This is a genomic window from Streptococcus infantis (assembly GCF_047465185.1).
Lineage (GTDB): Bacteria > Bacillota > Bacilli > Lactobacillales > Streptococcaceae > Streptococcus > Streptococcus infantis_O.
Map to the genome: position 1 here is coordinate 399808 of NZ_JASHAJ010000001.1, position 115343 is coordinate 515150.

The window sequence follows — 115343 nt, forward strand, 5'->3', positions numbered from 1 at the left end:
TGCACCAGAAACCAGCATGTCTACGAATCCAAATGATCCAGGACAAGTTATCCGCGATTTGAAGACGATGATTCAAGCCTATCATGATGCTGGTATTGGTGTCATCATGGACGTTGTATACAACCATACGTTTTCAACTGTTGATGCCCCATTCCAAACAACAGTCCCAGACTATTATTACCGAATGAATCGCGATGGAAGTTATCAAAATGGTACTGGTGTAGGAAACGAGACTGCGAGTGAACATGAAATGTTTCGTAAGTACATGATTGATTCACTTCTTTATTGGGTGAACGAATTTAATGTCGATGGTTTCCGCTTTGACTTGATGGGAATCCATGATATTAAAACCATGCAGATGATTCGTTGGGCTATGGATGAAGTCGATCCTAAAATCATCCTTTATGGAGAAGGCTGGGATATGGGAACTGGTCTTGCTCCTTATGATAAGGCTAAGAAAGACAATGCCTATCAATTACCTAATATTGGCTTCTTCAATGATGATCAACGTAATGCGGTAAAAGGTGCTGAAGTTTATGGTGATATCAAAACAGGCTTCGTAAGTGGTGCTGCCACTGAACCGATTGTTGCCAAAGCTATCCTTGGTAGTCGTGAACTGGGCTCTTATCTAAGCCCTAACCAGGTTGTCAACTATGTAGAAGCCCATGATAACTATAACTTGCATGATTTATTAGCGACACTTCATCCAACAGAAGACCAAGCAAGTATCATGAAAAAGGTAGAAACAGCAACTGCAATGAATCTACTCATGCAAGGCATCTCCTTTATGGAACTTGGTCAAGAGTTTGGACGTACCAAACTGGTTCCTACAGGTGAAAACGGTGAGTTGACTCATGATGATCGCGAACGTGCTATGAACAGTTACAATGCTCCAGACGCTGTTAACCAGGTAGACTGGGACTTAATCAATGAGCGTCAAGAAAGCATAGAATTTATTCGTCAGATTATAGGTCTTAAAACAAAGAGTAGTGCCTTTTCATACCCTACATACGAGGAAGTATACCGTCACGTCTTTGTTCACACAGCTATTGAAAATAGTGGATGGATTGTCTATGAAATTCAGGAAGATGACGAGCATTACTTAGTGGTCTTTAATGCTAAAGGAGAATCCCACTATTATGAAAATGCGGGAAACCTTGAAATGCGAATCACTAATAGTCGTTCAAACCAAGAAAACACTCTTGAGAATGTGAGTGTTGCAGTTATGAATGTTTTATCTTAAGTCTTAGATCGAAGACGGAGTCAATGAAATGTAGGGCAAAGCTATTTTGTAGAGTCCAATGAATGAACAAAAATGTTTCAAAGGCTCATTTCTACTAAAAATACGAGGTCGGGATTTTTGATCCCGGCCTATACTTCTAGAAAGTCTTCTTTGAAGTCGAAAATAAAACTAAAATTTTCAGAAAAAGTAGTTCATTTTCAAGTACTGGACAGATAGAAAAAAGCAGAAGTTTCATTATTAATTGAATTAAAATTAGAAAAGTTCATTACTTTTAGTGGGAGATACTTATGGATATCAATACAATTACTCTGGAAAAATTCATCACCTTAAATGAAGAGGAGAAACTTCAGTGTCTCAAAGACATTAAGCATACCTACCAATTCGAAAAGATAAAGGAAATCATCTCAGAGCTTGGTTTAGAAAATTTAAGTGGTCAAGTACTTAGTGAACTAGCCAAAGTTTGTAATAATTGGAGTCAATTTGAAGAGGCAAAAACAGTTTTAGAGATAGTCTCTGAAGAAGATAGGGATGCTATTTGGTATTATAGAAATGGTTTTACCCATTGGCGTTTATCTAGTGACCCGAAGAATGACTTTGAAACTGAAGCTAATCAGGCTCTAGCATTATTAGAAAATGCTATCAAAAATGCTGATTCCTCAACAAATCCAGTCATTGAATGGTGTATTGAGTTGGTTAAAGTAGGTTCTCTAAGGGAAGTTCTTGAAGCTAAGCCAGCAGATTATCCCTTGCTAGAAAAATACTATTTTGAAGATGTTAATGAAACTAATCAAGAAATGAAAATTGCGCAGAATAAGAAATTATACAAGAATATTACGGTAGAAGACGTTCAAAAGGCAAGAGACTCATGGGATATTATTAAACCAGTATACGAAACTGTTAACATCTATAACACCTATGAAGACTATCTCGATTCTGCAAAAATCTTTACTCTAGAACAAAGATACCTTCTGGCGATTATCTGGTATTTTATCGAAGTAAACAATGGAGGCCACTATCAATTTTTCGATAATTCGACAGGGATTGTCTGGGAAGATACTTCAAAGGGATTGGAACTATTTGGAATGACGGAGCATGCTGTTAATTTCAAAAATCTTCTTGCATACTTTGGTGGAGCTATCTCCTTTGTTAGAGAAGAGAGATCGGAGATGCTAGCACAGATGGAAGAAGAGTATGGTGATGCTTTTTATCAGAAGTTGGATGAAGCAGATGATTTTGTTTATGATTATGATGGAAATGAGAATGAACTAAGTTTTATCAAAAAATATCCAGAGAAATTCATTTTTCAGGGAAATGCAGATAAATCGTAAAGAATAGTAAATAAAGACAGAGCAGATTGGAAGATCTGCTCTATTTTTTAGGGGAAAATCCTTGCTTTCTGAATAATTTCAATCTAAGTTGAATATCATAAACTCTATATTATTTACGGATTTTGAATATATTTTTTAAAAATATTAGGCTAAAAATTGCTTAAACTCGAATATTTTGTTACTGTTATATAAAAATGTAAGAAAATGAAAAGGAACTAAGATAAATCAGAAAATTATTTTCAGATTTTCAAAATAATTTTTTAAAATATAGTAATTTACTTGAAACTTCTCTTAAAAGATAGTATAATAGAAATATAGAAAACGCTTACAATATAAAGGGGGATTTATGGATACATTAGAAGCTTTAAGAACTTTTACAACAGGCGAAAATTTCCATCTTCAGCACTATTTGGGCGCACATCGTGAGGAGAAAGACGGGGAATGGGGTTACACATTCCGAGTTTGGGCTCCGAATGCGCAGGCTGTTCATCTAGTCGGTGATTTCACGAATTGGGTTGAAAATCAAATCCCTATGGTTCGAAACGAATCTGGAATTTGGGAAGTTTTTACAACTTTTGCCCAAGAAGGTCAGATTTATAAATATCATATCACACGGGCTAACGGTCATCAGCTTATGAAGATTGATCCTTTAGCTGTTCGGTATGAAGCACGTCCAGGCACAGGAGCTGTGTTAACAGAAATTCCAGAAAAAAAATGGAAGGATGGACTTTGGTTAGCTCGTAGAAAACGTTTGGGATTCTTCGAAAGGCCAGTTAATATTTACGAAGCACACGCTGGTTCGTGGAAACGAAATCCAGATGGAACTCCATATAGTTTTGCTCAATTAAAAGAAGAGTTGATTCCTTACTTAGTTGAGATGAACTACACTCATATTGAGTTTATGCCTTTGATGGCGCATCCGCTAGGTTTGAGTTGGGGCTATCAACTGATGGGATATTTCGGTTTAGAACATTCTTACGGAAGACCAGAAGAGTTTCAAGACTTTGTTGAGGAGTGTCACTTAAACAATATCGGTGTGATCGTGGACTGGGTTCCAGGTCACTTTACAATCAATGATGATGCCTTAGCCTACTATGATGGAACTCCGACTTTTGAATATCAAGACCATAACAAAGCTCATAACTATGGTTGGGGGGCATTAAACTTCGACTTAGGGAAAAACGAAGTACAATCTTTCCTAATTTCTAGCATTAAGTTCTGGATTGATTTTTATCATTTAGATGGTATCCGTGTAGATGCCGTAAGCAATATCCTTTATCTTGATTATGATAATGCACCTTGGACACCAAATAAAGACGGTGGGAATCTTAACTACGAAGGCTATTATTTCCTTCAGCGTTTAAATACTGTTATTAAGCTAGCTCACCCTGATGTCATGATGATTGCAGAAGAGAGCTCTTCAGCTACTAAAATTACAGGTCCGAAAGAGATTGGTGGCCTTGGATTTGACTACAAGTGGAACATGGGTTGGATGAATGATATCTTACGTTTCTACGAAGAAGATCCAATTTACCGCAAGTATGATTTTAACCTTGTAACCTTCAGTTTTATGTATGTCTTTAATGAAAATTATCTCCTACCATTCTCACATGATGAGGTTGTACATGGTAAGAAGAGTATGATGCATAAGATGTGGGGGGATCGTTATAATCAATTTGCAGGCCTTAGAAATCTTTATACTTATCAAATTTGTCACCCTGGTAAGAAATTGCTCTTCATGGGTAGTGAGTTTGGGCAATTCTTAGAATGGAAATCTGAAGAGCAATTGGAATGGTCTAATTTAGAAGATCCAATGAATGCTAAGATGAAATACTTTACTTCTCAACTGAATCAATTCTACAAAGACCATCGCTGTCTATGGGAAGTCGATTTGAGCTATGATGGAATTGAAATCATTGATGCAGATAATAGAGATCAGAGTGTTCTTTCCTTTATTCGTAAAGGAAAGAAAGGCGAGATGCTAGTCTGTGTCTTTAATATGGCACCAGTCGAACGTCCTGATTTCACAATTGGACTGCCAGTTGCAGGTGTGTATGAAGAAATTTGGAATACAGAGCTAGAACAATGGGGTGGTGTTTGGAAAGAACACAATCAAACCGTTCAAACTCAAGAAGGATTATGGAAGGATTATAAGCAGACTTTGACCTTTACCTTGCCAGCTTTGGGGGCAAGTATCTGGAAAATCAAACGTCGCTTGAAACCCACTAAAAAAGAATCAAATAAATCTCAAAAAGGAGTAGAAAATGAAGAATGAAATGCTAGCTTTAATCCTTGCCGGTGGGCAAGGAACTCGTCTCGGTAAACTCACTCAAAGCATTGCAAAACCTGCTGTGCAATTTGGTGGGCGCTATCGTATCATTGACTTTGCTCTTTCTAACTGTGCCAACTCTGGTATCCACAATGTTGGGGTTATCACACAGTATCAACCTCTTGCTCTTAACAATCACATCGGAAACGGTTCTAGTTGGGGTCTTGATGTAATTGATTCAGGTGTTTCTATCCTTCAACCTTACTCTGCAAGTGAAGGAAATCGTTGGTTCGAAGGTACAAGTCATGCGATTTACCAAAATATTGACTATATCGATAGCATTAATCCTGAGTATGTTTTGATTCTTTCAGGAGACCATATCTACAAGATGGACTATGATGATATGCTCCAATCACACAAGGATAACAATGCCAGCTTGACAGTTGCTGTTTTGGATGTACCACTAAAAGAAGCTAGTCGTTTCGGTATCATGAATACAGATGCTAATAATCGCATTGTTGAATTCGAAGAAAAACCTGCCCAACCAAAATCAACCAAGGCATCAATGGGTATTTATATTTTCGATTGGAAACGTCTACGCAATATGCTAGTTGCAGCTGAAAAGAATAATATTGACATGTCAGACTTTGGTAAGAATGTTATTCCTAACTACCTAGAGTCTGGAGAAAGTGTCTATGCTTATGAATTTAATGGATACTGGAAGGATGTTGGTACAATCGAATCTCTTTGGGAAGCAAATATGGAATACATCTCTCCAGAAAATGCTCTAGATAGCCGAAATCGTCAATGGAAAATTTATTCTCGTAACCTTATCGCTCCACCAAACTTCCTTGGAGAATTTGCTCAAGTAGAAGACTCTCTAGTAGTAGATGGATGTTACGTGAATGGTACTGTAAAACATTCCATTCTTTCTACAGCTGCTCAAGTTCGTAAGGGAGCAGAAGTTGTTGATTCTGTCATCATGAGTGGAGCAGTTATTGGTAGAGGTGCTAAAATTACACGTGCAATCATCGGTGAAGGTGCAATTATTGCCGATGGTGTTGAAATTGATGGTACAGAAGAAGTACAAGTAGTCGGATATAACGAAGTAGTGGGGGTAGCAACAGATGAAGATTGATAAATATTCAGCGATTTTAGGAAACACTGTTGGTTTTCATGATATGTCAACCTTGACAAGTAACCGTCCAGTGGCAAGTTTGCCATTTGGAGGAAAGTATCGTTTGATTGACTTCCCACTCTCAAGTTTAGCAAATGCTGGTGTTCGAAGTGTCTTTGGAATCTTCCAACAAGATAACATCAGCTCTGTATTTGACCACATTCGTTCAGGACGTGAATGGGGCTTGAATACACTACTTAGTCACTACTATCTAGGTATTTACAATACACGTGTAGAAAGCAGTACAGTCGGTAAAGAGTATTATCAACAACTCTTGACTTATTTAAAACGTTCTGGATCTAACCAAACGGTTTCTTTGAACTGTGACGTTTTGGTAAATATTGATCTTACTCAGGTTTTCCATTTGCATAATACTACAAAATCTCCTATTACGGTTGTTTATAAGAAACTACCTAAAAAGGATATTTCAGAAGTAAATGCTATCCTAGATATTGATGAAACTGACCACGTGCTCTCTCACAAACTCTTTGATAAAAAAGCTGAACAAGAATACTACAACATGTCAACGGATATCTTTGTTGTAGATACTCAATGGTTGATTGAACGTCTTGAAGAAGAAGCTCAGAAAGAACATCCAGAAAAACTTCGCTATGTTCTTCGTGATTTGGCAGCTAAAGAAGGTGCTTTTGCCTACGAGTATACTGGCTATTTGGCAAATATTCATTCTGTAGAAACTTACTACCAAGCGAATATTGATATGCTTGATCAGCATAAATTCTACTCTTTGTTCTCTCCAAATCAAAAGATTCATACAAAGGTGAAAAACGAAGAACCAACTTATTATGCACCTGGTTGTGAAGTAAATACTTCGCAGTTTGCTTCTGGTAGTATTGTCGAAGGTAAAGTTGTTCGTTCAGTTATTTCTCGTAATGTTCAAATTCATAAAGATAGCTTAGTTAAAGAATCTATTGTTTTCCCTCGTGTTATCATTGGTGAAGGCGCTCAAGTTGAGTATGCAATTATTGATAAGGGTGCTGAAGTAGCTGATGGAGTTGTTATTCGTGGTACAGCAGAAAATCCTGTTGTCATCAAAAAAGGTGAAAAAGTAACAGAGGACATTCTTTCATGAAAATTTTATTTGTAGCAGCCGAAGGAGCCCCTTTCTCTAAAACAGGTGGCTTGGGAGATGTTATCGGGGCTCTTCCAAAATCATTAGTTAAAGCTGGTCATGAAGTTGCTGTTATCTTGCCATACTATGACATGGTGGAAGCCAAGTTTGGTGATCAAATTGAAGATGTTCTTCAATTTGAAGTATACGTTGGTTGGCGTAGACAATTTTGTGGCATTAAGAAGACAGTTTTAAATGGTGTTACATTCTACTTTATTGACAACCAGTATTATTTCTTCCGTGGTCATGTGTATGGGGATTTTGATGATGGTGAACGTTTTGCCTTCTTCCAACTTGCGGCTCTGGAGGCTCTGGAGCGTATTGGATTTATTCCTGATGTTCTTCATGCTCATGATTATCATACAGCTATGATTCCTTTCTTGTTGAAGGAAAAATACAGATGGATTCAAGCCTATCAAAACATTAAGACTGTCTTAACGATCCACAACCTGGAATTCCAAGGTCAATTCTCTGAAGGTATGCTTTGGGATTTGTTCCGAGTTGGTTTTGAACGCTATGCAGATGGTACAGTTCGCTGGAATGACTGCCTGAACTGGATGAAGGCTGGTATCCTCTATGCAGATCGTGTATCTACTGTTTCGCCAAGCTATGCTTATGAAATCATGACAACAGAGTTTGGATGTGGCTTGGATCAGATTTTACGAATGGAGTCTGGTAAGGTTTCTGGTATTGTAAATGGAATCGATACGGATCTTTATAATCCAGAAACGGATCCTTTGTTGGATTATCATTTTAATAAATCAGACCTATCAGGAAAAGGTCAGAATAAAGCTAAACTTCAAGAGAAAGTTGGTCTTCCAGTTCGTCCCGATGTTCCAATGATTGGTATTGTGTCGCGTTTAACAAGACAGAAAGGTTTTGATGTCGTTGTTGAAGGTTTGCATCGCATGCTTCAAGAGGATGTTCAAATCGTTCTCTTGGGTACAGGTGATCCTGGTTTTGAACAAGCCTTCTCATGGTTTGGTCAAGTATTCCCAGATAAACTATCTGCCAATATTACCTTTGATGTCAAGCTAGCACAAGAAATTTATGCAGCCTGTGATATTTTCCTCATGCCAAGTCGTTTTGAACCTTGTGGACTTTCTCAAATGATGGCTATGCGTTATGGAACATTACCACTTGTTCATGAGGTGGGCGGGTTGAGAGATACTGTCCAACCATTCAATCCAATTGAAGGAACGGGTACAGGATTTAGTTTTAATAACTTAACCTCTTACTGGCTAAATTGGGCATTACAAACAGCCTTGGATGTCTACTATAATCATCCAGATGTGTGGAAAAAACTTCAAGTACAAGCTATGGAATGTGACTTCTCTTGGGATACAGCATGTCAGTCTTATCTCGATTTGTATCACAGCTTAGCAAATTAAATAAATAAAATCGTATGATGGTTTCATACGATTTTTTGAGATGATGAAAGTATGGTGAATAAATGAATAAAGCTAGAGGACTCTGTGTCCTAGATGTTGATGGAACTCTGATAGAAGAAGAGGTTATTGATTTATTAGGGAAAGAGGCAGAGTGCAAAGAAGAAGTAGCCCTGCTAACAGCTCAAGCTATGAGAGGAGTATTAGACTTCGAAGCAAGTTTAAAAAGACGTGTTTCTCTTCTTAAAGGTCTCTCTATCAATGTTTTCGATAAGATTTATCATGAACTTCACCTTAGTAAAAACGCTGCTAAGTTTATTAAAGTTCTTCAAGAAAACCAGATAGAAGTCGGTTTAGTATCAGGCGGATTTACCACTATTGTAGAAAGATTAGCAAAAGATTTGGGGATTTCATTATATACTGCAAATCAGCTGGAAACCAGAGATGGTTATTTAACCGGAAATCTTATTGGCCATATTATAAGCAGAGAAGTTAAAGAAAAAACATTGCTCAGTTGGGCTCAAGAGTTAGAGGTACCTTTCGAGAGGACAATAGCTATCGGTGATGGAGCAAATGACTTAAAAATGCTTAAAAGTGCAGGACTTGGTATAGCCTTTTGTGCCAAGGATATTGTGAAAAAAGAAATAAATCTTCAGGTAGATGAGAGAGATTTTGGGAAAGTTTTGGAAATGATAGACTTCCTTTAGATAGAAAGAGGAATCAAAATGAAAATTGTTATCGCACCGGACTCTTTCAAAGAGAGTCTCCCTGCTAACCAAGTGGCTGAAGCTATAAAACGGGGCTTTAAAAAGGCTCTGCCTAATTCAGAATGTGTACTTTTGCCCGTAGGCGATGGAGGAGAAGGAACCGTTGATGCTATAAAAAATGCTTTAGGTCTTGAAGAACATACAAGTCAGGTAACAGGACCTTTTGGTGATGAGGTTCAAATGCCCTACTTTCAAAAAGAGAAACTAGCTCTTTTTGAAGTTGCAGATTTAATAGGTCTTGCTAAAATTCCAAATAAAAAACGAAATCCTCTAGAGATTCAAACAAAGGGAATTGGTCAACTTATTCTCCATTTGATAGAACAAGGAATCAAAGATATCTATGTTGGTGTCGGTGGTACGGCTAGTAACGATGGTGGAATTGGCATTGCTTCAGGACTTGGTTACCAGTTTTATGACAAAAACGGAATTGTACTTCAAGCAAATGGTCAATCTCTATTTGATATCAGGAAAATTTTGAAGGAGGGAGTATTTCGAATTCCTTCTGATGTCCATATCAAAATATTAGCAGATGTGACTAATCCACTTTGTGGACCTTATGGTGCTACCTTTACATTTGGGAAACAAAAGGGATTGGATCCATCTAAATTTCAAGAAGTTGATGCTACTATTAAAGACTTCTATAGTAAAGTTGGACCTGAAATATTAAAATTAGATGGTGCAGGAGCAGGTGGTGGTATTGCAGCTGGCTTGTGTGCCTTCGCTGGAGCAGAGATTGTATCTGGTATTCAAACTTGTTTGGATTTGATAAACTTCGATCAAAAAGTTACTGATGCAGACCTAGTTATCGTTGGTGAAGGTAGGTTGGATACTCAAAGTTTGGCAGGTAAGGCACCAATCGGTGTAGCAAAAAGAACACCAAATGGTGTTCCAGTTATTGCTATTTGTGGTAGTTTGTCAGAGGATTTACCACCCTTACCATTTGAGAATATAGTCGCAGCTTTTTCCATACTTGAAAAAAGCGAACCGTTAGCAGACAGTCTAAAAAAAGCAGCTGTCTATTTAGAAAATACAGCTGCAAGTATCGCACGAATCATGTCTTTGAGATAGAGTTAACCAAACCATTTTTTCCAGAGAGAAGTAGGGACTTTCGTCTCTTTCTCTTGCCACAAGTCTGAAAAGGCCTTTCTGAGGTCTTTTTCACTTGTTTGAACCGGAACATCGCTATGGATAACCAGTCCAAAAGGAGAAGAGTTATGATCTTCAGAAACGATAGTTGCTTGGCAGTCAGCATCTTTGGCTTGTTTTAAATAATAGACCTGTTTGTCAAATACTACTTGAGGAGAAATTTTGACAAATAGAGGTTCGGTTTCTTTTTTAAAAGTCTCTAAAATTGTTAAAAATGCCTTTTGAAATTTGACATCATTCGCAGTAGCGAGTTCAGCGTAGCCAAGAACACGTTCTTCAAAGGTACCAAGAAAACGTCTTTGTTCGTCTGGATTTAACTTAAGTCCACCATTGGCTTTTTCTAATATTTGTTTAGATATATCAGTCATAAATATAGTATATCATAAAAGTCTATAGATAAGGCGGAAAAGAAAGCGATTACTTAACAAAGTTAAGGAAAATTTGCACAAAGATAACGTTTTTTCTTGAAAAAGGTATCTTTTTGATGTATCATAGAGGTGTAAAATAATTTAACTCAAAGGAGAGTAAAAAATGTCAATTATTACTGATGTTTACGCTCGCGAAGTCCTAGACTCACGCGGTAACCCAACACTTGAAGTAGAAGTTTACACTGAATCAGGTGCTTTCGGACGTGGTATGGTTCCATCAGGAGCTTCTACTGGTGAACACGAAGCAGTTGAACTTCGCGACGGTGACAAATCTCGTTACGGTGGTCTTGGTACACAAAAAGCTGTTGACAACGTTAACAACATCATTGCTGAAGCAATTATCGGCTACGATGTACGTGACCAACAAGCTATCGACCGTGCTATGATCGCTCTTGACGGTACTCCTAACAAAGGTAAATTGGGTGCAAACGCAATCCTTGGTGTGTCTATCGCTGTAGCCCGCGCTGCTGCTGACTACCTTGAAATCCCACTTTACAGCTATCTTGGTGGATTCAACACTAAAGTTCTTCCAACTCCAATGATGAACATCATCAATGGTGGATCTCACTCAGATGCTCCAATCGCTTTCCAAGAATTCATGATCGTACCTGCTGGTGCACCTACATTCAAAGAAGCTCTTCGTTGGGGTGCTGAAATCTTCCACGCACTTAAGAAAATCCTTAAATCACGTGGTTTGGAAACTGCCGTAGGTGACGAAGGTGGATTTGCTCCTCGTTTCGACGGAACTGAAGATGGTGTAGAAACAATCCTTGCTGCTATCGAAGCTGCTGGTTATGTTCCAGGTAAAGATGTATTTATCGGATTTGACTGTGCATCATCAGAATTCTACGATAAAGAACGCAAAGTTTACGATTACACTAAATTCGAAGGTGAAGGAGCTGCTGTCCGTACTGCTGCTGAACAAATCGACTACCTTGAAGAATTGGTAAACAAATACCCAATCATCACTATCGAAGATGGTATGGACGAAAACGACTGGGACGGTTGGAAAGCTCTTACTGAACGTCTTGGTGGTAAAGTTCAATTGATTGGTGACGACTTCTTCGTAACAAACACTGACTACCTTTCACGTGGTATCGAAGAAGGTGCTGCTAACTCAATCCTTATCAAAGTTAACCAAATCGGTACTCTTACTGAAACATTCGACGCTATCGAAATGGCGAAAGAAGCTGGTTACACTGCCGTTGTATCACACCGTTCAGGTGAAACTGAAGATTCAACAATCGCTGACATCGCAGTTGCAACAAACGCAGGACAAATCAAGACTGGTTCACTTTCACGTACAGACCGTATCGCTAAATACAACCAATTGCTTCGCATCGAAGATCAACTTGGTGAAGTAGCTGAATACCGTGGATTGAAATCATTCTACAACTTGAAAAAATAATCTAGTTCAGTGAACTAATGAAAGCCCTTGGATTTTTCCAAGGGCTTTTGTATATTATAAGACAAGCTCAAAGAAATCCAGTCTTGTTTTCGTATTCTAGAGGTGAAATGAGAGATTTTTAAACGGTTTTTTGGTATAATAATACCCAGGAAAAACTAGAGAAAGAAGGAGGTTGAGATGGAAAAGTATTTATCGGTAACAACTTTGACTAAGTATCTGAAAATGAAATTCGATAAAGACCCATACTTGGAGAGGGTCTATTTAACTGGTCAGGTTTCTAACTTCCGGAAGCGTCCAACTCATCAATATTTTTCTCTAAAAGATGATCGAGCTGTAATCCAAGCGACTATTTGGTCAGGTATTTATCAGAAACTAGGTTTTGATTTGGAAGAAGGGATGAAGATCAATGTTATCGGTCGTGTCCAAGTCTATGAACCAAGTGGGAGCTACTCTATCATCATTGAAAAGGCAGAGCCTGATGGCGTAGGGGCTCTTGCGATTCAGTTCGAACAATTAAAAAAGAAATTATCAGAAGAAGGCCTTTTTCAAGAACGCTTTAAACAAGCAATCCCTCAGTTTGCAAAACGTATCGGGGTTGTAACTAGTCGTAGTGGTGCTGTTATACAGGATATTATTACTACCGTTAGCAGACGTTTCCCAGGGGTTGAGATTGTTTTATATCCTACCAAGGTACAAGGCGAAGGGGCAGCAGAGGAGATTGCCCGTAACATTGCTAGAGCTAATGAACGAGAAGACTTGGATGTTCTTATCATTGGTCGTGGTGGTGGATCAATTGAGGATCTTTGGGCTTTTAACGAAGAGATTGTAGTGCGTTCTATCTTTGAATCTCGTTTACCGATTATTTCAAGTGTGGGCCACGAAACAGATGTAACCTTGGCTGATTTTGTTGCCGACAAGAGAGCAGCAACACCAACTGCTGCAGCAGAGTTAGCTACACCTGTGACTAAGTTAGATCTACTGACCTACCTTAAAAATCAAGAGAAACGAATGGCTACTGCTGTACAAAATACTTTATCAAAGAAAAAAGAAGCCTTGAGAGGGCTTAGTCAATCAGTCATCTTCAGGCAACCAGAGCGTTTATATGATGGATATCTGCAACGCTTGGATCAGTTAGTACTTCGACTGAAGCAGGGATTGAATGGTGAATTAGTTAGAAATCAACAGAAGGTTCAAGCTCAAATTCACCGTTTGGAGCAATTATCGCCAAATGTCAAGATTCAGCGCTACCAAGATCGTATTCAACAGTTACAGAAATTAATGCGTAGCCAGATGGCTGTGATCTATGATGCCAAGGTCGCTGAAGTGAAACGTTTGTCAGAAGCGCTACTCATGTTAGATACTAGTCGTATCGTAGCAAGGGGTTATGCGATTGTTAAAAAAGAGGATACCGTGGTATCTTCAGCAAATGATTTGAAAAAAAATGACCAGGTGATGTTGATGATGCGAGATGGTCAGGTAGAATTAGAGGTTAAAGATGTCAAAACAGAAGAAATTTGAGGAAAATTTAGCAGAACTTGAGACTATTGTTCAGAGTTTAGAAAATGGTGAAATTGCTTTAGAAGATGCTATTACTGCATTTCAAAAAGGAATGGTTCTTTCAAAAGAATTGCAAGCAACACTTGATAAAGCAGAAAAGACCTTGGTTAAAGTCATGCAAGAAGATGGAACAGAAAGCGAACTTCTATGAACAAGCAAAAAAAATTAGCTAAGGTTGAGTCAGCTCTTGAGGAGTTTTATGGAGATCAGCAATTAGCAGCTAATCTCAGAGAAGCTGTTCTCTATTCTATTCATGCAGGTGGTAAAAGAATCCGTCCTTATCTGCTTTTAGAAGTTTTGGAGTCTTTGCAGGTGTCTATTACACCAGCTCATGCACAGGTTGCAGCGGCGCTTGAGATGATTCACACAGGAAGTTTAATTCATGATGATCTTCCTGCTATGGATGATGATGATTTTCGTCGTGGGCGTTTAACCAACCATAAGAAGTTTGGTGAAGCACTAGCAATTTTAGCAGGAGATGCCCTCTTTTTAGATCCTTATGCTTTGATAGCGCAAGGAGACTTGCCAAACGAAATTAAGGTAGATTTAATAGCTTCTTTGTCCCTTTCTTCTGGAAGTATGGGGATGGTCGCTGGCCAAGTTTTGGATATGGAAGGTGAAGGTAAACATTTAAACCTAGAAGAACTTCAGACCATCCATGCTAATAAAACGGGTAAACTCTTAGCCTTCCCTTTTCAAGCGGCAGGAATTATTGCAGGATTGGATGAAAATCTTCAAAAACAGTTGAAAACAGTTGGAGAGCTGATTGGGCTTGCTTTTCAAGTGAGAGATGATATCCTTGATGTTACTGCTAGTTTTGAGGAAATTGGTAAAACACCACAAAAAGATTTGCAAGCTGAGAAATCAACCTATCCTGCTTTGTTAGGATTGGATGAGGCAAAAGTTTTTTGTAACCGAACTTTGGATCAGGCTAATGAAAAGTTAGACGTGATTAGCCAATTAGTTGACTTTGATAAAGAACCAATTGTAAAAATAGTAGAAAGTTTGAGAATCAATGCCTAAGGAAAGAGTAGATGTACTTGCCTACAAACAAGGTTTATTTGAAACAAGAGAACAGGCTAAGCGGGGCGTAATGGCTGGATTAGTGATTGCAGTCCTTAATGGTGAGCGTTTTGATAAACCAGGAGAAAAAATTCCTGATGATACTGAATTAAAACTCAAGGGTGAGAAACTCAAGTATGTGAGCCGAGGCGGCTTGAAACTTGAGAAAGCTTTAGAAAAATTTGACATATCAGTTGAAGGCAAAACGACCATTGACATCGGAGCATCTACGGGTGGCTTTACCGATGTCATGTTGCAAAATGGTGCTAAGCTTGTCTATGCTGTGGATGTTGGGACCAATCAGCTAGCCTGGAAATTACGCCAAGATTCACGTGTTATCAGCATGGAGCAATTTAACTTTCGTTATGCTGAAAAGGCTGATTTTGAACAAGAGCCATCTTTTGCAAGTATCGATGTGAGTTTTATTTCTTTGAGTCTCATTTTACCGGCTCTACATAGAATACTGGTCGACCAAGGGGAAGTTGTTGCACTCATAAAACCACAGTTTGAAGCAGGCCGAGAACAGATTGGTAAAAATGGAATTATCAGAGATGCCAAAGTTCACCAAAATGTTTTAGAATCAGTTACTAAAATGGCAGTTGATGAAGGATTCTCAGTCTCAGGATTGGATTTCTCTCCTATTCAAGGTGGACATGGGAATATTGAGTTTCTTGCTTATTTACGTAAAGAAGAACATGCAAGCAACCAAGTAGTTTCTGAAATAGAAAAAGTAGTAGAAAAAGCACATAGAGAGTTTAAAGATGAATAAAAAAGAAAGACTTGAAAAGATTAGAAGATTTGTGACTGATTATCAAATCGGCACACAAGAAGAAATCGTTGAACATTTGAGAGAAGCAGGGATTTCTGCCACTCAAGCAACTGTTTCACGTGATATCAAAGAATTAGGGATTGTAAAAATTCCTTTGAAAGATAATACATATGTCTATGAATTACCAAAGTCAGTAGTTAAAAGTTTACAGTTAGCTGAGAACAATATCGAAAGTTTCGAAAGAATGGGGAATCTCATTAATTTAGATGTTATTCCTGGGAATACAATTTTTGTAAAAAGTCAATTGACTCAAACATTTTCGGATATGATTTTTAGCTGTTTAGCAGATGACAACTCAATTTTAATTGTGGCGCGAACTGAAGAAGCAGCTATAGAGATTGTTGAACAAGTTAAAAAATGGTAGGACCTTATGTTACTTGAAATTTCAATTAAAAACTTTGCCATCATTGAGGCTATTTCACTTAATTTTGAGAAGGGAATGACAGTTCTGACGGGTGAAACCGGTGCTGGGAAATCTATCATCATCGATGCCATGAATATGATGCTGGGAGCAAGAGCTACAATGGACGTCATTCGTCATGGTGCTCCTAAGGCTGAAATCGAAGGTCTTTTCTCAATTGAAAATAGTCGAGCTTTACAAGAGATTTTTGATGAGCAAGGTCTGGAGTTAGGCGATGAAATCATCATCCGTCGTGAAATTTTACAAAACGGGCGTAGTGTTAGTCGTGTCAATGGACAGATGGTTAATCTATCTGTTCTTCGCTCAATTGGACAGTATCTTGTGGATATCCATGGCCAACATGATCAAGAAGAGTTAATGCGTCCCCAATTGCACATTCAGATGCTAGATGGGTTTGGTGATGCAGATTTTCTGGAACTGAAGCAAGCCTATCAGACAAACTTTGATGCTTATCGTAAAATGCGTAAGCAACTTCTTGAGATTAAGAAAAATCAAGAAGAGCACAGGGCTCGTATTGAAATGTTGGAATTTCAGATGGCTGAAATTGAATCTGCGTCCTTACAGCCAGGTGAAGACCTCAAACTAAACCAAGAACGAGATAAACTTCTAAATCATAAAAATATTGCTGATACGTTGACTAATGCTTATACAATGTTAGATAATGAAGAATTTTCAAGTCTAGCTAACGTGCGTTCAGCTATGAATGATATGGAAAGTATAGAAGAGTATGATGTAGAATATCGTGAAATTTCTACTTCCATATCTGAATCTTATTATGTTCTAGAAGATGTTACTAAACGTTTAGAGGATATTATTGAAAGTCTTGATTTCGACGGTAATCGTCTCATGCAGATTGAAAGCCGTTTAGATCTCATTCACGCCATTACACGTAAGTATGGTGGGAATGTTGACGATGTCTTGATGTACTTTGCTAAAATCACAGAAGAATACAGCCTTTTGACTGGCAATCATTTATCTTCAGATGATATGGAAGCAGAACTCAAAAAGTTGGAAGTAAGTCTAGTTGACCTAGCAAGTAAGCTTGCATCTGCTCGACATAACTTAGCTCAACAATTAGAAATTGAGATTCAGCAAGAACTCAAAGACCTCTATATGGAGAAAGCTCAGTTTCAGGTTCAATTTACTAAAGGTAAGTTTACTCGTGAAGGAAATGAAAGTGTTGAATTTTACATCTCCACCAACCCTGGAGAAGACTTTAAACCATTGGTTAAAGTAGCTTCTGGAGGAGAGTTGTCTCGCCTCATGTTGGCCATTAAGTCTGCTTTTTCTCGTAAGGAAGGTAAGACCAGTATTGTATTCGATGAAGTGGACACAGGAGTTTCAGGTCGTGTAGCTCAAGCAATCGCTCAAAAGATTCATAAAATTGGTCAGAATGGTCAAGTATTAGCTATATCTCATCTTCCTCAAGTCATTGCGATCGCAGATTATCAGTTCTTTATTGAAAAGATAAGTAATGACCATTCAACTGTTTCAACAGTTCGCTTGTTGACAGTTGAAGAAAGGGTGGAAGAAGTTGCCAAAATGTTGGCTGGTGAAAATGTGACTGAAGCAGCACTTAGTCAAGCGAGAGAATTGTTACAAAGTAAGGAGAAATAAATGACAGACTATTATGTTATTGGAGATGTCCATGGGAAAGCAGGAATGCTTGAAGACCTTCTAAAAACATGGGATGGTAAGACACAATTACTCTTTCTTGGAGATTTGATTGATAGAGGAGAAGATAGTCGACGTGTTCTTGAAATGGTCAAGGACTTGGTAGAAAATCAAGGAGCGATTTGCATTTCAGGAAATCACGAGTACATGTTTTTAACTTGGTTGGATAATCCTGAAGAAAGCTATGACCACTATCGTCGTAATGGTGGGGATACAACTATTAATTCTATTTTGGGGCGTCCACTGGATGCACCAGTAGATGGAGTAGCAGATGCTAAGCGTGTAGAAACTGAAGCAGCAGACTTGGTTGCTTTTATCCGACAAATGCCATTTGTGATTGAAACAAATCAGTATATCTTTGTTCATGCGGGAATTGATTTAACCTTGGATGATTGGCATGAAACTACAGATTACAAGAAAGTCTGGCTCAGAAAACCATTCCACGAAGCAGTTAATCATACAGGAAAAACAATTGTTTTTGGTCATACACCAGTCTACGGACTTTTGGATCAAAAACCAGGAACTGCAGAACTTTGGATGACAGAAGATGGAAAAATCGGAATGGATGGAGGAGCTGTCTATGGTGGTGTCCTTCATGGAATTGTCTTTACTGACCAAGGTATGACAGACCACTATTTCATCGAAAATGACGGCTTTGTTGCTGAAGATTAATACTCTCTACAGGGTATTATGGTCTTGTCAAAAACATAAAAACAATTTATAATTAATAGATACCCTGAAAGGAAGAGAATCTTGAATTTAGAAGAATTGAAAAAACGTCAGGAGAAGATCCGAAACTTTTCCATTATCGCGCATATTGACCATGGGAAGTCAACATTGGCAGACCGTATTTTGGAGGCTACAGAGACGGTTTCTAGTCGTGAAATGCAAGCTCAGCTTCTAGATAGTATGGACCTTGAGAGAGAGCGTGGGATTACTATCAAACTGAATGCCATCGAGCTAAATTATACTGCCAAAGACGGCGAGACCTATATTTTCCACCTGATTGATACACCAGGACACGTGGACTTCACTTATGAGGTATCACGTTCTCTAGCTGCCTGTGAGGGCGCCATTTTGGTTGTCGATGCTGCTCAAGGGATTGAGGCTCAAACATTAGCTAACGTTTACCTTGCTTTGGATAATGATTTGGAGATCCTTCCAGTTATTAACAAGATTGACTTGCCTGCTGCAGATCCAGAGCGCGTGCGTACAGAAATTGAAGATGTCATCGGTCTGGATGCTAGTGAGGCTGTATTAGCTTCAGCAAAAGCTGGGATTGGAATTGAAGATATTTTAGAGCAAATTGTAGAAAAAGTTCCAGCACCAACTGGTGATGTATCAGCACCATTAAAAGCTTTGATTTTTGACTCAGTATACGATGCTTATCGTGGCGTTATCCTCCAAGTACGTGTCATGGATGGAGTTGTGAAGCCAGGTGATAAGATTCAGCTCATGAGCAATGGTAAAACCTTTGATGTTACTGAGGTCGGAATATTCACACCCAAAGCAGTAGGACGTGACTTCCTTGCAACAGGTGACGTTGGTTATATTGCAGCATCTATCAAGACTGTTCAAGATACTCGTGTCGGTGATACAGTTACCTTGGCGGCAAACCCTGCTTCAGAACCCCTATCTGGATACAAGCAGATGAATCCGATGGTTTTCGCAGGTCTTTATCCAATCGAGTCAAATAAATACAATGACCTTCGTGAATCCCTTGAAAAATTGCAGTTGAACGATGCTAGTCTTCAGTTTGAACCCGAAACATCGCAAGCTCTTGGATTCGGTTTCCGTTGTGGATTCTTGGGTCTCCTTCATATGGATGTTATTCAGGAACGTTTGGAACGTGAGTTCAACATTGACTTGATCATGACTGCTCCATCTGTTATCTACAAAGTAAATCAGACTGATGGAGAGTCTATGGATGTATCGAATCCATCTGAGTTTCCAGACCCAACCAAAATTGTGACCATTGAAGAACCTTATGTTAAAGCACAAATCATGGTACCACAGGAATTTGTAGGAGCTGTTATGGAACTAGCTCAGCGCAAACGTGGTGACTTTGTGACGATGGACTATATCGATGATAATCGTGTGAATGTTATCTACCAAATTCCACTTGCTGAAATTGTCTTTGATTTCTTTGACAAGCTCAAATCTTCAACACGTGGCTATGCAAGTTTTGACTATGAACTGTCAGAGTATCGCCCATCTAAGCTAGTGAAAATGGATATCCTTCTCAATGGAGACAAGGTGGATGCACTCAGCTTTATCGTTCACAAGGACTTTGCTTATGAACGTGGGAAACTCATCGTTCATAAACTCAAGAAAATCATTCCACGTCAACAGTTTGAAGTTCCAATCCAAGCAGCTATTGGACACAAGATTGTAGCTCGTACAGATATCAAAGCTCTTCGTAAAAACGTTCTTGCCAAATGTTATGGAGGAGATGTTTCGCGTAAACGTAAACTTCTTGAAAAACAAAAGGCTGGTAAAAAGCGTATGAAAGCTATCGGATCAGTAGAAGTTCCTCAAGAAGCCTTCCTAAGTGTCTTGAGTATGGATGAAGAATAATTGATTCCTAATACAGTTATCTTTTGACACTTATCTTTTCATTCATTAGAATAGAAGTGAAAGGAGAAGGATTATGAAAAAAATCGTCAGCTTATCTACACTTTTAGTGTGTTGCCTTTGCCTCGCTGCTTGTAATACTTCAAAATCTAAAAAAGAAGTAGCCTCAGATACAACAACAGTCCAGGAAACTACCACTGCTCAAGAAACAACAACTGTAGCCGAATCAACAATTAAAGATACACAGGTAATTGGGTCAGATGCTTATGGCTACGTAAAAGTGCCAAAATCATGGATTCATTTTACAGAAGTTGAGGGTGGTGATGATATTCAGTACTGTGATGGAACGGACATCAATATCGTAACCCTAAATACTTTTAAACCAGAGCACCTTGGTGTTAGTGAAAGTGAATATGCTGCTCTTGATGCTGTTCAAGTCTCTACTAGTGTTTATCAAACTAAACAACAAAGCAAGGATTTCTCTAAAGTTTGGGGATCTAAGTCAAAAATTGGTGGTTATGACGCCTATGTCGTAAACTGTATTGCTAAAAATGGTAAATATCTAGTGATCTGGATCTTTAAATCAGACGATGGTAAGTTTAGATACGTTTCTCTAGAAGGAACACCTGAAGTGTTGAAGGATATGCTTCCATTGATTGAACAAAGTTGGACTACGAAAAATAATTAATATAAAAAAAACAGGATGTATGTCCTGTTTTTTTCTATCTTTTTTTAAAACTATTTAAAATTATTTGCTGTTTAAAATCAAACAAAAAAAATAAAAATCAAACAAAATACAACAAAAAAATATTGACAACGGTTTCATATAGTGTTATACTTGTATCATAAAAGTTAAATATGAAGGGAGAAGGTCATGGGATTAGATCATTTCTTCAGCAAAGACTTAGTTTTTTGTTTAGAAGCAGATAATCAAGAGCAACTATTTGATCAAGTTGCGACCCTATTGGAAGAAAAGAAAGTTGTTACGGATACCTATCGATCGGCATTGATTGAACGTGAAAAAATGTTCCCAACCGGTTTAGATATGGAATTTCTTGGGAAGGACTTGCCGAATGTAGCAATCCCTCACACAGACACGATTCATAATTTAACTGAAAACGTTGTTGTGGTTCGCTTAGCGAAACCAGTAACATTCCACAACATGATTGCTCCTGACAAGGAAGTAGAAGTATCATTACTCTTCTTTATCATCAATAATTCAAGTTCGAGTCAAACAAATATTCTTGCTCAATTGATGGACTTCTTTACAGGTAATGGTCATCTAGAAGCACTTTCTAAGATTACAGAACCAGAAGCATTGTTCCAGTATATCTCAGAAGCAACTGCTTAAATTCATAAATAAATAGTAACTATAAAACGGAGGAAATCCAAATGATTAAAATTCTTGCTGCATGTGGTGCAGGTGTTAACTCAAGCCACCAAATTAAAAGCGCTCTAGAAGAAGAGCTATCTAACCGTGGATACGACGTACAGTGTGACGCAGTTATGGTTAAAGATGTCAACGAAGACTTGATTAAAGGTTATGATATCTTCACACCAATTGCTGCAACAGACTTAGGTTTTGACCCTGGTATCCCAGTAGTAGAAGCTGGACCAATCTTGTTCCGTATTCCAGCAATGAGCGCTCCAGTCTATGACAATATTGAAGCAGCAATCAAAGAACACGGATTAAGTTAATTATTATTTTGTAATTTTCCATAAAAATAAAGGGAGGAAAAATTATGGATTTCATTATCAATCTAGCTAACGATTTCTTTAAACCAATCTTGGCTATGGGTGGCCCAATCATCATGCTGATCATTTTGACAGTATTGGCTTTGCTTTTCGGAGTTAAATTCTCCAAAGCACTTGAAGGTGGTATCAAACTTGCCATCGCACTTACTGGTATCGGTGCTATCATCGGAATGCTTAACGGAGCTTTCTCAGCTTCACTTGCAAAATTCGTTGAAAATACTGGTATTCAATTGACCATCACCGATGTTGGTTGGGCACCACTTGCTACAATCACTTGGGGATCTGCATGGACTCTATACTTCTTGCTAGTTATGTTGATTGTCAACATTGTAATGCTTGCAATGAAGAAAACAGACACACTTGACGTTGATATCTTCGATATCTGGCACTTGTCTATCACAGGTCTTTTGATTAAATGGTATGCTGACAAGAGTGGAGTTGGTCAAGGGGTTTCTCTTTTCATCGCGACTGCAGCAGTTGTTCTTGTAGGGGTTCTTAAAATTATTAACTCTGACTTGATGAAACCAACATTCGACGATCTTCTTAATGCACCAAGTTCATCACCAATGACTTCAACTCACATGAACTACATGATGAACCCAGTTATCATGGTATTGGATAAGATTTTTGATAAATTCTTCCCAGGTCTTGATAAATATGACTTTGACGCTGCAAAATTGAATAAGAGAATCGGTTTCTGGGGATCTAAATTCTTCATCGGTTTCATTCTTGGTATCGTTATCGGTTTGATGGGAACTCCACATCCAGTTGCTGGTGTTGAAGGTGCTGATAAATGGGAACTAGTTATTAAAGGTTGGTTGTCACTTGGTTTGACTGCCGGTGTCTGCTTGGAGCTCTTCTCATTGATCGGTTCATGGTTCATCGCAGCCGTAGAACCACTTTCACAAGGTATTACAAACGTTGCTACTAAACGTCTTCAAGGACGTAAATTCAACATCGGTCTTGACTGGCCATTTATCGCTGGTCGTGCTGAAATCTGGGCTTGTGCCAACGTACTTGCACCAATCATGTTGATTGAAGCAGTGCTTCTTTCAAATGTCGGAAATGGTATCTTGCCACTTGCTGGTATCATCGCAATGGGTGTAACTCCAGCTCTCTTGGTAGTTACTCGTGGTAAATTGCTCCGTATGATTATCTTCGGAACACTATTGTTGCCACTCTTCCTTCTTTCAGGTACACTTATCGCACCATTTGCAACAGATCTTGCTAAAAGTGTAGGTGCCTTCCCAGAAGGTGTGAGCCAAACTCAATTGATCACTCACTCAACACTTGAAGGACCAATCGAAAAACTTCTTGGTTGGACAATTGGTAACACTACAACAGGTGATATCAAAGCAATTATTGGTGCAGTAATCTTCCTTACTTTCTATATCGGTATTTTCGCATGGTACAGAAAACAAATGATCAAACGTAACGAAGAATACGCAGCAAACGCAAAATAATTTGCTCCTAAAAATGTAAATTGTAAAAACTAGGTTGTCAGTTTCCACTATGAAGCAGTCAGCCTAGTTTTTTTAGAAAATTGGAGGTAAGACTTATGATTGTATTAAAATCAGATCAATTAAATGTTGAGTTTCAAACACTTGGAGGAGCTCTATCCTCTATAAAAGATAAAGATGATGTAGAGTATTTGTGGCAGGGGGATCCAACTTATTGGAGTGGGCAAGCACCCGTATTATTCCCAATATGTGGTTCAGTAAGAAATGATACGGTCCTTTATGATAAGGAAGATGGTAGTCAAAAAGAAGGAAAAATCCCTCGACATGGCTTAGTAAGAAAAAAAGATTTTACATTAGTAGAACAAACAGATAATTCTGTTAAATTCGCTATTGAAGACGATGAAGAAATGTATGAAAATTACCCTTATCATTTTCGTTTAGAAATCACTTATACAGTGACTGGGAAAACCATACGTACTCAGTATAAAGTCTATAATAAAGAATTAGAAAAGAGTATGCCATATTTTATTGGTGGGCATCCTGGTTTTAACTGTCCATTATTAGATGGTGAAGTGTATGAGGATTACTATCTTGAATTTGAAAAGCCAGAAACATGTACAGTTCCAAAACCTTTCCCAGAAACAGGAATGTTGGATTTCAAAGATAGAAGTTCTTGGTTAAACAAACAAAAAGAAATAGACTTGAATTATGACTTCTTTAGCTATGATGCTGTGACATTAGATGAGTTGGAATCTCGCACAGTAGCTTTGCGTTCACGAAAACATGATAAGGGTTTAAAACTACATTTTAAAGAGTTTCCATATTTAATTGTATGGTCAACTCTTAATAAAGGGCCTTTTATTGCCTTGGAACCATGGTCAGGTTTGTCTACTTCAATAGAAGAAGGAGATCGACTGGAAGATAAGAAAGATGTTAAAATTTTGAAACCTGGCCGTTTTGAACAGCTTGGTTTCGATATCGAAATTTTATAAAAAAATAAACAAAAACAAACATAAATTGTTGACTTTTCCAACTAATAGTAGTATATTATGTTTATAAAGAACAATTTGTGTTTATTTTAACAAGATTACTGTTCTGTTTTTTCTCTGAAAAAACTTATTAAGAAACGAATAAGACATTTGTTCTTAATTTAAATTATTGTCAACAAAACTACTAGTAACTATTTGAGAAAGGTCTCTTTTAGGCTAGAATCAGAAAGTTTTACTGGTCTATTATAAAAAAGGAGTATACAATATGGCTATTGTTATTGGTGCAGATGCTGCAGGTTTAAGATTGAAAGAAGTTGTAAAAGACTTCTTGGAAAAAGAAAACTTCCACGTAGTGGATGTTACAGCAGAAGGTCAAGACTTCGTTGATGTAACTCTTGCGGTTGCGGAAGAAGTTAAGAAAGAAGAACAAAACCTTGGTATCGTCATTGATGCTTATGGTGCAGGTCCGTTTATGGTTGCTACTAAAATCAAAGGAATGGTTGCTGCAGAAGTATCTGATGAACGTTCAGCTTATATGACTCGCGGTCACAACAACTCACGTATGATTACGATGGGTGCTCAACTTGTAGGTGATGAATTGGCTAAAAACATTGCTAAAGGCTTTGTAAATGGTAAATACGACGGCGGTCGTCACCAAATCAGGGTCGACATGTTGAACAAAATGTGCTAATTTTGATATTGAAAGAAAGGTAAGATAAAATGAGAATTGCAATCGGATGTGACCACATCGTAACAAATGAAAAAATGGCTGTTTCAGAATTTTTGAAATCAAAAGGACATGAAGTTATCGACTTTGGTACTTATGACCACGCTCGTACCCACTATCCAATCTTTGGTAAAAAAGTTGGTGAAGCAGTAGTTAGTGGCCAAGCTGATCTTGGTGTATGTATCTGTGGTACTGGTGTAGGTATCAATAATGCTGTTAACAAGGTTCCTGGTGTTCGTTCTGCTTTGGTTCGCGATATGACAACAGCTTTATATGCAAAAGAACAATTGAATGCCAACGTAATCGGATTTGGTGGTAAAATCACTGGTGAATTGCTCATGTGTGATATCATTGAAGCTTTCATCAACGCTGAATACAAACCATCAGAAGAAAACAAAAAATTGATCGCTAAAATCCAACACGTTGAAACTCATAACGATCATCAAACTGATGCCAACTTCTTTACAGAGTTCCTTGAAAAATGGGATCGTGGTGAATACCACGACTAAGAGGTGACTTATGATTTTAACAGTCACAATGAACCCATCCATTGATATTTCCTATCCTTTGGATGAACTGAAAATCGACACTGTCAACCGTGTGGTGGATGTCACTAAAACGGCTGGTGGTAAAGGTCTTAACGTTACTCGTGTCCTATCGGAATTTGGTGACTCCGTAGTCGCAACAGGACTTGTCGGTGGTAAACTTGGTGATTTTTTAGTAGAAAATATTGATGATAAAGTAAGCAAACGTTTCTTCTCTATTCAAGGTGAAACCCGTAACTGTATCGCAATTCTACATGGAGAAAACCAAACAGAAATCCTAGAAAAAGGTCCTGAAGTTCAAGAAAAAGAAGGTCAAGATTTCTTGGCTCATTTCAAAGAACTTTTAGAGACTGTAGAGGTAGTGGCTATTTCAGGTAGTCTACCTGCAGGACTTCCAGTGGATTATTATGCTAGTCTGGTTGAACTTGCTAACCAAGCTGGTAAACCTGTTGTCTTGGACTGTTCAGGAGCTTCACTTCAGGCGGTTCTTGAATCTCCACATAAACCAACAGTTATCAAACCAAATAATGAAGAGTTGTCTCAACTTTTAGGAAGAGAAATTTCTAAAGACTTGGATGAGCTAAAAGAAGTTCTTCAAGAACCACTATTTGATGGAATCGAGTGGATTATCGTTTCATTAGGCGCTAATGGTGCCTTTGCAAAACACGGTGATACATTCTATAAAGTAGATATTCCAAGAATCCAAGTTGTAAACCCAGTTGGTTCGGGTGATTCTACAGTAGCAGGGATTTCTTCAGGTCTTTTTCATAAAGAATCTGATCAAGAACTCTTGACTAAGGCTAATGTCCTTGGTATGCTTAATGCTCAAGAAAAAATGACCGGTCATGTCAATATGGCTAACTATCAAGGTCTATATGACCAATTAATTGTAAAAGAGGTATAAAATGGTTTTAACAGAAAATAAACGCGCTTGCTTGCAAAAACTCTCAGATGAGAATGGTATCATCTCAGCCCTTGCTTTTGACCAACGTGGTGCTTTGAAACGCCTTATGGCTCAATACCAAACAGAAGAGCCAACAGTAGCTCAAATGGAAGAACTTAAAGTATTAGTGGCAGATGAGTTGACTAAATATGCTTCATCAATGCTACTTGACCCTGAGTACGGACTTCCAGCTACAAAAGCTCTTGATCCAAATGCAGGTCTTCTTCTTGCTTATGAAAAAACAGGATACGATACAACAAGTACAAAACGCTTGCCAGACTGCTTGGACGTTTGGTCTGCAAAACGTATCAAGGAACAAGGTGCAGATGCTGTTAAGTTCTTGCTTTACTATGACGTAGATAGCTCTGACGAACTTAACCAACAAAAACAAGCCTACATTGAACGTATTGGTTCTGAGTGTGTAGCTGAAGACATTCCATTCTTCCTTGAAATCTTGGCTTACGATGAAAAGATTGCGGACGCAGGTTCTGCCGAATACGCTAAAGTAAAACCACGCAAGGTTATCGGTGCTATGAAGGTCTTCTCAGACCCACGCTTTAACATTGATGTCTTGAAAGTGGAAGTTCCAGTTAACGTCAAATACGTTGAAGGATTTGGCGATGGCGAAATCGTTCATACACGTGAAGAAGCAGCAGACTTCTTTAAAGCTCAAGATGAAGCTACTAACTTGCCATACATCTACTTGAGTGCAGGTGTATCAGCTAAGCTCTTCCAAGAAACTCTTGTATTTGCGCACGAATCAGGTGCAAACTTCAATGGTGTTCTTTGCGGACGTGCAACATGGGCAGGTTCAGTTGAAGCATACATCAAAGACGGAGAAGCAGCAGCTCGCGAATGGCTTCGTACAACTGGTTTTGAGAACATTGATGAACTCAACAAAGTTCTTAAAACAACAGCAACTTCATGGACTGAACGTGTGTAAACTCCACTTTGATATCATTACAAAAATAAAAAAAGTCTCACCAATGGTGAGACTTTTTAAGGTGTCGATTTAATAATCTTTGTTTGTTTTGACAAAGTTTTTAGGGTTTCTTGGCTAAGTTTTGAATCTGAAATAATTGTATCAATATCAGCAATGTTATAGAAAGTATAAAAATCAAACTTATTAAATTTACTGTGGTCAGCAAGAAGAATCTTTTTATTAGCATTATTTAATGCTAGCTTTTGGACTTCGCCTTCATCTTCGCTAAAAGTAGCGATAGCATGATCTTTTATACCATTGCAACTAACAAAAGCTTTAGAGAATTGAAGACTTTCGATATCTTGGAGCGTTAAGGTTCCGACAAAGGCACCAGTGATTTCTCGATAATTCCCACCAATTAAAATTAAATCAGTCAATTTTCGTTCATTCAAGATAATGAAAACTGGAAGACTATTTGTCACAACGCGAATATTATCAATTGGAAGTTCGCGAGCAAAGAATTCGAGAGTAGTCCCAGGACCGATAAAGATGGTTTCTCTTTCTTCAACTAAATGGCCAGCAAAGCGAGCAATTTCTTGTTTCTCGGCGATTTGTAAACCTTGTTTTTCGACGTTAGAGCGTTCATTTGCCAAAAAAGAACCAGAACGAAGCTTTTCGGCACCTCCATGAACTCGAACAAGTAGATCTTTGTCAGCTAATTCTTGTAGATAACGTCGAGCAGTCATATCAGAAATATCTAAACGATTCATTATTTCTTTGACTGTGATGGTTCCTCTTGTATTGACAATCTCTAAAATCACATCTAGTTTTTCTTGTTTTAGCATTGAATCACCCCCATATCCACTATCATTTTATCATATTTTAAACATCTAAGCAACTTAAAGAAAACAAAACTAAACAAAAACAAAAAACATCTGTGTTTGTTTTTAACTCAGATGTTTTTATATTTTTTAATTAGTCTAATCCGTAGTTATAATCATCGTCCTGCATAGCTTCAACTTCACCAAGTAGATATCCGTTACCAACTTGAGAGAAGAAGTCGTGGTTTGATGTACCAGTTGAAATCCCGTTCATAACAATTGGGTTTACATCATCAGCTGAGTCTGGGAAGAGAGGATCTTGTCCTAGGTTCATAAGAGCTTTATTGGCATTGTAGCGAAGGAAAGTTTTAACCTCTTCAGTCCAACCAACACCATCATATAAACTCTCTGTATAACCTTCCTCATTTTCATAAAGAGTGTAGAGCAGGTCGTACATCCAGTCTTTTAACTTTTCTTGCTCTTCTTCTGGTAATTCGTTGAAACCAAGTTGGAATTTATAACCAATATATGTTCCGTGAACTGACTCGTCCCGAATGATAAGTTTGATGATTTCAGCAACGTTTGCCAACTTGTTATTTCCTAGATAGTAGAGTGGAGTGAAGAAACCAGAGTAGAAGAGGAAGGTTTCAAGGAATACACTAGCGACTTTCTTTTCAAGTGGTGTTCCGTTAAGGTAAATCTCATTGATGATTTGTGCCTTTTTCTGAAGATATGGGTTTGTATCAGTCCATTCAAAGATTTCTTCAATCTCAGTCTTGGTATTCAAGGTTGAGAAAATAGAAGAATAAGATTTAGCGTGGACAGATTCCATAAATTGGATGTTGTTAAAAACAGCTTCTTCGTGAGGAGTACGAATATCAGCGCGAAGAGCATTTACCCCTGTTTCAGACTGCATGGTATCCAAAAGTGTCAAACCGCCAAAGACTTTTCCTACCAAGTCTTTTTCTTGATTTGATAACTTTCTCCAGTCATCTAAGTCATTAGATAAGGGAATACGTGTATCCAACCAAAATTGTTCGGTTAGTTTTTCCCATGTTGATTTATCGATGACATCTTCAATGGCATTCCAGTTAATGGCTTTGTAGTAAGTTTCCATTACAAATCTCTTTCTTTTGATTTTATTAAAATAGTGATGAATATTCTAGCCTTGTGTGATTGGGTTACCGCACAAAAAGTCGGTACTCCGACTTTTTGATGTTACCTTATCTTTGTAAACAAGATTTTAGTGAGATTTTAAATCACACAGCTTTCACATTGGTTAGCACCAACTTCACCGCCGTCATCTGTGTAGGTACGAACGTAGTAGATAGACTTAATGCCCTTGTTAAAGGCGTAGTTACGAAGGATAGATAGGTCACGTGTTGTTTGTTTGTTCTCTTTCTTCCATTCATAAAGACCTGTTGGGATATCACTACGCATGAAGAGAGTAAGTGAGAGCCCTTGGTCTACGTGCTCAGTTGCAGCAGCATAGACATCGATTACTTTACGCATATCCATGTCATAGGCAGAAGTGTAGTAAGGAATAGTTTCAGTTGATAATCCTGCAGCAGGATAGTAAATCTTACCAATCTTCTTCTCTTGACGTTCTTCAATACGCTGAGTAATTGGGTGGATAGAAGCAGACACGTCATTGATGTAGCTGATAGAACCATTCGGCGCTACAGCAAGACGGTTTTGGTGGTAAAGTCCATCTGCTTTAACTTTATCACGAAGTTCAGCCCAATCAGCTGCAGACGGGATAAAGATTCCTTCAAATAGTTCTTTAACACGATCAGATTTTGGAACAAATTGACCAGACGTATACTTATCGAAATAAGTACCATTTGCATAGTCTGACTTCTCAAAGTTGTGGAAGGTAATGCCACGTTCACGCGCAATATTGTTTGATTCTACCAAAGTCCAGTAATTCAAAAGCATAAAGTAGATGCTTGTAAATTCAACAGACTCAGGAGATCCATATTCGATTAATTGCTGAGCAAGATAGCTGTGAAGCCCCATGGCACCAAGTCCAAATGTATGAGCTTGGCTATTTCCGTGGTCAATAGTTGGAACAGCAACGATGTGAGAGCTATCTGTTACAAAGGTCAAAGCGCGAACCATTGCACGAATAGAACGTCCAAAGTCAGGTGATGTCATCATATTTACAACGTTGGTTGAACCAAGGTTACATGAAACATCAGTACCCATTTGAAGGAATTCTTGCGCATCGTTGATAAGACTTGGCTCTTGGACTTGAAGAATTTCTGAACACAAGTTACTCATGATAATCTTACCATCGACAGGGTTTGCGCGGTTAGCTGTATCAATATTTACTACGTAAGGATAGCCAGATTCTTGTTGCAATTTAGAAATTTCTGTTTCCAAATCACGGGCCTTAATTTTTGTCTTACGGATGTTTGGATTTGCTACCAACTCATCGTATTTTTCTGTGATATCGATATAGTTGAAAGGTACGCCATACTCTTTTTCTACAGAGTATGGGCTGAAAAGGTACATTTCCTCATTCTTACGTGCTAATTCGTAGAATTTATCTGGTACCACAACACCAAGTGAAAGAGTCTTGACACGAACTTTTTCATCAGCATTTTCTTTCTTAGTAGAAAGGAAAGCAATAATGTCTGGGTGGAAGACGTTAAGGTAAACAACCCCAGCCCCTTGACGTTGACCTAGTTGGTTAGAGTAAGAGAAGCTATCTTCGAAAAGCTTCATAACTGGTACGACACCAGAAGCAGCCCCTTCATACCCTTTGATAGGTGCTCCAGCTTCACGAAGGTTGCTGAGGGAAATTCCGACACCACCACCGATACGTGAAAGTTGAAGAGCTGAGTTGATAGAACGTCCAATAGAGTTCATATCATCTGTTACCTGAATCAAGAAACAGGATACCAATTCACCACGACGTGCACGGCCTGCATTCAAGAAAGAAGGTGTAGCTGGCTGGTAACGCTGGTGGATGATTTCATTGGCAATATCAATTGCGATAGCTTCGTCACCATCAGCAAAGTAAAGAGCGTTAAAGAAGACACGGTCTTCCATGCTCTCAAGATAGTACTCTCCGTCATTAGTTTTCAAGGCATATTGATTGTAAAACTTGTATGCTGCCATGAAAGACTTGAATTGGAAGTTTTGATCCTTAATAAATTGGTAAAGCTCTTCTAAGAATTCTGGACGATATTTCTTGATAAAAGCTGTTTCGATATAGTCTTGTTTAATAAGGTAATCGATTTTATCAGTGATAGAATCAAAAACCATAGAATTTGGTACAACATTTTCTTTAAAGAAAGCGTCCAAAGCTTCTTTATCTTTGTGAAGCATGATTTGTCCATTAACAGGACGGTTGATTTCATTATTTAGACGGAAGTAAGTTACGTCCTCAAGTTGTTTTAATCCCATAAAATTTCCTTTAATTCATTACAAAAGAAAGGCTTCTAAGATTGACATAGAAGCTTTTAATCCTGATACTTAAGCAAGTTCTTTAAGTTTTGCTGGTTGGAAACCAGAGAAAACTTCAGTTGGTGTTTGAATGATAGGAGCAGCGCTGAAGCCTAGCTCTTTAACTTGTTCAATAAATTCAGGTTGTTCATCAAGATTGATTTCGCGATATGCGATTTTGTTACTATCTAAGAATCGTTTGGTCATTTTACATTGAACACAATTGTTTTTAGAATAAACGGTTACCATTCTGTAACTCCTCTTTCAAAATTTAATTACTTCTTAAGTATATCAGAAAAAAAATCTTTGTCAACGAAGAAAAACTAAATATTGTAGATTTTTTTCAGATGAGAGTTATCCGAACACAATATATAGTGATTGTAAAAAATCAAACCCATAAATAACAGCGTTTTCTAAATGTTAAAATTTTAAAAAACTATATGATGTATTTTGATACATAAAATAGAAGATTTTCAGCAAGTTATCTGAAAGGAAAAAGAAGAAATCCCATAAAATACTTGAAAAAAATCCTAGAAGGTGATATAATACCAAATTGTAAGGGTTATCAGATATAACTCAAAAAGAAAACATTTAAAGGAGAGTCAAATTATGGCTTCTAAAGATTTCCACGTAGTGGCAGAAACAGGTATTCACGCACGTCCAGCAACATTGTTGGTACAAACTGCTAGCAAATTTGCTTCAGATATTACTCTTGAGTACAAAGGTAAATCAGTTAACCTTAAATCTATCATGGGTGTTATGAGCCTTGGTGTTGGTCAAGGTGCTGACGTTACGATCAGTGCTGAAGGTGCAGACGCTGATGATGCTATCGCTGCTATCTCAGAAACAATGGAAAAAGAAGGATTGGCATAAGGATATGACAGAAATGCTTAAAGGAATCGCAGCATCTGATGGTGTTGCAGTTGCTAAAGCATATCTACTCGTTCAACCGGATTTATCATTCGAGACTATTACAGTCGAAGATACAAATGCAGAAGAGGCTCGTTTGGATGTTGCTCTTGAAGCTTCTCAAAACGAGCTTTCTCTTATCCGCGAGAAGGCTGTAGGTACGCTTGGTGAAGAAGCGGCGCAAGTATTTGACGCTCACTTGATGGTTCTTGCTGACCCTGAATTGATCGGTCAGATTAAAGAAACAATTCGTGCAAAGAAAGTAAATGCAGAAGCAGGTCTGAAAGAAGTTACAGACATGTTTATCACTATCTTCGAAGGAATGGAAGACAACCCATACATGCAAGAACGTGCAGCGGATATTCGCGACGTTACCAAACGTGTTTTGGCAAATCTTCTTGGCAAGAAATTGCCAAACCCAGCTTCAATCAATGAAGAAGTGATTGTGATTGCGCACGACTTGACTCCGTCTGATACTGCTCAATTGGACAAAAACTTTGTAAAAGCTTTTGTAACAAACATTGGTGGACGTACAAGCCACTCAGCTATCATGGCTCGTACACTTGAAATAGCTGCTGTATTGGGTACAAACAACATCACTGAACTTGTAAAAGATGGTGACGTTTTGGCTGTTTCAGGTATTTCAGGTGAAGTTGTTATCAACCCAACTGAAGAACAAATTGCAGAATTCAAAGCAGCTGGTGAAGCTTACGCTAAACAAAAAGCTGAATGGGCTCTTTTGAAAGATGCTAAAACTGTTACTGCAGATGGTAAACACTTTGAGTTGGCAGCTAATATCGGTACACCTAAAGACGTTGAAGGTGTGAACGAAAATGGTGCTGAAGCTGTTGGTCTCTACCGTACAGAATTCTTGTACATGGATTCTCAAGATTTCCCAACGGAAGACGACCAATACGAAGCTTACAAAGCAGTTCTTGAAGGTATGAACGGTAAACCTGTTGTCGTTCGTACAATGGATATCGGTGGGGATAAAGAACTTCCTTACTTCGATCTTCCTAAAGAAATGAACCCATTCTTGGGTTACCGTGCTTTGCGTATCTCTATCTCTGAAACTGGTAACCAAATGTTCCGTACACAATTGCGTGCATTGCTTCGTGCATCTGTTCACGGTAAATTGCGTATCATGTTCCCAATGGTTGCTTTGTTGAAAGAGTTCCGTACTGCTAAAGCTATTCTTGAAGAAGAAAAAGCAAAATTGGTTGCTGAAGGTGTTGCTGTTGCGGATGATATCCAAGTTGGTATCATGATTGAAATTCCTGCTGCAGCTATGCTTGCAGACCAATTTGCTAAAGAAGTTGATTTCTTCTCAATCGGTACAAACGACTTGATCCAATACACAATGGCTGCTGACCGTATGAACGAACAAGTTTCATACCTTTACCAACCATATAACCCATCGATCCTTCGTTTGATTAACAACGTAATCAAAGCAGCTCACGCTGAAGGTAAATGGGCTGGTATGTGTGGTGAAATGGCTGGTGACCAAACTGCTGTTCCACTTCTTGTCGGAATGGGCTTGGATGAGTTCTCTATGTCAGCTACTTCAGTACTTCGTACACGTAGCTTGATGAAGAAACTTGACACATCTAAGATGCAAGAATACGCTAACCGTGCTCTTACTGAATGTTCAACAATGGAAGAAGTTCTTGAACTTTCTAAAGAATACGTTAACTTTGATTAAAAACATTAAAACCTTGTAGAACTAAACTACAAGGTTTTTTGTACGATAATTTCAAAAGTCCACCTGTAAAATTTTCTAAAAATATGGTAAAATAGACAAAGGAAAAATACGGAGGCAACTATGCAAAACAGACCAATCATTATCGGAGTAACAGGGGGATCTGGTGGAGGAAAAACCAGTGTTTCTAAAGCAATTTTATCGCATTTTCCCAACGAAAAAATTGCCATGATTGAGCATGATTCCTACTATAAAGATCAATCTCATTTAACCTTTGAAGAACGTATTAAGACTAATTATGACCATCCTTTTGCTTTTGATACTGACTTGATGATTGCGCAAATTAAGGAATTGTTGGCAGGGCGTCCTGTTGATATTCCTACCTATGATTATGCGGCCCATACAAGAAGCTCGAAAACCTATCGCCAAGAACCTCAAGACGTATTTATCGTAGAAGGAATCTTGGTTTTGGAAGACAAACGTCTTCGTGATTTGATGGATATCAAGATTTTTGTGGACACTGATGATGATGTTCGTATCATCCGTCGTATTAAACGCGATATGGAAGAACGTGGTCGTAGTTTAGACAGCGTCATTGATCAATACCTTGGAGTCGTAAAACCTATGTATCATCAGTTTATTGAGCCTACTAAACGCTATGCTGATATTGTGATACCTGAAGGTGTAACCAATACTGTAGCTATTGATTTACTGACTACTAAGATTGAAAAGATTTTAGAAGAAGCTCGTTTAGCCCAGTAATAAATAAAAAAAGACTGTATCTATTGATACAGTTTTTATTGTTTAATTTTTTCAAGTTTTGGAACAATAGCGAGAGTTAAAATAGCTGAGATAATTAATTCTGCTATCGAATTTGTAGAGATAACAGTCGCTAATAGTTTTTGAATATTTCCATCAAAAACATTACCAAAGAGGAAGAAGATACCACCTAAGACAAATACTGTATTAGTCAGTGAGCCAAGTGCACCTGCGAAGATGAGTCCGGCTTTTCCCTTTAGCAGTTTATAAACGAAATAAGGTGTCAAACCGATCAAGATACGTGGGACAATTGCAATCACAACTGAATATAGGTTACCATTAGGTACAAAAGGTGAGAAGAGATAGCTGGTTGGAAGAATTGTGAGAGTATTTACAGTCAAGCTAATCATTCCCATTAAGAAACCTAATGTTGCGCCAATTCTTGGTCCATAGATAATACTTGCAATAATTACTGGAATGTGGACGATAGTTGGTTTAATAGGAAAGGGCAGCACGTTAAATAGGATTGAGCTCAGTAAATGAATAACAATCATACTGGCAAAAAAGATAGCGATTGGTGCAATATTAGAGCGTTTGTTCATGAAGTTTATCCTTTATTTGTTGTAAAATTCTTTCAAGATCAGCGAGAGCGCCACGACCGATATCACCACAAGCTAGTAGCGAATCTTTAGGAGAAATAATTGTATAACCATAATCTTCTAAAGTTTTAAGATTAGCTTGGGTCGCAGGGTGGTCATACATCTTTGTGTTCATAGCTGGAGCCAATAGTTTGGGTACAAAGTGTGGCAAAGCAAGAGCAGTAGCAGTCACCATATTGTCAGCAAACCCGTGAGCTAATTTAGCAATTGTATTGGCTGTCGCAGGAACTACGATAAATAAATCTGTTTCTTTTCCTATTTGAATGTGATTCACTTGATCTGGAAAAGGTTCCTGCATGACATCGAGATGTACAGTATTTTGTGATAGTACTTGTAAAGTTAATGGCTGAATAAATGCTGTTGCTGACTGAGTCATAAGAACAGTAACAGAATGCCCCTGTTTTTTCAAAGAACTAACTAGGTCAACTGTCTTATATGCGGCAATAGATCCAGTAATAGCGAGTGTAATACGGGCCATAATATTCCTTTCTTTTAGTCATAGCTTTTGATTTTCTCGAGAAGTAAATCAGCAATTTCTTGTTTACTCATAGCAGTTTGGAAAGAATTTTTTTCAACTAAGTAAGCCTTATGTTGGTCGCTACTAATCTGAGTAAGGTCGTTTGCGACAATTAAATCAGCTTGGTTCTTTTCAAGACTTTCCTGAGCAACTTGAATCAGATGTTCCTGACTGACATCAACCAGTAATTTAAATCCTATCAGGTGAATCTTAGGATTCCATTCTTTAACAAGAGATATGATTTTTGGATTCTTCTTGAGAAATAGAACCTGGACGTCTTCCTTAGATGAGATTTTGGTTTCCTGATTTTTCTTATCTAAAAACTCTGTTAAATCTTGACTAGCTTTAACCTCACCAAATCCAGTCATATAGACAGGAGTGTAATCTGATACAGCCATAGAATGGATTAATACCTGGTAATCCATTGCCTTATCTTTCATGACTTGTAGCAAATCAACTGTATTTTTAATTTCGATGATGGTTAAGTTTGGATGACTAACTGGCTTAACTGCCTGAAGAGTGGTAATCAAACAAACTTCATAACCAGCCGCTAGAAGAGTTTCGGTTATAATCTTACCTAGTCTACCAGAAGAGTGGTTGGTTATTGAACGAACATTATCAATTGCTTCGCTAGTACCGCCAGAAGTAACTAAAATTTTCATAGAACTATTGTACAAAAAAATGAGCATTAAGTAAAATGAAAGTGATATAACAAGGGTCGGAAATAGGATGTTAATCCATAGTTAAAATCTATAAAGGCATATAAAAATTTAGATAGAGATAAAGAAAGTCTGTTATTTAGCGATATTCACGAACGTTACTAATCATAATGACTGTTAAAAATCTTGTTTTATGATATAATGAATTAACACATTAGAGGCTATAGGAGTTTTTTATGAAAACAGATATTGAAATTGCACAGAGTATTGAGTTAAAACCGATCGTTGATGTTGTTGAGAAACTCGGTATTTCATACGATGATTTGGAGTTGTATGGAAAGTACAAGGCTAAACTAAGCTTTAATAAGATTCGTGAGGTTGAGGCAAATCCAGTTGGTAAGTTAATTTTGGTTACAGCTATCAACCCAACTCCAGCAGGTGAAGGGAAATCAACCATTACCATTGGTCTTGCTGATGCTTTGAATAAGATTGGTAAGAAAACTATGATTGCCATCCGCGAACCTTCTCTTGGTCCTGTCATGGGGATTAAAGGTGGTGCAGCTGGTGGTGGTTATGCCCAAGTGTTACCAATGGAAGACATTAACCTTCACTTTACTGGTGATATGCACGCAATCACAACTGCAAACAATGCTCTCTCTGCCTTGATTGACAATCACTTACACCAAGGAAATGAGCTAGGAATCGATCAACGTCGTATTCTCTGGAAACGTGTTGTTGACTTGAATGACCGTGCTCTTCGCCATGTAACTGTTGGTCTTGGTGGCCCGCTTAATGGTATTCCACGTGAAGATGGATTTGATATTACCGTGGCTTCAGAGATCATGGCTATCCTTTGCTTGGCAACTGATATTGAAGATTTGAAACGTCGTTTGGCTAATATCGTTATCGGCTACCGTTATGATCGCACACCAGTTTCAGTTGGTGATTTACAGGTTGAAGGTGCCTTGGCATTGATTTTGAAAGATGCTATTAAACCCAACTTGGTTCAAACAATTTATGGTACACCTGCATTCGTACACGGTGGCCCATTTGCCAATATTGCTCACGGATGTAACTCTGTATTGGCGACAAAAACAGCTCTTCGTTTAGCTGATTATACTGTAACAGAAGCTGGATTTGGTGCAGATCTTGGTGCAGAGAAGTTCCTGGATATCAAGACTCCAAACTTGCCAACAGCTCCAAGTGCAGTAGTCATTGTAGCAACTCTTCGTGCCCTTAAAATGAATGGTGGAGTTGCTAAAGATGCTCTGACAGAGGAAAATGTGGAAGCAGTACGTGCTGGATTTGCAAACTTGAAACGCCACGTTGAAAATATTCGTAAGTTCGGTATTCCAGCGGTTGTTGCTATCAATGAATTTGTTTCTGATACAGAAGCGGAAATCGCAGCTTTGAAAGAACTTTGTGCTTCAATCGATGTTCCAGTTGAATTAGCTAGCGTATGGGCTGATGGAGCTGAAGGAGGAGTGGCTCTGGCTGAAACTCTCGTCAAAACAATTGACGAAAACCCAGCTAACTATACACGTCTCTATGACAACGACCTTTCTGTTCAAGAAAAGATTGAAAAGATTGTCACTGAAATCTATCGTGGTAGCAAAGTAAACTTTGAGAAGAAAGCTAAAACCCAAATTGCTCAAATCGTTCAAAATGGCTGGGATAAATTGCCAATCTGTATGGCTAAGACTCAGTACAGTTTCTCAGATAATCCAAATGCACTTGGAGCACCTGAAAACTTTGAAATTACCATTCGTGAATTGGTACCAAAACTTGGTGCAGGCTTCATCGTTGCCTTAACTGGTGATGTCATGACCATGCCAGGACTTCCAAAACGACCTGCCGCTCTCAACATGGATGTTGAAAGTGATGGAACTGTTTTAGGTCTATTCTAATTCAAACACAAAAGACAACCTCTTTGATAAGGTTGTCTTTTTAACTACAAAAAACTCCTAGAAATCATCTAGGAGTTTAGTTTTTATTTCATAGTTGGGAAAAGAAGTACATCACGGATAGTAGTAGTATCAGTGAGTAGCATGCAGAGACGGTCGATACCGATTCCCAAACCACCTGTTGGTGGCATACCATATTCAAGGGCTTCAATGTAGTCATAGTCAATACCAGTCGCTTCATCGTCACCAAGTTCTTTTGCTTTAGCCTGGGCTTCAAATCGGCTAAGCTGATCGATTGGATCGTTGAGCTCAGTGAAAGCATTTCCGTATTCTTTGGTCATGATAAAGAGTTCGAAACGGTCGGTGAAACGTTCATCTTCAGGATTTTTCTTAGCAAGTGGTGATACAGCTACTGGGTGACCATAGACAAATGTTGGTTGGATTAAAGTTTCTTCGACAAATTCTTCAAAGAAAGCATTGATGATATGACCAACTTCTGTGTAGTGTTTTTCAACTGGAACTTTCTTCTCAGCTGCGATAGCTTTAGCTTCTTCGAAAGTCATATCTTTCCAGAAATCAACCCCTGTGATCTCCTTAATGGCATCCACCATGTGTACACGTTTAAATGGTTCGTTAAGTTTTATCTCAGTTCCTTGATAGATAACTGGAGCGTCGCCTTTAACAGCTTTTGCAACGTGTTGAATAATACCTTCAGTCAAGTCCATGATATCTTGGAAGTCTGCATAAGCTTGGTAAACCTCGATAGAAGTGAACTCAGGGTTGTGTGTAGCGTCCATACCTTCGTTACGGAAGATACGTCCGATTTCGTAAACACGTTCCATACCACCGACAATAAGTCGTTTCAAGTGAAGCTCAGTCGCGATACGAAGCACCATGTCAATGTTTTGGGCATTGTGGTGAGTGATAAACGGACGAGCAGCAGCACCACCAGCTTCGTTGTGAAGAACAGGTGTTTCAACTTCTAGGAAACCTTTTTGGTCTAAGTAACGACGGATTTCAGAAATGATTTTTGAACGAGTAACAAAGCGTTCAAAGCTTTCGCGATTAGAAATCAAATCCAAGTAACGTTTACGATAAATGGTTTCAACGTCTGTTAAACCGTGGAATTTTTCTGGAAGCGGACGAAGGGCTTTAGACAAGTGAGTGATGTGTGTAGCCTTAATAGAGAGTTCTCCCATATCGGTACGCATGACTTCACCTTCGACACCAAGGAAGTCTCCGAGGTCAGCTTTTTTGAAGATTTCGTAGTTTTCTTCACCAACTTCATCTTTACGAACGTAGATTTGGATTTGACCTTCACGGTCTTGAAGGTGAGCAAAACCAACTTTCCCTTTTCCACGTTTTGTTACTAAACGTCCAGCAATAGTAGCAGTTTCGTTTAATTCATGTAGTTGTTCTTTATCAAGGTCAGCAAATTTATCTTTTAGTTCTTGAGAGTTAGCAGTACGTTCAAAACGTTTCCCGAAAGGATCAATTCCTTGTTCACGAAGAGCTGCCATTTTTTCGCGGCGAACGATCTGCTGGTCATTCAATTCTTCCATATGTTCTGTTGACATGAGTTCCTCCTAATTTAATCAATTTTGAAATAATAAATCAATTTTTCACGATACTCCATTTTATCATAAATAGTCAAGAAATTCACGGATATTCTATAAAAACTAAAAAGAACTTGACTATTTATATCAAGTTCAATTATTTTTCTGATAAGAAGTATCATTCCAAGTCTTTAGAGTAAATGTTTCAAAGTCATCTGTTTCTATAATCGTCAGACTAGCATTGGCTAAGCCTCCATCTTTACGAAGCAGAGCTTCCTGATAGCCTATAAGCGTTCGAAGACTAGCAGTAAGGTTCGCTCCATGACCGACTAGTAATAGGTGCTCTGCCTTAGAATTTTTTAAGGACTTGATAAATTGGATGGTGCGCTGAGTTGTAGTGTAAAGTGATTCAGCTTCAAACATGCGAGTATCAAACTTAGCTAAGTTTGTTTTAAAGGCTTGAATTTGCTGAGGGTAGATAGCATTTAAAGTCGCAATTTTTAGACCTTCCAGTTTACCGAGGTGCCATTCTCTGAGTTCAGGAACACTTTCTAAAGGACAAGGATTTGTCAGTTGACTTTGGATAATCTCAGCTGATTTTACCGCTCTTGGTAAATCACTCGAATAGATCTTGTCAAAAGGGATATCTTTAAGATACCGGCCCAGGTCTTTTAAAGTTTCAATAGATTCAGGAAGAAGTGGTGAATCTCCGCCTGCACCTTGAAAACGACCTTCTAGATTCCAGACTGTTCGACCATGGCGGACAAAGTAAAGTTTCATGAGTTACTTTCCTCCAAGATGTCTACAAAGTTGGCTTTTACATAGTTTGCCAGATCTTTAGGTGCGATGATGATACTGTGTCCGACCTCGCCAGCAGAGACAATCAATTTTTCCAATTCTAAAGCTGTTTCATCAATAAAAATAGGGTAGTTGTGTTTTTGACGGATACCTACAGGGTTATTAGCTCCATGGATATATCCAGTCGTTTTTTCTAAATCCTTTTGAGGAATCATGGCAACTTTTTTATTCCCAGAAATCTTTGCTAATTTCTTTTCAGAAAGGTGTTTGGTGATAGGAACAATTCCTATTACCGGACCAGTCTTATCACCCAATAATGCTAAGGTCTTAAAGATATGATTTCTATCATAACCAGAAGGAAGTTCTCCTTCTAAAGCATTGATTTGAATACCTTGATGGTCAACACCTGCCTTAGTCAAAATTTGCTCTACTAAGGTTTTTTTAACTTTAACTTTCTTAACCATTATTTGTATTTATCCTCCAACTGACTCATCCAGATACCTAACCAAATGCCAAGAGCAAAAAAGAAGGCAACAATCACATAAGACACAAGAGATAAACCACTGTAGTTAATGCTTTCAGCATTACCCGCATTTGGAATCAATATCAAGAGTGTACTTGAAAGAACGATTGCAATGATGAAGTGATAAACACGAGAGTGATACTCTCGAAGAGCGTAGTCCATCAATTTTGAAAAAATAATAAGAGTAGCAGCAGCTCCAATTCCTATTGGAAGGAAGGTGCCAAATAAATCAAAAGTTTTAAATCCAGTTAACATTGGGGTATAGAGACCTAAAATCAAGAGAAGATTTGAGGGGCTCAATCCTGGAACTAAAATACCTAGAGCAAGAAGAGCACCAGCTAGGATAAAACTTGTGAAACTTGCGTTTAGTGAACCAACCACAAAGTTTAAAGCGTAAAGACCAATTCCAGAAACAATAAAGGTCACCCAAAACCAGATAAGATCGACTTTGTCTCTTTCAGAATCTTGAGTAGCCTCTTTTACAAGACTAGGGACTGTACCAATAATAGCACCCGCAAAACTCCATAAAACATAAACTTGATAATGCTCTAGTAAGTACTCAATTGGATAAGAAAATAGCCCAATACCTAGTAACATACCGATAGCAACAGGTAAGAAATAAAGAGTATCTTCTTTTAGGTTTTTAAATGGATGGGCAAGAAAACGAATCATTCTCTCATAGATACCCAAAATAGCTGCCAAGACTCCACCAGAAATACCTGGTAAAATAAAACCAAGTGCGATAACAATACCTTTAATTATTTTTGAAATCCAAGATAACATAAACTCTCTCCGTATTTATTCTCTAAAATTCTCTTCTTGTATTATATCACAAAGTAAGAGAAATAAAAAAGCAAGCAGAAGTAATATCTGGCTTGCTAAATAAATTTAAGGTTTTAAGAATAATTTTCTAAACGTCTCTTGCTTATCTTTTGACAAAGAAATAAGATTTAGGTCTAGATGGTGTTCAAATCCAACCAGTTTACCCTTTGAGGTGTATTGATGAAGATCAAAGTCAAGGTCTGTATTTGGTGAACTTTCAAAGTAGCCTGAGTCAAGTCCGTAGGATGGAATCCAAATAGCAGAAAACTTATCTGTACTGATACTATGTTCTTCCATGAAGTACACACCAATGTATATACCAATATTTTTAGCACCAAGTGATTTTAACTTAGCACGGAATGCCTCAACTCCTTGGTTCATATCTGACATTGTTTTTTCTTCAACGTCTAACCAATAGTAACTTGGGTTGTACGGCGAAGCTGAATTATAAAATGATTCAGCAGCCTTTTCCATATCCTCTACACTTTTTCCAGATACATAGGCATATACAGCAACTGGAACATTTCTCTTTTGAAACTCAGCAATATGACTTTTATAAGCTTTATCAATACCGTTTGTATAAGATGCATCGTTCTCAGTGGTAATCTGATTTCCTCCGTGGACTCGAACAATGACACCAGAGATATTTTGAGATAAAATATCGTAATTGATTTCCGATGGTCTCTGCCAACCAGAGATATCGATGATAGGCTTATCCAAGTTATGTAGAGCTTGTGTTTCTATTTGAACTGGATTTTGTTTGGTTTTTACAGGATGTTCTTCGAATCGTGGACGATTGAGAATCAAGAGTCCTATAAAAGCAGCAAATATAATAACTATAAAAGCTGGGCGAATTTTTTTTCTCATACTTCTATAGTTTATCGTAATTTATAAAAAAAATCAAAAAATTTACTCAAAACGGAGTAGTGACAGTCATTAGCATTAGGTTGAGGTCAACAAATTTGTGTATCGTGAAGTAAATTGTGGTATAATAATAAAGAATTTCTATAGAAAAGAGAAAAATATGGCAAATTTTGCAATTATTTTAGCAGCGGGTAAGGGTACCCGTATGAAATCAGATTTACCGAAAGTTATGCACAAGGTTGCGGGAATTTCAATGCTTGAGCATGTTTTTCGTAGCGTTGGCGCAATTAACCCTGAAAAAACTGTTACAGTTGTTGGACATAAGGCTGAGCTTGTAGAGCAAGTGTTAGCTGGTCAAACTGACTTTGTGAGACAGTCTGAACAACTAGGAACAGGTCATGCGGTTATGATGGCTGAGCCAATTCTTGAGGGCCTTTCCGGACAAACATTGGTTATTGCTGGTGACACACCACTCATTACTGGTGAAAGTTTGAAAAGCTTGATTGATTTTCATGTGAATCACAAGAATGTAGCCACTATCCTTACGGCAGAAGCTGAAAATCCGTTTGGTTATGGACGTATTGTTCGCAATGATAATGCTGAAGTATTAAGAATTGTTGAGCAAAAAGATGCGACTGATTTTGAAAAGCAAATCAAAGAAATCAATACAGGAACTTACGTTTTTGATAATGCTCGTCTCTTTGAAGCTCTTAAAAACATCAATACCAATAACGCTCAAGGCGAATACTATATTACAGACGTGATTGGTATTTTCCGTGAAGCTGGTGAAAAAGTCGGAGCCTATACTCTTAAAGACTTTGATGAAAGCCTTGGAGTCAATGATCGTGTAGCGCTCGCCACAGCCGAAGCTGTTATGCGTCGTCGTATTAACCAAGCTCACATGGTTAATGGCGTTAGTTTTGTAAATCCAGAAGCGACTTATATTGATATTGATGTTGAAATTGCTCCAGATGTACAAATTGAAGCTAATGTAACCCTCAAAGGTTCTAGTAAGATTGGTGCTGAGACTATTTTGACGAATGGAACTTATATTGTCGATAGTACTATCGGTTCAGGTACAGTGATTACCAACTCTATGATTGAGGAGAGCACAGTTGCTGATGGTGTTACAGTCGGACCTTACGCTCATATTCGTCCAGGTTCTAGCCTGGCAAAAGATGTTCATATTGGAAACTTTGTTGAGGTGAAAGGTTCTAGCATTGGAGAAAATACAAAAGCTGGCCATTTGACATACATTGGTAACTGTGAAGTTGGTAGTGACGTCAACTTTGGTGCTGGCACTATAACAGTGAACTATGATGGGAAAAATAAATTCAAGACAGTCATCGGCAACAATGTCTTTGTTGGTTCTAATTCAACCATCATTGCTCCTGTTGAACTAGGAGATAACTCTCTTGTTGGCGCAGGTTCAACGATTACTAAAGATGTCCCAGCAGATGCAATTGCGATTGGGCGAGGTCGTCAAGTTAATAAGGATGAATACGCAACTCGTCTTCCTCACCATCCTAAAAACAAATAGGAGCTAACCATGGAATTTGAAGAGAAAACACTCAGCCGTAGAGAAATCTATAAAGGTCCTATTTTCCAATTGGTACAAGATCAGGTTGAACTTCCTAATGGAAAAGGGACAGCTCAACGTGATTTGATTTTCCATAATGGTGCAGTATGTGTTCTTGCAGTTACTCCAGAAAATAAGATTGTTCTAGTCAAGCAATATCGCAAGGCGATTGAAAAAGTTTCTGTTGAAATTCCTGCAGGTAAACTAGAAATTGGAGAAAATGCTGATCCTGAAGCGGCAGCCCTTCGCGAATTGGAAGAAGAAGCTGCCTACACTGGAAAACTAACTCTTTTGTATGATTTCTATTCTGCTATTGGTTTCTGTAATGAGCGATTAAAACTTTATTTGGCAAGTGATTTGACAAAGGTTAAAAATCCACGTCCACAGGATGAAGATGAAACTTTAGAATTACTTGAAGTTAGTCTTGATGAAGCTAAACAACTAATCCAGTCTGGTGATATTTGTGATGCCAAGACTATCATGGCTATCCAGTACTGGGAATTACAAGAAAAATAGGGGAGGAACCTATGGGAAAACCTTTATTAACAGACGAAATAATCGAGCGTGCAAATCGTGGTGAAGATATCTCTGGTCCTACTTTAGTGGATGATCAAGAGACAAAGATATTATCTACTTCATCCCAACATTATAGAGCTTCACGTTCAAGTGATCATGGATTTAGTCAAGATACCCTAACGATTGAGGTTGAACCGCAAATCCATAAAAGTCGTAGAATTGAAAATACAAAGAGAAATGTCTTTAACTCAAAACTGAATAAGATTCTATTTTCTGTTATTCTTCTCTTGATTTTGCTAGTTTTAGCAATGAGATTTATTTAAGGGGAATGTCATGAAAATAGGAATTATAGCAGCTATGCCAGAAGAGCTAGTTTATCTAATTCAACATTTAGAAAATGCTCAAGAAGAGGCGGTATTAGGAAATAAGTATCATACAGGAAAAATTGGTTCAGTCGAGCTTGTCTTGGTCGAGAGTGGAATTGGTAAAGTTATGTCTGCAATGAGTGTAGCAATCCTAGCCGACCACTTTAAAGTAGATGCTGTCATCAACACTGGTTCAGCTGGAGCTTTAGCAGAAGGGATCGAAGTCGGTGATGTAGTGATTGCTGATAAGCTAGCTTATCATGATGTTGATGTGACTGCTTTTGGGTATGAATACGGTCAAATGGCCCAACAACCACTCTATTTCGAATCTGACAAGAAGTTTGTCAGTATGATTCAAGAGAGTTTATCTAAACTTAACCAAAAATGGCATATAGGTTTGATTGCGACCGGTGATAGTTTTATTGCGGGTGAAGATAAGATTAAAGCTATAAAAGAACATTTTCCTCAGGTGCTTGCGGTTGAGATGGAAGGAGCGGCTATCGCTCAAGCAGCTCACGCGCTGAATCTACCTTTCTTAGTTGTCCGTGCCATGAGTGATAATGCGAATCACGAAGCTTCTATTTCATTTGATGAATTTATCGTAGAAGCTGGACGTCGCTCAGCACAAGCCCTTCTAACTCTCCTAGAAACAATTCATAATTAAAATCTAAAGAACACTAGCAAGTGTTCTTTTTTATTGGAAATAGAAGCTTGTCTCAGTTAAAGTTATTTTTTGTCTTTTTTGATATAATAGAAACATTGATTTGAAGAATAGGAAGAGAAAATGAATCCTTTATTAAACGGTATGAATGACCGCCAAGCAGAAGCGGTACAGACTACAGAAGGTCCCTTGCTTATTATGGCGGGGGCTGGTTCTGGGAAAACACGAGTTTTGACCCATCGTATTGCTTACTTGATTGATGAAAAGATGGTCAATCCATGGAATATCCTAGCTATTACTTTTACCAATAAGGCCGCTCGTGAAATGAAGGAGCGTGCCTATGGTTTAAATCCAGCTACCCAGGATTGTTTGATTGCGACCTTTCACTCTATGTGTGTTCGTATCTTACGTCGTGATGCGGATCATATCGGTTACAATCGTAATTTTACTATCATTGATCCAAGTGAGCAACGAACCCTGATGAAGCGTATCTTAAAGCAGTTAAACTTGGATCCTAAAAAATGGAATGAACGCTCTATTTTGGGGACCATTTCTAATGCTAAGAATGACCTGATTGACGATGTTGCTTACGCTGCTCAAGCAGAAGACTTGTATACTGATATTGTGGCTAAATGTTATACTGCATACCAAAAGGAACTTCGTCAATCTGAATCTGTAGACTTTGATGATTTGATCATGTTGACGCTGCGACTTTTTGATCAGAATCCAGATGTCTTGACATACTACCAGCAAAAGTTCCAGTACATCCATGTTGATGAGTACCAAGATACCAACCATGCCCAGTATCAACTGGTCAAACTGTTGGCTTCTCGCTTCAAAAATATCTGTGTAGTTGGGGATGCAGACCAGTCTATTTACGGTTGGCGTGGCGCTGATATGCAGAATATCCTTGATTTTGAAAAAGATTACCCTCAAGCCAAGGTTGTTTTGTTGGAGGAAAACTATCGCTCAACCAAAACCATTCTCCAAGCAGCTAATGACGTTATTAAGAACAATAAAAATCGCCGTCCTAAGAACCTATGGACTCAAAATGCAGATGGCGAACAAATTGTCTATTATCGTGCTAATGATGAACAAGACGAGGCTGTTTTTGTAGCCAAAACCATCGATGAACTTGGTCGTAGTCAAAACTTCCTACACAAAGACTTTGCAGTGCTTTACCGTACCAATGCCCAGTCACGTACTATTGAGGAAGCTCTGCTCAAGTCTAATATTCCTTATACCATGGTTGGTGGTACCAAGTTCTACAGCCGAAAAGAAATCCGTGATATCATTGCTTACCTCAATCTCATTGCCAACCTAAGTGACAATATCAGTTTTGAGCGTATCATCAATGAACCAAAGCGTGGCATTGGACCAGGAACTGTTGAGAAGATTCGCGACTTTGCTAACCTACAAGAGATGTCCATGCTGGATGCTTCAGCCAATATCATGTTATCAGGAATTAAGGGTAAGGCAGCCCAGTCGATCTGGGACTTTGCCAATATGATTCTTGATTTGAGGGAGCAACTGGACCAATTAACCATTACAGAGTTGGTTGAGGCTGTCCTTGAAAAAACAGGTTACGTTGATATTCTAAATGCACAAGCAACCTTGGAAAGTAAGGCTCGGGTTGAAAATATCGAGGAATTCTTATCTGTTACCAAAAACTTTGATGACAATCCTGAAAGCCAAGAAGAGGAAACAGGACTAGATAAACTGAGTCGTTTCCTGAATGATCTTGCCTTAATTGCAGATACGGACTCAGGCAGTCAGGAGACGTCAGAAGTAACCTTAATGACCTTACACTCTGCCAAAGGACTCGAGTTTCCAGTTGTCTTTATTATTGGTATGGAGGAGAATGTATTTCCTCTTAGTCGTGCCTCTGAAGATCCTGATGAATTAGAAGAGGAACGTCGTTTGGCCTATGTAGGTATCACGCGCGCTGAGAAGATTCTCTATCTGACCAACGCAAACTCTCGCTTACTTTTCGGACGTACAAGTTACAATCGTCCGACCCGTTTTATCAACGAGATTAGTTCAGATTTGTTGACCTATCAAGGTTTGGCTCGTCCAGCTAATACAAGTTTTAAAGCATCATACAGTAGTGGTGGTACTACATTTGGGCAAGGAGTGAGTCTGGCTCAGGCTCTTCAAGAACGAAAGCGGAATGCTGCTCCTACATCGATCCAATCAAGCGGTTTACCATTTGGACAATTTGCATCTAATAATAAATCGTCATCTAGTGAAACTAGCTGGTCTATCGGAGATATTGCTCTTCATAAAAAATGGGGTGAAGGAACTGTCCTTGAAGTTTCAGGTAGCGGATCAACTCAGGAATTGAAAATCAATTTCCCAGAAGTCGGTCTGAAAAAACTTTTGGCTAGTGTAGCACCGATTGAGAAGAAGTAAGTTTTCTAAATGAATATGATTCCCTTTTGAAATGGCAAGAGGGAATTTTTTGATGCTCTTATCACAAGATTGTGATAGTTTACAAGTTTTTAACAAATAGCTTTTTAAACTTCACTATCTTAAAAAATAGTGTATAATTAAAAATGTCTTTGAAAGGGGAAGAAAATGACTGAAAAACAAATGAAAACTTTGGGTTGGATTGCAACCTTTATGTCTGTTATGATGTATATCTCATATATTCCACAAATTATGAACAACCTTGCGGGTCAAAAAGGAAACTTTATCCAACCAGCAGTAGCTGCAATTAACTGCAGTCTCTGGGTTTACTACGGTCTCTTTAAAAAAGAACGTGATATTCCTTTGGCAGCAGCTAATGCACCAGGTATCGTTTTTGGACTTATTACCGCATTGACAGCAATATTCTAAAAATAAAAAGCAATTAGCAGAGTTATCTGTTAGTTGCTTTTTATATATCTACAAAATATATTTCTCAATAGCGCGTGCAACGCCGTCTTCTTCATTGCTGGCAGTTACAGCATCTGCGAGAGATTTGACGTGGTCGCTGGCATTTCCCATGGCGATCCCCAGCCCAGCAAACTCTAACATCTCAATGTCGTTATTGGCATCACCCATAGCCATGATTTCAGAAGGTTGGATATCTAAAATCTCAGCCAAACGAGAAAGAGCAGAAGCCTTGGTTGTACCGAGTGGCATTGCTTCATAAATAACTGGTTGAGATCGAACACCGCTAAATCTCTGACAAAGTTCATCAGCAAATCGTTGTTCAAAGTCATCTGTTTGTTCTTTTGTCCCTAAAAACATTCCCTGGAACATACGATATTTACCACTAGTAGCTTCTTCCAGTGAGATTTCAGTCAGGTCAGCAAAAACAAGTGTGGCATCATATTGAACGATAGGATTTGGTTTACCTCCAAGAACGAAGTAGTGCTCTTCATCAAAGAGAGTTAACTGAACCTCACTCTTTTCAGCAAGGTCATTCAGGTATTCGATGTCAGATTTACTAAGTTCCCGCCAGTCAACAAGGCTCCAGTCACTGGTTTGGTGGGTAGAACAACCATTATTGACAATAACGTATTCATTTTGCAAATCAAGACCGAGTTTCTTGTAGTAGGGAAGAACTCCAAAGAGAGGACGACCAGTACAGAGAACCAGTTTGACGCCTTTGTCAATAGCCTTATGAATGGCATCAATATGAGCTTGAGGAATTTCCTTGGATTCATTTAGTAGAGTTCCATCCATATCCAGAGCAAGTAGTTTAATCATAGTATTTCCTTTTCACGTGTTTTGCCTATATTATAGCATATTTTGGAAATCAGAGACAGAATCTTCTGTTAAATCATGGTATAATAAGAGGTAATGAATTAACAAACGAGGCAGAGATGAAACTACTTTATACCGATATTCGGACTTCTTTGACAGAAATCCTAACCAAGGAGGCTCAAGGACTAGTTGACCAAGGAAAACGAGTCTTTTATATCGCCCCTAACTCTCTTTCTTTTGAAAAGGAACGTGCCGTGCTGGAGTGCTTGAGTCAGCAGGCTTCTTTTGCTATCACAGTCACGCGCTTCGCTCAAATGGCTCGTTATCTGGTTTTAAATGATATTCCTGAGAGGTCAAGTCTCGATGATATCGGTCTTGGTATGGCTTTCTATAAATGTTTGTCTGAGATAGACGCTAAGGATTTGCGTGTTTACGGGGCTATTAAGCAAGATCCGCAATTCATCGAACAACTGATTGAGATTTATCATGAAATGACAACTGCGAAGATGAGCTTTTTGGATTTAGAAAGTCTATCTGACGCTGATAAACGTTTTGATTTACTCTTGATTTTTGAAAAGGTAGCAGCTTATCTCAATCAATGTCAAGTTTCGCAAGGGAGTCCATTAACCTATCTGATCAATGCTATCGAAGAAAATAAAGTAAGCAGTGATTTTAGTCAGATTGCCTTAGTCATTGATGGTTTTACTCGTTTTTCTGCGGAAGAGGAACACCTAGTGGATCTACTTTATCGTAAGGGTGTTGAGATTGTTATTGGTGTTTATGCGACTAAAAAAGCTTATACAAGTCCTTTTATTGAAGGCAACCTCTATCAAGCCAGTGTTGAGTTTTTACGTCAGTTAGCTTTTAAATATCAGACCAAGGCAGAAGACGCATGTCAAGAACATAAAAATGTTGATGCTTTTGCCAAGGCTTCAAAATTACTGGAAAGTGCTTATGATTATTCTGAAATCAGTTTGGAAGTGGATGCTAAGGATAGAGAAGACTTGCAAATCTGGTCTTGTCTGACACAAAAAGAAGAGCTGGAGCTAGTTGCTCGCAGCATTCGCCAGAAATTGCACCAAGAACCAGAACTGAGTTATAAGAATTTTCGTATTCTACTAGGAGATGTAGAGTCCTATAAACTGTCCTTGCAGACAATTTTTAATCAATATCAGATTCCCTTCTATTTGGGTAAGAGTGAGTCTATGGCTCATCATCCTTTGTCTCAATTCGTAGAATCCATCGGACGTCTCAAACGTTACTATTTCCGTCAGGAAGATTTGATTAATCTCTTACGAACCGGCTTATATACCGACCTTAGTCAAGAGGAAATCGATAGTTTTGAGCAATATCTTCGTTATCTAGGCATTGATGGTCTCTCTAGTTTTAAACAAGAGTTTACAAAAAATCATCGTGAAAAATTTGATTTGGTCAAATTAAATGAGCTTCGTGTTCGCATTGTAAGCCCACTAGAAACTCTATTATCCAGTCGTAAACAAAAGTCTGAAAATATCCTTGCAAAATGGAAGAACTTTTTGAAGGATTCCTTTGTGACTAAGCAACTGCAAATCTTCTCTGCAACAATGGAAGTGGCGGAACAAGAAAGACAAGAGGAGGTCTGGAAGGCTTTTTGTCATGTCATGGAGCAATTTGCAACTGTATTTGAAAGTTCTCAGGTCACTTTGGATGATTTCTTGGCTCTTCTTCATTCAGGAATGTCCTTATCAAATTATCGTACGATCCCAGCAACGGTAGATACTGTTCTGGTGCAAAGTTATGATTTGATTGCGCCTTTGACAGCTGATTACATCTATGCACTTGGCTTAACTCAAGATCACTTGCCTAAAATTGCTCAAAACACTAGTTTATTGAGCGATGAAGAAAGGGAAGTGCTGAACCGAGCAACCCAAGAAGGTTCTCAATTACTGATTGCAAGTCAAGAAAACCTCAAGAAAAATCGCTACACCATGCTTTCTTTGGTCAACTCTGCTAAGAAGCAATTAGTCTTATCAGCGCCAAGTTTACTCAATGAAAATGAGAGTAAAGAGTCGGTTTATCTGAAAGAATTACAGGATTTTGGTTTTAGCAAGATTGAAAAGAGAATTGATCGAAAAAACCTATCAAAGGATGATATTGGTTCTTATCACAGTCTTTTGTCTAGTCTTGTTGCCTATCATCAGCAAGGTGAGATGGAGACAAGTGAACAAGACTTAACCTTTGTTAAAGTTTTAGCTCGTGTTATGGGGAGAAAGTTGGAAGACCAAGGTTTAGAAAATCCAGTCCTGCCTACAAGTCCACGAAGTAAGACTTTAGCAGCAGATACTTTAGATGCCTTGTATCCTCAAAACCAAGATTTTTATCTATCAACTTCGGGATTAACGGAGTTTTATCGAAATGAATATAGTTATTACCTTCGTTATGTCTTAGGCTTGCAGGAAGAATTGCGTCTCCGTCCTGATGCACGAAGTCACGGGAATTTCTTGCATCGTATTTTTGAACGAGCAATGAAACTTCCAACTAATGAATCTTTTGACCGACGTTTAGAACAAGCCATTTCTGAAACTAGTCAGGAAAGAGAGTTTCAAGCTATTTATCAAGAAAGTTTAGAAGCTCAATTCACCAAGGAAGTTCTTTTGGATGTTGCGCGTGCAACAGGTCGCATCCTTCGTCACAATTCTGAGATTGAAACGATTCAAGAAGAGGCAGTCTTTGGTGGCAAGGAACAAGCCTTTGTTCAGTTAGATAACGGCAGAAATGTCTATGTCCGTGGGAAAGTTGACCGTATCGATCGATTAAAGACCAGTGAAGCTATTGGTGTTGTAGACTACAAATCTTCTCTAACTCAATTTAACTTTCCTCTCTTTTTTAACGGTCTAAACTCACAATTGCCAACATACTTGGCTGCTCTTAAGAAAGAAGGAAATAAAGATTTCTTTGGAGCTATGTATTTAGTGATGGCTGAACCGATTCAGTCCTTACAAGCCAATAAAACTCTTTCAAAGGCTTTAGCAGAAACGACTAAGAGTATGAAATATCAAGGGCTATTTCTCGAAAAAGAGATAACGAACCTTGGGGAACTTTACAATAAAAACAAGACCTATCAGTTGTCTGATGAGGAATTCCAGTTATTACTGGACTACAACGCCCTTATCTACAAAAAGGCAGCAGAGAAGATTTTATCTGGCCAATTTGCTATCAATCCATACACAGAAGACGGAAGAAGTATTACCCCATATGTTCAACAATATCAAGCTATTACAGGATTTGAAGCCAATTACCATCTAGGTCAAGCTAGATTCTTAGATAAGGTTGCTAAGAGTAATGACAAGGAAGCTTGGTTTAATAAAATTAGAGAGGAGTTGGAACGATGAAATTTTTATCCCAAGAAGAGGTTGAAGAGTTGCAAGTAGCAGAAGCTCATTCTGACAAGAAACCAAAGAAAACCGCTGAGCAAATTCAAGCTATCTACAGTTCTGGTAAAAACATTCTGGTTTCAGCATCAGCTGGCTCAGGAAAAACCTTTGTCATGGCTGAACGAATTCTTGATCAACTAGCGCGTGGAGTAGAAATTCGCCAACTCTTTATTTCAACCTTTACGGTAAAGGCAGCCACCGAGTTAAAAGAACGCTTGGAAAAGAAAATCAGCCAACAAATCCAAGAGACTCAAAATTTGGAGCTAAAAAAACATCTTGGAAGACAATTAGCTGATTTACCAAACGCTGCCATCGGAACTATGGACTCTTTTACTCAGAAGTTCCTGGCTAAACATGGTTATCTGATTGACCTCGCCCCAAACTTTCGGATTCTTGAGAATGAAAGTGAACAACTTCTCTTAAAAAATGAGGTTTTTCGACAAGTTTTTGAAAGTCATTACCAAGACAAGGAGAAAGATGATTTTAGTCGATTGGTCAAGAACTTTGCTGGTAGGAGTAAAGATGCGCGTGGACTACGTAAACAGGTCTATATGATTTATGATTTTTTGCAATCTACTAGCAATCCTCAGGCTTGGCTAGAGGAATCTTTCCTAAAAGGTTTTGAAAAGGCTGATTTTACAGTTGCTAAAGAAAACCTTGTAGACGATATAAAGGAGAAACTCTGGGATTTGGAAAGTTTCTTCTGTTACCATCTAGAGAATGATGCTAAGGAATTTGGGAAAGCAGCCTACTTAGAAGCTGTCCGACAAGTTCTTGATGAAATTGGAGCTTTAACAAACGAATCTACTTTTAGTCAATATCAAGAAGTTCTAGAGCGAGTTGTGAGTATTTCTAAAGATAAGGGTGGCCGTGCTCTCACAAATGCTAGTCGCAAGGCTGAACTCCTAGAACTGAAAGAAGCGTACAACCAAGAGAGAAAAGACAAGTTTGAAAAGCTAATTGCACTAAATGATCAAATTACTTTATTGAAATTCCAGGAAAAATATCATCAAGAGTCTTGGGACTTAGCAAAGACTTTTCAAGTTTTCATGAGTGATTTTGTTGATGCCTATCGAAAGCGTAAACGTGAAGAAAATGCCTTCGAATTTGCGGATATTAGTCACTATACTATTGAGATTCTGGAAAACTTCCCTCAAGTTCGAAAAGAGTATCAGGAACGCTTCCACGAAGTCATGGTCGATGAGTACCAAGATACCAACCATATCCAGGAAAGAATGTTGGAGCTCCTCTCAAACGGCTATAATCGTTTTATGGTGGGAGATATCAAGCAGTCTATTTATCGTTTTAGACAGGCAGATCCCCAAATCTTCAATGAGAAATTCCATAGTTTTGCTCAAGATAGTGAAGAAGGTCAGTTAATACTGCTCAAGGAAAACTTCCGTAGTAGTTCAGAAGTACTAAATGCTACCAATGACGTCTTTAAGCATCTCATGGATGAGGAAGTTGGAGAGATTTCTTATGACGGCATGCATCAACTTGTTTTCGGAAATACTGATTTACACCCAGATCCAGAAAACAAGGCAGAAGTTCTTTTGTATGATAAGGATGTCGATGGTGATTCTAAGGAAGAGAAAGATTTTTCGACCAACAAACTGACTGGTGAAATGCGAATGGTCATTAAGGAGATATTGCATCTTCATAATGATAGAGGGGTTCCTTTCAATGACATTGCTCTCTTGACTGCCAGCAGAAGTCGGAATGACCAGGTTTTACTTGCTTTGTCGGAATATGGGATACCAGTTAAAACTGATGGCGCTCAAAACAATTATTTGCAATCTTTAGAAGTGCAGGTTATGTTGGATACTCTTCGTGTCATCCATAATCCTCTGCAAGACTTCGCATTAGTAGCTCTCATGAAGTCTCCTATGTTTAGCTTTGATGAAGATGAATTGGCTCGTCTAGCTCTTCAAAATTCTGAGGATAAGGTTCTAGAGAATTTTTATGAAAAACTTGTTAATGCTCAAGCACAAACTAGCCTCCATAAGGATTTAATCAAGTCTGAACTCTATAAAAAGCTTAACCTTTTCTTGGAAACTATTAATTCTTGGCGTTTGTTCTCAAAAACGCATTCGCTTTATGACCTTATTTGGAAAATCTATAGCGAACGTTTCTACTATGATTATGTTGGTGCTTTACCAAATGGTCAGGCTAGACAGGCCAACCTCTATGCCCTAGCACTACGTGCTGACCAGTTTGAAAAGAGTAATTTTAAAGGCTTATCACGTTTCATAACTATGATTGATCAAGTCTTGGAAGCCAAGCACGACCTTGCCAGTGTCACTGTTGCTCCACCTAAGGATGCTGTGGAGCTTATGAGTATTCATAAGAGTAAGGGGCTTGAGTTCCCTTATGTCTTTATTCTCAATATTGATCAGCAATTTAACAAGCAAGATTCCATGTCTGAAGTTATCCTAAGTCGTAAAAATGGCCTTGGTCTCAAGTATATTGCTAGAGTAGCTACAAATGCAAAAGAGGAATATCTTCCATCTACGATTAAGTTATCCATCCCAAGTTTGACTTATACTCAAAATGAGGAAGAACTCCAATTAGCAAGCTATTCTGAGTTAATGCGTTTACTGTATGTAGCCACGACTCGTGCTGAGAAAAAACTTTATCTAGTTGGAAAAGGATCTCGCGAAAAGTTAGAGTCTAAAGAATATCTGACAAATGGAAAAGGTCTTTTGACTCGAGAAACGAGACTAGATGCTAGTAATTTCCAGGACTGGATTTGGGCCATCTATCAAGCTTTTTCTAAAGAGGACTTACACTTTAGTGTTCGTTTCGAGGGTGAAGAACAACTGACAGAAGAAGCTATCGGAGAATTGGAAAATAAAAGCCAGCTCCAAGATCTTTCTCAGGCAAGCAACCGTCAGTCTGATACCATTAGGGAAGTTTTACAAATGCTGAAAGAGGTGGAAGTGTATAATGAAATCCACCGTGCAGCGATTAATCTTCCGAGTGTTCAGACCCCAAGCCAGATTAAGAAGTTTTATGAACCAGTCATGGATATGGAAGGTGTAGTAGTAGCTGGTCAATCTAAACCAAAAGAAACTATTATTCAGTTTGAACTTCCAGACTTCTCCAAGACAGAAGAAGTCACTGGAGCTGAAATTGGTAGTGCTACTCATGAATTGATGCAACGAATTAATCTCGCTAAGAAACCCACTTTGGAAACCTTGACAGAAGCCTTGGAGCAAGTTCAGGCAACTTCAGCTGTTAAAGATAAAGTTAATCTAGACAAAATTTTATCTTTCTTTGATACAGCTCTTGGTCAAGAGATTCTTGCAAATCAAGATAAACTTTATCGAGAACAACCCTTCTCTATGTTAAAAAAAGATGCTAAGAGTCAGGAAGACTTTGTTGTTCGTGGGATTTTAGATGGTTATCTCCTTTACGATGATAAGATTGTTCTCTTTGACTACAAGACAGACCATTATGAATATCCAAGTCAACTGATTGAACGTTATAGAGGTCAATTATCTCTATATGCAGAAGCCTTGTCTCGTTCTTACCAAATAGATCAAGTTGAAAAATATTTAATCTTACTTGGCAAAGATATGGTTGAGGTGGTCGCAGTTAACTAATCTTGTAAAAACTATTGCCTTAATGGCAGTAGTTTTTATTTATTTTCAGTTATGGTATACTAGTTTCAGAAAAGGATGTAAAAGAATCTATGCCAAAAGAAATCGATATCGAATACTATCACCAATTAGCTTTACAAAAGCAAAAAGAGCATCGTAAATTTCTTGGAAATCTGAAAAAGAAAGCTCCAAAAAACCTAGATAAGATTGCGCTGGAGATTCACCAGGAAGTGTTTGAAGAAATTGATTGTACAGCCTGTGCTAACTGTTGCAAGAGCCTTGGACCAGACTTTAAAGAAGCAGATATCACACGCATTGCCAAGTACTTTAAAATGAAATTACCAGCCTTCGAAGATGAATTTCTACAGGTAGATGAAGACGGTGATAAGATCTTTAAGTCAATGCCATGTCCATTTCTCGGTGGTGACAATCTCTGTTCCATCTATGATGTCCGTCCCAAGGCTTGTAGAGAATTTCCGCATACTGACCGTAAAAAGATTTATCAAATCAATAATTTGACTATCAAAAATACTTTAACCTGTCCCGCAGCCTATCTCTTCGTCGAGAAATTAAGAGATAAAATAGAATAAATAGTTATTTTATAATAACTTCCATCCTCAAATTCATTTTCTATTTGAGGATTTTTGTATATTTATTAATATTAATTGTTTTTGATTTCTAAAGGAAATGAGTTCCTGCCTTAAAGTTTCTTTAACTTTTTCTTAAAGAAAACTGATATAAGGTATCTTTAAGCGATGTTCTGTATAGTTATACCATCACTAAGAAAGGAGTGCCGGTATGAACTATATAGTAATTCCAGCTTATCAACCTGATAATAAACTTATCAAACTCATCGAAAAAATTCACGAAAAGAGTGATTTTCATATCCTAGTTATCGACGACGGTAGTTCATCAAAGTGTCAAGATATCTTTGATAAAGCAGAACAATATGCTACGGTGCTCCGTCACCAAGTGAACCAAGGTAAAGGCCAAGCGCTTAAAACGGCCTTTACTTATATCCAACAACAAAATAGCTACGGAACGGTTGTAACGGCAGACGCAGATGGTCAGCATAAGATTTGGGATATTTTCCGTACGGCTAACAAAGCTTCTGAAAATCCTAACAAGCTAATCTTGGGTGTGCGGGCCTTCACTGGTAAAGTACCCATTCGTAGCCGTTTCGGAAATAGCTTGACAAAAGCACTTTTTAAGATTCAAACTGGGGTAGAAGTAGCAGATACTCAGACAGGACTTCGAGCTTTTACAACAAATCTTATTCCTTTTATGCTAAAGATCGAAGGACAACGTTATGAATATGAAATGAATATGCTACTTGAAGCTACTAAAGAATATCAAATTTTAGAAGTTCCCATCGAAACTGTCTATATCAATGATAATGAGGATTCACACTTCCGACCAATAAAAGATGGGCTCATGATTTATAAAAATATTTTTAAATTCGCCCTGTCATCTCTCAGTAGTTTTGTTGTAGACTATATCGTTTACGCTATTGCAATCTTGTTTTTACCAACAGCGCCAACAAGTTTCCGAATTTTCCTAGCTAACGGACTAGCTCGTGTAACAAGCTCCGTTTTTAACTACTCTACAAATAAAAAACTAGTCTTTAAAAACGACGATAGCATTGTGAAAACAGGAATGGGATACTTTGGTCTAGCAGTTGGACTCTTTGTCTTAGACACGCTACTGATTCGTCTCTTCTTTACAATCTTTGGTATCAACCTTCTGATTGCCAAAGTTATTGTCGGCATCCTTCTCTTCGCTGTCTCTTGGACAGTGCAAAAGAAATTGATCTTTAAGGAAAGGACATCAACTGTATTATGAAATTTTTAAAGAAACCATATGCTTATGCCTCGGTTCTCAGTTTACTCTTGACAGGATCCTTTAGTTACTCAATGTTGAAAACTTTTGTACTCGCTGAGACTATTTCGACAGTAGCAACAACTAATACAAGTTCCAATACAGCTCAAGCTAGTCAAGCAGCTAAAACAGCAACAGTAACTAACTCAAGTTATAAGGACGAGAATATCTCTATCAATTTGACTGAAACGACGGTTAATGAAACCCAAGTGTATGTTGCAGATGTTACAGTAAGTTCATCAGAATATCTAAAAACAGCATTTGCTCAAAACTCGTTTGGAACAAACGTAACAGCTAAAACATCTGTCACTGCTGCAGAAAATGATGCAATTTTAGCAGTAAATGGCGACTACTACGGTGCAAACTCTTCAGGTTATGTTATCCGTAATGGAGTTGTCTATCGTGATACTGTCCGTGAAAATTCTAATAATGGTGATTTAGCCATTTATAAAGATGGTTCTTTCAAGATTATTTATGAGGATCAGATTTCAGCTGAGCAACTAGTCAAAGACGGAGTTATTAATCTCTTAGCTTTTGGTCCTGCCTTGGTCGAAAATGGTGAAGTAGTAGTAGGAAAAAACCAAGAAGTTGGACAAGCTATGGCTTCGAATCCACGTACAGCTATTGGTATTATCGACGAAAACCACTACATTATTGTAGTTTCTGACGGACGTACATCTGAAAGTGAAGGTCTCTCTTTGTACCAGCTAGCTGAGGTTATGAAATCCTATGGTGCAAAAACTGCCTACAATCTTGATGGTGGGGGATCCTCTACACTTTACTTCAACGGTCAGGTTATCAACAAACCAACGACTGGAGGAAACAAAATTTCAGAAAGGGCGGTGAGTGATATTGTCTACATCGGTTATTAATCCTAACAAAAAACGTTTTAAAAATACTGCCATCTCTTATACACTAATTACGATTTTCTTCTTTGCTTTTTCTAGAATTTATGAATCATTTAGTTTTGGAGAGACATCTGTTCATATGCACTATTTATTTGCAGTACCTCTTATTGGAGGAATTCTACTAGCAATCTTGCTCAAAGCTCTTCCTCAATTTTCTCGTATTAGTTTTAATCTATGGAATTCGGCAGTAGCGATTATTACAGCGGGTACACTTTTCCGCGGGATTGTCAATCTTTCTGGTCGTTCAACCACACTTGATGCACCATACTGGTATGTAGGTATCGGGTTTGTCGTTCTAGCTCTTTTATCAATATCTATAAATCCTATTCGATTGAAGAAGAATTTCAGAACAACTGAAGTTTAGATAAATGATAAAAAGTAGTCGTTCAGTTACTGTTCGACTACTTTTTGTTGACTTTTATTTCTAAATTGTTTTAACAATATTACAACTTTCTTTCTTCTTAAAGACCTTACTTTTATAATTAAAATTATATTGTATAATAAAGTGGATAAATGTCGTCTTTAAAACGATAAGTAAGAAGTATAAAATATAGGGAATATAAAATTGAAAGGTTAAAAATGAAAAAGATATTACTAGCAAGTACAGTTGTTCTTTCCATGGCAGGGATTTCAAAAACAACAGTATTAGCGGAAGAAAACCATGCTACAAACAAAGTACAAAATTCAGAAAAAACTGTAGCAAATGAAACGAATAAGGAAGCGAAAGAGAAAAAGCAATCTCAAGGTCAAGAGCAAGGCAAGAAAGAGAATCAAAACGAAAAACACGATCAGACTGAAAGAGATTCTTCTCAATCGACACAGAAGCAAGAAACAGCCGTGACCAAGGATAATTCTTCAACAGAAAAAATTACTGAGGAGATCAACAAAGAAGGTTGGCAAAAAGAGAATGGACAATGGCGTTATTATGAACATAAAAAGGTCGTCACAAATTGGAAAAAAATAGCTGGACACTGGTACTATTTTAATCAAGATGGTATCATGCTTAGCAATACAGTCTATGATGACTACCTCTTTAACAAAAGCGGCGCTATGGTTGAAACTTCTTGGGTAAAAATAGATGAGAAGTGGTTTTATGCCACAGAATCAGGAAAGATTATCCGCACCAAATGGGAAAAAATCAACGGTTTTTGGTATCGTTTCGACGAAACTGGTGCCATGTTAACCAAAACCATTTATAATGACTACCTTCTTGAGACTAGTGGAGCTATGCACGAAAATGGTTGGGTAAAAATGGATGAAAAGTGGTATTATTCCACAGAATCAGGAAAGATTATCCGCAACAAATGGGAAAAAATTAACGGTTCATGGTATCGTTTCGATGAAACGGGTATCATGTTAAGCAAAACCATTTATAATGACTATCTTCTTCAGACTAGCGGTGCTATGTCTGAAAAGAACTGGGTAAAAATGGATGAAAAGTGGTACTATGCTACTGATTCGGGAAAAGTCGTTCGTAATAAATGGGAAAAGATTAATAGCTCTTGGTACTTATTTGATAAAGACGGGGTCATGTTGAGTAGTCAATGGAAAGATAAATATTACCTAAAAGATAGTGGCGCCATGGCTCAAAACGAATGGATCTTTGATAAAAAATACAATAGTTGGTTCTACTTAAAATCAGATGGTTCTTATGCTGAAAACCAATGGCAAGGGTCCTACTATCTCAAATCATATGGTTATATGGCCAAGAATGAGTGGATTTTTGATAAGAGTTACAATGCTTGGTATTATCTAAAAGAAGATGGACTATATGCTACTGGAACTCTCAAAATCAATGGTAAAAATTATAGCTTTGAAAATAACGGGAAGTGGATCTCTAATCCATCTAGTTATTATAAAGTAAAACCGATAACAGCCTATGTTTATAGTGCTTCTGGAGTTAGACTTAGCTATATTTCTCAAGGTACTATAGTTGCTGTTTCTGACACAGAGTCTCAAGGTGACAGACTCCCAGTCAAAATTTCTGGACTTTCAGGCTTTATGAATAAGAGTGACCTTGTAGCTGTAAATGCTAGTAACGAGTTTATCCCTCATTATACGAGTGACGGTCGTTACGTTTATCACGAGTTATCACCTTATACAAGTATTCGTGTAGCACCTCATAGTTCATCGATGGCTGTTGGTACAAAATACTATTCAGCAGATGGAATTAACTTTGATAACTTTAAAGTTGAGAATCCATTCCTTTATAGAGATCTAAGAAAGCCAACAAATTATACAGCAGAAGAATTGAATAAGGTTTATTCTCTTATGAATATTCAGGGCAGCCGCCTTGCAGGTAAAGGAGAGGTCTTCAAAGAAGCGGAGAAACGCTATCAGGTGAATGCGCTTTATCTAATGGCGCACAGTGCTCTAGAAAGTGCATGGGGACGTAGTCAGATTGCTAACGATAAGAATAACTTCTTTGGTATTGCTGCCTATGATACTACTCCATATGATTCTGCAAAAAGTTTCGACAATGTTGATAAGGGAATCCTAGGGGCAGCTAAATGGATCCGAGAGAATTATATTGATGAAGGTAGAACCCATCTTGGTAATAAATCATCTGGAATGAACGTTCTTTATGCTTCTGATCCGTATTGGGGTGAAAAGATTGCGAGTATCATGATGACCATCAACAGTAAACTAGGTGAAAAAGACTAAAAATATATTTAAAATCGATGACTATAAAATGGTTATCGATTTTTGTTTGTCTTAATGATCATGAAACAAAAAGAGGATTTACCTTTTAGTAAACCCTTTTTTTGTTTATGAACTTAAATCATCTAAAATTAGACCACTTTAATTTTGTTCATTAAAATTAGTTATTTTTAGATTTAAGTGAATTTCTAACAACTAGAATTGATGAAACAAGGATGATAGTACCAAGAATTGTTACAAATGTTCCTTTTCTTTCACCAGTTTCTGGAAGCCCTGGTTTATCCTTAGTTGTAGTTACTGTAGATTTAGGCTCTTCAGTTGTAGTTGTTGTGCTTGAAGTAGTCTTAGGCTCTTCAGTTGTAGTTGTTGTACTTGAAGTAGTCTTAGGTTCTTCAGTTGTAGTTGTAGTTGAAGTAGTCTTAGGCTCTTCAGTTGTAGTTGTTGTAGTTGTTGTAGTTGTAGGCTCTTCAGTTGTAGTTGTAGTTGAAGTAGTTGTAGGCTCTTCAGTTGTAGTTGTAGTTGAAGTAGTCTTAGGCTCTTCAGTTGTAGTTGTTGTAGTTGAAGTAGTCTTAGGCTCTTCAGTTGTAGTTGTAGTTGAAGTAGCCTTAGGCTCTTCAGTTGTAGTTGTAGTTGAAGTAGTTGTAGGCTCTTCAGTTGTAGTTGTTGTAGTTGTTGTAGTTGTAGGCTCTTCAGTTGTAGTTGTAGTTGAAGTAGTTGTAGGCTCTTCAGTTGTAGTTGTTGTAGTTGAAGTAGTCGTTGGCTCTTCAGTTGTTGTTGTAGTTGTTGTAGTTGTTTCTTCTTTTGGATTCACAATTGTTTTAGTTACTGAATGATCAGCTCCAAAATCGTCAACGTTAACTTCTGTATCCGCAACTTTGATGACATAGCCTGATGGTGCTTCAACCTCGGTGATAATATATTTATCTTTCAACAGTTTGTTAACAGCAATATTACCATTTTCATCAGTTTCGTATTCACCAATCACTTGATTGTTAGCTTGACGAACTACTTTAAATTTAGCACCCTTAAGTGGTTGATTCGCCTCATCTACTTTATGGATATTGATTGAGTAAACATAACCAAGACCAGCACCACCAGCAATTTGAACTGCAGCACCATTAATTACGCTCGTACTTTCAATACCAACACCTTTAAGAGTTGCTTCATTTTTCAATAACTCACCATCAACAGGGTCATAATTTAGACGAACGTTATAAGAAATACGATATTGGTCCGCTTCAGTAATATCTCCTAAGTCAACTACGAAAGATTGTCCATCTTCAGCGACTGTCACTTTATGTTGATCTGTAACATCAACACGGTCAGAGAATACCCATTCACCAGTTTCGAAAGAGAATTTACCTTTGATAACTTTAATACTATCTTTTACATAGCTAGCATTTGTAAATTGCAAGTGGTCCTCAATCGTTACACCTTTGATGTTTTGTTTTGTACGATTGACTGAAATAGTGTATTGGACCTCTCTTTTATCACCTTCATTAACCCAACTAGTCTTTGTTAAAACTTTTGGATCACCATCACCGATACCTTTAAATGTAATCTTCCCAGCAGGTTTTGATTCTTTGTTTATCGTAATCTCAATTGGAATTTCTCCTTGTTGAGGATGTTTTTTGAAATCGACACGAGCATAGAAGAAGAAAGAGCCGTTTGTATCGTTATGTTTTTCAACATAATCCGTATAAGTTAAAGAAATGGACTTGTTATCCGCACTTACTTTAGCGTGCGCGATAATCTCATTTGTATTGATATCTTTAATTTCGAATGATTGTGAAGTAACCACCAAAGCGTCTGGTACAGTCATAACAGTAGTATCCCCTGCTTTGACATTTTTTCCAGATAAATCAAATTTTGCATTGATACGGAATGTAGCCCATTGCGCTAAATCCCAAGTTAGATCTCCACCTTCATTATTTACAACTTTGACATCTGTAATAGCATCTACAAATTTTCCAGTTACTGAAACCTCAGGAGTTTCAGCAAATGTTTTATTCAAACTAAATACAAAGACAGTTGTCAGTAAGCAAATAATAAAAGAAAAGATTCCCAATTTCTTCTTGTTCTTCATTATTTTTCTTCCCCTTTGTTAGATTGGTATTCTTAAGATACAAAAAAATATTGTACTTTAAGTAATACTCCCTGAATCAATTATTTTATATAGGATGACTTTATAGACACGCTTATTGCTGCCCTCCTCCTAGTCTTTTACTAAAACTATCCTATAGGTAAATTATATCACATTATAATATGTACATCAATAATAAATATGTGAAATTTGCTATAAATTAAAAAATTCACAAAAACTTAGAAATTATCTGTCTCTTAAGAATTAAAATAATAAAAAACCGCTTACATTCTTTGTTTTATCGCGTTTAAACTTTTTAGTGTTTTATCTAATGATAATAAAAATCATTTCAACAATTTACAAAAATCTAAGAATTATCTATTTTTGAATACTAGAAATTTTATATTAAATTTTATTATTTATTATATTTTTAAATTAGTTATTGGAAAATCAATCGTGTTAGGATTTATTATTCTATTTGTTTGTGCTATACTTTGAAGTATATAAAGACTATCGAATACAGGACGATGAATAGATGACTTATAAATTTTTGCTTTTCGACCTCGACCATACCTTACTTGATTTTGATGCTGCTGAGGATGTTGCCTTATCGCAACTCCTAAATGAAGAAGGAGTAGAGGATATCCAAGCATACAAAAATTATTATGTACCTATGAACAAATCACTTTGGAAGGATTTGGAGCTGAAAAAGATTACAAAAAAAGAATTGGTCAATACACGTTTTACAAAATTGTTTGCTCACTTTGGCATTGAAAATGATGGTTCCTACTTAGCAGAGCGCTACCAGTTTTTCCTATCAAAACAGGGACAGACTTTCCCAGGTGTGGAAGATTTATTAAAAAATTTGATACATCAGGGCTATGAGCTTTATGCTGCAACAAATGGAATCACCTATATTCAGACAGGGCGTTTGAAGCAATCTGGTATTTCACCATATTTCAAGGAAATTTTTATATCAGAACAGCTCCATACCCAAAAACCAGATGCAGCATTTTATGAAAAAATTGGAGATCGAATTCCTAACTTTGATAAAAATCATGCCCTTATGATTGGTGATTCTTTGTCAGCTGATATTCAAGGTGGGAATAATGCTGGAATCGATACCATCTGGTACAATCCTCATCATCTGGAAAACAAGACCCTAGCTCATCCAACTTATGAAGTCGACTCTTATCAAGCTCTGCTTGATTGCTTGGCGCTACTTTAAAAATTGCAAAAAAGAATAGAGGAGTCTTGAAATAATGGGAACATGGAATGCAACGATTTTTGGAAATGATACTTCCTTAGATATTAAAGAAGAATTCTTCGAGAGATATAATCAAGGAGAAGATGCAAATACAATCAAAAATGACTTGACATCGGATTTATACGATGACGATATGTATGATGTCTTGTTCGCCTTAGCACACTGTTTATGGGAAGTTGGGCAATTAGATGACGAATTCTTGCTTGAAATTAAAGAAATCATTATCAACAAAGAGGATTTAGAACTTGCCGAAGAATTGGGTGCAGATAGTGAATTTTTAAAACAGAGGAGTGTACATCTAGAAAAGTTTTTAGAAAAGATAAGTGTCAAAAAAGAAAATCCCAAAAAGAGAATTGCTCCGCCTGTTCCTGTAGAAAGTAAATATAGGAACGGTGCTGTGATGGTGTTTCAGTATGAGGATGGTAGCTACGGTACATTGATAGCAGTAGATGGAGCTTTCTTTGATAAGGAAACCTATTATGCTTATCTGCAGACTGATATTAAAATGACCAGAAAACCCACTATGGAAGATGTACGATCAGCACGGATTCTCGATCCGAGTTTTCATAGTCACGAATACAATTCATTTCGTGACTCTAAGTATTACTACTCTTTTGTAAATTGTATTTCAGGCTATTTAAAAAGTACAGCAACTAAAAAATTTGAAAAATACAATGATAGTGTTTTTAAAATTATAGGCTATCTTTCAGATTGGGGGAGCTGCTGTAGCGCGGCTTCTGGAGGATTTGATTACTATAACCAAAAATCAAGTGATGAGTTTAAAATAAGCGTTGTAAAGGAATTGAATAAAAAATTTGATGAAAATCTTAATACTCGAACAGAATTGATTATTGATGAAATCGACAAAGAATTTATCCTTTCTAATTCTAGAAAAGGTGTTGAATAAAGGCTCTTTAGTATAAATTATTTATAAAACTTCTCAAATCTTAATAGATACTTTTAAAAGTGGTTTAGATAGCCACTTTTTGCTATAATAGAGGCAGTGAAAACGAAGGAGAAAGCAATGGAACACTCGTCTTGGCATGCTTTAATTAAGGAGCAATTACCTGAGGGTTATTTTGGGAAAATCAAACAGTTTATGGAGCAGGTCTATGCGCAAGGAACTGTATACCCGTCTAAGGAAAAAGTTTTTCAGGCTCTGTTAACAACACCACTTGAAGAGGTTAAGGTGGTGATTCTTGGGCAGGATCCTTATCACGGACCTGGTCAGGCTCAAGGTTTGAGTTTTTCTGTTCCAGATAATATCCAAGCACCTCCTTCTTTGCAAAATATTCTAAAAGAACTTGCTGATGATATTGGAGTTAAAGCATCCCATGATTTGACTTCTTGGGCGGAGCAGGGAGTTTTACTTCTCAATGCTTGCTTGACCGTTCCTGCTGGGAAGGCCAATGGTCATGCTGGTCAAATATGGGAGCCTTTCACGGATGCCGTGATTAAGGTTGTCAATAATTTAGATAGACCAGTAGTATTTGTTCTCTGGGGTGCTTATGCTCGTAAGAAGAAGGTATTGGTAACAAATCCTCAACATCTGATTATTGAATCAGCTCACCCGAGTCCTCTTTCCGTTTACAGAGGATTTTGGGGTTCCAAGCCTTTTTCCAAGGCCAATGCATTCTTAAAAGAAACAGGACAAGAGCCAATTGATTGGCTTAGATAAGGAGAGAATATGCCTCAGTTAGCGACGATTTGCTACGTTGATAATGGAAAAGAATTGCTCATGCTTCATCGCAATAAAAAGCCTAATGATGTCCATGAAGGAAAATGGATCGGTGTAGGTGGAAAGTTAGAGCGTGGAGAAACTCCACAAGAATGTGCTGCCCGCGAGATTTTAGAAGAAACAGGATTGAAAGCTAAACCAGTTCTTAAAGGTGTAATCACCTTTCCTGAATTTACACCAGACCTTGACTGGTACACCTATGTGTTTAAGGTGACGGAGTTTGAGGGTGATTTAATTGACTGTAATGAAGGGACTTTAGAATGGGTTCCTTATGATGAGGTTTTAAGCAAACCAACCTGGGAAGGAGACCACACCTTCGTAGAGTGGCTTTTAGAAGATAAACCATTCTTTTCAGCAAAGTTTGTTTATGATGGTGATAAGTTATTGGATACCCAAGTGGATTTCTACGAATAAAGGAGAAAGCAGATGTTACTAATTAAAAATGGTCGAGTAATGGATCCTAAGTCTGGTTTGGATCAAGTGTGTGATGTCTTGGTTGAAGACGGTAAAATTATCAAAATTGCATCACAAATTAGTGAAAAAGGTGCAGAGGTCATTGACGCAACTGGTCATGTAGTTGCACCCGGTTTGGTGGATATCCATGTTCATTTCCGTGAACCTGGTCAAACTCATAAAGAAGACATTCATACAGGTGCACTAGCAGCAGCAGCTGGTGGTTTTACGACAGTTGTCATGATGGCTAATACCAATCCAACCATCTCCGATGTTGAGACTTTGCAAGAAGTTCTTCAATCTGCAGCAAGGGAAAAAATTAATGTTAAGTCTGTAGCAACGATTACCAAGAACTTTAATGGCCAAGACTTGACTGACTTTAAGGCGCTTTTAAAAGCTGGAGCCGTTGGTTTTTCAGATGATGGTATTCCTCTTGAAAGCAGTAAAGTGGTCAAGGAAGCTATGGAAGAGGCTAAAAAACTCAACACATTTATCAGCTTACACGAGGAAGATCCTGGTCTGAATGGTACGCTAGGTTTTAATGAAAATATTGCTAAAGAACACTTCCATATTTGTGGTGCTACAGGGGTTGCAGAGTATGCAATGATTGCACGTGATGTCATGATCGCCTATGCAACAAAAGCCCATGTTCATATCCAACACTTGTCCAAGGAAGAAAGTGTTAAGGTTGTGGAGTTCGCTCAAGGTTTGGGAGCAAACGTAACTGCAGAAGTAGCACCGCAACATTTCTCTAAGACTGAAGCGCTTCTCTTGACTAAGGGAAGTAATGCTAAGATGAATCCACCACTTCGCTTGGAGTCAGACCGCTTGGCAGTTATCGAAGGTTTGAAATCAGGAGTCATTTCTGTAATTGCGACAGATCACGCGCCTCACCATGCTGATGAAAAGAATGTCGAGGATATCACTAAAGCACCATCAGGTATGACTGGTTTAGAAACTTCTTTGTCACTTGGTTTAACTTACTTAGTCGAAGCTGGTGAGCTAAGCTTGATGGAATTATTAGAAAAAATGACAGTAAACCCAGCAAAATTGTATCATTTTGAAGCAGGTTATTTGGCTGAAAATGGTCCAGCTGATATTACCATTTTCGATGATAAAGCTGACCGAATTGTAGACACACATTTTGCTTCTAAAGCGGCTAATTCACCATTTATCGGTGAAACTTTAAAAGGGCAGGTAAAATACACTATTTGTAATGGACAGATTGTTTATAAAAACTAGATGAAATACTGCTCTATAAAATTTAAATTTAGAGAGAGTCTGTATGTATCCAACCCATCATTTTAAAGACAAGTTCATTTTATTTCTTAAGATTTTCTTCCCTATTTTGGTTTATCAATTCGCAAATTATTCTGCTTCCTTTGTCGATACGACCATGACCGGCCAGTATAATACGATTGATTTAGCTGGTGTATCAATAGCTACTAGCTTTTGGAATCCTTTCTTTACTTTTTTAACGGGTATTGTTTCTGCCTTAGTCCCTATAGTTGGACATCATTTAGGACGTGGGAAAAAAGAAGAAGTGGCTTCTGATTTCTATCAGTTTCTTTATCTTTCGCTTGGCTTATCCATTTTTCTATTTGTTTTAGTTTTTCTGGTTGCTCCTCTAGTTCTAAATAATATGGGATTAGAAGCGGCGGTAGCAAATATAGCAGTTCGTTATCTATGGTTTTTAGCAATAGGGATAATTCCTCTCTTACTCTTTAGTGTTATCCGTTCATTACTGGATGCGCTTGGGTTAACAAAGTTGTCCATGTATTTGATGCTTTTATTACTCCCTCTCAATAGTAGTTTTAACTATTTATTGATTTATGGTGCCTTTGGTTTTCCTGAGTTGGGAGGAGCTGGAGCGGGACTTGGGACCTCTATGGCTTATTGGGCCTTGTTGGGTATATCTATACTAGTCCTTCTTAAACAAGAAAAATTAAAAGAACTACATTTAGAAAACCGACTACCTTTAGATAAAAATAAAATAAAAGAAGCGATAAAACTGGGGTTACCTATTGGTGGAACTGTATTTGCAGAAGTTGCTATTTTTTCAGCCGTTGGCTTAATTATGGCGAAGTTTTCATCATTGATAATAGCTAGTCATCAGTCTGCCATGAACTTTTCATCTCTCATGTACGCTTTTCCTATGAGTATTTCAACAGCAATGGCTATTGTTGTTTCTTACGAAGTTGGTGCTAAACGTCTAGAGGATGCTAAGAAATACATAAAAATCGGACGACTATCAGCTATGGCATTCGCAATTTTAACACTTTCTTTTCTGTATGTTTTTAGAGAAAATGTTGCCAGTCTCTATGGTCATGATCCAGAGTTTATTCAACTAACTGCTAGTTTTATGACCTATAGCTTATTTTTCCAGTTAGCTGATACATTTGCAGCACCATTACAAGGGATTTTACGAGGCTACAAAGATACTGTCATACCTTTCTGCCTTGGTCTCCTTGGATACTGGGGAGTTGCTATACCTCTTGGTTTGTTTCTAGATTATTCAACAAATCTCGAAGCTTATTCATATTGGATAGGTCTTATCGTAAGTTTAGTTGTCAGTGGATTACTCTATCAGTGGCGTTTACAAGTTATCATGAAAAGATTCAAATAATTTGTTGAAAATATCCATGGAAATCAGTTTGTGAAATAGTCATTTTACGTAAAGAAAAGTATTGATTTCATTGACTTTTCTTTTTTTATATTGTGAAAAAATATCAAGCATAATCTTTGACTCTAGTTAACCTATAAGTTAGAATAGAACTATAAGAAATTAAACTTAGAAAGGCAAGATTATGTCAACTTTAGATAAAAATCTTTTGCTTGAGATGTTCCGTAAGATGGAAGAAATTCGTCGTATGGACTTAAAAATTGCTCAATTAGTAAAAAAAGGAAAAGTGCCAGGTATGACGCACTTTTCTGTTGGTGAGGAAGCTGCAAACGTTGGGGCTATGTTAGCTCTAAACGAAGACGACCTCATAACATCGAACCACCGCGGCCACGGGCAAGCCATTGCTAAAGGAATCGACCTTAATGGTATGATGGCTGAAATCCTTGGTAAGTATACTGGAACTTGTAAAGGTAAAGGTGGATCAATGCACATCGCCGACCTTGATGCAGGTAACCTTGGTGCCAACGGTATCGTTGGTGGTGGTATGGGAATCGCAGTAGGTGCTGCCCTTACTCAACAAATGAAAAATACTGGTAAAATCGTTGTCTGCTTCTTTGGTGATGGAGCGACAAATGAAGGTGTATTCCACGAAGCTGTTAATATGGCTTCAATTTGGAATCTTCCGGTAATTTTCTACTGTATCAATAACGGTTATGGAATCTCTGCCGATATTAAGAAAATGACAAACGTCAATCATATCCATGAGCGTAGTGCTGCTTACGGTATTCCTGGAATGTTTATCGAAGACGGTAACAATGTTATCGATGTCTACGAAGGATTTAAGAAAGCAGTTGACCATGTTCGTTCTGGTAAAGGTCCTGTCTTGATCGAAAGTGTAACTTACCGTTGGCTTGGTCACTCATCATCAGACCCTGGTAAATATCGTACACGTGAAGAAGTCGATGAGTGGAAAGAAAAAGATCCAATCGAAAACCTTCGCAAGTACCTTGTTGAAAATAAAATTGCTAGTGCAGAAGAACTTGAAGAAATTCAGGCTCAGGTCAAGGAAGCAGTGGAAGCATCTGTTAAGTTTGCAGAAGAAAGTCCATTCCCTCCACTAGAATCAGCTTTTGAAGATATTTACGCAGACTAAGGAGAAGTAGAGAAATATGGAAACAAAATTAATGTCTTTCCGCGATACCATTATCCTTGCAATGTCTGAGGAAATGCGTCGCGACGAAAATGTACTCTTGATGGGTGAAGATGTCGGTGTCTTTGGTGGAGACTTTGGTACATCTGTAGGTATGCTTGAAGAATTTGGACCAGAACGTGTTCGTGACTGTCCGATTTCCGAAGCAGCTATTTCTGGAGCAGCTGCTGGTGCTGCTATGACTGGACTTCGTCCAATCGTCGACATGACCTTCATGGACTTTTCTGTTATTGCCATGGATAATATCGTCAACCAAGCAGCTAAAACTCGTTACATGTTTGGTGGTAAAGGTCAAGTACCAATTACAATCCGCTGTGCCGCTGGTAACGGAGTAGGTTCTGCAGCACAACACTCACAATCATTGGAATCTTGGTTCACTCATATCCCAGGATTGAAGGTTGTAGCTCCAGGTACACCAGCTGATATGAAGGGTCTTCTTAAGTCTTCTATCCGTGACAACAACCCTGTTATCATTCTTGAATACAAATCAGAATTTAACCAAAAAGGGGAAGTACCAGTAGATCCAGACTATACTATCCCACTTGGTGTCGGAGAAATCAAACGCGAAGGAACTGATGTAACAGTAGTAACATACGGTAAAATGCTTCGTCGTGTGATGCAAGCAGCTGAAGAATTGGCTGAAGAAGGCATCTCAGTAGAAGTAGTAGACCCACGTACTTTGGTTCCACTTGATAAAGACATCATCATTAATTCAGTTAAGAAGACTGGAAAAGTAGTTCTTGTCAACGATGCTCACAAGACGAGTGGATTTATCGGGGAAATCTCAGCTATTATTTCTGAATCAGAAGCATTCGATTATTTAGATGCACCTATTCGCCGTTGTGCAGGTGAGGATGTACCAATGCCTTATGCACAAAATCTTGAAAATGCAATGATTCCAACAGTTGAAAGCATCAAAGATGCAATCCGTAAAACTCACAATAAACAATAATACATAAAATAAATTATGTAAATTAATCAGACGAGAAGCTTTGTATCTATTTGTATCTAATAGATGCAAAGTTCTCTACGTCCTTGATATCTTAGATTAGAGCACGGGCTAAAAGCTCGGAAAAAAGATAAATCTTCTTGACTTCGTCGAGGTCTATGTTGATTTCCTATTTTTCGGTCACTTTTTAACGCCCTTTGCATCATGTAATTGAATTCGGACGGAGGTCTGTGAAAAAAAGATAGATTTCCTTGTGTTCATCGAACACATCGTCAATCTCCTATTTTTTCATTGCCCTCTTCGTCCTTAATATCTTAGTATAGAATAGGAGAGGTCATGGCTGATGATAAGCTAAGAGCGACTCCTGCAGCTAGAAAATTAGCGGATGATTTAGGAATTAATCTCTACGATATTTCTGGCTCAGGCGCAAACGGTCGTGTCCACAAAGAAGACGTGGAAACATTTAAAGACACTAATGTGGTTCGCATTTCACCACTTGCAAAACGAATTGCCCTTGAACATAACATTGCATGGCAGGAAATCCAAGGAACTGGTCATCGTGGCAAGATTATGAAGAAGGATGTTTTAGCTTTCCTTCCGGAAAATATTGAAAACGATACGATTAAATCACCTTCTCAAATCGAGAAAGTGGAAGAAGTTCCAGATAACGTAACTCCTTATGGAGAAATCGAGCGTATTCCAATGACACCGATGCGTAAGGTTATTGCTCAACGTATGGTTGAATCATATTTAACTGCACCAACCTTCACGCTTAACTACGATGTAGATATGTCTGAAATGCTTGCGCTTCGTAAGAAAGTTCTTGATCCAATTATGGAAGCAACTGGTAAGAAAATCACTGTGACAGACTTGCTTTCACTCGCAGTTGTTAAGACGCTTATGAAACACCCTTACATCAACGCTTCATTGACAGAAGATGGTAAGACTATTATCACTCACAACTATGTCAACCTTGCGATGGCAGTTGGTATGGATAACGGTCTTATGACACCAGTTGTCTACAATGCTGAAAAGATGACCTTGTCTGAATTGGTTGTTGCATTTAAAGATGTCATTGGACGTACTTTAGATGGTAAACTAGCTCCTAGCGAATTGCAAAATTCAACTTTCACCATCAGTAACTTGGGAATGTTTGGGGTTCAATCATTTGGTCCTATCATTAACCAACCAAACTCAGCAATTCTTGGGGTTAGCTCAACAGTTGAGAAACCAGTTGTAGTAAATGGTGAAATCGTAATTCGTCCAATTATGAGTCTTGGATTGACAATTGACCACCGTGTCGTAGATGGCATGGCTGGTGCTAAGTTTATGAAAGACTTAAAAGCTTTGATTGAAAACCCAATCTCAATGTTGGTTTAAAATATTTGTTTTAGAAATATAGATAGAGGAAGTAAGATATGGCCTTAGAAGTAATTATGCCAAAAGCCGGCGTGGATATGACAGAAGGACAAATCGTCCAATGGAATAAGAAAGTCGGAGAATTTGTAAAAGAAGGAGAAATCCTTTTGGAAATCATGACTGACAAAGTCAGCATGGAATTGGAAGCAGAAGAAGACGGTTACTTGATCGCTATCCTTAAAGGTGATGGAGAAACTGTCCCTGTTACTGAAGTTATCGGTTATCTTGGTGAAGAAGGGGAAAATATCCCAACAGCTGGAGCAGCTGCACCAGAAGCTAGCCCAGCACCTGCAGCAAGTGCCTCAAACGACGATGGTAAGAGCAATGATGCTTATGATGTTGTTGTAATCGGTGGTGGACCTGCTGGCTATGTATCTGCTATTAAAGCAGCTCAGTTAGGTGGTAAGGTTGCTCTTGTTGAGAAATCTGAACTTGGTGGAACTTGTTTGAACCGTGGATGTATCCCAACTAAGACTTACCTTCACAACGCCGAAATTATTGAAAATATCGGTCATGCAGCTAATCGTGGTATCGTAATTGAAAATCCTAATTTTACAGTTGATATGGAGAAACTTTTAGAAACAAAATCTAAAGTTGTCAATACCCTTGTTGGTGGTGTTGCAGGACTTCTTCGTAGCTATGGAGTTGATGTTCATAAAGGTATCGGTACTATTACTAAAGATAAGAATGTCTTGGTAAATGGTTCTGAATTGCTTGAAACCAAGAAAATCATCCTTGCTGGTGGTTCTAAAGTCAGCAAGATTAATGTTCCAGGTATGGAATCACCACTTGTGATGACTAGTGACGATATTCTTGAAATGAATGAAGTTCCAGAAAGCCTTGTGATTATTGGTGGTGGTGTCGTTGGTATCGAACTTGGTCAAGCCTTTATGACATTTGGTTCAAAAGTTACTGTTATCGAAATGATGGACCGCATTGTACCAGCTATGGATGCTGAAGTATCTAAGAACCTACGTCTAATCCTAGAACGTAAAGGTATGACTATCTTGACAGGTACTAAACTCCAAGAAATCATTGAAGAAGATGGCAAACTCCGTATCAAGGTTGAAGGAAAAGATGATATTATCGCGAATAAAGCCCTTCTTTCAATCGGTCGTGTTCCAGATCTTGAAGGTATCGGAGATGTTGAGTTTGAATTAGACCGTGGTCGTATTAAGGTTAATGAATACATGGAAACTTCTGTTCCAGGTATCTATGCGCCAGGTGATATCAACGGTACTAAGATGTTGGCTCACGCTGCCTTCCGTATGGGTGAAGTAGCAGCTGAAAATGCTCTTAAAGGAAACCACGTTGTTGCTAAATTGAACTTGACTCCTGCAGCTATCTACACACTTCCAGAAGTAGCAGCAGTTGGTTTAACAGAAGAACAAGCTCGTGAGAAATACGATGTCCAAATCGGTAAATTCAACTTTGCTGCAAACGGACGTGCCATTGCATCAGATGCAGCTCAAGGATTCGTTAAGGTTATTGCCGATAAGAAATATGGCGAAATCCTTGGAGTTCACATCATTGGTCCTGCAGCAGCAGAATTGATCAACGAAGCGTCAAGCATCATCGAAATGGAAATCACTGTTGAAGAAATGCTTAAGACAATCCACGGACACCCAACATACTCTGAAGTTATGTACGAAGCGTTTGCGGATGTTCTTGGAATGGCCATCCATTCACCTAAGAAAAAATAAAAATAGATAGACTAGACTGGAATTATTTTCCAGTCTCTATCGTATTAGAAGGTATCTTATGAAATACATTATCAATCATTCAAATGACACTGCCTTTAATATTGCTTTAGAGGAATATGCTTTTAAACATCTTTTGGACGAGGATCAAATCTTCCTTCTTTGGATTAACAAACCATCTATTATTGTAGGACGTCACCAAAATACGATTGAAGAAATTAACCGTGACTATGTTCGTGAAAATGGAATTGAAGTAGTCCGTCGAATCAGTGGTGGTGGAGCTGTTTACCATGATTTGAACAACCTTAACTATACAATCATTTCAAAAGAAGATGAAAACAAGGCCTTTGACTTCAAGAGCTTCTCTACTCCAGTTATCAATACTTTAGCTGAACTTGGTGTTAAAGCTGAATTTACAGGCCGTAACGATTTAGAAATCGACGGTAAGAAATTCTGTGGAAATGCACAAGCCTATATCAATGGCCGTATCATGCACCATGGTTGTCTTCTCTTTGACGTGGATTTGTCAGTCCTAGCTAATGCACTTAAAGTGTCTAAAGATAAGTTTGAATCAAAAGGTGTTAAATCAGTCCGTGCTCGAGTAACTAATATTATCGATGAGTTACCAGAAAAGATCACTGTTGAAGAGTTCCGTGACTTGCTTTTGGAATACATGAAAAAAGAATACCCTGAAATGACAGAGTATGTGTTCTCAGATGAAGAATTGGCTGAAATCAATCGAATCAAAGAAACTAAGTTTGGAACTTGGGACTGGAATTATGGGAAATCACCTGAATACAATGTCCGTCGTGGAACTAAATTCCCAAGCGGTAAGGTTGAAATCTTCGCTAACGTCATTGAATCAAAAATCCAAGACATCAAGATTTATGGTGACTTCTTCGGTATCGAAGACGTTGCAGCAGTAGAAGATGTTCTTCGTGGTGTCAAATACGAACGTGAGGATGTCCTCAAAGCCCTTCAAACCATTAACCTAGGTCGTTACTTCGCAGGAATCACTGCAGAAGAAATTGCTGAAGCAGTTGTAGAATAAAATCAAAAGAGATCCATATGCTATGGATTTCTTTTTTTAAAACTTGATAATCAATCATTATGAGAGTATAATGTAGTGGAAATTTAAAATAAAAGAGGCCTAACATCAATGATAAAGATTCCAATTGAAAATCTCGGACTATTTGAACAGTTAGATCGTACTGTGGTAGCTTTTTTTAAAAACCAAGAATCTACAAATCCTTACGATTTGCATATTAGTATCACACAAGAACACTTCGATAAGAAAAGACAAGAGTTAGAACCATTAGGTTTTCAAGCTGTCCAAATCCCACTGGGAATGGCTTTAGATAATGTCATCCAGCAACCTCATTATAAAAGCTTAATCATTGGTGGACTTGCTCCTGAGGAAATTATCGTGAGCAAAGAAGCATTAATGCCTATGAAAGACATTGTTGATAGTTTTTGTATTATGTATGCTGCAGCTAATAACCGCCTTGAAAATAGTAAAGCTTATGAATTAATGAAAGATAAAACGGTCTACTTTATTGGAAAACTTCTTACTGACATTCCTCAAAAAGGTGATGAAATTGCTTATAAGGGTATTGATCGTACAGCTAGTGATGGTACGCGATATGAAGCTGTTAAATGTTTTTTAACGAAAGAAAGTGCTGAGAAGTACAATGAAGAAAAAAGACCCGTAACCCCTGCGAATCTGGCTTACCTAAAGTCATTTTGGGGAAAGCCAGTCATTATTGAGCCACACCGTAATTATTGGATCGAATTTTTATATAATAATAAAAGAGCGTAAGATTCGATAAAAAATCCTACGCTCTTTTTCTAACTCTAAAACGTTACATAATTTATGTTATGTAGCTTACAAACTATCCAGGGCATTCTTTTGCTCATCATTAACGATATGGGTATACAAGTCGGTAACTTGTGTGCTTGCATGTCCCAGCTGGTGACTGACCAGAACCTGTGATTTGGTTGCATCATATAGACGTGTTGCAAGCGTATGGCGTAGTTTGTGGGGGGTTACGCGAACTTTAAAGTCTTCCGAATACTTAGCCACCATCTTTTCAACACTAGAAGCATCGATACGGTTTGGAACACCTCGATACAAGGTCAGAAAGAGAGCTGTATCAGTCTTTTCTGTCTTATAACGTTTGTCTCTTATAGCAAGATATTGTTCTAAATAAGGCTTAGCAAAGGCAGCAACATTGACTGAGTCTCGTTTTCCCCCCTTTCGAGTGACGTCAATCACCATCATCTTTAGATTGAGATCTCGAAGGTCAAGGTTAACGGCTTCGGAGAGACGGACACCAGAGGCGAGAAGAAGGGCTATAATCGCTAAATCACGTTCTTTGTTCTTGTTAAAGGACGATAAGGCTCGATTTGAGAGAGTTTTAGGGTATTCCTCATCTATATAATTCAAAAATCCCTCTGTTTCATCACCTAAAAAGAGCTTTTGTTTGATATTTTCAGCTCGCGCAGCCAAGGTTTCTTTCTTTTTCTTGGTAGCAACCTTCTTCATGACGTTGCGGTAGAAATAAGGTTCTCCTTGCTCATTTTCAACTTCCTCAGTCAAATACTTATAAAGGCTAGACAATGCTGATAAAGTTCGGTTAATAGTTGTTTGGGAGACACCATTCTTTGTCGTATTAGCATTGAGTAAAGGACGTTCACGTAAGTAAAGAATAAAAGATTCCATGTCTTTCTTGGTCATGTTCTCAAGAACATCCAAAGGAATATTTGCCATAGTATCAGCATCCGATATACCAGATTCCAAAACCCAGGTAAAAAATCGATCGTATTCCTTTAAGTATTCGTACAAGGTCGTAAAACTATAGGGAACAGCCAGTTTTGATTGGTAGTATTCCAGAACATACCAAGGCATAACTTGTTTAAGTTTATCGATACGTTCTAACAAAATCTCACGTTTCATGTTTCTTCTCCAAATCTTTCTATACTAGTAGTATAGCATAGCAAGATATATTTTTCAAGAAAATTATAGTTTTTCGGAAAGATGTTATAGGGGATATATGCAATATCTAAATCTTTGCTAGTATAACCAAAAATTTTTTTAGAGCTAATTATTCTTAATTATGTACTTTATTTAAGTGAACACTGGAAATTTTGACTACTCTCAATTCAGACGAAAATGTACTTTATTTAAGTGAAAACTAAAAATTTTTAAAATGTACATTTTGACAACATAAAAACACTTTATATTACTTAAAGTGTTCTTATTTTTTATATCTTTTTTAAACTGTATAAAATGTTCTTGCTTTCTTCTGTAACCTTTGCAAATCGAACATGCCTTTTTATTTCGTTTTCTGTACGCCATTCTTTCTTTAACTTGAATTTTATAACGATGATCTGAGTTTTCCTGACATATCCACCATACAGACATATTACTCAACTCTGTGATTTCAGTTGGACTTGTTATTAGGATGTTATTTACATAATCCCACTCATTCATTAGAGTTTGTTGTGTCGTTGCTAAGTCGTTAAATCCTTTTAAAACTTTTTGATTCATGCACAAGTATGTAAATAATGTAAAACAATTTCAAAATGTGGTAGACTAGATATGAATTTTGATGGACGATAATTAGGTCAGAGAAAAGGTTACAGATGGAAAAATTAGTTTTTATCGGAATGCTAGTGTTCTTGGCATTTGTGTTTATTGGAATATTGTTTTGGCTGCGTTTTAGAATGAAGAACACCTTTGAGAACGGTGTTCCAGTGTACGATGCCCCAGCAAATAATCAGACTAGGACGAGTAAGCTAAGCGTAGGAGAGTATGCAGTGCACATAATTTTTATACTAATTAGCGCTGTAATTGCCTTTAAGGTCATGAGCATGTTCCGTCATGGGGCGGCGCCAATTGGTGCTGCTATAATCACGCCTTCTATAATGTCGCTTTTCAATGCACGAAGGAGGACCGGGAAATCTTGGATAGGTATCGTTGCGGTACTTATGGTATTCGTGTTTTTGATGTTTGTATATATAATTATAGGTCTACCTGATAACGCACCTCCACTTAAAATTGACGGAACTGAAATTCATCTTACAGAGACTAAGATTTCGGATTTGATAGACAAGGAGTTTGAAATTTATGTGTCAAATGGTAGACATGATTATCCTAATTATAACGAGCTTTTGACAACGGGAAGCTATACTAAATACCAAGGAGCTGGGGTTAGCGTACCAAACGGCTTTAAGTCCTATGACTCAGCAGTTACGCGATCCACCTATCTTCTTGTAAAGAAGAATGTAGTTCTCGGATGTATAGGTGTTTACGGAGATAAGAGGAAGAGTACGGAGCTGAAGGACTGTGTAGTTACGCAGGTTTGCTTCGATTCTGAGTGCACAGCTGTTGCCAAAAAACATGGAATTTCATATAATATAGATGGTATAGATTTGCTAAAGAAGCTTGACGAAAACGAGTTCACGAAAGTATTTGGGAAAAAAATATGGCTGACTCCAAACGAGCCAAGAGATGAATATTTGGGTCATTATGGCGTGCAGTGGGGAGCAGGTAACAATGAATTCTTTTGGAATCATTATTTTATGAATTTAGACCTTGATTCGAATAATGATATAGTTAATTTTAATTTTAGTTCCAAGATTGCAGCTGAGCTATTGGAAAATTAGCAAGGATACTTAGATAAAATGAAAAAGAAAAAAACGCTAAACAAGACAAAGTATGCCATTTATCTTCTTGTTGTCCATCTTATATGCATACTTTTCACTATAAGCAAAATAATGATACCTTCATGGGGACGCTGGTTAGAGACGACACGCTTTCTTTGGACAAGCTTTCCCATCTATGTATGTATACTAATAGCCATTTTTCCAATGGCATGTTTTTGGCCTTATTTGATTAGTGCAGATTTTAAGCCGGGTACATCAAAGACAATACTTGCGACTTTCGGCCTCATAGTAGGTAACGTGGCTCTGATTTTGATACATACGACTATTTTGCACAAGGTATTACAGAAATAAAAAAATCCCTGTTATAGGGATTTTTTAATTGCTGCAAGCAGCTCATCATATTCTTCAAATGCTGGAACCTCTTGGGTGATCCTACTTGATTGTTTCGGTGCTTCTAAACAAGAATCCTTGTATGAGACGGACTATTGAAACTCGATTTTCAGAACTTTGTGCTTTTTTTGATGTCGAACAAACACTAACTAGAGGCTTAACAGGATTGTAGTTGAGAATGGAGCAAATTGTACTGACTTATAATCTGAGATACTTTGAGATTAACTAGCACCACGAGTAAAAAATCTATATCTTACTATCAATAAGACCTTAAATGAGAAGCAAAAAATGTACAATTGAACCACTACTTCTTCTGCACCTATTAGAGTAAAAATGTACAAATCAATTCCTTAAATCAGATGATGTTATGAACTAGAAAATATACAAAATAACACTTCAAAATAATGTACAAAACAAAAATAAAGTACACTCTTTAAAGAATGTACTTTATGCTTCAAATTCAGTTGTATCAATGGTTTAGCACTTGTTAAGTCAATTGTACATAAACTTTTAGTTTTAAAAAATTTTTCTAGAGCTAATTATTCTTAATTATGTACTTTATTTAAGCAAAAACTAAAAATCGTTCAAATGTACATTAACTTTTATTTTTTCTATCAATGTTTAAATAACTATTACATAAACTTATAATTTTCTCTAAAATCAATAAAATCCAAATCAACAAACTGATTTGGATTTTTAACTCTCTATTAAATGTTCAAAATTATTCTAAATACGATTTAATAAGTTTTATACTTAACTTTGCTAGTCATTACTAGATAACACGATGCAACAATAACAATAATTCTGATTAGATACATTCCGTAATGGTCGTCACTCATAGTCAATTGAGAAAATACATTAATCATTGAATGTGTCATCACACAAATCCAGAGATTTTTTGTTTTTAAATAAAGAGCTGAAAGAATAAACGAATTTGTCAGCAACCCAAATAAAAAAGGTACTATTTGAAGGATGGCTATAGAACCATCTATATAAAAGAACAATAAATGCCAAATTGACCATATGATAAATGTTAAAATTGTCGCTTGAAAATAGTGGAACTTTTCTTGTAAAAGTGGCTGAAATACATATCTCCAACCAATTTCCTCCAAACCGCCAAATACAATAAACTTGAAAAACATCAGAAAAGGAAGATACCAGATAAATTGTACGATTTTCCCCCCAAAAAATAGAAAAGAGAAATCAAGAATAATAAGAAAAAATGCTAATAAATAATGTTTGTAACTGGTCTGAATGTTAAAAAAATCTTTTATTATTTTCTTTAAGTCAATCTCATAATAGCAAATGGCAACAATGCTACCCCATAAGGCTGTAGAGATTCCACCAATCATTACTCCGAAAATATTTACTAGAACAGAATGAACGCCATAATGATTGCAGAAAAATACAACTAAACAAACTAACAATAATTGACTAAAAGTCCCAAGTAAATAAACTGCAAGAGCTTTATTTCTACTCATATCATCTCCCTTTGGTTATAAAAAACAGTCAAAAGAGTTACATTTTGTGCATAAATAAAATTATGTAATAAATATATTTATAATCTTTTTACTCCTAAATTTACATAACTTAAATTATGTTTTTATAGTAGTAAATCTTTCACTTTTCCTATCTCACTTTTTGGAATCACGAGATGAATCATATCACCTAGATACATCCTTGTAGATCCATTAACTGTCTTACTTTTCCCATTATGTACTTGGGTTGTGATGAGCACATTATGAGGTAAATTGAGTTCATGTACTTGTTTACCAGCTATTTTATCTGAAACTGGAATTTCAATTAGAGTAACTTCACCATCATCAGTTGCTGATTCAGGTAACATTTTCTCAAGCATGGCTTCGTAAACAGGTGCTCCTTTGAGCATATCCATGACAATATAGGCAACTAAAGTCACCATGCCTAAAGGCATAAGATTTCGGATGTCACCAACCATTTCAGTTACAAGTATCATAGCTGTCAAAGGTGCTTTTGAGATAGCACCAAAATACCCACTCATTCCAAGAATCACAAAGATAGGAAATTGCTGTTGGCTAGCAAGGCCAAGATTGACACAAATAACACCTACTAAAGCACCCAGTAAAGAGCCTAAAGCTAAAATTGGTAAGAAAATACCACCTGGTAGTCCACTTCCGTAACTAATCATACTCCAGATAAAACGAATGATGAAGTAAACTAAGAGAATTTGGAAACTATAATCTTGTTCTGTTAAGGATAAGACAACCTGATTGCCCCCACCAAGTATTTGAGGTAGGAATATTCCCACAGGAATAATCAGGATAAAAGCAAAAATTGGATGATAAGCTTTGTCAATGTGAACCTTTTTCCCAATCCAATCATAAACTTTGCCGACATTCAGAACCGCTTTCTCATAAAGAAAACCTGAAAAACCAAGAAAAATCCCCATAAGCAGATAAATCCAATACTGACTCAAACTCATAAGAGGGATATTATCAGGCATATCAAGCACAGGTGTTAAGCCAAAGATGAGAAGGGAAACGAAGTTTGCTACTAGACTAGCAGCCAAGGTAGAAACCCAGAAGAATCGTGAAAAATGGTGATAGACTTCTTCTACTACAAATAGGAGTCCCGCAATCGGTGCATTAAAGGCCGCAGCAAGTCCAGCAGCAGCTCCGCTAGCAATCAAAGAACGCTCCTCAACAGGGCTAGACTTGAGCCATTTAGCAATTCCTTTTCCTCCAGCGGCACCTAGCTGAATACTAGGACCTTCACGACCGAGCATAAGCCCACTCGCAATGGCCAAAATACCTAGAATGTATTTCTTCCAGAGGATACTCCACCAATTGAGAGACATGAGACCTTTTAACTCTGCCTCAACTTGAGGAATACCAGAACCTTTGATATCTTTTTCTGATCGCGTTAATTTGGCACTAACTAAGCAAATTAGCATATAAAACAATAAAATAATCAATAGATTCCGTATCAGATTTTCTTGGTCTTGATAAAATCCTTGAACGATATGAAAGCCTTTTTCAATCAAAAAACGAAATGATCCTACAATAAGGCCCACGACTAATCCAACAATAATACCTCGCCCTACTTGAGCTAAAATCGTACTGGACGCGAAGGCAAATTCTTTCTTGGAACTAAGTATTTCCGACTGTTCCTCCATAATTCTCTCCTTTAATTATCTTTTACTAGTTTCTGAAATGATCGTTTTAATCGGTTCAAAGCTTGTGCGATGAATCGGTGTAACACCATGCTTTTCTAAACCTTCTAAATGTTTAGCCGTTCCATAACCAGCGTTTTGAGAAAAATCATAACCTGGAAATTCCTGGTCATAGTTAGCCATAATCTTATCTCTGGTAACCTTAGCAATGATGGATGCTGCTGCAATGGATAGAGAATTCGCATCTCCTTTGATGATGGATGTCTGAGAAATCGGCAAATCCAACTTCATTGCATCAATCAAAAGGTGTTCTGGTTGAGGGTCAAGCTGAAAGATAGCTTCTTTCATGGCTAGTTTAGTTGCTTCATAGATATTGACCTGATCAATGACTTGATTGTCCATAATTCCAATACCAATTGCTAGTGCATTGTCCTTAACGGCCTGAAAAATCTCCTCGTGTTTTTTCTTAGGGATTTTTTTACTGTCATTTAAACCTTTAATCTTACAATTTTTAGGAAGAATGACTGCTGCAGCAACAACAGGACCAGCTAAAGGTCCACGTCCAACTTCATCAACACCTGCAATTAAACTAATACCTTGAGCGTAAAGCTCTTTTTCATATCGAAGCATAGCTTCTAAGCGAAGATTTTCATCGATTTCAGCTTGAATGGCTTTCTTACGCTTTTCAATTTCCTTTTGAACACCTGAACGAGAATCTTTTTCAAACTCCTTAAACAAGGGACTTTCAAGTTCTCTTATCTTCCCTAATTCTTCTTTTATTTCTTTAATCGTTGCCATCTAGATCTTCCAATGTATCTAAGGTATAGTTACCAAGTTTTCCATCACGAACTTCCTTGACGAAGAGATTGTAGAAGCGATCGTAATCATCACGGAAACCAAGGATACGTGTCATATCAATGATGATTTCAGGAGCTTCATCGTCCAGATTCATTTGTTTAAAACGTTCTTGAAGCTTTTCAGGGTAATGTGTTTTAAAGTAATTAAGACCAAAAATCGTCACTTCATCCATTGGAAGCAACTGATCTTTGATAGCTCCAGTTAATGCGAGTTTGAGTGCTACGGTTTCATCTTCAAATTTTGGCCATAGAATCCCTGGAGTATCCAAGATTTCCAAATCTTTATTTGTTTTGAGCCATTGTTGGCCTTTTGTCACACCAGGTTTATTACCAACTACAGCAATTTTCTTACCAGCCAAACGGTTCATCAGGGTTGATTTACCAGCGTTTGGAATCCCGATAATCATGGTACGCAAGGTCTCGATTTGAATCCCACGTTCCTTCTGACGAGCAATTTTATCTGCCATGAGTTTCTTAGCAGCGTCTGTTACGACTTTAACTGTAATTTGCTCTTTAGAATTGATTGCAAGTGTTTGAATTCCTTGGGATCCGAAGTACTGACGCCATTCTTTTGTCAATACTGGGTCTGCAAGATCTGCCTTGTTTAAAATCAGTAGTCTTGGCTTGTCTCCGATGATTTTAGTCAGCATCGGATTTTGACTAGACAAGGGCAAACGCGCATCTACTAAAACTGTTACAAAGTCAACAAATTTTAAATTTTCCTGGACCTGACGACGTGCCTTAGACATATGTCCAGGAAACCATTGAATAGTTGCCATTTTATTTCCTTTTCTTCATACAAACTTATTCTATAAAACAAAGATGATTACTGACTATTTTACCATATTTTGGCTATTTTTGCAGTTGAATGATATCTCAATAAAAGGGAAATCCCCCTTTACCAAGAGGAAAAGAGGGATAAAATTCTTATTGATGAACAGCTTGAGCTGCTGTGATTAGAGTTAGTTTATAAACATCGTCAGAGTTACATCCGCGAGAAAGGTCATTTACAGGTTTGTTAAGTCCTTGCAATACAGGTCCAACTGCAGCAAATCCGCCAAGACGCTCTGCCATCTTGTAACCAATGTTACCAGCTTCAATACCTGGGAAGATAAAGACATTAGCTTGTCCAGCTACATTACTTCCTGGTGCTTTAAGAGCTGCAGTTTCTGGAACGAAGGCAGCATCAAATTGCAATTCCCCATCAATTTCAAGGTCTGGACGAAGCTCATGAGCGATTTTTGTTGCTTCAACAACCTTATCAACACTTTCACCAAAACCTGAACCTTTAGTTGAATAGCTAAGCATAGCAATTTTAGGTTCGATACCAAACATCTTAGCTGTGATAGCTGAGTTAATCGCGATTTCAGCTAGAGCATCAGCATCTGGGTTGATGTTGATAGCACAGTCACCGAACAAGTAACGTTCAGTGCCACGAACCATAAGGAAGGCACCTGATGTACGGCTCACATTTGGACGAGTCTTGATGATTTGAAGTGCTGGACGAACTGTTGAAGCTGTAGAGTGAATAGCTCCTGAAACCATACCATCAACCAAGCCCATATAGACTAACATAACACCGAAGTAGTTAACATCGTTGCTGAGCACTTCTCTCGCTTCTTCTTCAGTCATTTTTCCTTTACGACGTTCAACAAGTGAAGCAACCATATCTTCAAATTGTGGGTAATGTTCTGGATCGATGACTTCGTAACCTTCTGTAATTCCTTCGATTTCGAGATAGATTTTAATCTTGTCAGGGTTTCCTAGAAGAACTGGGATAACTTCTGTTTCTTTAACCAAACGCTTCGTTGCTTGTAGGATACGTGGTTCTTCACCTTCAGGTAGAACGATGCGAGCATTTTTACCAACTAGGTTGGCTTTCAAACTTTCAAAAACTTCCATGAGTTTTGACTCCTTTTAAGATAAATTATTATTTGATAACTGTGTAATAAGTATGTCGAAATCATCCGGCAGTGGGCACTCAAGCACTAACTGTTCTTCTAAGAAAGGATGATAAAACGATAAGTAATGGCAATGTAGAGCCTGGCGTTCTATGCCATGCTCTAAGCTTCCCCCATAAAGATCATCTCCGAGTAACGGAAAACCAATATGCGAGAAATGAACCCGAATCTGGTGGGTTCTCCCAGTATGGAGACGAATATCAACTAAGTGAATATTCCCGTAAGATGCCACGATTTGATAGGACGTATGGGCATATTTTCCACCCTTTGCTACTCGTCGAGTGATGATAGAATCTTCATCTCGGGCTATTGGAGCGATGATTTCTCCCTTTGGTTCCAGATGTCCATCTCCCTTGACTAGGGCGTAATAACGCTTTTCAATAGCCTTCTTTTGCAACTGTTTATCTAATCTGGCATGCGCATAGCCGTGTTTAGCAAAAAGCATCAATCCAGAGGTATCTCTATCAAGCCGAGTCACAATATGAACCTGCTGATTCTCATAGTTTTGTTTTACATAGTAGCCCTTAATAAAGTTGGCAATGGTATTAGAATGATTGACACTAGGGATTGAAGCGACTCCAAAGGGTTTGTTGATAATCAAGAAATGATCATCTTCAAATAGAATATCTAGAGGATAATCAATTGCTTCAAGTGTCTCGAATCCTTCCTCTGGCGGAATATCAATGACGACCTCATCTCCGATATCTAAGAGATAGGTTGCATTCTGCGGATGCCCGTTGACTCGAATATCACCACCTCGAAACTTAATCTTGGCAAGTAACCCTTTAGAAACTTCATGTTTTTTCAGAAAGGTTTTGATCTTGACATGTTCGTCAGCAATAAACTGAAACCTCATTCGTCCACCTCACCAATAAAGGCATCTTTAACACGATTCCAAAAACTGGTGTGGCTCGGCGTGGCTACAAAATGAATCTTGTGGTGATCAATCTGATACTCTATTTTCTCAATATTTCGGAAAGAATAAATACTATTATCGATTGAGATTGTGTGATAGTCATTTCGAGTCGGTATCAATTCAATCTTGTCTTTTTTAGGAACAATAATTGATGAACCAAGTGTGCGATAGATTCGGTTGTTCAAACTAGCAATTTCAGCCAATTGTAGGGCCTCTATGGTCGGGTGCAGTACTGCTCCACCAAGTGATTTATTATAAGCAGTACTTCCAGTCGGTGTTGAAACTGTTAGACCATCACCACGAAAACGTTCGAAGGGAACATGGTTAATAATGACATCAGCAACCATAGTTCGATCCGCTCGACGAATGCTAGCTTCATTTAGTGCTCGGAAAGACTTGACTTCACCATTTTCGAGAAATATTTTGACACTTAAGAGTGGATAAGACACTTGAGCACCATTATCCAACTGTAAATTTGTAACCAATTGGTCCAACTCAAAATCACGATAATCCGTATAAAAACCTAAATGTCCTGTATGAACCCCAACAAAACGAACCTTATCCAGTTGGTTTTCATACTTATGAAAAGCAGACAACAACATCCCATCTCCGCCAATAGAGACGACGATATCTGGATTTTTATCATTCAGGATAAAATTATTCTTTTTTAATCGTTCTTTTAACTCGAATAGAACTTTCTGACTCTGAGGCTTACGGTTGGCAATTAGGTCAATTCGTTTACCTGTATTCTTCATCGGTATCGTCACTGTTTCCTACCCCGTCATTTAACTTTCTGTGCAAAGGATCAAAGAGCGCTTGTGCTTCCTGGATATCAGCACGTATTTTACTCATTTCTTCGTCTAGCTGATGTGAAATTCTGGCTGTAATTTCAAGTCGTTCCTTGATTTCCTCTGGGAAATCTCCTTGATATTTATAGTTGAGTGAATGCTCGATTGTAGCCCAAAAGTTCATAGCCAAGGTACGAATTTGAATCTCAACTAGAATGGATTTTGCACCGTAAATCGTATCAACCATATACTCAATAATCACATGGTAAGAACGATAACCTGAAGCCTTTCGATGAGTAATGTAATCACGTTCTTGAACAACTCTCATATCCTGTCTTTTACGAAGGATAGAAACAACCTCGTTTACGTCGTCTACAAATTGAACCATGACACGTAAACCTGCAATATCTTGCAAATCCTGTTCAAGTGTGTCATAGCCAATACCTCGGCGTGCCATTTTTTCTTTGATACTTTCAATCGGTTTAACCCGACCCGTGACAAACTCGATTGGAGAATGTCGGTTTTGTTTTCTGTATTGTTTTCGGATTCCTCGGAGTTTTATTTTTAATTCTCCGACAGCTTGAATGTAAGGATCTAAAAATTCTTCCCATTCTGTAATCATATAACTCTTACGTCCAATTCTCTATGCAGTTTAATTTATCTAGTTTTTGATTTTCTCATGAAAATCATATACAATAAATACAATGCTTATTATACCATAAATCGCTTTCAAATATAAAGAAAAGGTTGTAAAAATGAAACATTTAGAAATAGAAATGAAAACACTTCTCAGTGAAGAAGAATATGATCGATTGCTAGCTCAATTTTCAGAAGTCACTCCTGTTACACAAAAAAATTACTACCTAGATACGCCTGATTTTTACCTTCGCCAACATAAAATCGCTATGCGCATTCGTACGTTCGATACAAGCGCCGAACTGACCATAAAAATTCCTCAAAAAGTTGGAAATATGGAATACAACCAGTCCCTCACTCTTGAGGAGGCTAAAAATTGTCTTGCCCAATGTAAACTTCCTCAGGGGATGATTCAAGAAGAACTAACTAGCCGTGGACTTTCAACAAGTGGTTGGGTGGTTTTAGGTTGTTTAACCACTGTTCGTTATGAGAAAGAGACGTCTATCGGACTGATGGCACTTGATCAAAGTAGCTACTTCGATGTTGTTGATTATGAACTAGAGTTGGAAGTCGAAAATGGAGACCAAGGAAGTGTTGATTTTCAGGAGTTTTTACAGGCAAATGATATCGAATATAAGAAAGCACCTTCAAAATTAGTTCGATTTATAGAAAATATGAAAAATAACTGAAATAATCAACTTTTTTTGATAAAATAGAAGAGATAAAAAATAATAGAATCTGTAATGGACTACAGTTGTTAATAAAATGTTTCCTTTTACTGATTCACATAGTTTATAGAGGACGGTTTATCAATGTCAGATACAAAGAATATGAAGCTTTTTTCACTTTCATCAAATCATGAAATTGCTCAAAAAATTGCGGATGCTGCAGGTGTTCCGCTTGGAAAATTATCATCACGTCAATTCTCAGATGGTGAAATCCAAGTTAACATCGAAGAAAGTGTTCGTGGCTATGATGTTTATATCATCCAGTCTACTTCTTATCCTGTTAGCAATCATTTGATGGAACTTTTAATCACTGTTGATGCCTGTGTTCGTGCTAGTGCAAATACAATAAATGTTGTCATGCCTTATTTTGGTTATGCACGTCAAGACCGTATTGCTTCTTCTCGCGAGCCTCTTACAGCTAAACTTGTTGCGAATATGTTGGTAAAAGCTGGAGTTAGTCGGGTATTAACTCTTGATCTTCATGCTGTTCAGGTTCAAGGTTTCTTTGATATTCCTGTAGATAACCTCTATACAATCCCACTATTTGCAAAACACTACTGCGATAAAGGGTTGACTGGTTCAGATGTGGTTGTTGTTAGTCCTAAAAACTCTGGTGTAAAACGGGCTCGTAGTCTTGCAGAATACCTAGATGCACCAATTGCTATCATCGACTATGCTCAAGATGATTCTGAACGTAGCCAAGGTTACATTATCGGTGATGTTGAAGGTAAGAAGGCAATCTTGATTGATGACATTCTTAACACCGGTCGCACTTTCTCTGAAGCTGCTAAAATTTTAGAACGTGATGGAGCAACAGAAATTTACGCAGTATCTAGTCATGGACTGTTCGTTAACGGTGCTGCGGAGTTGTTGGATGCTGCTAATATCAAGGAAATTCTGGTTACAGATTCTGTATCAACAGAAAGTAAAAAACCTCAAAACGTTCAATACATCACTGCAAGCGAATTGATTGGTGATGCAATGGTTCGTATTCACGAAAGAAAACCAGTTAGTCCGCTATTTAAATTTAAATAGAAATTAGGTGAGTTTTTGATTTATTTAGATAATGCTGCTACGACACCGATGTCATCTGCAGCTATCTCAGCAATGACTCAAGTCATGCAAGAAACTTATGGCAACCCTTCTAGTATTCATGGCCATGGGCGTCAAGCAGGCAAATGTTTACGTGAAGCACGTCAAGAATTAGCAGGGTTACTAGGTACAAAGCCCCAACACATTTTCTTTACTTCTGGTGGGACTGAGAGTAATAATACAGCTATTATCGGCTACTGTCTCCGTCATCAAAATCGTGGAAAACATATTATCACTACTGCTATCGAGCATCATGCAGTTCTTGAGCCAATCGAATATCTGGTAGAAAATTTCGGATTTGAAGTAACGATTTTAAAACCTGAAAATCAAGAAATTACAGCAGACCAGGTAAAACATGCACTGCGTGAAGAGACCATTCTAGTTTCAACTATGTATGTCAACAACGAAACTGGTACTCTATTGCCAATAGCTGAGATCAGTGAAGTTCTAAAAGAACATCCAGCAGCTTATCATGTAGATGCTGTCCAGGCAATTGGAAAATTGGAGATTTTTCCTGAAGAATTAGGAATTGATTTTCTCAGTGCTTCCGCCCATAAATTTCACGGTCCAAAGGGTATCGGTTTCCTATACGCTGCTTCTACAGATTTTGACTCTTACCTACATGGAGGAGATCAAGAGCAGAAAAAAAGAGCCGGGACAGAAAATCTTCCTGCAATTATAGGGATGGTTGCAGCCCTTAAGGACGATCTTGAACATTTAGAAAGTAATTTTGAAAAAGTTCAAAAGCTACAGAAAATGTTTCTGGCCGAGATGGGCGGAGTAAACTATTATCTAAATCAAGGTAAGAAAAATCTCCCTTACGTCCTCAATATCGGATTCCCAGGTCAACGTAATGATCTGCTACTCCTTCGTCTGGATCTTGAAGGTATTTCGATTTCAACAGGATCCGCTTGTACAGCTGGTATTGTTCAGGTCAGTCATGTTCTTCAAGCCTGCTACGGAGAGGATTCTCCTCGCTTACATGAATCTGTTCGCGTCAGCATTTCACCTCAAAATACAGAACAAGAAATGATAACTCTCGCCAAAACTTTAAAAGAAATTATCGGAGGTTAACTCAATGGCATTTGAACAAACGATTAAACTAAAAAATTGTCGTTATGATTACACACTTAACCCAACCGTAAAAAAGTTCACACTAAAAGATAACACTTTTTTTGAGACGAAAGTTGGTAACTATGAATTAACACGCCTTCTTGAAAAAGTTCCAAACAGTGGAGAAGGTTTTCAACTCAAGATTATTATCAATAAAGACTTGACAGGTGCAAAAATCAATATCACTGATAAATTTGGCTTACGTCTAGTTGATATCTTCAAATCAGAAGAAACTCATATTCACCAAGAAAAATTCTACTTCTTGATGGACAGTCTTGTTGAACGTGGTGTCTTTACTAAAAGCGAAAAATAGAAAGCAATTATGTATCAATTAAATTATAAAGATAGCTATCAAGTAGACCGTGTGCTAGAATACGAAGACTACGATGCTCTTATGTTGTCACTTTCAGGTTGCGTGACTCTTCCAGATACGACTCTTATCACTTCCTTAACACACAATGGAGTTGAAATCTATCAGGGGCTTCTAGGTAATCTCTACCGCTTTCTAACAAGCTACCATGAAAATAACTAAACTAAGATTTTTTCTTAGTTTTTTTTCGTTATTGTTGCAATTTTCACAAGCTTTCTATAAAATAGTAGATAGAAAGGTTGTGATTTTGTGAAAGAAAAACAGTCTGCTATTCCTAAAGCAACAGCAAAGAGACTTTCTCTCTATTACCGTATTTTTAAAAGATTTAATGCCGAGAAAATTGAAAGAGCTAATTCCAAACAAATTGCAGAAGCGATTGGAATTGATTCTGCCACTGTTCGTCGTGACTTCTCTTACTTTGGCGAACTTGGACGTCGTGGATTTGGCTATGATGTTAAAAAGCTCATGAACTTTTTCGCTGATCTTTTAAATGATAATTCTATTACCAATGTCATGCTTGTGGGTATTGGAAATATGGGACATGCCCTCCTCCACTACCGCTTTCATGAGCGCAACAAAATGAAAATTATCATGGCTTTTGACCTAGATGATCATCCAGAGGTTGGTACCAAAACACCCGACGGTGTTCCAATCTATGGAATCTCTCAAATAAAGGACAAAATTAAGGATAGTGATGTTAAAACTGCTATTCTTACTGTTCCTAGTGTTAAATCTCAAGAAGTTGCGGAACTTTTGGTTAATGCTGGTATCAAAGGTATCCTCAGTTTTTCTCCTGTTCACCTACATCTTCCTAAAGACGTAGTTGTTCAGTATGTCGATCTTACTAGCGAACTTCAAACCCTCCTCTATTTCATGCGAAAAGAGGATTAGAAAGCGAATTGATTTATGAAAAAACCAGTTATTGGGATTACAGGAAATGAAACCCCGCATCCAGATGATGATCTTATGATGAGTTATGCTGCCAAAGGCTTTGTTGAAGGAGTTAAGGAAGCTGGAGGTATCCCCATTATCCTACCAATTGGTGATGAAGAAATGGCTGGTTACTACATCAGCCTAATTGATAAACTCATACTAACAGGTGGGCAAAATGTTGACCCAAAATTCTATGGTGAACCTAAATCTATCGATAGTGATGACTACCATCTTCAAAGAGACATTTTTGAACTAGCACTCATCAAAGAGGCCATCAAACAAAAGAAACCGATTTTCTCTGTCTGTCGTGGCACTCAACTCTTTAATGTAGCTATGGGGGGATCTCTCTATCAAGAGATTGAGGATCATTGGCAAGATACTTCTGCTGAGTATACAACTCAGAGACTGGTTACTGAACCGGATACGATTCTCCGAGAAATATATGGGGAAATTTCTCATATCAACTCTTTTCATCATCAAAGTATTAAGGATCTAGCTCCGAATCTGAAGGTTGTAGCTCACGATCCTAAAGATGGTATTATCGAAGCTGTTACAACTACAGACGGCTTCCCTTATCTTGGTGTTCAATGGCATCCAGAATTCCTTTTTGAAAATCGTCCTAAGGATAAAGAACTCTTTAACTATGTTGTGAATAAATTGTAAAACCTGTATCATATACAGGTTTTTTATATCATATCCGTCTTCTCGCGGTAACTAAAATAATCAGAATGAGAGACAATTAAATGGTCCAATAAGATCAATCCCATTAATTCGCAGGCTTCTTTAACAAGCTTCGTAACATGGTCATCATTGGGGCTAGGAACTACTGCTCCTGATGGATGATTATGAACCAGAATCACAGATGTTGCCATATGCTTCAAAGCGTAGTGGAGAATTTCTCTCGGTTCAGCAATGCTTCTCGTGGCAGACCCGATAAAAATAGTCTGCTGGTGAATGATTTGATTTTGAGTATTCAGATAGAGCGCCACTAGGTGCTCTTGTTTTTTATCTCCAAGCTCAGACTGCATCTTTTTAGCTAATTTACGACTGCTAAGAATACTCTCCTTTTCCACCGTTTCCCTTTTATGGATACGGTATCCTAATTCGATAACAGCTTGTAATTCGATTGCCTTAACACGTCCAATACCTGATAAAGTCTGCAATTCCTGTAGGCTCATTTTTTTTAAATCTGTTAGGCAAGTTAGGTTATTTAAAAGCTTCTGTGCTATTTCAAAGACATTGGCCTGTTTTGTTCCTGTTCTTAGCAAGATAGCTAGTAATTCTTGATTACTGAGAGCCTCTACTCCTTCCCTGACTAGTCTTTCTCTTGGTAAGAGCGAATCTTCTTGAAATGAAATACTATACATAAAAATCCTCCTCACTTAATTATTCGTGAGAAGGATCCTTAATTCGATAAAAACTAGTTATTTTTAGATTTTTTCAAGTGCAAGACGCAAATCTTCAATCAAATCATCGACATTTTCAAGACCGATTGAAAGACGGATTTGATTTTTAGTTACTCCTGCTGCTTCTAGATCTGAGTCAGACAACTGAGCATGTGTTGTAGTTGCGGGATGAACCACCAATGATTTAGCATCTGCTACATTGGCTAAGTTTGAAAAGATTTCCAAGTTGTCAATCACTTTACGAGCTTCTGCTTCTCCACCTTTAACGTGGAAGGTAAAGATTGAACCAACTCCTTTTGGTAAATATTTCTCAGCTAATGCGTGGTAAGGACTATCAACTAATTTCGGATAGTTGACTTTTTCAACCTTTGGATGGTTTACAAGGAAATCAACGATTTTTTCAGCATTTTGAACATGACGTTCAACTCGAAGAGAAAGTGTTTCAAGACCTTGTAAAAGCAAGAATGAGTTAAACGGTGAAAGAGCAGCTCCCATATCGCGAAGTAACTGAACGCGAGCAGCTACGATAAAGGCTGCAGCACCAACATCACGGGTATAACTGATATTGTGGTAGCTTGGATCTTCTTCGACTAATTGAGGGAATTTTCCTGAAGCAGACCAGTTAAATTTACCGCTATCAACGATGACACCACCAATAGTTGTCCCATGACCACCGATAAACTTAGTTGCTGAATGAACTGCAATGTCTACACCATGTGAAAAGACATTGATAAGATAAGGTGTAGCAAAAGTATTGTCTGCGATCAAAGGAATCTGATGTTTGTGAGCAATTTCAGCGATTTTTTCGATATCTGGAATATTGATAACTGGATTACCCAAGGTTTCAATCAAGACAAGTTTAGTATTGTCTTTAATCGCTGCTTCTACTTCTTCTAGATTATCAATATCAACAAAAGTTGTGGTGATTCCATAACGAGGAAGTGTTTCTTTCAAGAGGTTAAAGGTACCACCATAGATGGTTGATGCTGCAACGACGTGGTCTCCTGCGTGAGCTAGAGCTAAAATCGTGTAAGTAATAGCTGCCATCCCTGACGCAGTTGCAAGTGCACCTACACCACCTTCAAGGGCTGCGATACGCTCTTCAAAGGCTGATGTTGTTGGGTTTGTGATACGAGTATAGATATTACCAGCCTTTTGAAGAGCAAAGAGATCTGCACCCTCTTGTGTATCTTCAAATACAAAAGATGTTGTTTGGTAAATTGGAACAGCACGAGACTTGGTAGTCGCATCTACCACTTGTCCTGCATGCAATTGAAGAGTTTCAAATTTAAATTCACGAGTCATATTTAGACCTCCAAAGATTTCATTAGGTTCATTGTATCACCTAATTCGTTCAGTTACAAGTACAACTTTGTTATATCTTGGCATAAGAAATAGCTATGACTATTATTAGAATTGTAGAATTTTTTTCAGATAGTTTAAAATGTTTGTATTCACTTCTCCTATACTTTATAATGTTTACAAAGGAGAAAACTATGTCAGAAATTACTCATGAAATTGATGCAAACTTTGCTGGCCGTTTAAATATCTTGCGCGCTGGTGTACTGGGCGCAAATGATGGAATCATCTCTATCGCTGGAGTTGTTATTGGGGTTGCCAGTGCTACAACGAATATCTGGATTATCTTCCTCTCAGGATTGGCTGCCATCTTAGCGGGTGCCTTCTCTATGGCTGGAGGTGAATATGTTTCAGTATCCACTCAAAAAGACACTGAAGAAGCTGCTGTAGCTCGTGAGCAATTACTTTTGGATAAGGATATCGAAGCTGCAAAGAAATCTCTCTATGCTGCTTATCTTCAAAATGGTGAGTGTGAAACTTCAGCTCAACTTTTAGTCAATAAAGCTTTTCTTAAAAATCCACTTAAAGCCTTAGTTGAGGAAAAATACGGAATCGAGTATGAAGAGTTTACCAATCCTTGGCATGCTGCAGCATCTAGCTTCATCGCTTTTGTTCTTGGTAGTTTACCACCAATGCTTTCCATTACTATCTTTCCAAGTGACTATCGAATCCCTGCTACTGTTTTTATCGTTGCGATTTCTCTATTGATTACAGGTTATACCAGTGCAAAACTCGGGAAAGCCCCAACAAAAACAGCTATGATTCGAAACCTTTGTATCGGTCTTTTAACCATGGGAGTGACCTATCTATTGGGTCAGTTGTTTAGTATTTAAAAAAGATACCTCGAGGTATCTTTTTTATTATCCAAACATAAACAATTAAGTAAAACTACCAAAACCAACCTTTATCATCATCGATTGGCTCAGCTTCTTTAATCTTACGTGGGCCAGTTCCGTACATATCAGCTTCGATATCTTCCTTTGTTGGCAAGATAGAGGCTAAGATGATGTAGATGATGATTCCAAGTCCGAAGTTTGCGATTGTAAAGATAGCAAAGATGAAGCGCACAAGAGTAACATCAAGGTCCCATTTATCAGAGAGTCCAGCAAGTACTCCTGATATCATACGATTTCGTCTCATTTTGTAAAAATTTTTATTCATAGTTTGTACCTCTTTCGGTATTCTTGTAATAAGTATAACATGAAATAAAAACTGCTTGCATCAGTCCTTAGGCGGATTTTGTAAAATGAGTTTACCACGACAGAGACCACAACGATAGCGTTTGGTATCAATTCGTCGCTTTCGTTGATAGGTTTGGTGACAAGTCTGACAAGTATAGACTAGTACTGGTGTTTGACTAACACTTGATAAGGGAGGAACAAAGCGGATCCCGTCCACTTCTTTTAACAGTTCCTTAAAGGCTACATCTTTATGTTTATACCCCTTGCCCTCATAGTATAGATGATAATGACAGAGTTCGTGACGGACAATTTTCCGAAAAACCTCTAAACCAAGTTCTTGATAGACTTTGGGATTAAAATCCAAATGCCCATCCTTTGGAAAGAATCGCCCACCTGTCGACCGTAGACGAGAATTCCATTGAGCTTGGTGTTTGAAAGGTTTCCCAAAGTCTTCTAAAGAAACTTGTCGAACGTAATTAGTTAGATTCATCTGGTGCAAGGAGCGACAGATTTACTTTTTCTCGTTGGACATCAATCTTCTTCACCCAAACGGTTACCAAATCACCAACTGAAACGACTTGACTCGGATGTTTGATGAATTTCTTGCTCATGTGAGAGATATGAATCAGTCCATCCTCGTGAATACCAATATCAACAAAGGCACCGAAGTCAACGACATTACGAACAACGCCCTCAAGCTTTTGGCCAACTTTTAAGTCCTTGATATCCAAGACATCCTGACGAAGGACTGGAGTATCAAAAGAATCACGGAAATCACGACCTGGTTTTAAAAGATCTGCAATAATATCTTTGAGGGTTTCTTGACCGAGGTCTAATTCTTGGGCCATTTCCATGATTGAAATAGATTTAAGTTTGGCTTGTGCTTCTTCATTTAAGTCTTTAATGTCCAAACGTTTGAAGAGTTCCTTGACAGCAGCATAGTTTTCTGGGTGAACACCTGTGTTGTCAAGGATATTGCTACTTTCAGGGATACGGAGGAAACCTGCAGCTTGTTCAAACGCTTTAGCACCTAATCGAGGGACTTTCTTGATTTGGGCGCGTGAAGTGATTTTACCTTCTTCTTCACGATACTTCACGATATTTTCAGAGATTGTTTTGTTAAGACCAGCTACGTGCGAAAGTAAGGCTGGACTAGCTGTATTGACATTGACACCGACTTGGTTAACGACTGTATCAACAACAAAGTCAAGACTTTCAGACAGTTTTTTCTGACTAACATCGTGCTGATATTGACCGACACCGATGGATTTTGGATCGATTTTAACCAATTCAGCAAGTGGGTCTTGCAAGCGACGAGCAATAGAAATAGCAGAACGTTTTTCAACGGTTAAGTCAGGAAACTCTTGACGAGCAAGTTCACTAGCAGAATAGACAGATGCACCACTTTCATTGACAATGACATAGCTAACATCAGGAAAATCTTTAAGCACTTCAGCTACAAAGGCTTCACTCTCACGACTAGCAGTACCATTGCCGATAGCAATGATTTCTACACCATATTGGCCAATCAAATCTGCCAAATCTCTCTTTGCTTCTTCAATCTGACGAGCTGAAGCTGGTTTGACGGGATAAATGACTTGCGTTGTTAGCATCTTCCCAGTCGCATCAACGACTGCAAGCTTGGCACCTGTACGAAAGGCAGGGTCAAATCCAAGGACCACGCGCCCTTTAAGAGGAGCAACAAGGAGAAGATTGCGAAGGTTTTCTGAGAAGAGTTGGATAGCTCCTTCTTCTGCCTTTTCTGTTAATTCTGTACGAATACGGCGCTCAATAGCTGGTAATACTTTTTTCTTAACAGATTGCTGAATAACTTCGTCAATATAAGCATTCTTAACTTTGAAACGAACACTAAAGAAAGATAGAATACGATCAGTTGCATGCTCAAAGCCAATTTTCAAAATGCCTAGCTTCTCACCACGATTAAGTGCAAGCGTACGGTAACCTTGCATGTTAGCAACTGTCTCTGAGAAATCGTAATAAATCTGAAAAACTTGTTTTTCATCAAGACTCTCATCTTTGACTTGAGAAGTAATCATAGAGCGTCTAAGTACCTCTTGATAGGTCATTGAACGTAAATGAACATCCTCGGATAGTGCTTCAACCAAGATGTCTACAGCCCCAGCCAAAGCTTCTTGAGGAGTTTCGAAACCTTCACAGACAAAAGCTTCTGCTTCTTTTTCTAGGTTAGAAACATTTTGTAAAATTAAACGAGCAAGTGGAAAAAGTCCAGCCTCACGCGCAATGGTTGCCTTGGTCCGACGTTTCTCCTTATAGGGAAGATAGAGTTCTTCTACATCTGCGAGTTTTTCAGCTGATAGAATTGCTTCTTCTAACTCCTTAGTTAGCTTGCCTTGCTCTTTGATTTTTGCTAAGACGGCTTCCTTACGATCATTTAGAGCAGTTAAACTCTTATCGAGGTCGATAATAGCCTTAATGGCTACCTCATCTAGACTTCCTGTCATATCTTTCCGATAACGGGCGATAAAGGGGATAGTTGCTCCTTCTGCTGTCAAAGACAAGACAGTATCAATCTGCTTTAAAGTTACACCCAAATCTTGGGAAATTTTTTCATATTTTTTATCCATGAAACTATTATACCATAAGGAAGAAAGCTTGTTTTCATTAATTTGTTGCTTTATTTCAACTTTATAAAGATAAAAGCCATGTTTATTTTAAAATCCAAACATTTCTTAGAAATAATAGTATAATAGTCTTAACAAAAAGAATCGAGGTATGCCTTATGGCTGTTAAATTTACAAAAACTGATGACTTAGATAAGATGTTCGAAGAATTCGCTAAACTACCTGATTTAAAGCAAGTAACATTTCCAGATGACAAAGAAAAGAAAGATAAGGCAGAAAAGAAAAAATAGATGGCACTCTTTCAAAGTTTACCTTCTAATGTGCTACAAGCTGGCGCCATTTTTCTTTCAATTATCATTGAAGCTTTACCCTTTGTCTTAATTGGTAGTATCATCTCTGGTGCCATTGAAGTCTATGTCACACCTGAGAAGGTTTATAAATTTCTCCCTAAAAACCGCTTGGGGAGAATCTTTTTTGGTAGCTTCATCGGCTTCCTCTTCCCTTCTTGCGAGTGTGGAATCGTTCCGATCATCAACCGCTTTTTAGAAAAGAAGGTTCCAAGCTATACAGCTGTTCCCTTTCTAGTAACCGCTCCTATCATCAATCCTATCGTACTTTTTGCGACTTATTCAGCCTTTGGTAATTCCATTCAAATGGTTTTCCTAAGAGCTTTGGGTGCTATTCTTGTTGCTACTATATTGGGTATCTTTCTTGGATTTTTCTGGGAGGGACCTATCCAAAAGGAAAATAGATTGGCTTGTCATGAGCATGATTTTTCTCACTTGAGTAAAAGTCAAAAAATCCTTCAGGTATTCATTCAAGCTATTGATGAATTCTTTGATATGGGGCGTTACTTGGTCTTTGGCTGTCTTTTTGCAAGTATAGTCCAAGTCTATGTACCAACTCGTATCCTGACATCCATCAGTGCGACACCACTGCTCGCTATTGTTCTTTTAATGGTCTTATCCTTCCTACTATCCCTCTGTAGTGAAGCTGATGCCTTTATTGGATCTTCACTTCTCTCTAGTTTTGGCTTTGCTCCAGTTCTTGCCTTTCTGGTTATAGGTCCCATGCTTGATGTCAAGAACCTCCTCATGATGAAGAATTATCTCAAAACTCGCTTTATTTGGCAATTCATGACAATTGTAACTCTTGTTGTTCTTGTCTATTCTTATCTAGTCGGGGTGATGCTATGATTCGATTTTTTATCTTATTTGGCTATTTTATCTTAACCCTTTATCTGCACCTATCAGGTAAGCTCAATCAGTATATAAACCTCCACTACTCTTATCTGGCTTATATCACTATGGTTTTGTCATTGTTACTAGCCATCGTTCAAGCCTATATTTGCTTCAAGCCTTTGAAAGAACATAGTCACTTACATAGTTTTTCAGCCAAGCTTGCTAGTTTTGTCCTCTTAAGTTTACCCTTGTTAGTTGGATTTACCTTTCCAACCGTCACTCTGGATTCACAAACAGTATCGGCAAAAGGATATTATTTCCCTTTGTCGGAAGGAACTGACAAGGCAATCCAAGCAAGTGAAGGAACGAGCAGTCAGTATCTTAAGCCGGATACCAGTCGCTTTTATTCACAAACAGCTCATGAAAATATTATTCGGAAGAGTGCTGATAAGTACTTAGCTCAATCTAGTATAGTTATAAATGATGAAAATTACCTGGAGGTCATGGAAGCTATCTATGATTATCCAAATGAATTTGAAGGCAAGGAAATCGAGTTTATTGGCTTTGTCTACAACGATCCCAGTCACAGCGATAGTCAATTTGTCTTTCGCTTTGGTATCATGCACTGTATCGCTGATTCAGGAGTTTTTGGCCTCTTAACCACAGGAAATACCAATCATTATGAGAATAACACCTGGGTGAGAGTCAAAGGTAAGATTAGCAATCACTATCACAAGGAACTCAACCAGGTTCTCCCAACCCTTGAAGTCCAGTCTTTCATCAAAGTGGACAAACCAGAAAATCCGTATGTTTACAAAGAATTTTAAAAAAGTAGCCTGAGCGGGCTACTTTTTCTTGTTTAACAAGTCTTTAACTTCTTGAGCTCCAACATGATCGCCTGCTTTTTCAAAAAGATCGATAGCTTGCAAAAAATTCTCTTGCGATTTTTCAGGTTTTTCTATAGAATAAATCTCTCCCAATCCTCTATAAGCGCAGGCCTGAGCAATAAAATCATCTGTTTGTAAAGCTTGCTTTAAGGACTGCTCCATATACATGATCGATTTTTCGATTTCCCCAATCTTAAATCGTAAATAACCTTGCTCATATTTATTGACAGAAGATTTTAGTGCATCCTCTGAAAAAGAATCTTCAATAACTTCTCGCTCTTTTTCTATATAGCTAAGAGCCGTTTGATAGTCATTCATTTCACGATAGACCATGGCTAACTGGTGATAGCCGATATGTTCGTTTTCTTTATCCTGACTTGAAATTGCCACATCTAGATAGTTTTGATAAATCAGCAAAGCTTCTTTGTAATCTTTTTCAAAGAACTTAATATATCCCATTAAATTGAGAAGGTCATAATCCTTACATGTTTCCAATGAAAAGTTTTCTGAGACTAATTTCTTGGCCTCTTCAATCTTCCCCTCAAACAATAATTCCCAGGCTTGATTCATACTTGTAATCCTCCATCTTATGTAGTATAGAAATCAATCGACAAATCACTATCAGACTCGTATTTTTTCCATGCTAAGCTAAAGCCATAATAATCTTCAAATTCTGGATGCCAGTCATAATAAAGTGGGATACGGCTAAATTTTCTTGAAACTACTTCATCTTCAAATTCAGTAGACTCTCCTGCAGTAATTCCAAATTGAAGTCCATTCAGTTCCCAGGTGTTTCCCCAAACATTTTCGTCTGATAGAACGTCAATCCAGCGAGAGGCGTCAATATCAAAATCTGCACATAATTCAAGTTCTAACAATTTTCTGTAGTTTACCTTGGCAGGCTTTATATAAAAGGCTCCATCAACCTGATACTTTTTATCTTGTACTTGTATTTGTGTGATTTTCATCGGAATTGGAACTCTATTTAACTCCAACCAAAAATAGCCTAGAGGAGTTTTAATTGCATGGTAAATTTGTTTAGACTCTATTTTTACTTTTTTCGAGCAAGCATTTAGAATTCTTCCATGCTCAAGTATATTTTTACAAACTATTTTTGAAGTCTCTAGGTCAAAAATAGAATACCTACGGATGACCCTTTTTAACTTTTCGACGGGAAAAGTGATATCCTTTGGTAGGGCATGATACTTCTGGACTACCAGAGCTATTTTTTCAATATTTTCCTTTCCAGTTGGTACAATCACACCATGCCCAATATGAATACTTGGATCATCACAGATATAAGTATAGCCATTTCCACCTTCTTGAAACTCAACGACAACGAGATTCAACTCTTGATCAGGATCGAAAAGTGGTTCAGCTTTTGCACTGGTCTGGCGCTCATAAAAAGTGAAACAATTTGGATTATCCTCTTCGCCAAAGACCATAAAACTACCACAATTTGGGCACTTCCACATATAAAAGGAAGCCTCCGAAATGTCTTCATAGGAGATTCTATCATGTTCGTCAGTATTGTTGAAAATATCCTCAAGAAACTCATCCGAATAAACTGAATAAGCATTTGGATCAGGCGCTTGGTGGTCGTTCATTGCTTGACCACATCTACATGTCCATTTTCCCATATCTAACCTCAGTCACGACTTAATTCTTCAAGGAAAAAATGATTGAGAGCTTCCCAGTCTTTCTTCTCCTCGGTAACACTTTGAATGTAATCGTCTAGTTCTTGGATATTTTTGATAATGTAGTCCTGAATTGGCTTTATCGGCTCAATTTCCATTCCTTCAGGTCCATTTATCTTGATATCAAGCAATCTAGACACATGCTCATTCATTTCATCAGGAAGCAATTCTTTCACTAAATCATCAAATAAAATCGGTGGAACAGAATGATATTTTTCTATCCAACGACAGGCTAAAATTGGACGCAGAGCATAGAAGTACTTTTTAGGTTTGACCTTGTCTCCTGAAAGATACTTATTCATTTGAGTTCTAGCAGTATTTAAGTAATGGTGGAGCATCTTTTTCTCGGAAAAATACTGACTAACAAGAGGACGGATACGATCAATAAAGCCTTCGTCTTGTTGGTAAACGATTGGCGACTGTAACCACTCAAAGAGCGTTGGATTTGACTTATAAAGCAACTTTAAAGCCTTGTCCAAATCCCAGCCACTCACATCCCAGGTATCGTCAATTGGTAGTTCGATGACATCGCGATGTTCGTTCAAACTAAGATAAAAATCTTGCTTATGCTTGTAAATGAAGCGCACATCAAAGTCACTATCTGGAGACTCAAAGCCCCAAGCGCGACTACCAGACTCAATTGCCCACAATACGGTAACATCATAATCACGTTCAATTTCCGCTAGTTTTTCAGGTACCAGAATATTCATTTCTTCTTGTATTTGCATCATGCTTCTCTTTCTTATTAACTTCTTATATCCCATTTTATCAGAATCCTAGGACATTATCAAAAGTTATTATAGTATCTACAGAAAAAAGCCTATACAGGCTTTTTTATCTGACAATATCTTTATACATATCTGGTCTTCTGTCTCTAAACAAGCCCCAGTTTAGGCGCTCATTCGCTCCCTTGTCAAGGTCATAAGTGGATAAGAGGATGGCTTCATCTTGTCGTTCGGCTTGACTTAAAATAGCTCCGGTTTCATCGGTCATAAAGGACGAACCGTAGAAATTAAGACTGGAACTTTGACCTCCATTTTCTTCACAAGGAGTGACTTCTTCCAAACCATAACGATTAGCAGCAATAACTGGCACAATATTAGCGGCTGCGTGCCCTTGCATGGTACGTTGCCAATGACCACAACTATCTGTATCCAAAATAGGCTCCGAACCAATAGCTGTTGGATAAAAGAGCAATTCTGCGCCATTTAAAGCAAGGCAACGGGCTGTTTCAGGGAACCATTGATCCCAACAGATTCCAATACCAATCTTGGCATAGCGAGTATTCCAGACCTTGAAGCCTGTGTTTCCAGGAGTAAAGAAGAATTTCTCCTGATAATAATGGTCATCTGGTATATGAGTTTTACGATAAACTCCTAGTACTTCTCCATCCGCATCAATGACAGCAATTGAGTTGTATAAGACATTACCATCTTTTTCATAGAAACTAATCGGTAAAACGACCTTTAACTCCTTAGCAATCACTTTAAAATGCTGAATAGCCGTATTTTCAGACACCGACTGGGCATACTGGTAGTAGTCATATTGACGTTCCTGACAGAAATAGGGACGTTCAAATAATTCAGGCAAGAGAATAATTTGCGCAGCTTGCTCAGCAGCTTGTCGAACTAGACGTTCAGCTGTTTGGATATTCGTTTCCACATCCTTAGCGCATTGCATCTGAATAGCTGCAACCGTTACATTTTTCATCTTTTTCTCCTATTCTGGAATTTGTTGGGTAATACAGTGGATATTTCCACCACCTAAAAGAATATCTCTTGCAGGGATTCCTACGACTTCGCGGTCTGGGAAACACTGGCTCAGAATATTCAAGGCCACTTGGTCGTTAGCATCCTGAAATTGCGGCACTAATACTGACTTATTAGCAATGTAAAAATTCACATAGGAAGCTGCTAGTCTTTCACCTACATAACGCTCCTCTTCACCTTCTTCATAAGAATAGCCTGGCAAATCTTCTTCCGTCACTACTTGATGAAGAGCTGGAATTGGAAGTTTATGAATGGTAAAGGAACGCCCCTTTGCATCAGTTTCCTTTTCTAAGAGAGCTAAATCAGCTGCAGACATGGCATACTGAGGATCTTCTTGGTCGTCCGTCCAAGCTAAAACAACTTCTGCAGGGCCTACAAAGGCGGCAACATTGTCGACGTGTTCATTTGTCTCATCTTGATAAATACCGTAAGGCAACCAAATAACTTTGTCGGCACCAAGGGTCTCTAGCAAGGTCTTTTCAATCTCTTCTTTAGTCAGGTGAGGATTGCGACCCGGACTGAGCAAGCAGCTTTCTGTAACAAGAATCGTTCCCTGACCGTCACTGTGAATAGCTCCGCCTTCTAGTACAAAAGGTTTGGCATCGTAAACAGGTATCTCTAATACTTCTGCAAAGCGGCTAGCTACTTGATCATCTGCTTCATAGTCTTGGTAGAGACCATCAACAGCCCCACCCCATGCATTGAAAGACCAATCTACCGCCAACTTTTCCCTTTTATCATTAAGAAGAATGGTCGGACCTGTATCACGAGCCCAGGCATCATTTGTGGGAATATCTAAATAAACAACCTTGTCTCCAAGATAGGATTGCGCTTCAGATAGATAGTCTTTCTCCATCAAAAGGTAGACTGTTTCCCCTTGAGCAATGGTTTTGATAATCCGGCTAAAAGCTGCTTTAGCGGCCTTGCCTTCAAATGGCCAAGAACCTGGTCGAGTAGGCCATATCATGAGAGTCCCATGATGGGGTTCATACTCTGCAGGCATACGATAGCCTAATTTCTTTGGGCTGTCCATCATGATAATCTCTCCTTAAAGTCTTGATAGCCAAATGCTTTGACTAGACTGCACTCACCCTCTTTATCCATGAGATACAAACTTGGAAGTCCAATTCCGTTAAAGGTATTATTTTTGACAAAGGAGTAAATAGCCATGTCTTCAAAATAGAGGCGATCGCCGATTTCAATTGGTTTTTCAAAGCTGTAATCCCCAATGATATCCCCTGTCAGGCAAGTATTTGAAGAGAGTCTATAAGTATAAGGTTTTTCGTGCGCTTCAAATCCATCTCTCAATGGTGGGCGATAAGGCATCTCAAGCACATCTGGCATATGACAACTTGCTGAAGCATCTAACACCAAGGTCTCAATCCCGTTTTCAACAATATCTAAGACTTCTGTCGCTAGATAGCCCGCATTAAGGGCAATAGCTTCTCCAGGTTCAATGTAGACGTCTACGTTATAAGTTTCTCGAATTCGTTTAATCTCAGAAATCAGCAAATCAACATCGTAGTCATCTCTCGTAATATGATGACCACCACCCATATTGAGCCATTTAACTTGGTGCAAATAGGCACCAAACTGGTCTTCTACTGCTTTCAAAGTCGTTTGTAAATCATCTGCCCCTTGCTCACAGAGGGTATGAAAATGAAGTCCGTCAACCAACTCCAATAAATCACTTGGTATCTTGTCTGAAGTCACTCCAAAACGAGAGCCAGGAGCACAAGGATCATAAAGCGCGTGGTCACCCTGCGTTGAACATTGAGGATTGATGCGAAGACCCACACTGATACCAGCCTCACGACAACGTTGACCATACTTTCGAAGTTGTCTCTCTGAGTTAAAATCAATATGATCAGATATTTGTAGTAGCTCTTCCATATCTGATTCCTTGAAAGCAGGCGCAAATACATGGACTTCCCCTGGAAATTCTTCCCTAGCCAACTTGGCTTCATAGAGTCCACTAGCTGTCGTACCTGACAAATATTGACTAATTAAAGGATAGGTTTTATAGAGAGAATAAGCCTTTTGAGCAAGCAAAACCTTACAACCTGCCTTTTCCTGAACCTCTTGCAGAATGCTGCAATTTTCTTCTAGTTTTGCTAAATCAATGACGTAAGCTGGCGTTGGTACTTGTTCTAACTTCATTAGTCCACCATTTGTGGATTTTCAACCACAACCCATGGCAAACCGTATTTATTTAAAGCTTCCATGAATGGATCTGGATCCAACTCTTCAAGATTATACACTCCTGGTTGTTTCCAAGTGCCATCCATCACTAATTTTGTTCCAATCATGGCCGGAACACCCGTTGTATAAGAAATGGCTTGTGAACCAACTTCTGCGTAGCATTCCTGATGGTCACAAACATTGTAGATGTAGATTGTCTTTTCAACGCCATCTTTGATACCTGTAAAGATACAGCCGATATTGGTTTTACCAACTGTGCGTGGACCAAGGCTTGCAGGATCTGGAAGCAAGGCTTTCAAGAATTGGATCGGCACGATTTCTTGACCGTTAAAGTTAATGGTATCTGTACGAAGGAGCCCAACATTTTCCAAGCATTTCATGTGCGTTAGGTAAGATTGACCAAAAGTCATAAAGAAACGAATACGTTTAACACCTGGGATGTTTTTAGCCAGCGATTCAATTTCTTCGTGGTGAAGAAGATACATGTCTTTTTGCCCAACTTGAGGGAAATCATACTCACGTTTGATAGACATAGCTTTGACCTCAACCCATTTTCCATCTTCCCAGTAAGAACCTGGCGCAGAAACCTCGCGGAGGTTGATTTCTGGGTTAAAGTTTGTTGCAAATGGATAACCGTGGTCACCACCATTACAGTCTAAAATGTCGATATAGTGGATTTCATCAAAATAGTGTTTCAAAGCATAAGCTGAAAAGACACTGGTTACACCTGGGTCAAAACCAGAACCAAGAAGAGCTGTCAATCCTGCTTCTTTGAATTTTTCTTGGTAAGCCCATTGCCATGAGTAATCAAAGTAAGCCGTAAATCCAAGCTCTTTGCAGCGTTTCTCATAAATCGCACGCCATTCAGGGTCTTCTGTATCCTCAGCCTCATAGTTGGCTGTGTCGATATAGTGGACTCCCGTCGCCAAACAAGCGTCCATAATGGTCAAATCTTGGTATGGTAAAGCTACGTTCAAAACGGCTTCTGGTTTGTAGCTTTCAATCAAGGCAATCACTTCTTCTACCTTGTCTGCATCAAGAGCAGCTGTCTCAATCTTAGTATTTGTTTTGCCTTCTAATTTAGCTTTCAAGTCATCACATTTTGACTTGGTACGGCTGGCAATCATAATCTCTTTAAAAGTTTCACTATCTTGGCAAATCTTTGAAATAGCAACTTGGGCAACGCCCCCACATCCAATAACTAATAAACGACTCATTTTTTTCCTTCCTCTTCTTCTAAAATGTCTTCTACATACTTAGGCAACATAAAGGCACCAATATGTAGGTTTGCAGTGTAGTATTCTGTGAAAAGCTGGCGTTTTTTCCAACCTTCCTTATCAAAATCTTTGACAGGGTGATATTTTTTCGATGCAAATCCAAACAACCAATAGCCCGCAGGACTAGTTGGGATATGTGCCTGATAGACCCGGCTAATTGGAAAGGCTTGATTGACCTTGCGGTGCATACTTCGGCATGCTGACTCATCTTCGTCAAAGAAAGGACTACCATGCTGATAAATCATGATTCCGTCCTCTTTGAGAGCACGGTAACTATTGCCGTAAAATTCCTTGGTAAAGAGACCTTCCGTATGGCCAAATGGATCTGTCGCATCGTTGATGATGATGTCGTAATCATCTTCACAGTTTCTCAAAAATCTCAGTCCATTTTGGTAGTAAATGGTGACACGAGGGTCATCTAGCCCCGTAGCAAAATCTGGGAAGTATTCTCGACAAACCTCAACCAGCATCTCATCTGGTTCTACAATATCGATTTGTTCCAATTCAGGATATAGTGTCAAAACCTGGGCAACACCACCGTCACCACCCCCAATAACCAAGACTTTCTTTGGATTGGGATGGACAGCCATAGGAACGTGAACCGTCATTTCGTTGTAGACAAAGTCATCTGCATCTGAAAACAAGACATGTCCATTTAAAATTAACACTTTCCCAAAAGCTGGGGTGTCCAGAACCTCGATATCCTGCCATTCACTTTGACCAGAATAAAGCTGTTTGGCTGTTCTCATTGTTAACTTGACATCTGGAGTATGAACTTCAGAAAACCATAAATCCATCTAGTTCTCCTTTCTCTCAATAACATTGATGTGATTGACCTCTGGATCTTCCGTTCCTTGGAGGGAACAACCACGTTCTTTGGCGAATTTTATATAATCGACAATTTCTCGTGTAATCCGTTCACCTGGCGCTAGGATTGGAATACCTGGAGGGTAGCACATGACAAATTCCCCACATACCTGGTCAACGGACTCGTCTAATGTTAAGCTTCTTCTCTCTGCATAGAAGGCTTCCTGAGGAGATAGCACCAACTCAGGCTGGATATATTCTCCAGCGATCAAGTCCTTCCCATCTCGTGAGTATAGTCTCTTGATATCAGCTAAGGCACCGACCAAGCGTTCAATGTCTTGGATACGGTCACCAATCGAAATGTAGGCTAAGATATTCCCGATATCACCAAACTCAATTTGAATGTCATACTCATCTCGTAAGAGGTCATAAACCTCGATACCTGTTAGACCAATCCCCTGAGTGTAAACTGACAGCTTGGTTACATCAAAATCACAAACCGATACCCCATCTACTAGTTCTTTTGAGTAGGCATAGTAGCCACCGATGGCATTGATTTCACGACGAGCATACTCAGATAACTCAATAACTTTTTCAAAGGACTCCTTACCACGAAGGGCAAGGTTTCTACGAGAAACATCTAGACTAGCCATTAGCAAGTAGGATGCTGATGTTGACTGTGTCAAATTAATAATCTGACGTACGTACTCAGGATTCATCTGATCGCCAACTAAAAGAAGGGAACTTTGAGTCAAGCTGCCACCGGACTTATGCATGGATACAGCTGACATATCTGCTCCTGCGTCCATAGCAGACAGAGGAAGTTTATCTGTAAAGTGCAGATGAGCACCGTGCGCCTCGTCTACTAAGACTTTCATTCCTGCGGCGTGTGCCATCTCTGTTAAACCCTTAAGATCTGAACAAATCCCATAGTAGGTTGGATTGTTTATTAGGATAGCCTTGGCATCCGGATGGTCCTTAATCGCTTGTGCTACACGCTCATTTTCAAGCCCCAAAGCAATACCGATTTTTGGGTCAACACTCATCTCGATATAGATAGGAATAGCTCCGCATAAAACGAGAGCATTAATAGCTGATTTATGGACATTTCGTGGAAGGATGATTTTATCACCTGATTTACAGGTAGAAAGAATCATGGTCTGCACGGATGAAGTTGTCCCACCAATCATCAAAAAGGCATGAGCAGCACCAAAAGCTTCTGCCGCTAGCTCTTCCGCTTCTCTAATAATCGAAATAGGATGTCCTAGATTGTCCAAGGGCTTCATAGAATTGACATCAATACCAACGCATTTTTCCCCTAAAAGTTCCACTAATTCTGGGTTACCACGGCCACGCTTATGACCTGGTACATCGAAAGGTACAATTCTTTTTTTTCGTAACTTGACCAGTCCCTCATAAATAGGAGCTTGGTTTTGATTTAACATTATAGAGACGTACTCCTTTATCATAGTTTTTTTCACCTTGTGTAAGGCTCTAAAGGATACTTATGAAAAAAGAGCAGGTTGGCACCTGCTCTACAATCTACTGACGTGTTTATGTTTGTTTCTTTTGAGTATGTCTGTTCCTGATGTTTCCTAACTCTCTAGTAGCAAATATTACGTACTTTATTGATCGTTTCACAAGATGACGTGTGCTTTCACCACACTAACAAATGTATACGAATTAGAACTAATGTCCTAACATCAACTTATAAAAGTAGGCTTTTAACCCTATCAATAATGCGGCTTTTCAACCACGCTTCGGCATTCAACCCTGCCTGTCCGTAGGCATTTTTTACTCGGGTTTATATTTGCTAGAAAACATCATCTCATTTTCTAAGCTTCATTACTATATCATGTTTTCAGATACTTGTAAAGTATTTTGGGGAAACTTTATAAATTATTTACATTTTTGTTCGTATTTTTACTATACCCAAAAATTGAAAACTATTTCAAATTTGCCTTTAAATAATAAAATAGGAACTAAATAAATTAATTCCTTTAGATAGGCATAAGCAAATTCAACTATTCAAAATCGTATTTACTCATCATGCGCTACTTTGGCAGCTAGTTCAAAATCAGTCATCAAATAATTTTCATCTAGACGGATGAGACTATAATACTCATTCCAAAATAGAGAGTCGCTGTTACTTGACCACTGTAATCCATACCACAATTGAGTGACATCACTTGTATTTGATGGGGGAATTGACCATAGATGCTTTTTAAAAGTTTCTTGAACAAGAGGAACCTCAAGTCGACTAGTCAAGTCGAGTTCATCTAACTTGAAAGTGATAGAATGTTTCTTTGCTGCTTCAATACTGTCCTTGTTAAATCGAACCTGAATAACCTTAGAATCTTCTAAAGCCACATTCTGGTCCTCAGCACCGTAAAAGGAAATACTCCCCAGTACTATGCCATTTTTTGCTAGGAGATAGGGAGCGTAGGGAACAGCATTGCTATCAAGTCTGAAGCCTTTTTCTATAGTGACTGATTTATCTCCTGAATACTTTTGGTAATTACCATCTGTCAGGAGGTCTTCGTAGTCGCTACCACCATCACCTTGTCTGACATAGATATCAAATCCAGCTTCCATCAGATCACTTGCTTTTGTTTCTGCTAACGTGATTTTACTTTCATTAATTTGCAAAATTGGTGTTTGAGGTGGCAAACCAATCGTGAGATTAAACATAACTCCTACTAGAAAGACCATAAAGGTTATAAGGAGGGCAAGTAAAGACTTTCCAGTCCTTTTTCTTGCATTGAAAAGGGCCATTATAGCAGGTAGGAGGATCATTTTAGCTAAAATAGAATTCCCCACACCACCTCGATTTAAGGTCTGAAAAGCAAAGATCCCAGCGATGGCAATCAGTGTCAGGTAGACCAAAATCTCACCTAAACCTAGTTTTTCTGTTCGAGTTTGTTGATTTACAGGAGTTTCGTACAATGACTGCCCATTCTCTTTCCTCTTTTTTAGAAAGAGATAAAAGCTCAGACCGAGTAGCAGATTAAAGATTGCAAAAACTATTAAAGTACCTGTAATCACCGTTCTACCCATTGCTCTCTACTCCTTTATGTTCTCTCTCAAATCTTATCTTTCTCTTTAATTCCCAATTCCCAACTAATAAAACTAGTAAGAAGAAGGGGCCGCCTTCTATGACCACAATAGGCATAGCCAAAATAGCAATCATCAAAAAACTAGCTTTCTTTTGACGCCAACTACCGCCCCATTCTCCGTTTATCAGTCCGCCCAAATAATCGATGTAGTCAGTAAACCAAGTAAATAAAGGGGGGTGAAAATCACTTATCCTTAGGTAAATGAAGAGGGCTGAATTTAAAAGGATGTAGAGAATTCCAAGAACTAAAATAATCTTTTGACTAGTTCGAGTAGCCTCTAGAACGATTTTTTCTCTCTTCTCTGGCTTTATTTTTTTTAGACTTGGATTCTTACAAGAGAGTTTTTCAAATCTATAGACCAGAAATCGGTAGAGATAATACTTTCTTATATCACGCTTCATAAAATCCCCAATCTAAGAAGGACATTCAATTATAAATCATGGTCTAAACATCTAATTTCAAGGAATTGCCTTCCAAATAAACTGCTTTTGACTCAGTGATTTTGATTTTTTGATCTTCTGAAAAACCAATGGTTTCACCGTCCTTTAAGGTGACATCACTGCCTAAAACATACTGAAGAATAGACAAGAGGAAATAATATAAGTCATCGCTATTCATAGGAGACTCGATAATTTCAATCTCAATTTTTCCAAACTCTTTCAAACCATAAGTGTAAATACTAGTTTTATCTCCCTGGTTGATAATTCCCATATAAATCCAGAGTTGAAGGGGAAGCATTTCTTCTTTCAAAAGGTCAGCCAGGTCTAGATAAAGATCTTTGGGTAAGAGCAAGGTGGTAGAACCCTGATAAATACCAATAGCTGATTGACTAGTTTTTAGGATAGAGGCATTGACTTTAGTTAATAGGGAATAAGTTTCTACTGGCGAAAGATTGTCAGACAAAATAGAAACAATGGCGTGTTGTGTGTGCTCCTGTGTTTCCTTCTCAACATCCTGCCAGAGGTAAGAATAGGCATACAATTCTTCAAATTCTTGACTTGGGATAGGTAAATCCATTAAAGCCAGCGCAACAAGAGCACCATCAATCACAAAGGTTGCACTAGAATCATCCCCAGAAACTTCAGAAATTTCAAGCCCCCAGTGAGATTTCAATTCCTGAACAACCTGGTCTAAAGAATAGGCTTGCTGGCCTTTGAAGAGAGGCATGGACAGGTTCAGTTGTTTTTTCTTCTCTGACTTTTCTTTCTTACTAGTAAATAGATTTTTTAAAAAATTCACAGGACTTCTCCTTTTTCTCATATCAGTTGGAAAGCAAAGCTCTCTTACTCAAAGTAAGTCGCCATACCAAGTTTCCTCATCCTCAAAACCGTAAAATTTCTCATCAAGTAGCCAAATTCCATCCACCAATCTAAGTACAAACTGATGCTTCATTTCTAAAGCTTCTTGATAATGAGTGATGACTCTTGCTTCATCAGCTTTTGTCATGATAAAATCTACAGAAAAATCATTCGTTTTAACATAGTTATACTCACTTGGGGAGCTATAAGAAATTCGAACTCCTCCTTCCAAGTAATTTTGAGTCACTCGTCCAGTTAGAAATTGCATTTGCCTCTGAAAATAGTCATCCATAAGTTCATTCCACTTGGGATGAATTTGATTTGCTGGGATGCCAAGGCCTTCTTTTTCCTTATCCAGTGCTCTGTTACGCTCAAAAATTTCCTCTTCTAACAAGGTTAAACTTTTGAGTAAATCAAGCAAGGGTGGGATGATTATTTCCGCCATAGCTCGATAGTTTTCAGGGGTATTTTTATAGTTCACTCTCATGATAACTCTCTTAACTCTCCTGGATTAATTGCTTTACTTCTATGTCTGAAAGTTGTCCATCCATGTAG

At 38.1% G+C, this 115343-nt stretch carries 111 protein-coding genes and 1 pseudogene (2 of these 112 only partly in view); 68 read left to right on the top strand and 44 right to left on the bottom strand.

The annotated features are described in order from the left end of the window. From pulA to QM382_RS02045, 8 genes are all read left to right on the top strand, one after another. A protein-coding gene (pulA, locus tag QM382_RS02010) for a type I pullulanase (RefSeq protein WP_414272262.1) crosses the window boundary here: on the top strand, window positions 1–1243 show its 3' portion. The gene continues 1040 nt to the left of window position 1, outside the view; only the last 1243 of its 2283 coding nucleotides appear in the window; the start codon falls outside the window, past its left edge; the stop codon is at window positions 1241–1243. 287 nt (window positions 1244–1530) lie between these two features. Continuing rightward, complete coding sequence (locus QM382_RS02015) at window positions 1531–2571, top strand: DMP19 family protein (protein ID WP_414272263.1); 1041 nt, start codon at window positions 1531–1533, stop codon at window positions 2569–2571. 346 nt (window positions 2572–2917) lie between these two features. Next, window positions 2918–4846 carry a 1,4-alpha-glucan branching protein GlgB gene (glgB, locus tag QM382_RS02020; RefSeq protein ID WP_195183369.1) on the top strand — a complete coding sequence of 643 codons (1929 nt, stop codon included), beginning with the start codon at window positions 2918–2920 and terminating at the stop codon, window positions 4844–4846. Beyond that, complete coding sequence (locus QM382_RS02025) at window positions 4836–5978, top strand: glucose-1-phosphate adenylyltransferase (RefSeq protein WP_195183370.1); 1143 nt, start codon at window positions 4836–4838, stop codon at window positions 5976–5978. Before glgB ends, QM382_RS02025 begins: the two co-directional genes overlap by 11 nt. Further along, window positions 5968–7107: a glucose-1-phosphate adenylyltransferase subunit GlgD gene (glgD, locus tag QM382_RS02030; protein ID WP_414272264.1), complete on the top strand. Its 1140-nt coding sequence runs from the start codon at window positions 5968–5970 to the stop codon at window positions 7105–7107. Before QM382_RS02025 ends, glgD begins: the two co-directional genes overlap by 11 nt. Next, window positions 7104–8537 (top strand): glycogen synthase GlgA, encoded by a 1434-nt coding sequence (gene glgA / locus QM382_RS02035; RefSeq protein ID WP_414272265.1) that lies wholly within the window; start codon window positions 7104–7106, stop codon window positions 8535–8537. The genes glgD and glgA overlap by 4 nt, the downstream gene beginning before the upstream one ends. A gap of 62 nt (window positions 8538–8599) precedes the next feature. Next, window positions 8600–9241: a phosphoserine phosphatase SerB gene (gene serB / locus QM382_RS02040; RefSeq protein ID WP_414259030.1), complete on the top strand. Its 642-nt coding sequence runs from the start codon at window positions 8600–8602 to the stop codon at window positions 9239–9241. An 18-nt stretch (window positions 9242–9259) separates the two neighbouring features. Then, window positions 9260–10369 (top strand): glycerate kinase, encoded by a 1110-nt coding sequence (locus tag QM382_RS02045; protein WP_414272266.1) that lies wholly within the window; start codon window positions 9260–9262, stop codon window positions 10367–10369. A 2-nt stretch (window positions 10370–10371) separates the two neighbouring features. Here QM382_RS02045 and QM382_RS02050 read toward each other — a convergent pair whose 3' ends face one another. Further along, on the bottom strand, window positions 10372–10815 hold the full coding sequence (locus QM382_RS02050) for a DUF1694 domain-containing protein (protein WP_049496428.1): 444 nt from the start codon (window positions 10813–10815) through the stop codon (window positions 10372–10374). Window positions 10816–10978: 163 nt separating this feature from the next. On the opposite strand from QM382_RS02050, the gene eno reads away from it, so the two are divergent. From eno to lacD, 18 genes are all read left to right on the top strand, one after another. Then, window positions 10979–12283, top strand: coding sequence for a surface-displayed alpha-enolase (gene eno / locus QM382_RS02055; RefSeq protein ID WP_414272267.1), 1305 nt, complete (start codon window positions 10979–10981; stop codon window positions 12281–12283). A 177-nt stretch (window positions 12284–12460) separates the two neighbouring features. Next, window positions 12461–13801: an exodeoxyribonuclease VII large subunit gene (xseA, locus tag QM382_RS02060; protein ID WP_414265328.1), complete on the top strand. Its 1341-nt coding sequence runs from the start codon at window positions 12461–12463 to the stop codon at window positions 13799–13801. Continuing rightward, window positions 13779–13991, top strand: a complete 213-nt coding sequence (locus QM382_RS02065) for an exodeoxyribonuclease VII small subunit (protein WP_178894958.1) — start codon at window positions 13779–13781, stop codon at window positions 13989–13991. Before xseA ends, QM382_RS02065 begins: the two co-directional genes overlap by 23 nt. Further along, a complete protein-coding gene (locus tag QM382_RS02070) occupies window positions 13988–14863 on the top strand; it encodes a polyprenyl synthetase family protein (protein WP_049496418.1) in 876 nt (291 codons plus the stop codon). The genes QM382_RS02065 and QM382_RS02070 overlap by 4 nt, the downstream gene beginning before the upstream one ends. After that, on the top strand, window positions 14856–15671 hold the full coding sequence (locus QM382_RS02075) for a TlyA family RNA methyltransferase (protein WP_414272268.1): 816 nt from the start codon (window positions 14856–14858) through the stop codon (window positions 15669–15671). Before QM382_RS02070 ends, QM382_RS02075 begins: the two co-directional genes overlap by 8 nt. After that, window positions 15664–16095: an arginine repressor gene (locus QM382_RS02080; protein WP_006148593.1), complete on the top strand. Its 432-nt coding sequence runs from the start codon at window positions 15664–15666 to the stop codon at window positions 16093–16095. The genes QM382_RS02075 and QM382_RS02080 overlap by 8 nt, the downstream gene beginning before the upstream one ends. Before the next feature lie 6 nt (window positions 16096–16101). Next, window positions 16102–17769: a DNA repair protein RecN gene (gene recN / locus QM382_RS02085; protein WP_414272269.1), complete on the top strand. Its 1668-nt coding sequence runs from the start codon at window positions 16102–16104 to the stop codon at window positions 17767–17769. Continuing rightward, entirely contained in the window at window positions 17770–18498 is a 729-nt protein-coding gene (locus tag QM382_RS02090; RefSeq protein WP_414272270.1) for a metallophosphoesterase family protein, read from the top strand. It begins immediately after the preceding gene. 81 nt (window positions 18499–18579) lie between these two features. Then, window positions 18580–20403, top strand: a complete 1824-nt coding sequence (gene lepA / locus QM382_RS02095) for a translation elongation factor 4 (protein WP_414272271.1) — start codon at window positions 18580–18582, stop codon at window positions 20401–20403. 73 nt (window positions 20404–20476) lie between these two features. Then, window positions 20477–21088: a hypothetical protein gene (locus QM382_RS02100; RefSeq protein ID WP_036757544.1), complete on the top strand. Its 612-nt coding sequence runs from the start codon at window positions 20477–20479 to the stop codon at window positions 21086–21088. A gap of 186 nt (window positions 21089–21274) precedes the next feature. Next, complete coding sequence (locus tag QM382_RS02105; protein WP_006148588.1) at window positions 21275–21751, top strand: PTS sugar transporter subunit IIA; 477 nt, start codon at window positions 21275–21277, stop codon at window positions 21749–21751. 41 nt (window positions 21752–21792) lie between these two features. Next, window positions 21793–22098: a PTS sugar transporter subunit IIB gene (locus QM382_RS02110; protein ID WP_006148587.1), complete on the top strand. Its 306-nt coding sequence runs from the start codon at window positions 21793–21795 to the stop codon at window positions 22096–22098. 44 nt (window positions 22099–22142) lie between these two features. Next, on the top strand, window positions 22143–23618 hold the full coding sequence (locus QM382_RS02115; protein ID WP_036757541.1) for a PTS galactitol transporter subunit IIC: 1476 nt from the start codon (window positions 22143–22145) through the stop codon (window positions 23616–23618). A 95-nt stretch (window positions 23619–23713) separates the two neighbouring features. Further along, window positions 23714–24607: an aldose 1-epimerase family protein gene (locus tag QM382_RS02120; protein WP_414272272.1), complete on the top strand. Its 894-nt coding sequence runs from the start codon at window positions 23714–23716 to the stop codon at window positions 24605–24607. Between the two features lie 262 nt (window positions 24608–24869). Then, window positions 24870–25295 carry a galactose-6-phosphate isomerase subunit LacA gene (gene lacA, locus QM382_RS02125; protein ID WP_006148584.1) on the top strand — a complete coding sequence of 142 codons (426 nt, stop codon included), beginning with the start codon at window positions 24870–24872 and terminating at the stop codon, window positions 25293–25295. Between the two features lie 29 nt (window positions 25296–25324). Further along, window positions 25325–25840 carry a galactose-6-phosphate isomerase subunit LacB gene (gene lacB / locus QM382_RS02130; protein WP_001216925.1) on the top strand — a complete coding sequence of 172 codons (516 nt, stop codon included), beginning with the start codon at window positions 25325–25327 and terminating at the stop codon, window positions 25838–25840. Between the two features lie 10 nt (window positions 25841–25850). Beyond that, a complete protein-coding gene (locus tag QM382_RS02135; protein WP_414272273.1) occupies window positions 25851–26780 on the top strand; it encodes a tagatose-6-phosphate kinase in 930 nt (309 codons plus the stop codon). A gap of 1 nt (window position 26781) precedes the next feature. After that, the gene (gene lacD, locus QM382_RS02140; protein WP_414272274.1) at window positions 26782–27762 is read left to right on the top strand and encodes a tagatose-bisphosphate aldolase; all 981 of its coding nucleotides are present in this window, start codon (window positions 26782–26784) and stop codon (window positions 27760–27762) included. A gap of 56 nt (window positions 27763–27818) precedes the next feature. Here the strand turns inward: lacD and QM382_RS02145 are convergent, their stop codons facing one another. From QM382_RS02145 to nrdH, 4 genes are all read right to left on the bottom strand, one after another. Continuing rightward, window positions 27819–28586: a DeoR/GlpR family DNA-binding transcription regulator gene (locus QM382_RS02145; protein ID WP_414272275.1), complete on the bottom strand. Its 768-nt coding sequence runs from the start codon at window positions 28584–28586 to the stop codon at window positions 27819–27821. A gap of 130 nt (window positions 28587–28716) precedes the next feature. Continuing rightward, complete coding sequence (gene nrdF / locus QM382_RS02150) at window positions 28717–29679, bottom strand: class 1b ribonucleoside-diphosphate reductase subunit beta (protein ID WP_006148574.1); 963 nt, start codon at window positions 29677–29679, stop codon at window positions 28717–28719. A 137-nt stretch (window positions 29680–29816) separates the two neighbouring features. Beyond that, window positions 29817–31976 (bottom strand): class 1b ribonucleoside-diphosphate reductase subunit alpha, encoded by a 2160-nt coding sequence (gene nrdE, locus QM382_RS02155; protein ID WP_006148572.1) that lies wholly within the window; start codon window positions 31974–31976, stop codon window positions 29817–29819. Window positions 31977–32045: 69 nt separating this feature from the next. Beyond that, window positions 32046–32264, bottom strand: a complete 219-nt coding sequence (gene nrdH, locus QM382_RS02160; protein ID WP_004253610.1) for a glutaredoxin-like protein NrdH — start codon at window positions 32262–32264, stop codon at window positions 32046–32048. A gap of 360 nt (window positions 32265–32624) precedes the next feature. Between nrdH and QM382_RS02165 the strand changes: the two genes are divergently transcribed. From QM382_RS02165 to udk, 3 genes are all read left to right on the top strand, one after another. Continuing rightward, the gene (locus tag QM382_RS02165; RefSeq protein ID WP_000146947.1) at window positions 32625–32888 is read left to right on the top strand and encodes a phosphocarrier protein HPr; all 264 of its coding nucleotides are present in this window, start codon (window positions 32625–32627) and stop codon (window positions 32886–32888) included. Between the two features lie 4 nt (window positions 32889–32892). Beyond that, complete coding sequence (ptsP, locus tag QM382_RS02170; RefSeq protein ID WP_414272460.1) at window positions 32893–34626, top strand: phosphoenolpyruvate--protein phosphotransferase; 1734 nt, start codon at window positions 32893–32895, stop codon at window positions 34624–34626. Between the two features lie 120 nt (window positions 34627–34746). Further along, the gene (udk, locus tag QM382_RS02175) at window positions 34747–35385 is read left to right on the top strand and encodes a uridine kinase (RefSeq protein ID WP_004253618.1); all 639 of its coding nucleotides are present in this window, start codon (window positions 34747–34749) and stop codon (window positions 35383–35385) included. Window positions 35386–35420: 35 nt separating this feature from the next. Here the strand turns inward: udk and QM382_RS02180 are convergent, their stop codons facing one another. From QM382_RS02180 to coaB, 3 genes are read right to left on the bottom strand one after another with little or no spacing between them, the layout of a single operon-like run. Next, window positions 35421–35984 carry an ECF transporter S component gene (locus QM382_RS02180; RefSeq protein ID WP_178894976.1) on the bottom strand — a complete coding sequence of 188 codons (564 nt, stop codon included), beginning with the start codon at window positions 35982–35984 and terminating at the stop codon, window positions 35421–35423. Beyond that, window positions 35968–36519, bottom strand: coding sequence for a phosphopantothenoylcysteine decarboxylase (gene coaC, locus QM382_RS02185; RefSeq protein ID WP_414272276.1), 552 nt, complete (start codon window positions 36517–36519; stop codon window positions 35968–35970). The genes QM382_RS02180 and coaC overlap by 17 nt, the downstream gene beginning before the upstream one ends. A 14-nt stretch (window positions 36520–36533) precedes the next feature. Next, a complete protein-coding gene (gene coaB / locus QM382_RS02190; RefSeq protein ID WP_414259053.1) occupies window positions 36534–37220 on the bottom strand; it encodes a phosphopantothenate--cysteine ligase in 687 nt (228 codons plus the stop codon). A 233-nt stretch (window positions 37221–37453) separates the two neighbouring features. On the opposite strand from coaB, the gene QM382_RS02195 reads away from it, so the two are divergent. Beyond that, window positions 37454–39124, top strand: coding sequence for a formate--tetrahydrofolate ligase (locus QM382_RS02195; protein WP_414272277.1), 1671 nt, complete (start codon window positions 37454–37456; stop codon window positions 39122–39124). Window positions 39125–39207: 83 nt separating this feature from the next. On the opposite strand, the gene lysS is transcribed toward QM382_RS02195, so the two are convergent. From lysS to QM382_RS02220, 5 genes are all read right to left on the bottom strand, one after another. Next, a complete protein-coding gene (gene lysS / locus QM382_RS02200; RefSeq protein WP_414272278.1) occupies window positions 39208–40698 on the bottom strand; it encodes a lysine--tRNA ligase in 1491 nt (496 codons plus the stop codon). Between the two features lie 132 nt (window positions 40699–40830). Further along, window positions 40831–41457 (bottom strand): histidine phosphatase family protein, encoded by a 627-nt coding sequence (locus tag QM382_RS02205; protein WP_414272279.1) that lies wholly within the window; start codon window positions 41455–41457, stop codon window positions 40831–40833. Beyond that, window positions 41454–41939 (bottom strand): aminoacyl-tRNA deacylase, encoded by a 486-nt coding sequence (locus QM382_RS02210; RefSeq protein ID WP_414272280.1) that lies wholly within the window; start codon window positions 41937–41939, stop codon window positions 41454–41456. The genes QM382_RS02205 and QM382_RS02210 overlap by 4 nt, the downstream gene beginning before the upstream one ends. Then, a complete protein-coding gene (locus QM382_RS02215) occupies window positions 41939–42781 on the bottom strand; it encodes a DUF368 domain-containing protein (protein ID WP_414272281.1) in 843 nt (280 codons plus the stop codon). Before QM382_RS02215 ends, QM382_RS02210 begins: the two co-directional genes overlap by 1 nt. Before the next feature lie 105 nt (window positions 42782–42886). Next, window positions 42887–43687: a glycoside hydrolase family 25 protein gene (locus QM382_RS02220; RefSeq protein WP_303406710.1), complete on the bottom strand. Its 801-nt coding sequence runs from the start codon at window positions 43685–43687 to the stop codon at window positions 42887–42889. Between the two features lie 157 nt (window positions 43688–43844). Here QM382_RS02220 and glmU point away from each other — a divergent pair, with 157 nt between their 5' ends. From glmU to QM382_RS02250, 6 genes are all read left to right on the top strand, one after another. Next, window positions 43845–45224, top strand: a complete 1380-nt coding sequence (glmU, locus tag QM382_RS02225) for a bifunctional UDP-N-acetylglucosamine diphosphorylase/glucosamine-1-phosphate N-acetyltransferase GlmU (protein ID WP_414272282.1) — start codon at window positions 43845–43847, stop codon at window positions 45222–45224. Between the two features lie 9 nt (window positions 45225–45233). Beyond that, window positions 45234–45779, top strand: coding sequence for an NUDIX hydrolase (locus QM382_RS02230; RefSeq protein WP_414272283.1), 546 nt, complete (start codon window positions 45234–45236; stop codon window positions 45777–45779). An 11-nt stretch (window positions 45780–45790) separates the two neighbouring features. After that, entirely contained in the window at window positions 45791–46102 is a 312-nt protein-coding gene (gene macP / locus QM382_RS02235) for a cell wall synthase accessory phosphoprotein MacP (protein ID WP_414272284.1), read from the top strand. A gap of 10 nt (window positions 46103–46112) precedes the next feature. Beyond that, window positions 46113–46808: a 5'-methylthioadenosine/adenosylhomocysteine nucleosidase gene (locus tag QM382_RS02240; RefSeq protein WP_414253672.1), complete on the top strand. Its 696-nt coding sequence runs from the start codon at window positions 46113–46115 to the stop codon at window positions 46806–46808. 120 nt (window positions 46809–46928) lie between these two features. Continuing rightward, window positions 46929–49217: a DNA helicase PcrA gene (gene pcrA / locus QM382_RS02245; protein WP_414272285.1), complete on the top strand. Its 2289-nt coding sequence runs from the start codon at window positions 46929–46931 to the stop codon at window positions 49215–49217. 165 nt (window positions 49218–49382) lie between these two features. After that, a complete protein-coding gene (locus QM382_RS02250) occupies window positions 49383–49643 on the top strand; it encodes a SemiSWEET family transporter (protein ID WP_414272286.1) in 261 nt (86 codons plus the stop codon). Between the two features lie 48 nt (window positions 49644–49691). On the opposite strand, the gene QM382_RS02255 is transcribed toward QM382_RS02250, so the two are convergent. Beyond that, on the bottom strand, window positions 49692–50501 hold the full coding sequence (locus tag QM382_RS02255) for a Cof-type HAD-IIB family hydrolase (protein ID WP_414272287.1): 810 nt from the start codon (window positions 50499–50501) through the stop codon (window positions 49692–49694). A gap of 116 nt (window positions 50502–50617) precedes the next feature. On the opposite strand from QM382_RS02255, the gene rexB reads away from it, so the two are divergent. The 7 genes from rexB (at window position 50618) to QM382_RS02290 (ending at window position 62963) form a co-directional block, all read left to right on the top strand. After that, window positions 50618–53869, top strand: coding sequence for an ATP-dependent nuclease subunit B (gene rexB / locus QM382_RS02260; protein WP_414272288.1), 3252 nt, complete (start codon window positions 50618–50620; stop codon window positions 53867–53869). Then, on the top strand, window positions 53866–57516 hold the full coding sequence (gene addA, locus QM382_RS02265; protein WP_414272289.1) for a helicase-exonuclease AddAB subunit AddA: 3651 nt from the start codon (window positions 53866–53868) through the stop codon (window positions 57514–57516). The genes rexB and addA overlap by 4 nt, the downstream gene beginning before the upstream one ends. An 89-nt stretch (window positions 57517–57605) precedes the next feature. Next, entirely contained in the window at window positions 57606–58103 is a 498-nt protein-coding gene (locus tag QM382_RS02270; protein ID WP_414272290.1) for a YkgJ family cysteine cluster protein, read from the top strand. Window positions 58104–58311: 208 nt separating this feature from the next. Continuing rightward, entirely contained in the window at window positions 58312–59355 is a 1044-nt protein-coding gene (locus QM382_RS02275) for a glycosyltransferase (RefSeq protein ID WP_414272291.1), read from the top strand. After that, the gene (locus tag QM382_RS02280; RefSeq protein ID WP_414272292.1) at window positions 59352–60263 is read left to right on the top strand and encodes a phosphodiester glycosidase family protein; all 912 of its coding nucleotides are present in this window, start codon (window positions 59352–59354) and stop codon (window positions 60261–60263) included. The genes QM382_RS02275 and QM382_RS02280 overlap by 4 nt, the downstream gene beginning before the upstream one ends. Next, entirely contained in the window at window positions 60238–60663 is a 426-nt protein-coding gene (locus tag QM382_RS02285) for a hypothetical protein (RefSeq protein WP_414272293.1), read from the top strand. The genes QM382_RS02280 and QM382_RS02285 overlap by 26 nt, the downstream gene beginning before the upstream one ends. Window positions 60664–60878: 215 nt before the next feature. After that, window positions 60879–62963, top strand: coding sequence for a glucosaminidase domain-containing protein (locus QM382_RS02290; protein WP_414272294.1), 2085 nt, complete (start codon window positions 60879–60881; stop codon window positions 62961–62963). 157 nt (window positions 62964–63120) lie between these two features. On the opposite strand, the gene QM382_RS02295 is transcribed toward QM382_RS02290, so the two are convergent. Next, window positions 63121–65046, bottom strand: coding sequence for an Ig-like domain-containing protein (locus QM382_RS02295; protein ID WP_414272295.1), 1926 nt, complete (start codon window positions 65044–65046; stop codon window positions 63121–63123). A 532-nt stretch (window positions 65047–65578) separates the two neighbouring features. On the opposite strand from QM382_RS02295, the gene QM382_RS02300 reads away from it, so the two are divergent. The 12 genes from QM382_RS02300 (at window position 65579) to QM382_RS02355 (ending at window position 78221) form a co-directional block, all read left to right on the top strand. Continuing rightward, entirely contained in the window at window positions 65579–66271 is a 693-nt protein-coding gene (locus tag QM382_RS02300; protein ID WP_414272296.1) for a YjjG family noncanonical pyrimidine nucleotidase, read from the top strand. Between the two features lie 34 nt (window positions 66272–66305). Continuing rightward, on the top strand, window positions 66306–67217 hold the full coding sequence (locus tag QM382_RS02305) for a hypothetical protein (RefSeq protein ID WP_414272297.1): 912 nt from the start codon (window positions 66306–66308) through the stop codon (window positions 67215–67217). A 117-nt stretch (window positions 67218–67334) separates the two neighbouring features. Continuing rightward, on the top strand, window positions 67335–67988 hold the full coding sequence (locus QM382_RS02310; protein ID WP_414272298.1) for a uracil-DNA glycosylase: 654 nt from the start codon (window positions 67335–67337) through the stop codon (window positions 67986–67988). Window positions 67989–67997: 9 nt separating this feature from the next. After that, window positions 67998–68462 (top strand): NUDIX hydrolase, encoded by a 465-nt coding sequence (locus QM382_RS02315; protein ID WP_049496267.1) that lies wholly within the window; start codon window positions 67998–68000, stop codon window positions 68460–68462. Window positions 68463–68474: 12 nt separating this feature from the next. Next, complete coding sequence (locus tag QM382_RS02320; protein ID WP_414272299.1) at window positions 68475–69743, top strand: dihydroorotase; 1269 nt, start codon at window positions 68475–68477, stop codon at window positions 69741–69743. A gap of 43 nt (window positions 69744–69786) precedes the next feature. Further along, complete coding sequence (locus QM382_RS02325; protein WP_414272300.1) at window positions 69787–71127, top strand: MATE family efflux transporter; 1341 nt, start codon at window positions 69787–69789, stop codon at window positions 71125–71127. Between the two features lie 181 nt (window positions 71128–71308). Then, window positions 71309–72277, top strand: coding sequence for a thiamine pyrophosphate-dependent dehydrogenase E1 component subunit alpha (locus QM382_RS02330; RefSeq protein ID WP_414272301.1), 969 nt, complete (start codon window positions 71309–71311; stop codon window positions 72275–72277). A 16-nt stretch (window positions 72278–72293) separates the two neighbouring features. After that, window positions 72294–73286 carry an alpha-ketoacid dehydrogenase subunit beta gene (locus QM382_RS02335; protein WP_006152177.1) on the top strand — a complete coding sequence of 331 codons (993 nt, stop codon included), beginning with the start codon at window positions 72294–72296 and terminating at the stop codon, window positions 73284–73286. 333 nt (window positions 73287–73619) lie between these two features. Then, window positions 73620–74663 carry a dihydrolipoamide acetyltransferase gene (locus QM382_RS02340; protein ID WP_414272302.1) on the top strand — a complete coding sequence of 348 codons (1044 nt, stop codon included), beginning with the start codon at window positions 73620–73622 and terminating at the stop codon, window positions 74661–74663. Window positions 74664–74701: 38 nt separating this feature from the next. Further along, a complete protein-coding gene (gene lpdA, locus QM382_RS02345; protein WP_006145562.1) occupies window positions 74702–76405 on the top strand; it encodes a dihydrolipoyl dehydrogenase in 1704 nt (567 codons plus the stop codon). Between the two features lie 58 nt (window positions 76406–76463). Beyond that, window positions 76464–77453, top strand: coding sequence for a lipoate--protein ligase (locus QM382_RS02350; protein ID WP_006145561.1), 990 nt, complete (start codon window positions 76464–76466; stop codon window positions 77451–77453). Window positions 77454–77561: 108 nt separating this feature from the next. Then, window positions 77562–78221, top strand: coding sequence for a hypothetical protein (locus QM382_RS02355; protein ID WP_414272303.1), 660 nt, complete (start codon window positions 77562–77564; stop codon window positions 78219–78221). 66 nt (window positions 78222–78287) lie between these two features. Here QM382_RS02355 and xerS read toward each other — a convergent pair whose 3' ends face one another. Further along, window positions 78288–79358: a tyrosine recombinase XerS gene (gene xerS, locus QM382_RS02360; protein WP_049509685.1), complete on the bottom strand. Its 1071-nt coding sequence runs from the start codon at window positions 79356–79358 to the stop codon at window positions 78288–78290. A gap of 201 nt (window positions 79359–79559) precedes the next feature. After that, window positions 79560–79952 (bottom strand): zinc-ribbon domain-containing protein, encoded by a 393-nt coding sequence (locus QM382_RS02365; protein ID WP_414272304.1) that lies wholly within the window; start codon window positions 79950–79952, stop codon window positions 79560–79562. Between the two features lie 95 nt (window positions 79953–80047). Here QM382_RS02365 and QM382_RS02370 point away from each other — a divergent pair, with 95 nt between their 5' ends. Then, window positions 80048–81070 carry a hypothetical protein gene (locus QM382_RS02370; protein WP_414272305.1) on the top strand — a complete coding sequence of 341 codons (1023 nt, stop codon included), beginning with the start codon at window positions 80048–80050 and terminating at the stop codon, window positions 81068–81070. Between the two features lie 472 nt (window positions 81071–81542). Then, window positions 81543–81632: pseudogene (locus QM382_RS02375) on the top strand (IS982 family transposase); the annotation flags it as partial. A gap of 565 nt (window positions 81633–82197) precedes the next feature. Here QM382_RS02375 and QM382_RS02380 read toward each other — a convergent pair. The 8 genes from QM382_RS02380 to QM382_RS02415 form a co-directional block, all read right to left on the bottom strand. Beyond that, a complete protein-coding gene (locus QM382_RS02380) occupies window positions 82198–82941 on the bottom strand; it encodes a CPBP family intramembrane glutamic endopeptidase (RefSeq protein ID WP_195184374.1) in 744 nt (247 codons plus the stop codon). Between the two features lie 122 nt (window positions 82942–83063). Then, window positions 83064–84614 (bottom strand): chloride channel protein, encoded by a 1551-nt coding sequence (locus QM382_RS02385; RefSeq protein WP_414272306.1) that lies wholly within the window; start codon window positions 84612–84614, stop codon window positions 83064–83066. Between the two features lie 15 nt (window positions 84615–84629). Next, the gene (locus QM382_RS02390) at window positions 84630–85409 is read right to left on the bottom strand and encodes a ribonuclease HII (protein ID WP_414272307.1); all 780 of its coding nucleotides are present in this window, start codon (window positions 85407–85409) and stop codon (window positions 84630–84632) included. Beyond that, window positions 85396–86247 carry a ribosome biogenesis GTPase YlqF gene (gene ylqF, locus QM382_RS02395; protein WP_414272308.1) on the bottom strand — a complete coding sequence of 284 codons (852 nt, stop codon included), beginning with the start codon at window positions 86245–86247 and terminating at the stop codon, window positions 85396–85398. The genes QM382_RS02390 and ylqF overlap by 14 nt, the downstream gene beginning before the upstream one ends. A gap of 148 nt (window positions 86248–86395) precedes the next feature. Further along, complete coding sequence (pta, locus tag QM382_RS02400; RefSeq protein WP_178895014.1) at window positions 86396–87370, bottom strand: phosphate acetyltransferase; 975 nt, start codon at window positions 87368–87370, stop codon at window positions 86396–86398. Between the two features lie 15 nt (window positions 87371–87385). Next, complete coding sequence (locus QM382_RS02405; RefSeq protein ID WP_414272309.1) at window positions 87386–88285, bottom strand: RluA family pseudouridine synthase; 900 nt, start codon at window positions 88283–88285, stop codon at window positions 87386–87388. Beyond that, window positions 88282–89100 (bottom strand): NAD kinase, encoded by an 819-nt coding sequence (locus QM382_RS02410; protein WP_004252947.1) that lies wholly within the window; start codon window positions 89098–89100, stop codon window positions 88282–88284. Before QM382_RS02410 ends, QM382_RS02405 begins: the two co-directional genes overlap by 4 nt. Continuing rightward, entirely contained in the window at window positions 89084–89755 is a 672-nt protein-coding gene (locus QM382_RS02415) for a GTP pyrophosphokinase (RefSeq protein WP_414272310.1), read from the bottom strand. Before QM382_RS02415 ends, QM382_RS02410 begins: the two co-directional genes overlap by 17 nt. Window positions 89756–89888: 133 nt before the next feature. On the opposite strand from QM382_RS02415, the gene QM382_RS02420 reads away from it, so the two are divergent. From QM382_RS02420 to QM382_RS02450, 7 genes are all read left to right on the top strand, one after another. Further along, entirely contained in the window at window positions 89889–90458 is a 570-nt protein-coding gene (locus QM382_RS02420; protein WP_414272311.1) for a CYTH domain-containing protein, read from the top strand. Between the two features lie 123 nt (window positions 90459–90581). After that, the gene (locus QM382_RS02425) at window positions 90582–91532 is read left to right on the top strand and encodes a ribose-phosphate diphosphokinase (protein ID WP_214261923.1); all 951 of its coding nucleotides are present in this window, start codon (window positions 90582–90584) and stop codon (window positions 91530–91532) included. 15 nt (window positions 91533–91547) lie between these two features. After that, on the top strand, window positions 91548–92663 hold the full coding sequence (locus tag QM382_RS02430) for a cysteine desulfurase family protein (protein ID WP_414272312.1): 1116 nt from the start codon (window positions 91548–91550) through the stop codon (window positions 92661–92663). 4 nt (window positions 92664–92667) lie between these two features. Further along, a complete protein-coding gene (locus tag QM382_RS02435) occupies window positions 92668–93015 on the top strand; it encodes a DUF1831 domain-containing protein (protein ID WP_414272313.1) in 348 nt (115 codons plus the stop codon). A gap of 9 nt (window positions 93016–93024) precedes the next feature. Beyond that, window positions 93025–93234 (top strand): DUF4649 family protein, encoded by a 210-nt coding sequence (locus QM382_RS02440; RefSeq protein WP_414272314.1) that lies wholly within the window; start codon window positions 93025–93027, stop codon window positions 93232–93234. An 87-nt stretch (window positions 93235–93321) separates the two neighbouring features. Then, window positions 93322–93963 (top strand): redox-sensing transcriptional repressor Rex, encoded by a 642-nt coding sequence (locus tag QM382_RS02445; RefSeq protein WP_049496213.1) that lies wholly within the window; start codon window positions 93322–93324, stop codon window positions 93961–93963. A 15-nt stretch (window positions 93964–93978) separates the two neighbouring features. Beyond that, window positions 93979–94668: a gamma-glutamyl-gamma-aminobutyrate hydrolase family protein gene (locus tag QM382_RS02450; RefSeq protein WP_049496210.1), complete on the top strand. Its 690-nt coding sequence runs from the start codon at window positions 93979–93981 to the stop codon at window positions 94666–94668. 23 nt (window positions 94669–94691) lie between these two features. On the opposite strand, the gene radC is transcribed toward QM382_RS02450, so the two are convergent. After that, window positions 94692–95372, bottom strand: a complete 681-nt coding sequence (gene radC, locus QM382_RS02455) for a RadC family protein (protein WP_414272315.1) — start codon at window positions 95370–95372, stop codon at window positions 94692–94694. A gap of 63 nt (window positions 95373–95435) precedes the next feature. After that, window positions 95436–96716: an O-acetylhomoserine aminocarboxypropyltransferase/cysteine synthase family protein gene (locus QM382_RS02460; RefSeq protein WP_414272316.1), complete on the bottom strand. Its 1281-nt coding sequence runs from the start codon at window positions 96714–96716 to the stop codon at window positions 95436–95438. Window positions 96717–96907: 191 nt separating this feature from the next. Between QM382_RS02460 and QM382_RS02465 the strand changes: the two genes are divergently transcribed. Then, window positions 96908–97603, top strand: a complete 696-nt coding sequence (locus QM382_RS02465; RefSeq protein ID WP_414272317.1) for a VIT family protein — start codon at window positions 96908–96910, stop codon at window positions 97601–97603. A gap of 55 nt (window positions 97604–97658) precedes the next feature. Here QM382_RS02465 and QM382_RS02470 read toward each other — a convergent pair whose 3' ends face one another. The 3 genes from QM382_RS02470 to QM382_RS02480 are packed head-to-tail and all read right to left on the bottom strand — an operon-like array spanning window position 97659 to window position 100557. After that, complete coding sequence (locus tag QM382_RS02470) at window positions 97659–97931, bottom strand: PspC domain-containing protein (protein WP_414272318.1); 273 nt, start codon at window positions 97929–97931, stop codon at window positions 97659–97661. 60 nt (window positions 97932–97991) lie between these two features. Beyond that, window positions 97992–98441 carry a SprT family protein gene (locus QM382_RS02475; RefSeq protein WP_414272319.1) on the bottom strand — a complete coding sequence of 150 codons (450 nt, stop codon included), beginning with the start codon at window positions 98439–98441 and terminating at the stop codon, window positions 97992–97994. Beyond that, a complete protein-coding gene (locus tag QM382_RS02480; RefSeq protein ID WP_414272320.1) occupies window positions 98428–100557 on the bottom strand; it encodes a Tex family protein in 2130 nt (709 codons plus the stop codon). Before QM382_RS02480 ends, QM382_RS02475 begins: the two co-directional genes overlap by 14 nt. A 155-nt stretch (window positions 100558–100712) precedes the next feature. Here QM382_RS02480 and QM382_RS02485 point away from each other — a divergent pair, with 155 nt between their 5' ends. From QM382_RS02485 to QM382_RS02495, 3 genes are read left to right on the top strand one after another with little or no spacing between them, the layout of a single operon-like run. Continuing rightward, window positions 100713–100844: an SPJ_0845 family protein gene (locus QM382_RS02485; protein WP_000268695.1), complete on the top strand. Its 132-nt coding sequence runs from the start codon at window positions 100713–100715 to the stop codon at window positions 100842–100844. Beyond that, on the top strand, window positions 100845–101750 hold the full coding sequence (locus QM382_RS02490; RefSeq protein WP_414272321.1) for a permease: 906 nt from the start codon (window positions 100845–100847) through the stop codon (window positions 101748–101750). It begins immediately after the preceding gene. Next, the gene (locus QM382_RS02495; protein ID WP_414272322.1) at window positions 101747–102562 is read left to right on the top strand and encodes a TIGR03943 family putative permease subunit; all 816 of its coding nucleotides are present in this window, start codon (window positions 101747–101749) and stop codon (window positions 102560–102562) included. The genes QM382_RS02490 and QM382_RS02495 overlap by 4 nt, the downstream gene beginning before the upstream one ends. Before the next feature lie 18 nt (window positions 102563–102580). On the opposite strand, the gene QM382_RS02500 is transcribed toward QM382_RS02495, so the two are convergent. The 14 genes from QM382_RS02500 to QM382_RS02565 all read right to left on the bottom strand — a co-directional run. After that, window positions 102581–103192, bottom strand: a complete 612-nt coding sequence (locus QM382_RS02500) for a tetratricopeptide repeat protein (RefSeq protein ID WP_414272323.1) — start codon at window positions 103190–103192, stop codon at window positions 102581–102583. 17 nt (window positions 103193–103209) lie between these two features. Further along, window positions 103210–104262, bottom strand: coding sequence for a hypothetical protein (locus QM382_RS02505; RefSeq protein WP_414272324.1), 1053 nt, complete (start codon window positions 104260–104262; stop codon window positions 103210–103212). Between the two features lie 8 nt (window positions 104263–104270). Next, the gene (locus QM382_RS02510; RefSeq protein WP_414272461.1) at window positions 104271–105047 is read right to left on the bottom strand and encodes a DNA polymerase beta superfamily protein; all 777 of its coding nucleotides are present in this window, start codon (window positions 105045–105047) and stop codon (window positions 104271–104273) included. A 106-nt stretch (window positions 105048–105153) separates the two neighbouring features. Next, window positions 105154–106029, bottom strand: a complete 876-nt coding sequence (gene aguB, locus QM382_RS02515) for an N-carbamoylputrescine amidase (RefSeq protein ID WP_414272325.1) — start codon at window positions 106027–106029, stop codon at window positions 105154–105156. A 9-nt stretch (window positions 106030–106038) separates the two neighbouring features. Beyond that, entirely contained in the window at window positions 106039–107124 is a 1086-nt protein-coding gene (gene aguA / locus QM382_RS02520) for an agmatine deiminase (protein WP_414272326.1), read from the bottom strand. Further along, window positions 107121–108248 carry a carboxynorspermidine decarboxylase gene (gene nspC / locus QM382_RS02525; RefSeq protein ID WP_414272327.1) on the bottom strand — a complete coding sequence of 376 codons (1128 nt, stop codon included), beginning with the start codon at window positions 108246–108248 and terminating at the stop codon, window positions 107121–107123. The genes aguA and nspC overlap by 4 nt, the downstream gene beginning before the upstream one ends. After that, complete coding sequence (locus QM382_RS02530) at window positions 108248–109507, bottom strand: saccharopine dehydrogenase family protein (protein ID WP_414272328.1); 1260 nt, start codon at window positions 109505–109507, stop codon at window positions 108248–108250. Before QM382_RS02530 ends, nspC begins: the two co-directional genes overlap by 1 nt. After that, window positions 109504–110364: a polyamine aminopropyltransferase gene (gene speE, locus QM382_RS02535; protein WP_414272329.1), complete on the bottom strand. Its 861-nt coding sequence runs from the start codon at window positions 110362–110364 to the stop codon at window positions 109504–109506. The genes QM382_RS02530 and speE overlap by 4 nt, the downstream gene beginning before the upstream one ends. Beyond that, window positions 110365–111819 (bottom strand): aminotransferase class I/II-fold pyridoxal phosphate-dependent enzyme, encoded by a 1455-nt coding sequence (locus tag QM382_RS02540; RefSeq protein WP_414272330.1) that lies wholly within the window; start codon window positions 111817–111819, stop codon window positions 110365–110367. Between the two features lie 595 nt (window positions 111820–112414). After that, window positions 112415–113431: a hypothetical protein gene (locus QM382_RS02545; RefSeq protein ID WP_414272331.1), complete on the bottom strand. Its 1017-nt coding sequence runs from the start codon at window positions 113429–113431 to the stop codon at window positions 112415–112417. Beyond that, the gene (locus QM382_RS02550; RefSeq protein ID WP_414272332.1) at window positions 113424–113891 is read right to left on the bottom strand and encodes a hypothetical protein; all 468 of its coding nucleotides are present in this window, start codon (window positions 113889–113891) and stop codon (window positions 113424–113426) included. The genes QM382_RS02545 and QM382_RS02550 overlap by 8 nt, the downstream gene beginning before the upstream one ends. A gap of 43 nt (window positions 113892–113934) precedes the next feature. After that, complete coding sequence (locus tag QM382_RS02555; RefSeq protein WP_414272333.1) at window positions 113935–114729, bottom strand: DUF4261 domain-containing protein; 795 nt, start codon at window positions 114727–114729, stop codon at window positions 113935–113937. A 48-nt stretch (window positions 114730–114777) separates the two neighbouring features. Beyond that, window positions 114778–115275 (bottom strand): hypothetical protein, encoded by a 498-nt coding sequence (locus QM382_RS02560; RefSeq protein ID WP_414272334.1) that lies wholly within the window; start codon window positions 115273–115275, stop codon window positions 114778–114780. A 10-nt stretch (window positions 115276–115285) separates the two neighbouring features. Further along, window positions 115286–115343: the 3' end of a hypothetical protein gene (locus QM382_RS02565; RefSeq protein ID WP_414272335.1), read on the bottom strand. 497 nt of this gene lie beyond the right edge of the window; the window shows 58 of its 555 coding nt (coding positions 498–555); its start codon lies beyond the right edge, outside the window; it ends in the stop codon at window positions 115286–115288.

Coding starts and splice junctions, on each gene's coding strand:
- speE (WP_414272329.1), bottom strand. CDS start 110,364: ATGGATTTATGGTTTTCTGAAGTTCATACTCCAGATGTCAAGTTAACA.
- QM382_RS02325 (WP_414272300.1), top strand. CDS start 69,787: ATGTATCCAACCCATCATTTTAAAGACAAGTTCATTTTATTTCTTAAG.
- glmU (WP_414272282.1), top strand. CDS start 43,845: ATGGCAAATTTTGCAATTATTTTAGCAGCGGGTAAGGGTACCCGTATG.
- QM382_RS02485 (WP_000268695.1), top strand. CDS start 100,713: ATGGCTGTTAAATTTACAAAAACTGATGACTTAGATAAGATGTTCGAA.
- QM382_RS02015 (WP_414272263.1), top strand. CDS start 1,531: ATGGATATCAATACAATTACTCTGGAAAAATTCATCACCTTAAATGAA.
- QM382_RS02510 (WP_414272461.1), bottom strand. CDS start 105,047: ATGCAAATACAAGAAGAAATGAATATTCTGGTACCTGAAAAACTAGCG.
- QM382_RS02310 (WP_414272298.1), top strand. CDS start 67,335: ATGGAACACTCGTCTTGGCATGCTTTAATTAAGGAGCAATTACCTGAG.
- QM382_RS02115 (WP_036757541.1), top strand. CDS start 22,143: ATGGATTTCATTATCAATCTAGCTAACGATTTCTTTAAACCAATCTTG.
- nrdE (WP_006148572.1), bottom strand. CDS start 31,976: ATGGGATTAAAACAACTTGAGGACGTAACTTACTTCCGTCTAAATAAT.
- QM382_RS02230 (WP_414272283.1), top strand. CDS start 45,234: ATGGAATTTGAAGAGAAAACACTCAGCCGTAGAGAAATCTATAAAGGT.
- nrdF (WP_006148574.1), bottom strand. CDS start 29,679: ATGGAAACTTACTACAAAGCCATTAACTGGAATGCCATTGAAGATGTC.
- QM382_RS02275 (WP_414272291.1), top strand. CDS start 58,312: ATGAACTATATAGTAATTCCAGCTTATCAACCTGATAATAAACTTATC.
- QM382_RS02470 (WP_414272318.1), bottom strand. CDS start 97,931: ATGAATAAAAATTTTTACAAAATGAGACGAAATCGTATGATATCAGGA.
- QM382_RS02300 (WP_414272296.1), top strand. CDS start 65,579: ATGACTTATAAATTTTTGCTTTTCGACCTCGACCATACCTTACTTGAT.
- QM382_RS02390 (WP_414272307.1), bottom strand. CDS start 85,409: ATGGCAACGATTAAAGAAATAAAAGAAGAATTAGGGAAGATAAGAGAA.
- QM382_RS02100 (WP_036757544.1), top strand. CDS start 20,477: ATGAAAAAAATCGTCAGCTTATCTACACTTTTAGTGTGTTGCCTTTGC.
- QM382_RS02110 (WP_006148587.1), top strand. CDS start 21,793: ATGATTAAAATTCTTGCTGCATGTGGTGCAGGTGTTAACTCAAGCCAC.
- udk (WP_004253618.1), top strand. CDS start 34,747: ATGCAAAACAGACCAATCATTATCGGAGTAACAGGGGGATCTGGTGGA.
- glgD (WP_414272264.1), top strand. CDS start 5,968: ATGAAGATTGATAAATATTCAGCGATTTTAGGAAACACTGTTGGTTTT.
- rexB (WP_414272288.1), top strand. CDS start 50,618: ATGAAACTACTTTATACCGATATTCGGACTTCTTTGACAGAAATCCTA.
- QM382_RS02435 (WP_414272313.1), top strand. CDS start 92,668: ATGGCATTTGAACAAACGATTAAACTAAAAAATTGTCGTTATGATTAC.
- QM382_RS02410 (WP_004252947.1), bottom strand. CDS start 89,100: ATGAAGAATACAGGTAAACGAATTGACCTAATTGCCAACCGTAAGCCT.
- QM382_RS02490 (WP_414272321.1), top strand. CDS start 100,845: ATGGCACTCTTTCAAAGTTTACCTTCTAATGTGCTACAAGCTGGCGCC.
- ylqF (WP_414272308.1), bottom strand. CDS start 86,247: ATGGCAACTATTCAATGGTTTCCTGGACATATGTCTAAGGCACGTCGT.
- QM382_RS02165 (WP_000146947.1), top strand. CDS start 32,625: ATGGCTTCTAAAGATTTCCACGTAGTGGCAGAAACAGGTATTCACGCA.
- QM382_RS02355 (WP_414272303.1), top strand. CDS start 77,562: ATGATAAAGATTCCAATTGAAAATCTCGGACTATTTGAACAGTTAGAT.
- QM382_RS02215 (WP_414272281.1), bottom strand. CDS start 42,781: ATGTTATCTTGGATTTCAAAAATAATTAAAGGTATTGTTATCGCACTT.
- QM382_RS02295 (WP_414272295.1), bottom strand. CDS start 65,046: ATGAAGAACAAGAAGAAATTGGGAATCTTTTCTTTTATTATTTGCTTA.
- QM382_RS02405 (WP_414272309.1), bottom strand. CDS start 88,285: ATGAGGTTTCAGTTTATTGCTGACGAACATGTCAAGATCAAAACCTTT.
- aguB (WP_414272325.1), bottom strand. CDS start 106,029: ATGAAAAATGTAACGGTTGCAGCTATTCAGATGCAATGCGCTAAGGAT.
- QM382_RS02495 (WP_414272322.1), top strand. CDS start 101,747: ATGATTCGATTTTTTATCTTATTTGGCTATTTTATCTTAACCCTTTAT.
- QM382_RS02440 (WP_414272314.1), top strand. CDS start 93,025: ATGTATCAATTAAATTATAAAGATAGCTATCAAGTAGACCGTGTGCTA.
- QM382_RS02320 (WP_414272299.1), top strand. CDS start 68,475: ATGTTACTAATTAAAAATGGTCGAGTAATGGATCCTAAGTCTGGTTTG.
- lacB (WP_001216925.1), top strand. CDS start 25,325: ATGAGAATTGCAATCGGATGTGACCACATCGTAACAAATGAAAAAATG.
- QM382_RS02305 (WP_414272297.1), top strand. CDS start 66,306: ATGGGAACATGGAATGCAACGATTTTTGGAAATGATACTTCCTTAGAT.
- QM382_RS02385 (WP_414272306.1), bottom strand. CDS start 84,614: ATGGAGGAACAGTCGGAAATACTTAGTTCCAAGAAAGAATTTGCCTTC.
- lpdA (WP_006145562.1), top strand. CDS start 74,702: ATGGCCTTAGAAGTAATTATGCCAAAAGCCGGCGTGGATATGACAGAA.
- QM382_RS02195 (WP_414272277.1), top strand. CDS start 37,454: ATGAAAACAGATATTGAAATTGCACAGAGTATTGAGTTAAAACCGATC.
- QM382_RS02205 (WP_414272279.1), bottom strand. CDS start 41,457: ATGAAACTTTACTTTGTCCGCCATGGTCGAACAGTCTGGAATCTAGAA.
- lysS (WP_414272278.1), bottom strand. CDS start 40,698: ATGTCAACAGAACATATGGAAGAATTGAATGACCAGCAGATCGTTCGC.
- addA (WP_414272289.1), top strand. CDS start 53,866: ATGAAATTTTTATCCCAAGAAGAGGTTGAAGAGTTGCAAGTAGCAGAA.
- QM382_RS02065 (WP_178894958.1), top strand. CDS start 13,779: ATGTCAAAACAGAAGAAATTTGAGGAAAATTTAGCAGAACTTGAGACT.
- xerS (WP_049509685.1), bottom strand. CDS start 79,358: ATGAAACGTGAGATTTTGTTAGAACGTATCGATAAACTTAAACAAGTT.
- QM382_RS02425 (WP_214261923.1), top strand. CDS start 90,582: ATGTCAGATACAAAGAATATGAAGCTTTTTTCACTTTCATCAAATCAT.
- QM382_RS02545 (WP_414272331.1), bottom strand. CDS start 113,431: ATGGGTAGAACGGTGATTACAGGTACTTTAATAGTTTTTGCAATCTTT.
- QM382_RS02475 (WP_414272319.1), bottom strand. CDS start 98,441: ATGAATCTAACTAATTACGTTCGACAAGTTTCTTTAGAAGACTTTGGG.
- QM382_RS02145 (WP_414272275.1), bottom strand. CDS start 28,586: ATGCTAAAACAAGAAAAACTAGATGTGATTTTAGAGATTGTCAATACA.
- coaB (WP_414259053.1), bottom strand. CDS start 37,220: ATGAAAATTTTAGTTACTTCTGGCGGTACTAGCGAAGCAATTGATAAT.
- QM382_RS02530 (WP_414272328.1), bottom strand. CDS start 109,507: ATGAGTCGTTTATTAGTTATTGGATGTGGGGGCGTTGCCCAAGTTGCT.
- QM382_RS02255 (WP_414272287.1), bottom strand. CDS start 50,501: ATGATTAAACTACTTGCTCTGGATATGGATGGAACTCTACTAAATGAA.
- eno (WP_414272267.1), top strand. CDS start 10,979: ATGTCAATTATTACTGATGTTTACGCTCGCGAAGTCCTAGACTCACGC.
- ptsP (WP_414272460.1), top strand. CDS start 32,893: ATGACAGAAATGCTTAAAGGAATCGCAGCATCTGATGGTGTTGCAGTT.
- pta (WP_178895014.1), bottom strand. CDS start 87,370: ATGGAAGTTTTTGAAAGTTTGAAAGCCAACCTAGTTGGTAAAAATGCT.
- pcrA (WP_414272285.1), top strand. CDS start 46,929: ATGAATCCTTTATTAAACGGTATGAATGACCGCCAAGCAGAAGCGGTA.
- QM382_RS02220 (WP_303406710.1), bottom strand. CDS start 43,687: ATGAGAAAAAAAATTCGCCCAGCTTTTATAGTTATTATATTTGCTGCT.
- QM382_RS02370 (WP_414272305.1), top strand. CDS start 80,048: ATGGAAAAATTAGTTTTTATCGGAATGCTAGTGTTCTTGGCATTTGTG.
- QM382_RS02450 (WP_049496210.1), top strand. CDS start 93,979: ATGAAAAAACCAGTTATTGGGATTACAGGAAATGAAACCCCGCATCCA.
- QM382_RS02045 (WP_414272266.1), top strand. CDS start 9,260: ATGAAAATTGTTATCGCACCGGACTCTTTCAAAGAGAGTCTCCCTGCT.
- QM382_RS02480 (WP_414272320.1), bottom strand. CDS start 100,557: ATGGATAAAAAATATGAAAAAATTTCCCAAGATTTGGGTGTAACTTTA.
- serB (WP_414259030.1), top strand. CDS start 8,600: ATGAATAAAGCTAGAGGACTCTGTGTCCTAGATGTTGATGGAACTCTG.
- QM382_RS02180 (WP_178894976.1), bottom strand. CDS start 35,984: ATGAACAAACGCTCTAATATTGCACCAATCGCTATCTTTTTTGCCAGT.
- QM382_RS02330 (WP_414272301.1), top strand. CDS start 71,309: ATGTCAACTTTAGATAAAAATCTTTTGCTTGAGATGTTCCGTAAGATG.
- QM382_RS02280 (WP_414272292.1), top strand. CDS start 59,352: ATGAAATTTTTAAAGAAACCATATGCTTATGCCTCGGTTCTCAGTTTA.
- glgB (WP_195183369.1), top strand. CDS start 2,918: ATGGATACATTAGAAGCTTTAAGAACTTTTACAACAGGCGAAAATTTC.
- QM382_RS02070 (WP_049496418.1), top strand. CDS start 13,988: ATGAACAAGCAAAAAAAATTAGCTAAGGTTGAGTCAGCTCTTGAGGAG.
- QM382_RS02365 (WP_414272304.1), bottom strand. CDS start 79,952: ATGAATCAAAAAGTTTTAAAAGGATTTAACGACTTAGCAACGACACAA.
- QM382_RS02240 (WP_414253672.1), top strand. CDS start 46,113: ATGAAAATAGGAATTATAGCAGCTATGCCAGAAGAGCTAGTTTATCTA.
- QM382_RS02420 (WP_414272311.1), top strand. CDS start 89,889: ATGAAACATTTAGAAATAGAAATGAAAACACTTCTCAGTGAAGAAGAA.
- nspC (WP_414272327.1), bottom strand. CDS start 108,248: ATGAAGTTAGAACAAGTACCAACGCCAGCTTACGTCATTGATTTAGCA.
- QM382_RS02050 (WP_049496428.1), bottom strand. CDS start 10,815: ATGACTGATATATCTAAACAAATATTAGAAAAAGCCAATGGTGGACTT.
- QM382_RS02250 (WP_414272286.1), top strand. CDS start 49,383: ATGACTGAAAAACAAATGAAAACTTTGGGTTGGATTGCAACCTTTATG.
- QM382_RS02335 (WP_006152177.1), top strand. CDS start 72,294: ATGGAAACAAAATTAATGTCTTTCCGCGATACCATTATCCTTGCAATG.
- lacD (WP_414272274.1), top strand. CDS start 26,782: ATGGTTTTAACAGAAAATAAACGCGCTTGCTTGCAAAAACTCTCAGAT.
- QM382_RS02540 (WP_414272330.1), bottom strand. CDS start 111,819: ATGTTAAATCAAAACCAAGCTCCTATTTATGAGGGACTGGTCAAGTTA.
- QM382_RS02025 (WP_195183370.1), top strand. CDS start 4,836: ATGAAGAATGAAATGCTAGCTTTAATCCTTGCCGGTGGGCAAGGAACT.
- glgA (WP_414272265.1), top strand. CDS start 7,104: ATGAAAATTTTATTTGTAGCAGCCGAAGGAGCCCCTTTCTCTAAAACA.
- QM382_RS02500 (WP_414272323.1), bottom strand. CDS start 103,192: ATGAATCAAGCCTGGGAATTATTGTTTGAGGGGAAGATTGAAGAGGCC.
- xseA (WP_414265328.1), top strand. CDS start 12,461: ATGGAAAAGTATTTATCGGTAACAACTTTGACTAAGTATCTGAAAATG.
- QM382_RS02120 (WP_414272272.1), top strand. CDS start 23,714: ATGATTGTATTAAAATCAGATCAATTAAATGTTGAGTTTCAAACACTT.
- QM382_RS02210 (WP_414272280.1), bottom strand. CDS start 41,939: ATGGTTAAGAAAGTTAAAGTTAAAAAAACCTTAGTAGAGCAAATTTTG.
- QM382_RS02350 (WP_006145561.1), top strand. CDS start 76,464: ATGAAATACATTATCAATCATTCAAATGACACTGCCTTTAATATTGCT.
- lacA (WP_006148584.1), top strand. CDS start 24,870: ATGGCTATTGTTATTGGTGCAGATGCTGCAGGTTTAAGATTGAAAGAA.
- QM382_RS02075 (WP_414272268.1), top strand. CDS start 14,856: ATGCCTAAGGAAAGAGTAGATGTACTTGCCTACAAACAAGGTTTATTT.
- radC (WP_414272315.1), bottom strand. CDS start 95,372: ATGTATAGTATTTCATTTCAAGAAGATTCGCTCTTACCAAGAGAAAGA.
- QM382_RS02105 (WP_006148588.1), top strand. CDS start 21,275: ATGGGATTAGATCATTTCTTCAGCAAAGACTTAGTTTTTTGTTTAGAA.
- macP (WP_414272284.1), top strand. CDS start 45,791: ATGGGAAAACCTTTATTAACAGACGAAATAATCGAGCGTGCAAATCGT.
- coaC (WP_414272276.1), bottom strand. CDS start 36,519: ATGGCCCGTATTACACTCGCTATTACTGGATCTATTGCCGCATATAAG.
- recN (WP_414272269.1), top strand. CDS start 16,102: ATGTTACTTGAAATTTCAATTAAAAACTTTGCCATCATTGAGGCTATT.
- QM382_RS02290 (WP_414272294.1), top strand. CDS start 60,879: ATGAAAAAGATATTACTAGCAAGTACAGTTGTTCTTTCCATGGCAGGG.
- QM382_RS02505 (WP_414272324.1), bottom strand. CDS start 104,262: ATGGGAAAATGGACATGTAGATGTGGTCAAGCAATGAACGACCACCAA.
- QM382_RS02460 (WP_414272316.1), bottom strand. CDS start 96,716: ATGACTCGTGAATTTAAATTTGAAACTCTTCAATTGCATGCAGGACAA.
- QM382_RS02090 (WP_414272270.1), top strand. CDS start 17,770: ATGACAGACTATTATGTTATTGGAGATGTCCATGGGAAAGCAGGAATG.
- QM382_RS02135 (WP_414272273.1), top strand. CDS start 25,851: ATGATTTTAACAGTCACAATGAACCCATCCATTGATATTTCCTATCCT.
- QM382_RS02315 (WP_049496267.1), top strand. CDS start 67,998: ATGCCTCAGTTAGCGACGATTTGCTACGTTGATAATGGAAAAGAATTG.
- nrdH (WP_004253610.1), bottom strand. CDS start 32,264: ATGGTAACCGTTTATTCTAAAAACAATTGTGTTCAATGTAAAATGACC.
- QM382_RS02560 (WP_414272334.1), bottom strand. CDS start 115,275: ATGAGAGTGAACTATAAAAATACCCCTGAAAACTATCGAGCTATGGCG.
- QM382_RS02465 (WP_414272317.1), top strand. CDS start 96,908: ATGTCAGAAATTACTCATGAAATTGATGCAAACTTTGCTGGCCGTTTA.
- aguA (WP_414272326.1), bottom strand. CDS start 107,124: ATGATGGACAGCCCAAAGAAATTAGGCTATCGTATGCCTGCAGAGTAT.
- QM382_RS02340 (WP_414272302.1), top strand. CDS start 73,620: ATGGCTGATGATAAGCTAAGAGCGACTCCTGCAGCTAGAAAATTAGCG.
- QM382_RS02270 (WP_414272290.1), top strand. CDS start 57,606: ATGCCAAAAGAAATCGATATCGAATACTATCACCAATTAGCTTTACAA.
- QM382_RS02415 (WP_414272310.1), bottom strand. CDS start 89,755: ATGATTACAGAATGGGAAGAATTTTTAGATCCTTACATTCAAGCTGTC.
- QM382_RS02550 (WP_414272332.1), bottom strand. CDS start 113,891: ATGAAGCGTGATATAAGAAAGTATTATCTCTACCGATTTCTGGTCTAT.
- QM382_RS02380 (WP_195184374.1), bottom strand. CDS start 82,941: ATGAGTAGAAATAAAGCTCTTGCAGTTTATTTACTTGGGACTTTTAGT.
- QM382_RS02080 (WP_006148593.1), top strand. CDS start 15,664: ATGAATAAAAAAGAAAGACTTGAAAAGATTAGAAGATTTGTGACTGAT.